This window comes from Brevibacterium sediminis (assembly GCF_024895295.1).
Classification (GTDB): domain Bacteria; phylum Actinomycetota; class Actinomycetes; order Actinomycetales; family Brevibacteriaceae; genus Brevibacterium; species Brevibacterium sediminis.
In genome coordinates this window covers 400,507-512,164 of the sequence record NZ_JAHQRN010000003.1, presented here as the reverse complement: position 1 = coordinate 512,164, position 111,658 = coordinate 400,507, and the positions used below count along the sequence as shown (strand labels likewise).

115 protein-coding genes (2 of these 115 running past the window's edge) are annotated in these 111,658 nt (G+C 64.2%); 54 read left to right on the top strand and 61 right to left on the bottom strand.

Going from position 1 to position 111,658, the window contains the following annotated elements; translation table 11 throughout:
* From KTJ89_RS09695 to KTJ89_RS09665, 7 genes are all read right to left on the bottom strand, one after another.
* Positions 1 to 1,355, bottom strand: the 5' portion of a protein-coding gene (locus tag KTJ89_RS09695; RefSeq protein WP_259357550.1) for a glycosyltransferase. Its footprint begins 313 nt before the window's first position; the window shows 1,355 of its 1,668 coding nt (coding positions 1–1,355); the start codon lies at positions 1,353 to 1,355; its stop codon lies off the left edge, out of view.
* 259 nt (positions 1,356 to 1,614) lie between these two features.
* Positions 1,615 to 4,266 carry a glycosyltransferase family protein gene (locus KTJ89_RS09690; protein ID WP_259357549.1) on the bottom strand — a complete coding sequence of 884 codons (2,652 nt, stop codon included), beginning with the start codon at positions 4,264 to 4,266 and terminating at the stop codon, positions 1,615 to 1,617.
* Positions 4,267 to 4,381: 115 nt separating this feature from the next.
* Complete coding sequence (locus KTJ89_RS09685) at positions 4,382 to 6,502, bottom strand: acyltransferase family protein (protein ID WP_259357548.1); 2,121 nt, start codon at positions 6,500 to 6,502, stop codon at positions 4,382 to 4,384.
* Positions 6,503 to 6,665: 163 nt separating this feature from the next.
* A complete protein-coding gene (locus KTJ89_RS09680) occupies positions 6,666 to 7,589 on the bottom strand; it encodes a glycosyltransferase family 2 protein (protein WP_259357547.1) in 924 nt (307 codons plus the stop codon).
* Positions 7,586 to 8,416, bottom strand: a complete 831-nt coding sequence (locus KTJ89_RS09675; protein WP_259357546.1) for a CDP-alcohol phosphatidyltransferase family protein — start codon at positions 8,414 to 8,416, stop codon at positions 7,586 to 7,588. The genes KTJ89_RS09680 and KTJ89_RS09675 overlap by 4 nt, the downstream gene beginning before the upstream one ends.
* Before the next feature lie 65 nt (positions 8,417 to 8,481).
* Positions 8,482 to 8,871 carry a glycerol-3-phosphate cytidylyltransferase gene (gene tagD, locus KTJ89_RS09670; RefSeq protein ID WP_259357545.1) on the bottom strand — a complete coding sequence of 130 codons (390 nt, stop codon included), beginning with the start codon at positions 8,869 to 8,871 and terminating at the stop codon, positions 8,482 to 8,484.
* Between the two features lie 103 nt (positions 8,872 to 8,974).
* Positions 8,975 to 10,243 (bottom strand): CDP-glycerol glycerophosphotransferase family protein, encoded by a 1,269-nt coding sequence (locus KTJ89_RS09665; protein ID WP_259357544.1) that lies wholly within the window; start codon positions 10,241 to 10,243, stop codon positions 8,975 to 8,977.
* 410 nt (positions 10,244 to 10,653) lie between these two features.
* Here KTJ89_RS09665 and KTJ89_RS09660 point away from each other — a divergent pair, with 410 nt between their 5' ends.
* Positions 10,654 to 11,508, top strand: coding sequence for a magnesium and cobalt transport protein CorA (locus KTJ89_RS09660; protein ID WP_374990266.1), 855 nt, complete (start codon positions 10,654 to 10,656; stop codon positions 11,506 to 11,508).
* On the opposite strand, the gene KTJ89_RS09655 is transcribed toward KTJ89_RS09660, so the two are convergent.
* Both KTJ89_RS09655 and KTJ89_RS09650 read right to left on the bottom strand, forming a co-directional pair.
* Complete coding sequence (locus KTJ89_RS09655; RefSeq protein ID WP_259357543.1) at positions 11,492 to 13,354, bottom strand: glycosyltransferase; 1,863 nt, start codon at positions 13,352 to 13,354, stop codon at positions 11,492 to 11,494. The two genes, KTJ89_RS09660 and KTJ89_RS09655, sit on opposite strands and share 17 nt — an antisense overlap.
* A 108-nt stretch (positions 13,355 to 13,462) precedes the next feature.
* Positions 13,463 to 13,954, bottom strand: a complete 492-nt coding sequence (locus tag KTJ89_RS09650; RefSeq protein ID WP_259357542.1) for a CPBP family glutamic-type intramembrane protease — start codon at positions 13,952 to 13,954, stop codon at positions 13,463 to 13,465.
* An 82-nt stretch (positions 13,955 to 14,036) separates the two neighbouring features.
* Between KTJ89_RS09650 and KTJ89_RS09645 the strand changes: the two genes are divergently transcribed.
* From KTJ89_RS09645 to KTJ89_RS09625, 5 genes are all read left to right on the top strand, one after another.
* A complete protein-coding gene (locus KTJ89_RS09645; RefSeq protein ID WP_259357541.1) occupies positions 14,037 to 14,912 on the top strand; it encodes a glycerophosphodiester phosphodiesterase in 876 nt (291 codons plus the stop codon).
* Positions 14,913 to 15,003: 91 nt separating this feature from the next.
* Complete coding sequence (locus tag KTJ89_RS09640; protein ID WP_259357540.1) at positions 15,004 to 15,765, top strand: pyrimidine reductase family protein; 762 nt, start codon at positions 15,004 to 15,006, stop codon at positions 15,763 to 15,765.
* On the top strand, positions 15,762 to 16,271 hold the full coding sequence (locus KTJ89_RS09635; protein ID WP_259357539.1) for a flavin reductase family protein: 510 nt from the start codon (positions 15,762 to 15,764) through the stop codon (positions 16,269 to 16,271). Before KTJ89_RS09640 ends, KTJ89_RS09635 begins: the two co-directional genes overlap by 4 nt.
* A gap of 142 nt (positions 16,272 to 16,413) precedes the next feature.
* A complete protein-coding gene (locus tag KTJ89_RS09630) occupies positions 16,414 to 17,709 on the top strand; it encodes a TrkH family potassium uptake protein (protein ID WP_259357538.1) in 1,296 nt (431 codons plus the stop codon).
* Between the two features lie 64 nt (positions 17,710 to 17,773).
* Positions 17,774 to 18,514, top strand: a complete 741-nt coding sequence (locus KTJ89_RS09625; RefSeq protein ID WP_259357537.1) for a potassium channel family protein — start codon at positions 17,774 to 17,776, stop codon at positions 18,512 to 18,514.
* A gap of 15 nt (positions 18,515 to 18,529) precedes the next feature.
* Here the strand turns inward: KTJ89_RS09625 and KTJ89_RS09620 are convergent, their stop codons facing one another.
* Positions 18,530 to 18,952 (bottom strand): organic hydroperoxide resistance protein, encoded by a 423-nt coding sequence (locus KTJ89_RS09620; RefSeq protein ID WP_101555752.1) that lies wholly within the window; start codon positions 18,950 to 18,952, stop codon positions 18,530 to 18,532.
* Positions 18,953 to 19,117: 165 nt separating this feature from the next.
* Between KTJ89_RS09620 and KTJ89_RS09615 the strand changes: the two genes are divergently transcribed.
* From KTJ89_RS09615 to KTJ89_RS09605, 3 genes are all read left to right on the top strand, one after another.
* Positions 19,118 to 20,554, top strand: coding sequence for an MFS transporter (locus tag KTJ89_RS09615; protein ID WP_259357536.1), 1,437 nt, complete (start codon positions 19,118 to 19,120; stop codon positions 20,552 to 20,554).
* Between the two features lie 98 nt (positions 20,555 to 20,652).
* Positions 20,653 to 22,239, top strand: a complete 1,587-nt coding sequence (locus KTJ89_RS09610; protein ID WP_259357535.1) for an FMN-binding glutamate synthase family protein — start codon at positions 20,653 to 20,655, stop codon at positions 22,237 to 22,239.
* A 57-nt stretch (positions 22,240 to 22,296) separates the two neighbouring features.
* Positions 22,297 to 23,394 carry a DUF418 domain-containing protein gene (locus KTJ89_RS09605; protein WP_259357534.1) on the top strand — a complete coding sequence of 366 codons (1,098 nt, stop codon included), beginning with the start codon at positions 22,297 to 22,299 and terminating at the stop codon, positions 23,392 to 23,394.
* 36 nt (positions 23,395 to 23,430) lie between these two features.
* Here KTJ89_RS09605 and KTJ89_RS09600 read toward each other — a convergent pair whose 3' ends face one another.
* From KTJ89_RS09600 to KTJ89_RS09590, 3 genes are all read right to left on the bottom strand, one after another.
* A complete protein-coding gene (locus KTJ89_RS09600; RefSeq protein WP_259357533.1) occupies positions 23,431 to 25,995 on the bottom strand; it encodes an ATP-dependent DNA ligase in 2,565 nt (854 codons plus the stop codon).
* Positions 25,996 to 26,150: 155 nt separating this feature from the next.
* A complete protein-coding gene (locus KTJ89_RS09595; protein WP_259357532.1) occupies positions 26,151 to 27,407 on the bottom strand; it encodes a phospholipase D-like domain-containing protein in 1,257 nt (418 codons plus the stop codon).
* Between the two features lie 33 nt (positions 27,408 to 27,440).
* Complete coding sequence (locus KTJ89_RS09590; RefSeq protein ID WP_162835617.1) at positions 27,441 to 27,584, bottom strand: GPGG-motif small membrane protein; 144 nt, start codon at positions 27,582 to 27,584, stop codon at positions 27,441 to 27,443.
* 234 nt (positions 27,585 to 27,818) lie between these two features.
* On the opposite strand from KTJ89_RS09590, the gene KTJ89_RS09585 reads away from it, so the two are divergent.
* Complete coding sequence (locus tag KTJ89_RS09585; protein WP_259357531.1) at positions 27,819 to 28,922, top strand: FUSC family protein; 1,104 nt, start codon at positions 27,819 to 27,821, stop codon at positions 28,920 to 28,922.
* 45 nt (positions 28,923 to 28,967) lie between these two features.
* Here the strand turns inward: KTJ89_RS09585 and KTJ89_RS09580 are convergent, their stop codons facing one another.
* Positions 28,968 to 29,318 (bottom strand): hypothetical protein, encoded by a 351-nt coding sequence (locus tag KTJ89_RS09580; protein WP_259357530.1) that lies wholly within the window; start codon positions 29,316 to 29,318, stop codon positions 28,968 to 28,970.
* A gap of 72 nt (positions 29,319 to 29,390) precedes the next feature.
* On the opposite strand from KTJ89_RS09580, the gene ku reads away from it, so the two are divergent.
* The 4 genes from ku (at position 29,391) to KTJ89_RS09560 (ending at position 32,380) form a co-directional block, all read left to right on the top strand.
* The gene (gene ku, locus KTJ89_RS09575) at positions 29,391 to 30,299 is read left to right on the top strand and encodes a non-homologous end joining protein Ku (protein WP_259357529.1); all 909 of its coding nucleotides are present in this window, start codon (positions 29,391 to 29,393) and stop codon (positions 30,297 to 30,299) included.
* A gap of 37 nt (positions 30,300 to 30,336) precedes the next feature.
* Entirely contained in the window at positions 30,337 to 30,783 is a 447-nt protein-coding gene (locus KTJ89_RS09570; protein WP_308297804.1) for a ChaB family protein, read from the top strand.
* 124 nt (positions 30,784 to 30,907) lie between these two features.
* On the top strand, positions 30,908 to 31,432 hold the full coding sequence (locus tag KTJ89_RS09565; RefSeq protein WP_259357528.1) for a Dps family protein: 525 nt from the start codon (positions 30,908 to 30,910) through the stop codon (positions 31,430 to 31,432).
* A gap of 54 nt (positions 31,433 to 31,486) precedes the next feature.
* The gene (locus KTJ89_RS09560) at positions 31,487 to 32,380 is read left to right on the top strand and encodes an SDR family oxidoreductase (RefSeq protein WP_259357527.1); all 894 of its coding nucleotides are present in this window, start codon (positions 31,487 to 31,489) and stop codon (positions 32,378 to 32,380) included.
* A gap of 65 nt (positions 32,381 to 32,445) precedes the next feature.
* On the opposite strand, the gene KTJ89_RS09555 is transcribed toward KTJ89_RS09560, so the two are convergent.
* Complete coding sequence (locus KTJ89_RS09555; protein WP_259357526.1) at positions 32,446 to 33,021, bottom strand: MarR family winged helix-turn-helix transcriptional regulator; 576 nt, start codon at positions 33,019 to 33,021, stop codon at positions 32,446 to 32,448.
* 53 nt (positions 33,022 to 33,074) lie between these two features.
* Here KTJ89_RS09555 and KTJ89_RS09550 point away from each other — a divergent pair, with 53 nt between their 5' ends.
* From KTJ89_RS09550 to KTJ89_RS09530, 5 genes are read left to right on the top strand one after another with little or no spacing between them, the layout of a single operon-like run.
* Positions 33,075 to 34,115: a polyprenyl synthetase family protein gene (locus KTJ89_RS09550; protein WP_259357525.1), complete on the top strand. Its 1,041-nt coding sequence runs from the start codon at positions 33,075 to 33,077 to the stop codon at positions 34,113 to 34,115.
* A complete protein-coding gene (locus KTJ89_RS09545; RefSeq protein ID WP_259357524.1) occupies positions 34,112 to 35,362 on the top strand; it encodes a cytochrome P450 in 1,251 nt (416 codons plus the stop codon). The genes KTJ89_RS09550 and KTJ89_RS09545 overlap by 4 nt, the downstream gene beginning before the upstream one ends.
* A complete protein-coding gene (locus KTJ89_RS09540) occupies positions 35,359 to 35,703 on the top strand; it encodes a lycopene cyclase domain-containing protein (RefSeq protein ID WP_259357523.1) in 345 nt (114 codons plus the stop codon). Before KTJ89_RS09545 ends, KTJ89_RS09540 begins: the two co-directional genes overlap by 4 nt.
* Entirely contained in the window at positions 35,700 to 36,044 is a 345-nt protein-coding gene (locus tag KTJ89_RS09535) for a lycopene cyclase domain-containing protein (RefSeq protein WP_259357522.1), read from the top strand. Before KTJ89_RS09540 ends, KTJ89_RS09535 begins: the two co-directional genes overlap by 4 nt.
* Complete coding sequence (locus KTJ89_RS09530) at positions 36,041 to 37,690, top strand: FAD-dependent oxidoreductase (RefSeq protein ID WP_259357521.1); 1,650 nt, start codon at positions 36,041 to 36,043, stop codon at positions 37,688 to 37,690. The genes KTJ89_RS09535 and KTJ89_RS09530 overlap by 4 nt, the downstream gene beginning before the upstream one ends.
* Before the next feature lie 21 nt (positions 37,691 to 37,711).
* Here KTJ89_RS09530 and crtI read toward each other — a convergent pair whose 3' ends face one another.
* The 3 genes from crtI to KTJ89_RS09515 form a co-directional block, all read right to left on the bottom strand.
* Positions 37,712 to 39,358 carry a phytoene desaturase family protein gene (gene crtI / locus KTJ89_RS09525; RefSeq protein ID WP_259357520.1) on the bottom strand — a complete coding sequence of 549 codons (1,647 nt, stop codon included), beginning with the start codon at positions 39,356 to 39,358 and terminating at the stop codon, positions 37,712 to 37,714.
* A complete protein-coding gene (locus KTJ89_RS09520) occupies positions 39,355 to 40,293 on the bottom strand; it encodes a phytoene/squalene synthase family protein (RefSeq protein ID WP_259357519.1) in 939 nt (312 codons plus the stop codon). Before KTJ89_RS09520 ends, crtI begins: the two co-directional genes overlap by 4 nt.
* 63 nt (positions 40,294 to 40,356) lie before the next feature.
* Positions 40,357 to 40,722 carry a VOC family protein gene (locus KTJ89_RS09515; RefSeq protein WP_259357518.1) on the bottom strand — a complete coding sequence of 122 codons (366 nt, stop codon included), beginning with the start codon at positions 40,720 to 40,722 and terminating at the stop codon, positions 40,357 to 40,359.
* 294 nt (positions 40,723 to 41,016) lie between these two features.
* Here KTJ89_RS09515 and KTJ89_RS09510 point away from each other — a divergent pair, with 294 nt between their 5' ends.
* The 3 genes from KTJ89_RS09510 (at position 41,017) to KTJ89_RS09500 (ending at position 43,513) form a co-directional block, all read left to right on the top strand.
* Positions 41,017 to 42,153, top strand: coding sequence for a hypothetical protein (locus tag KTJ89_RS09510; RefSeq protein ID WP_259357517.1), 1,137 nt, complete (start codon positions 41,017 to 41,019; stop codon positions 42,151 to 42,153).
* Between the two features lie 130 nt (positions 42,154 to 42,283).
* Positions 42,284 to 43,075: a GAF and ANTAR domain-containing protein gene (locus KTJ89_RS09505; protein ID WP_259357516.1), complete on the top strand. Its 792-nt coding sequence runs from the start codon at positions 42,284 to 42,286 to the stop codon at positions 43,073 to 43,075.
* 117 nt (positions 43,076 to 43,192) lie between these two features.
* Positions 43,193 to 43,513: a hypothetical protein gene (locus tag KTJ89_RS09500; protein WP_180987704.1), complete on the top strand. Its 321-nt coding sequence runs from the start codon at positions 43,193 to 43,195 to the stop codon at positions 43,511 to 43,513.
* Positions 43,514 to 43,522: 9 nt separating this feature from the next.
* Here KTJ89_RS09500 and KTJ89_RS09495 read toward each other — a convergent pair whose 3' ends face one another.
* Positions 43,523 to 43,936 (bottom strand): CBS domain-containing protein, encoded by a 414-nt coding sequence (locus KTJ89_RS09495; protein ID WP_172170527.1) that lies wholly within the window; start codon positions 43,934 to 43,936, stop codon positions 43,523 to 43,525.
* 345 nt (positions 43,937 to 44,281) lie between these two features.
* Between KTJ89_RS09495 and KTJ89_RS09490 the strand changes: the two genes are divergently transcribed.
* The 4 genes from KTJ89_RS09490 to KTJ89_RS09475 all read left to right on the top strand — a co-directional run bounded on the left by KTJ89_RS09490 (position 44,282) and on the right by KTJ89_RS09475 (position 49,078).
* Complete coding sequence (locus KTJ89_RS09490; protein WP_259357515.1) at positions 44,282 to 45,376, top strand: iron-containing redox enzyme family protein; 1,095 nt, start codon at positions 44,282 to 44,284, stop codon at positions 45,374 to 45,376.
* A complete protein-coding gene (locus tag KTJ89_RS09485; RefSeq protein WP_310650283.1) occupies positions 45,283 to 45,633 on the top strand; it encodes a CDGSH iron-sulfur domain-containing protein in 351 nt (116 codons plus the stop codon). The genes KTJ89_RS09490 and KTJ89_RS09485 overlap by 94 nt, the downstream gene beginning before the upstream one ends.
* 62 nt (positions 45,634 to 45,695) lie before the next feature.
* Positions 45,696 to 46,880, top strand: a complete 1,185-nt coding sequence (locus KTJ89_RS09480; RefSeq protein WP_259357513.1) for a zinc-dependent alcohol dehydrogenase — start codon at positions 45,696 to 45,698, stop codon at positions 46,878 to 46,880.
* Positions 46,881 to 46,924: 44 nt separating this feature from the next.
* On the top strand, positions 46,925 to 49,078 hold the full coding sequence (locus KTJ89_RS09475) for a catalase (protein WP_259357512.1): 2,154 nt from the start codon (positions 46,925 to 46,927) through the stop codon (positions 49,076 to 49,078).
* Positions 49,079 to 49,196: 118 nt separating this feature from the next.
* Here KTJ89_RS09475 and KTJ89_RS09470 read toward each other — a convergent pair whose 3' ends face one another.
* The 12 genes from KTJ89_RS09470 to KTJ89_RS09415 form a co-directional block, all read right to left on the bottom strand.
* Positions 49,197 to 50,843 carry an NAD-dependent epimerase/dehydratase family protein gene (locus KTJ89_RS09470; protein WP_259357511.1) on the bottom strand — a complete coding sequence of 549 codons (1,647 nt, stop codon included), beginning with the start codon at positions 50,841 to 50,843 and terminating at the stop codon, positions 49,197 to 49,199.
* Entirely contained in the window at positions 50,840 to 51,676 is an 837-nt protein-coding gene (locus tag KTJ89_RS09465; RefSeq protein WP_259357510.1) for a GvpL/GvpF family gas vesicle protein, read from the bottom strand. The genes KTJ89_RS09470 and KTJ89_RS09465 overlap by 4 nt, the downstream gene beginning before the upstream one ends.
* On the bottom strand, positions 51,673 to 51,996 hold the full coding sequence (locus KTJ89_RS09460) for a gas vesicle protein K (protein WP_259357509.1): 324 nt from the start codon (positions 51,994 to 51,996) through the stop codon (positions 51,673 to 51,675). The genes KTJ89_RS09465 and KTJ89_RS09460 overlap by 4 nt, the downstream gene beginning before the upstream one ends.
* Entirely contained in the window at positions 51,987 to 52,991 is a 1,005-nt protein-coding gene (locus tag KTJ89_RS09455) for a gas vesicle protein (protein ID WP_259357508.1), read from the bottom strand. Before KTJ89_RS09455 ends, KTJ89_RS09460 begins: the two co-directional genes overlap by 10 nt.
* A gap of 7 nt (positions 52,992 to 52,998) precedes the next feature.
* The gene (locus tag KTJ89_RS19250) at positions 52,999 to 53,475 is read right to left on the bottom strand and encodes a gas vesicle protein (RefSeq protein WP_310650282.1); all 477 of its coding nucleotides are present in this window, start codon (positions 53,473 to 53,475) and stop codon (positions 52,999 to 53,001) included.
* A gap of 21 nt (positions 53,476 to 53,496) precedes the next feature.
* A complete protein-coding gene (locus KTJ89_RS09445; protein WP_259357507.1) occupies positions 53,497 to 53,985 on the bottom strand; it encodes a gas vesicle protein GvpO in 489 nt (162 codons plus the stop codon).
* Complete coding sequence (locus KTJ89_RS09440; protein ID WP_259357506.1) at positions 53,985 to 54,233, bottom strand: gas vesicle protein GvpG; 249 nt, start codon at positions 54,231 to 54,233, stop codon at positions 53,985 to 53,987. Before KTJ89_RS09440 ends, KTJ89_RS09445 begins: the two co-directional genes overlap by 1 nt.
* An 8-nt stretch (positions 54,234 to 54,241) precedes the next feature.
* Positions 54,242 to 54,973 carry a GvpL/GvpF family gas vesicle protein gene (locus tag KTJ89_RS09435; RefSeq protein WP_259357505.1) on the bottom strand — a complete coding sequence of 244 codons (732 nt, stop codon included), beginning with the start codon at positions 54,971 to 54,973 and terminating at the stop codon, positions 54,242 to 54,244.
* Positions 54,974 to 54,990: 17 nt separating this feature from the next.
* The gene (gene gvpJ / locus KTJ89_RS09430) at positions 54,991 to 55,425 is read right to left on the bottom strand and encodes a gas vesicle protein GvpJ (protein ID WP_259357504.1); all 435 of its coding nucleotides are present in this window, start codon (positions 55,423 to 55,425) and stop codon (positions 54,991 to 54,993) included.
* A gap of 31 nt (positions 55,426 to 55,456) precedes the next feature.
* Positions 55,457 to 56,575, bottom strand: coding sequence for an SRPBCC family protein (locus tag KTJ89_RS09425; RefSeq protein WP_259357503.1), 1,119 nt, complete (start codon positions 56,573 to 56,575; stop codon positions 55,457 to 55,459).
* Entirely contained in the window at positions 56,568 to 57,248 is a 681-nt protein-coding gene (locus KTJ89_RS09420) for a hypothetical protein (RefSeq protein WP_259357502.1), read from the bottom strand. The genes KTJ89_RS09425 and KTJ89_RS09420 overlap by 8 nt, the downstream gene beginning before the upstream one ends.
* Before the next feature lie 259 nt (positions 57,249 to 57,507).
* A complete protein-coding gene (locus KTJ89_RS09415) occupies positions 57,508 to 58,647 on the bottom strand; it encodes a carboxylate-amine ligase (RefSeq protein ID WP_259357501.1) in 1,140 nt (379 codons plus the stop codon).
* Positions 58,648 to 58,957: 310 nt separating this feature from the next.
* Here KTJ89_RS09415 and KTJ89_RS09410 point away from each other — a divergent pair, with 310 nt between their 5' ends.
* A complete protein-coding gene (locus KTJ89_RS09410) occupies positions 58,958 to 59,266 on the top strand; it encodes a hypothetical protein (RefSeq protein WP_259357500.1) in 309 nt (102 codons plus the stop codon).
* Here KTJ89_RS09410 and KTJ89_RS09405 read toward each other — a convergent pair.
* The 9 genes from KTJ89_RS09405 to KTJ89_RS09365 all read right to left on the bottom strand — a co-directional run bounded on the left by KTJ89_RS09405 (position 59,261) and on the right by KTJ89_RS09365 (position 68,609).
* Entirely contained in the window at positions 59,261 to 61,114 is a 1,854-nt protein-coding gene (locus KTJ89_RS09405; RefSeq protein WP_259357499.1) for an MFS transporter, read from the bottom strand. The two genes, KTJ89_RS09410 and KTJ89_RS09405, sit on opposite strands and share 6 nt — an antisense overlap.
* A gap of 200 nt (positions 61,115 to 61,314) precedes the next feature.
* Complete coding sequence (locus KTJ89_RS09400) at positions 61,315 to 62,496, bottom strand: NAD(P)/FAD-dependent oxidoreductase (RefSeq protein WP_259357498.1); 1,182 nt, start codon at positions 62,494 to 62,496, stop codon at positions 61,315 to 61,317.
* 66 nt (positions 62,497 to 62,562) lie between these two features.
* Positions 62,563 to 63,363 carry an SDR family NAD(P)-dependent oxidoreductase gene (locus tag KTJ89_RS09395; protein ID WP_172170497.1) on the bottom strand — a complete coding sequence of 267 codons (801 nt, stop codon included), beginning with the start codon at positions 63,361 to 63,363 and terminating at the stop codon, positions 62,563 to 62,565.
* 42 nt (positions 63,364 to 63,405) lie between these two features.
* Positions 63,406 to 64,779, bottom strand: coding sequence for an NAD-dependent succinate-semialdehyde dehydrogenase (locus KTJ89_RS09390; protein WP_259357497.1), 1,374 nt, complete (start codon positions 64,777 to 64,779; stop codon positions 63,406 to 63,408).
* A gap of 121 nt (positions 64,780 to 64,900) precedes the next feature.
* A complete protein-coding gene (locus KTJ89_RS09385) occupies positions 64,901 to 65,296 on the bottom strand; it encodes a general stress protein (protein ID WP_172170493.1) in 396 nt (131 codons plus the stop codon).
* A gap of 228 nt (positions 65,297 to 65,524) precedes the next feature.
* The gene (locus tag KTJ89_RS09380; RefSeq protein ID WP_259357496.1) at positions 65,525 to 65,884 is read right to left on the bottom strand and encodes a hypothetical protein; all 360 of its coding nucleotides are present in this window, start codon (positions 65,882 to 65,884) and stop codon (positions 65,525 to 65,527) included.
* Positions 65,885 to 65,978: 94 nt separating this feature from the next.
* Positions 65,979 to 67,274 (bottom strand): MFS transporter, encoded by a 1,296-nt coding sequence (locus KTJ89_RS09375; RefSeq protein WP_259357495.1) that lies wholly within the window; start codon positions 67,272 to 67,274, stop codon positions 65,979 to 65,981.
* 165 nt (positions 67,275 to 67,439) lie between these two features.
* Positions 67,440 to 67,673 (bottom strand): hypothetical protein, encoded by a 234-nt coding sequence (locus tag KTJ89_RS09370; RefSeq protein ID WP_139468239.1) that lies wholly within the window; start codon positions 67,671 to 67,673, stop codon positions 67,440 to 67,442.
* A 276-nt stretch (positions 67,674 to 67,949) separates the two neighbouring features.
* Complete coding sequence (locus KTJ89_RS09365; protein ID WP_259357494.1) at positions 67,950 to 68,609, bottom strand: DUF998 domain-containing protein; 660 nt, start codon at positions 68,607 to 68,609, stop codon at positions 67,950 to 67,952.
* A gap of 139 nt (positions 68,610 to 68,748) precedes the next feature.
* On the opposite strand from KTJ89_RS09365, the gene KTJ89_RS09360 reads away from it, so the two are divergent.
* Positions 68,749 to 69,231, top strand: a complete 483-nt coding sequence (locus KTJ89_RS09360) for a MarR family winged helix-turn-helix transcriptional regulator (protein ID WP_259357493.1) — start codon at positions 68,749 to 68,751, stop codon at positions 69,229 to 69,231.
* 13 nt (positions 69,232 to 69,244) lie between these two features.
* Here KTJ89_RS09360 and KTJ89_RS09355 read toward each other — a convergent pair whose 3' ends face one another.
* The 3 genes from KTJ89_RS09355 to KTJ89_RS09345 are packed head-to-tail and all read right to left on the bottom strand — an operon-like array spanning position 69,245 to position 71,861.
* Positions 69,245 to 70,387 (bottom strand): aminotransferase class V-fold PLP-dependent enzyme, encoded by a 1,143-nt coding sequence (locus KTJ89_RS09355; RefSeq protein WP_259357492.1) that lies wholly within the window; start codon positions 70,385 to 70,387, stop codon positions 69,245 to 69,247.
* Between the two features lie 44 nt (positions 70,388 to 70,431).
* On the bottom strand, positions 70,432 to 71,313 hold the full coding sequence (gene fdhD, locus KTJ89_RS09350; protein ID WP_259357491.1) for a formate dehydrogenase accessory sulfurtransferase FdhD: 882 nt from the start codon (positions 71,311 to 71,313) through the stop codon (positions 70,432 to 70,434).
* Between the two features lie 14 nt (positions 71,314 to 71,327).
* Complete coding sequence (locus KTJ89_RS09345) at positions 71,328 to 71,861, bottom strand: MogA/MoaB family molybdenum cofactor biosynthesis protein (protein WP_181270673.1); 534 nt, start codon at positions 71,859 to 71,861, stop codon at positions 71,328 to 71,330.
* A 304-nt stretch (positions 71,862 to 72,165) separates the two neighbouring features.
* On the opposite strand from KTJ89_RS09345, the gene KTJ89_RS09340 reads away from it, so the two are divergent.
* The 4 genes from KTJ89_RS09340 (at position 72,166) to KTJ89_RS09325 (ending at position 75,045) form a co-directional block, all read left to right on the top strand.
* Positions 72,166 to 72,654, top strand: a complete 489-nt coding sequence (locus KTJ89_RS09340) for a DoxX family protein (protein ID WP_259357490.1) — start codon at positions 72,166 to 72,168, stop codon at positions 72,652 to 72,654.
* 167 nt (positions 72,655 to 72,821) lie between these two features.
* Positions 72,822 to 73,268 (top strand): MarR family winged helix-turn-helix transcriptional regulator, encoded by a 447-nt coding sequence (locus KTJ89_RS09335; protein WP_259357489.1) that lies wholly within the window; start codon positions 72,822 to 72,824, stop codon positions 73,266 to 73,268.
* Between the two features lie 62 nt (positions 73,269 to 73,330).
* Entirely contained in the window at positions 73,331 to 74,482 is a 1,152-nt protein-coding gene (locus KTJ89_RS09330) for an LLM class flavin-dependent oxidoreductase (RefSeq protein ID WP_259357488.1), read from the top strand.
* Positions 74,479 to 75,045 carry an NADPH-dependent FMN reductase gene (locus tag KTJ89_RS09325; protein WP_259357487.1) on the top strand — a complete coding sequence of 189 codons (567 nt, stop codon included), beginning with the start codon at positions 74,479 to 74,481 and terminating at the stop codon, positions 75,043 to 75,045. The genes KTJ89_RS09330 and KTJ89_RS09325 overlap by 4 nt, the downstream gene beginning before the upstream one ends.
* Before the next feature lie 69 nt (positions 75,046 to 75,114).
* Here KTJ89_RS09325 and KTJ89_RS09320 read toward each other — a convergent pair whose 3' ends face one another.
* The gene (locus KTJ89_RS09320; RefSeq protein ID WP_259357486.1) at positions 75,115 to 75,741 is read right to left on the bottom strand and encodes a TetR/AcrR family transcriptional regulator; all 627 of its coding nucleotides are present in this window, start codon (positions 75,739 to 75,741) and stop codon (positions 75,115 to 75,117) included.
* A 79-nt stretch (positions 75,742 to 75,820) separates the two neighbouring features.
* Here KTJ89_RS09320 and KTJ89_RS09315 point away from each other — a divergent pair, with 79 nt between their 5' ends.
* Together KTJ89_RS09315 and KTJ89_RS09310 are read left to right on the top strand one after the other, a co-directional pair.
* Positions 75,821 to 76,354: a hypothetical protein gene (locus tag KTJ89_RS09315; protein ID WP_259357485.1), complete on the top strand. Its 534-nt coding sequence runs from the start codon at positions 75,821 to 75,823 to the stop codon at positions 76,352 to 76,354.
* Positions 76,355 to 76,837: 483 nt separating this feature from the next.
* Complete coding sequence (locus tag KTJ89_RS09310; RefSeq protein ID WP_259357484.1) at positions 76,838 to 78,067, top strand: calcium:cation antiporter; 1,230 nt, start codon at positions 76,838 to 76,840, stop codon at positions 78,065 to 78,067.
* Positions 78,068 to 78,147: 80 nt separating this feature from the next.
* On the opposite strand, the gene KTJ89_RS09305 is transcribed toward KTJ89_RS09310, so the two are convergent.
* The gene (locus KTJ89_RS09305) at positions 78,148 to 78,615 is read right to left on the bottom strand and encodes a winged helix-turn-helix transcriptional regulator (protein ID WP_259357483.1); all 468 of its coding nucleotides are present in this window, start codon (positions 78,613 to 78,615) and stop codon (positions 78,148 to 78,150) included.
* 76 nt (positions 78,616 to 78,691) lie between these two features.
* Between KTJ89_RS09305 and KTJ89_RS09300 the strand changes: the two genes are divergently transcribed.
* Both KTJ89_RS09300 and KTJ89_RS09295 read left to right on the top strand, forming a co-directional pair.
* Positions 78,692 to 79,132: a PaaI family thioesterase gene (locus KTJ89_RS09300; protein ID WP_259357482.1), complete on the top strand. Its 441-nt coding sequence runs from the start codon at positions 78,692 to 78,694 to the stop codon at positions 79,130 to 79,132.
* A 1-nt stretch (position 79,133) separates the two neighbouring features.
* A complete protein-coding gene (locus KTJ89_RS09295) occupies positions 79,134 to 79,649 on the top strand; it encodes a PaaI family thioesterase (RefSeq protein WP_181270680.1) in 516 nt (171 codons plus the stop codon).
* A 3-nt stretch (positions 79,650 to 79,652) separates the two neighbouring features.
* On the opposite strand, the gene KTJ89_RS09290 is transcribed toward KTJ89_RS09295, so the two are convergent.
* On the bottom strand, positions 79,653 to 81,254 hold the full coding sequence (locus KTJ89_RS09290; protein ID WP_259357481.1) for an AMP-binding protein: 1,602 nt from the start codon (positions 81,252 to 81,254) through the stop codon (positions 79,653 to 79,655).
* Positions 81,255 to 81,440: 186 nt separating this feature from the next.
* On the bottom strand, positions 81,441 to 82,496 hold the full coding sequence (locus tag KTJ89_RS09285) for a GmrSD restriction endonuclease domain-containing protein (RefSeq protein ID WP_259357480.1): 1,056 nt from the start codon (positions 82,494 to 82,496) through the stop codon (positions 81,441 to 81,443).
* Between the two features lie 320 nt (positions 82,497 to 82,816).
* On the opposite strand from KTJ89_RS09285, the gene KTJ89_RS09280 reads away from it, so the two are divergent.
* Positions 82,817 to 83,020 carry a DUF5808 domain-containing protein gene (locus KTJ89_RS09280; RefSeq protein ID WP_259357479.1) on the top strand — a complete coding sequence of 68 codons (204 nt, stop codon included), beginning with the start codon at positions 82,817 to 82,819 and terminating at the stop codon, positions 83,018 to 83,020.
* A gap of 146 nt (positions 83,021 to 83,166) precedes the next feature.
* Entirely contained in the window at positions 83,167 to 83,859 is a 693-nt protein-coding gene (locus KTJ89_RS09275) for a hypothetical protein (protein ID WP_259357478.1), read from the top strand.
* A gap of 142 nt (positions 83,860 to 84,001) precedes the next feature.
* Here the strand turns inward: KTJ89_RS09275 and KTJ89_RS09270 are convergent, their stop codons facing one another.
* Positions 84,002 to 84,799, bottom strand: a complete 798-nt coding sequence (locus KTJ89_RS09270) for an NAD(P)H-dependent oxidoreductase (RefSeq protein WP_259357477.1) — start codon at positions 84,797 to 84,799, stop codon at positions 84,002 to 84,004.
* Positions 84,800 to 84,879: 80 nt separating this feature from the next.
* Between KTJ89_RS09270 and KTJ89_RS09265 the strand changes: the two genes are divergently transcribed.
* Entirely contained in the window at positions 84,880 to 85,821 is a 942-nt protein-coding gene (locus tag KTJ89_RS09265; RefSeq protein WP_139468224.1) for an AraC family transcriptional regulator, read from the top strand.
* A gap of 14 nt (positions 85,822 to 85,835) precedes the next feature.
* Here KTJ89_RS09265 and KTJ89_RS09260 read toward each other — a convergent pair whose 3' ends face one another.
* Genes KTJ89_RS09260 through KTJ89_RS09245 form a run of 4 tightly spaced genes read right to left on the bottom strand, consistent with a single transcriptional unit; the run spans position 85,836 to position 89,177 of the window.
* Positions 85,836 to 86,636 carry a sulfite exporter TauE/SafE family protein gene (locus tag KTJ89_RS09260; protein WP_259357476.1) on the bottom strand — a complete coding sequence of 267 codons (801 nt, stop codon included), beginning with the start codon at positions 86,634 to 86,636 and terminating at the stop codon, positions 85,836 to 85,838.
* A gap of 15 nt (positions 86,637 to 86,651) precedes the next feature.
* Positions 86,652 to 87,458 carry a thioesterase family protein gene (locus tag KTJ89_RS09255; protein WP_259357475.1) on the bottom strand — a complete coding sequence of 269 codons (807 nt, stop codon included), beginning with the start codon at positions 87,456 to 87,458 and terminating at the stop codon, positions 86,652 to 86,654.
* Between the two features lie 44 nt (positions 87,459 to 87,502).
* A complete protein-coding gene (locus KTJ89_RS09250) occupies positions 87,503 to 88,258 on the bottom strand; it encodes an enoyl-CoA hydratase/isomerase family protein (protein ID WP_259357474.1) in 756 nt (251 codons plus the stop codon).
* Positions 88,259 to 88,295: 37 nt separating this feature from the next.
* Complete coding sequence (locus tag KTJ89_RS09245; protein WP_172170444.1) at positions 88,296 to 89,177, bottom strand: LysR family transcriptional regulator; 882 nt, start codon at positions 89,175 to 89,177, stop codon at positions 88,296 to 88,298.
* 79 nt (positions 89,178 to 89,256) lie between these two features.
* On the opposite strand from KTJ89_RS09245, the gene KTJ89_RS09240 reads away from it, so the two are divergent.
* The 5 genes from KTJ89_RS09240 (at position 89,257) to KTJ89_RS09220 (ending at position 93,557) form a co-directional block, all read left to right on the top strand.
* Positions 89,257 to 90,204 (top strand): EamA family transporter, encoded by a 948-nt coding sequence (locus KTJ89_RS09240; RefSeq protein ID WP_259357473.1) that lies wholly within the window; start codon positions 89,257 to 89,259, stop codon positions 90,202 to 90,204.
* Entirely contained in the window at positions 90,201 to 90,857 is a 657-nt protein-coding gene (locus KTJ89_RS09235; RefSeq protein ID WP_259357472.1) for an NAD(P)-dependent oxidoreductase, read from the top strand. Before KTJ89_RS09240 ends, KTJ89_RS09235 begins: the two co-directional genes overlap by 4 nt.
* A gap of 97 nt (positions 90,858 to 90,954) precedes the next feature.
* On the top strand, positions 90,955 to 92,361 hold the full coding sequence (locus tag KTJ89_RS09230; RefSeq protein ID WP_259357471.1) for an MFS transporter: 1,407 nt from the start codon (positions 90,955 to 90,957) through the stop codon (positions 92,359 to 92,361).
* Positions 92,358 to 93,020 (top strand): GntR family transcriptional regulator, encoded by a 663-nt coding sequence (locus KTJ89_RS09225; protein WP_172170436.1) that lies wholly within the window; start codon positions 92,358 to 92,360, stop codon positions 93,018 to 93,020. The genes KTJ89_RS09230 and KTJ89_RS09225 overlap by 4 nt, the downstream gene beginning before the upstream one ends.
* Before the next feature lie 330 nt (positions 93,021 to 93,350).
* Positions 93,351 to 93,557, top strand: a complete 207-nt coding sequence (locus tag KTJ89_RS09220) for a helix-turn-helix transcriptional regulator (protein ID WP_259357470.1) — start codon at positions 93,351 to 93,353, stop codon at positions 93,555 to 93,557.
* Positions 93,558 to 93,698: 141 nt separating this feature from the next.
* Here the strand turns inward: KTJ89_RS09220 and KTJ89_RS09215 are convergent, their stop codons facing one another.
* Positions 93,699 to 94,661: a helix-turn-helix transcriptional regulator gene (locus KTJ89_RS09215; RefSeq protein WP_259357469.1), complete on the bottom strand. Its 963-nt coding sequence runs from the start codon at positions 94,659 to 94,661 to the stop codon at positions 93,699 to 93,701.
* A gap of 157 nt (positions 94,662 to 94,818) precedes the next feature.
* Here KTJ89_RS09215 and KTJ89_RS09210 point away from each other — a divergent pair, with 157 nt between their 5' ends.
* From KTJ89_RS09210 to KTJ89_RS09195, 4 genes are all read left to right on the top strand, one after another.
* Positions 94,819 to 95,184: a VOC family protein gene (locus tag KTJ89_RS09210; RefSeq protein WP_172170430.1), complete on the top strand. Its 366-nt coding sequence runs from the start codon at positions 94,819 to 94,821 to the stop codon at positions 95,182 to 95,184.
* A 767-nt stretch (positions 95,185 to 95,951) separates the two neighbouring features.
* Positions 95,952 to 96,320, top strand: coding sequence for a hypothetical protein (locus KTJ89_RS09205; RefSeq protein WP_259357468.1), 369 nt, complete (start codon positions 95,952 to 95,954; stop codon positions 96,318 to 96,320).
* A 73-nt stretch (positions 96,321 to 96,393) separates the two neighbouring features.
* The gene (locus KTJ89_RS09200; RefSeq protein ID WP_172170426.1) at positions 96,394 to 97,404 is read left to right on the top strand and encodes an aldo/keto reductase family protein; all 1,011 of its coding nucleotides are present in this window, start codon (positions 96,394 to 96,396) and stop codon (positions 97,402 to 97,404) included.
* A 370-nt stretch (positions 97,405 to 97,774) separates the two neighbouring features.
* Positions 97,775 to 99,157, top strand: coding sequence for an MDR family MFS transporter (locus KTJ89_RS09195; protein WP_259357467.1), 1,383 nt, complete (start codon positions 97,775 to 97,777; stop codon positions 99,155 to 99,157).
* A gap of 50 nt (positions 99,158 to 99,207) precedes the next feature.
* On the opposite strand, the gene KTJ89_RS09190 is transcribed toward KTJ89_RS09195, so the two are convergent.
* Positions 99,208 to 99,759: a TetR/AcrR family transcriptional regulator gene (locus tag KTJ89_RS09190; RefSeq protein ID WP_259357466.1), complete on the bottom strand. Its 552-nt coding sequence runs from the start codon at positions 99,757 to 99,759 to the stop codon at positions 99,208 to 99,210.
* A 114-nt stretch (positions 99,760 to 99,873) separates the two neighbouring features.
* Between KTJ89_RS09190 and KTJ89_RS09185 the strand changes: the two genes are divergently transcribed.
* Positions 99,874 to 100,407, top strand: a complete 534-nt coding sequence (locus tag KTJ89_RS09185) for a DoxX family protein (RefSeq protein WP_259357465.1) — start codon at positions 99,874 to 99,876, stop codon at positions 100,405 to 100,407.
* Positions 100,408 to 100,417: 10 nt separating this feature from the next.
* Here KTJ89_RS09185 and KTJ89_RS09180 read toward each other — a convergent pair whose 3' ends face one another.
* Positions 100,418 to 100,933 (bottom strand): SRPBCC domain-containing protein, encoded by a 516-nt coding sequence (locus KTJ89_RS09180; RefSeq protein WP_259357464.1) that lies wholly within the window; start codon positions 100,931 to 100,933, stop codon positions 100,418 to 100,420.
* 16 nt (positions 100,934 to 100,949) lie between these two features.
* Between KTJ89_RS09180 and KTJ89_RS09175 the strand changes: the two genes are divergently transcribed.
* Positions 100,950 to 101,291, top strand: coding sequence for an ArsR/SmtB family transcription factor (locus tag KTJ89_RS09175; RefSeq protein WP_259357463.1), 342 nt, complete (start codon positions 100,950 to 100,952; stop codon positions 101,289 to 101,291).
* Between the two features lie 77 nt (positions 101,292 to 101,368).
* Here the strand turns inward: KTJ89_RS09175 and KTJ89_RS09170 are convergent, their stop codons facing one another.
* The gene (locus KTJ89_RS09170) at positions 101,369 to 102,601 is read right to left on the bottom strand and encodes an MFS transporter (protein WP_259357462.1); all 1,233 of its coding nucleotides are present in this window, start codon (positions 102,599 to 102,601) and stop codon (positions 101,369 to 101,371) included.
* Between the two features lie 110 nt (positions 102,602 to 102,711).
* Here KTJ89_RS09170 and KTJ89_RS09165 point away from each other — a divergent pair, with 110 nt between their 5' ends.
* Positions 102,712 to 103,275: a hypothetical protein gene (locus KTJ89_RS09165; RefSeq protein ID WP_259357461.1), complete on the top strand. Its 564-nt coding sequence runs from the start codon at positions 102,712 to 102,714 to the stop codon at positions 103,273 to 103,275.
* Positions 103,276 to 103,354: 79 nt separating this feature from the next.
* Here the strand turns inward: KTJ89_RS09165 and KTJ89_RS09160 are convergent, their stop codons facing one another.
* Entirely contained in the window at positions 103,355 to 104,578 is a 1,224-nt protein-coding gene (locus KTJ89_RS09160) for a hypothetical protein (RefSeq protein ID WP_259357460.1), read from the bottom strand.
* Positions 104,579 to 104,704: 126 nt separating this feature from the next.
* Here KTJ89_RS09160 and KTJ89_RS09155 point away from each other — a divergent pair, with 126 nt between their 5' ends.
* Together KTJ89_RS09155 and KTJ89_RS09150 are read left to right on the top strand one after the other, a co-directional pair.
* On the top strand, positions 104,705 to 105,838 hold the full coding sequence (locus KTJ89_RS09155) for a helix-turn-helix transcriptional regulator (protein WP_259357459.1): 1,134 nt from the start codon (positions 104,705 to 104,707) through the stop codon (positions 105,836 to 105,838).
* A gap of 308 nt (positions 105,839 to 106,146) precedes the next feature.
* Entirely contained in the window at positions 106,147 to 106,623 is a 477-nt protein-coding gene (locus KTJ89_RS09150; protein ID WP_259357458.1) for a hypothetical protein, read from the top strand.
* Between the two features lie 62 nt (positions 106,624 to 106,685).
* Here KTJ89_RS09150 and KTJ89_RS09145 read toward each other — a convergent pair whose 3' ends face one another.
* Both KTJ89_RS09145 and KTJ89_RS09140 read right to left on the bottom strand, forming a co-directional pair.
* On the bottom strand, positions 106,686 to 107,129 hold the full coding sequence (locus KTJ89_RS09145; RefSeq protein ID WP_259357457.1) for an NUDIX hydrolase: 444 nt from the start codon (positions 107,127 to 107,129) through the stop codon (positions 106,686 to 106,688).
* Positions 107,126 to 107,746, bottom strand: a complete 621-nt coding sequence (locus KTJ89_RS09140) for a DNA-3-methyladenine glycosylase I (protein WP_259357456.1) — start codon at positions 107,744 to 107,746, stop codon at positions 107,126 to 107,128. Before KTJ89_RS09140 ends, KTJ89_RS09145 begins: the two co-directional genes overlap by 4 nt.
* A 107-nt stretch (positions 107,747 to 107,853) precedes the next feature.
* Between KTJ89_RS09140 and KTJ89_RS09135 the strand changes: the two genes are divergently transcribed.
* The gene (locus tag KTJ89_RS09135; RefSeq protein WP_259357455.1) at positions 107,854 to 108,813 is read left to right on the top strand and encodes an aspartate dehydrogenase domain-containing protein; all 960 of its coding nucleotides are present in this window, start codon (positions 107,854 to 107,856) and stop codon (positions 108,811 to 108,813) included.
* A 168-nt stretch (positions 108,814 to 108,981) separates the two neighbouring features.
* On the opposite strand, the gene betT is transcribed toward KTJ89_RS09135, so the two are convergent.
* Positions 108,982 to 111,063 carry a choline BCCT transporter BetT gene (gene betT / locus KTJ89_RS09130; protein WP_259357454.1) on the bottom strand — a complete coding sequence of 694 codons (2,082 nt, stop codon included), beginning with the start codon at positions 111,061 to 111,063 and terminating at the stop codon, positions 108,982 to 108,984.
* Positions 111,064 to 111,391: 328 nt separating this feature from the next.
* Positions 111,392 to 111,658 carry the end of a short-chain fatty acid transporter gene (locus tag KTJ89_RS09125; protein WP_259357453.1) on the bottom strand. The gene runs 1,113 nt beyond the window's last position, so the window shows 267 of its 1,380 coding nt (coding positions 1,114–1,380); the start codon falls outside the window, past its right edge; it ends in the stop codon at positions 111,392 to 111,394.

Genomic DNA, 111,658 nt, shown 5'->3' with positions numbered 1-111,658 from the left:
ATCCCGCCGATCTCGACCTCGACTCTGCATCCTCCCGTTGTCGGTGTGCAGGTCAGCTTCCTGGCCCTGACCGACGGAACCTCATATTCGCTGCCGACCGCTGGGAGATCAGCTAGCCTCATTTCGGCTAACGCTTTCCGCCAACGAAGGTATCCGGCTTCCGGGAGGTAGCGTTCGACGGAGCTCACCGCTGCCCGACGCATGGACTCGACTTCGCTGGGCTCCAGGGAGAGAAATTCCTCTATCTGGTCGGCCAGTGCGTCGATGTCGCTCCACGGCGTGATGAAGCCGTTGTCGCCCTGATCGATGAGATCTTGCGGCCCGTAGGTGATGTCATAGACGATGGGAACACAGCCGGCGCCCATCGCCTCCAGCAGGGACAGCGGCAGACCCTCGCTTGTGCTGGTGAGCGTGGAGAACGACGCCGACGTCAATCGTTCATGCACATCATTGACGTACCCAGGCAGTGCGACGCGATCGCCGAGGTCGAGTTCATCGATGAGGGTTTCAAGCTTCGGCCTCGCGGGTCCCTCTCCGAGCACGGTCAGGGAGACTGCTATACCGCGGTCGCGCAGCTTCGCGACCGCGCGAATCGGGTGCTCGATGCGTTTGAGGTCAATGAGGTTCGCGACCATTACGGCATTCCCAATGTCTCGCCGCATCGGCGGATCAGAGACGACTGATCCTTGCGGCAGCTCCCCAGTCAGCAGCCCGATGTTGTCGCCGGAGAAGCCCATCGCTCGAATTGCTTCGGCCTGTTGCTGTGTCTGTACTCCGACGATGTCGAATCGGTCGAAGTTGCGCATCGTATCCGTACGAGCCCTCAGTGGCTGCCCGTGATCGCCGTTCCACGGTCGACGGAGATGACTTCCGTGGAGGAAAAGGATGAGCGCGAAGTCACGGTCAGAGATCTCATGGATGAATTCACTGACCTTCTTGTCATCGACGATGACAGCTGCCGGCGACTTCGTCACGGTCGCTGTGATCCACGCATTGTAGAAGTCGCGCGGACGACGCCATTCGACCATCGGCTCCCCCGCCGGGGAGTGCAGGATGAACCGTCTGCCCAGTTTCGGATCCTCGATGTCAGCTAGCAGCAGACTTCCGTCGCCCCGCAGGTAGTTGCGCCGGATGACACGACCGGTCCGCGAGTTTCGGAACACGTCGTAGAAAGCGTTGATGTTCTCGAGTTCGCCGTCTTCGTCGGGGATCGGCATCCTCGGGGGCTCACCCTCAAGGCGGGTCAGTTCGGCTTCGCTTCGTCCTCGAAGATCCTGCCAGATATTGACCAGTTCAACGTCCTCTCGCATCTTCCCCTGTGCGATCAGACGATCCCTGATCTCATCTGTCTCCATGCGCGGACTGAACGTGAGAATGGTCTGCGACAGCGGGCTGCCAAAGTTCTGGAAGCTCCGAATCCGACGCAGCGCAGCCGTCGTCATGCCGCCCATGGACTCCGGAATGCCCCACAGCACGTTGTATACGTGGACTGCGTCGGTCCCAAATGCGGGACCGTCTGGTTCAACGTCCCGGCCGTTGCCGTTTGGGTTCGTTCGGGCTCGCAATCTCACAAGTGGTACCTTTCCTCAACGCTCATCGACGACAAACTGGCAATCAGCGCGTCAGCGCCATACGGCCGAAGTGGCGAGCCTGACGGCGCCAATTGACGATCTTGGGAACATCCGATGCCTCCCACTGGGCTTGGATGTTCCAGTCATCGCCGAGGTCGGCATACCGGTCTCTCACGATCATCTGCATCGCATCGATATAGCTGAGGCCATTCTGCTGCACGAGACCGAGGACTCGTTCTACGACATCTTCGCTGCGCAGTCGAGCCAGATTGAGCACGGCAATCTGCGGATCGAACGGCACGAAGTCTTCGCTCATCCCTGCGTGGCTGGCGAAAACGAAGTCGAGGGCGCCCGTGTGATCGTCACCGAACGAGCTCGCGATCCGCCGCATCAGTGTGAGACCGCTGGAGCGATTCTTCCTGACGTCATGTTTCGCAGCCAGCAGCGTGTCCTTGAAGTCGACGGTCGAGAGCTCGGTGATGTCTGCGGATACCTCGGCGGCTGCAGGCACAACGACGACACGCTCATGGTCCGCAAACAGCGCAGGCAGAACGACCGACAGAACTTCGGACCTGTTCTTCTCGTCGCCCAATTCCACCGCCGGAAGGATGTCGATACTCCCCTGGGTGAGCTCGCCTCGGATCTCGTCGACCTCGGTTGACGTCAACACACCGTTCGGCAGCCACACTCGGTATGCGGCTCCCGCGTGGGTCTCGATACTGCGGAGAGCCTGCCCGACCAAAGGCGCCTCGCCCTTCTCAACGGTCATGAAAATGTCGGTGACCTGCGCTTCGGGTACGGGCCGTTCGATCCCGTTCAGCGCCGAGACAACGGACCTGCTTTCCGCGACGGGTAGTCGGGCAGTGGCCAGGTACTCGTCAGCCAATGCCATCGCGTCTGCCGTGATCTCGACCCACTTCGCGTAGATCTCGTCTTCGGATGTGCCCGTTGCGATGAGGGGCAGCAGCACTGAGAGCTTATCGAGGATTCCATTGCGAATGGCATCGAACTCGGCAGCGTCGATGCCGATGAGTCCGCCGAACCGCGAATCGGACTTGTTCTTAGGTTCGAAGTCGACGTCGGCGCCGACCGATCGTGCCGGCAGATTCGCGTGCAGGCGGGAAGTGAGGACGTGCTTGTATTTGTAGGCATAGTCAGCAACCCAGTTGCGTGCGAGTTCCAGGTTCTCCGGGAACGATTTGTCGCGGATCGCGGTGACGGTCTGCTTCTTCTTCGGCCCCTTGTTGTCCTTCGTCCAGTCGACTCGCAGCGTTCCCGAACGACGGTCGGGTGAGGGTGCAGGGAAGAGAGTGTCGACCGTCGTCGTCAGGCATCCGGAGAAGAATGCGGGCACGCCGACTGCGCGCAGCACAGCGACGGACTGCCAGTCGCGGCAACCGACCGGTCCGTACTTCTTGAGGTAGGCGATGGCTTCGGGAGTGAGCATCTCGGGGTAGCGCACGAACACGGACAGCAGGATCGGGCGCAGATTCGGGTGGAACGGGATGTTGAACGACTTACCGAAGATGTCGTGCATGTACCAGCCGAACGCGATGTACCAGGTGTCTTCCGGAATGTCCTGATAAACATTGCCGTCCCTGTAGACCTCGACGAGGTTGAGTTCAGCTTCAGGTCCCGCGTACTTTCGTTCCTCTTTGACTGACTTGCGGAACTTACTGAAGAGTTCGGTCAGCCCCTGGTCACCTGAGAAACTTAGATTTTCGTACCGCAGAAGATGGCCGATCGACGCAATCGTTTGGATGTAGTCGCCGATGTTGCGGGAACGGATCCCCGGCTGGTCATAGCTGAGCACACCGAAGTTGCGCTTGCCGGCAGTCGTCGGAAGCGGTTCGAGGTGTTTTCCTCCCGGGAGCCAGTCGCGCATGCGGTTGAGTTCGTAGCGCACGGCCGGATCCGCCTCGTCATCCATCTGGTCGAGACGCGTTTCGACCAGAGTCCGGACATGGTCGAAAGCGTCGATGCAGAAGGCCGATTCGGCGGTGCGCAGCACTGCCTTCGCACTCCAGCGGCTAGTCTCGCCCGCTTCGTCCGCACTCTCCAGGAGCGGGATTGCGTCCTGTCCGAGCGTGTCGATCGCGGTTGGGTAAAACTCCTCGGCGGCGGCGACGATGATGTCCCGGTCATCGAGCTTCTCGAACTGCGCCCAGGCGACTTCGGAGTCCGATGACCGCTGGTAGGCCATACCGAGGAGAACCCTTCCGGCTTCCTCGGTGGAGGGATTGCTGCGGAGGTTGAGCCCGATCGACACGGTGTCAGCCAGGTGCCCGGCAGCGACGAGTGACCGGCCGACCTGCACGGCTGCGGGACCGAACGATGATCCCTGAGTCAGGGCTTCGGACAGTGCCGCGTGCGCCTTGAGGCGTGCCAGCTGCCGTGCCTTGGTGTCGACCTCTCGGGTCGACGGCGCAACGGTCCATCCGTCGATGTCCTCTGCTGTCGATCCGCGCAATCCTGTTGCCAGTTTCCGGTAGGCACGAGCGGTCTCGGTCGCGATCTTCTTCGGTTTGCCGGACGACTTGCCGGTGCCGCCGGTTGCGCGCTCGCGCACGTACTTCGTCCCGGAGGCCCGCTCGACCACGGGCAGTGCACGACGGGCGATTCCGTGGACGACTGGCTTCACCAGTTCGCGTCCCTTGCTGAAGTATCGGTCGGCGGCGTTTCGTCCAGTGGTCACTCGTTCAGTCCTTTGCAGAGGTTTCGGTGATCGGTCGTTCGTAGCAGTCGGTGGTCAAGAGCAATCAGGCACACGGTATACGACTTGACTGTCAGTTCGTTGAACCGCAGCGGTCTCAATCGAAGGTGCCGAGGCCTGTCTTGCGGAGGCTTGCGTCGAATTGCGGGGCAAGAGTCTGCGCATAGGTCGCAGTAATGTGCGCGGTGTCGAAATAGGTGATGACGCCGCCGATGACAGGTTCGCAGCGCCCCTCGGGGCAGAACCAGTCTTGGGGGTAGATGACCGACATTTTCTTCGAGTCTATGGTCTTCGCGGAGGCTGCGAGCGGGTCCATCCAGTGCCATGATTCCGGAGTTCCAGAGCACTCTTCGAGGTCGTCTTCGTGCTTGGCAACGCAATCCGGCACGGTGACACCTGCCCCGCCGGGGTATGGGGTATCCCGAATGACCACAACATCCAAATCAGCATCGACCCAGCGCTGCAGGATCTCACGATGTCCTTCAGGCGCCTTCTTCTCGGTTTCTTCCCAATCCATACCGTCCAGCGGCGTAGACTGCCGCTCCGAGGTGATCACTGCGTCGAAGCCGCCTTCGGTCGTTCGTTTCGAAACCCAATCGGCATAGTCCTGACATCCCTTGGTCTCCTCCGGTGTCGACAAGTCCTGAGGCAGGGTCGAAATGCTGCAGTTCGAGGCGAGGAAGGTGGTGATCGTCAGATCCTGTTCATCCGCCAAGCGCTCGAGCGTCGGCAGCCAATGGCCGGCGTGCGAGTTCCCGACGAGCGCGACGTGCTTCGACCCGTCTCCATAGGTGCATTCCGGTTTGCTTGCGTATGGTGCGCTGGCCCAGCAGCCATCGGCATAGGCTTTTGACTTGTCTTTCTTCGCCGCAGCGGGCTCCATCTGCAGCGAGTCCTTGTCTTCGCAGTTGGGGTTGTCCTTGGCGCTGGGAAGGAGAATCCCGGCGCCAAGGCAGGAGTCGGGATCGTCCAACTGGGCCTGCAGTTTGTCTTCGTTCTGCTCGACGATGGTGTTGGCGATGACCATCTGGCTGAGACCAAGTGCGGCAACGAGCACCATCGCCAAGGCCGCAAACGCGAAGGTCTTCTTCGAACTGCTGAAGAACGACGACTTGCGGAATCGGTTCTCGACCCAAGTCGTCGAAGCCCAGGCGGCGATGATCGAGACCAAGATGATAGCGATATTGTCCAGGACGCCGAGGCTTTCCGAGCGTCCGAGTTTGGCCGAGAGGTACGGCACGAGGACGATGAGGGGCCAATGCCAGAGGTAGACGGAATACGAGATGTCACCGAGGAAGCGCACCGGACGCAGTGACAACAGTGGGAGCACAGATGCCCGGCCCCGGGAGTCGGCGATGATGACGAGTGCAGTCGACACCACCGGGACCAGCGCGATGTAGCCGGGGAACGGCATGTCTGCGCGGATGAGGAAGGTGGCAGCCACAATTCCGGCGAGACCGATCCACCCGAGCACTGAACTGAATGGAAGCCGTTCTGGTCGAACATAGAGCACGAAGACGGCGACGAGGCCACCGGTGGCCAGTTCCCACATCCGGGTTGGGGTGATGAAGTAGGCCATTGCAGGTTCGTTAGCGGTGTACCAAACAGAGAAGACGAACGAGGCCAGGAAGATCCCGAGGACGGTGAATCCGACGAACTTCTTGGACCGTCCGAGTTTCGTCCCCACGAGGAAAGCCAAGCCGATGATCATCGGCCAGACGAAATAGAACTGTTCCTCGACCGACAGGGACCAGAAATGCTGGACCGGTGACGGAGCATTGTCGGCAGCCAGATAGTCGACGCTGGATACGGCAAAGTCCCAGTTGACGACGTAGAGCCCTGCGGAAAGAATCTGGCGCCCGGTATCGGCCCAAATCGATTGTGGAGCAACGAGGAAAGTTGCGATACCGACGAGGAACAGGACGAGCAGGGAAGCCGGCAGCAATCGACGAACCCGTCGTGCCCAGAACTTTGCCACGTCCCCCCAGCTCTGTGGCGGGGACTTGATGAGGTGGCTGGTGATCAGGAAGCCGGAGATGACGAAGAAAACGTCGACACCGACGAACCCGCCGACGAACCGATCGGGCCACAGGTGATAGAGCAGAACAATTCCCACTGCCAGGGCTCGCAGCCCCTGGATATCGGAACGGAATCCCGAGGATTTGGGCACGCTCGACCTCTGTGGGGAGTTTTCAGCGACGGGGGCTGTCGACTGCATCAATCGGCTCCACTCAGTTTCTCAGCCGGTTGGTTCGGACCCGACTGCGGTCCCTGTCATTACTCGCTTCTTTTGTACGCGGCAGACAGCATGCTCCCCGGAGACTCCTCCAGTTTGATTGCTGCTGTATCGACGCGCACCGTTCCGCCATAGCGGCGTGAGGTCACACGATGGGCGGCCGGCCGTGCCGGGACATTCGAAGTACACCTCTTCTTGACAGCTTCTGCCGGTCTTCGTCCTGACCCCACGGGTCGAGACGCCATCCGGCACGCCATCCTTCCATCCACGCTTTGAGTTGGTGTGGCTTGTTGGCCCACTTGATGAACTGCATCAATGTCCATGAACCCACATAGGCCCAGCTGAACGGCCACGGCAGATTACGCCGCGCCAGCCAAACTCGGTTTCTCGCATTCATGTAGAAGTATTCGTCGTGGCGCCTCGGGTCGATCACCGGGTGGGCGACGGCGAGGTCACCCATGTACCAGACGATGTAGCCGGCGTCCCAGACTCTCCACGCGAGCTCGATTCCCTCGTGCGCGTACCAGAACGGTGCCGGCCATCCTCCGCACTCGTCGAAGGCCCGGCGCTGCATGCAGACTGCGCCTTCCCACACCGAGAACACATTCGATGAATGGTCGGCGCTTCCCTTCTTCAGTCTGGGAATCCACCGTTTCGGTGCATCTGGCCCACCGGGCTCCTCAACCCTTGGCTGGATCAGTCCGATCTGCGGTTTAGTCCGCATCAGTTGTGCCATGCGCATCAGAGACGTGTCGTCCGGCAACCATGCGTCATCGTCAAGGAAGAACAGGAACTCGCCGTCGACGTGAGGGACTCCGGCATTGCGGCCGGCAGGGATTCCGAGGTTCTCTGGCAATCCCAGTTTCTTGACCTGGTCCGGTATGCCTTCCGGCTCCCAGCCGTTTCCTACGCAGACGATGTCGAGATCGACGCCCTTCTGCGCCAGCAGTGACTCGAATCCTCGGTTGAGGTCGTCCAGTCGCTTGCCTTGGCTGAGAACGACAACGCCGAACGTGTAGCGCCTATTGTCTTCGAGTCGCTGGGAGAGGATCCTAGATGACTCGCTCATGACAGCCTCCTTGATGCCATGATCGACATGAAGTGGCCGATGACGGAGAGCAGGCACAGCGGAGCCATGATGAGGACGAGCCACCGTTCGCCGAATAGGGGCTCAGCTCCTGCCGATACTGCTGTCGCGGTGACGATACTCGCCGCCAGTGCCATCAATGACATCTCTACCGAGTGGAAGATGCGGTGGAAAGGCACGAACCGAGCGATTCTCTTGAGAGTGGCAACGACTCCGGGGTTCAGTGCTGTGGCTTCCTTCGAATCCGCGAGCTTATCGAGTCCGTTGAATGCACGGGAGACATGAACCATGTCGTTGAGGGCTTTGTTGAGAAGCACCAATCCCGCCAGAACTGTTCCGGCGAGAAGCAGCGGGTAGGACCCTGCCGGGTCGTCGTTGAGGTTGTTCCACTCCCCCACAGCTCGGATTCCGAGCGCGACGGCCACCAGACCTTCGGTCGTATAGTGGCCGACCTTGTCGAGAAAGACGCCTTTGGCGCCGCTGGTTCCGCGCCATCGGGCGACCTCACCGTCACAGCAGTCGATGTACATCTGGACCTGCGAGAAGAAGACAGCAAGGACCGCTCCCCAGATGCCCGGAATCAGAAGGCTGAAGGCGATGCACCAACCGGCCAAGATCATCAGGCCGGTGACGCCGTTGGCGCTGATCCTCGTGCGGACGAGCAGCATCGTGAAATAGATCGAGATATGGCGGAGGTAGAGCTGCGCCGACCAGTGTTCCGCATTCTTGCGACTGCGAACCTCGACCGGCTGTGCTTTCGCCCGAAGCTCCGACAGTGTCGGATGTTTCGCCGGAGACTTTTCGGGCACGTCCGTTCCTCTCAGATCTATGGATGATGTCCAGCAACGATAGCGCGAAGTTCGCGCCGCTGCTGTCAGGACTTGCCCAGCTCGCTCTTGATCCGCGTGGTCGAGATCTCGGGAGTGCGCGGCAGATAGACGACTTCACACTTGTCTTTGAGGAAGTCGAACTTTCCGGTCCAGTCGTCCCCCATGACGAAGGTGTCGATATGGTACTTATCGATATCCGTCGATTTCTGCTCCCAGTTGTCCTCAGGCACAACGAGATCGACGTAGCGGATCGCTTCGAGCATGTGTTTGCGCTCTTCATAGGAGAAGTACGACTTCTTCCCCTTGCCAGCATTGAATTCGTCACTCGACAGCGCAACTACCAGGTAGTCGCCCTGATCCTTGCAACGTTGGAGCAGTCGAATGTGCCCATAATGGAGCAGGTCGAATGTCCCGTAAGTGATGACTCGTTTCATTGCTGATTCCGTCCAGAGGTCGAAGCTCACCCCGTGAGCCGCAGAATTAGTTCCGCGTTAGTTTATCATTCTGTTACTTCAGGTTAAGAAAATGTCATATGGCTCACTGAGCGTGCTTCAGACGACGTTCTTCCGAGCGATCTCGGATCACGCGTTCGCTTGATTCGATGAATCGAGCAGTCTGCGCACCGTCTGCTGTGTCGCCCAGATAGAACTGCGCTAATTCTGCAACCGATCCACTGCGCGAGACGGCCTCGTCAATGAGATCGACAACACTCTCGCGGCTCTTCGGGTCGACAGCTGGACAGCGATCCAGGAGCCCGCCATCGAGAACTTCTGCCTGGGGATCGTGCGGCTTGACCATGACCAGCGGCTTTCCGGAGGTAAGCCAGTCGAATGCCACGGATGTCATCTCGACGACCGCAAGATGCGCCTCATCCAACTGCCAGGACACGTCAGGCGATTCGTCGAGGAATCCTCGCGGATCGGATCGGACGATCTCGGCCACGTTTTCCACGGCCTTTTCGAACTCGCTGCGCATCACTCCCGTACGGGGATGCGGCCGGAAGATCACCCGGTAGCCGGCTTCCAGCAGCGAGGTGACGATATCTTCGCCGTTGTAGGCGATGGTTCCGTACGCCATCGCCCGGGAGTCTCCCTCCCAAGTCGGCGCATAGAAGACCACTTTGCCATCTGAGTTGCTCGTCTTGAACTCTTCCCATTCGGACGGGACCGATCGCGGACGGTCCAATTGTGGCCGTCCGACGTCGAGCATTCGATCATTACGCATTCCGTACAGCGTCTGCTCGATCCGATCTCTCGCGGCCTGGCCGGCGGTGAAAACGTAGTCGTATCCCTTGAGCTGGTTGGAGATCATCGAGATCTTCTCGCTCTCACCATGGCTCAAATGGACATGAGCGGGTTCCGGATAGCGCAGTGCCTGGAAGTTGCTTGTTCCCTGGTTGACGTAGAACACGGCTCGCAGGCTCGGTGACTGCATGAACTTGTCGAGTCCCTTGGTGAGCCGCGAGAACCGAACCGGAAAATCGGTAACTCCTTTGAGGTGTTTCGCGACCACAGCATTGCGGACGATGATGCCGAAGGGCTGCTTGCTGTGTCCCAGCTCCTTGAGACGCGCCTCAAGCTGCTTGAAAGGCCACAACCACTGTTCGAGCTGATAGACCGAGCTGAGATCACCGGCAAAATAGGCAGCCACTGCGAACTCGTCGTCGTCCTGAGGGTGAAATTCGTCAGGAAGCCGTGATTCGCGAACACGCTCACGGAGTCTCAGCGCAGCGAGTTTTGCCACCGATTGTGCAAAGTTGGCACCACGGACTGCGGTGTGCGGCAGATCTGCCGGTAGGAAGGTCATGGAGACTATTGTGCATGCCTATCTGTGTCCGACCTGAACTCGACCTCCGTTCCAAATGAAACTCAGTTCCACTGCAGTCGACTCCCACAAAGGCTATCCGCTAGTTTTGGTTGGGATTCTGCGAAAGGGAGCACATGTCACCTGAAAGCCGTCAGCGGTTCGATCGGCCGTCATTGCGGAAGCGCGCAACAGTTCCCTCTCAAGACAGCGCGCCTCGGGCTACGAAACTATTCAGCCGCAGGATCGTCAACAGCGAGCCTCAGGAGCTTCATACCGCGCATACGTTCCACGATGCATTGTCTGCACACACTGCTGATCGTTCTGAATCAGACGCGACAAGCACGATCACGCAGGTCGTCATTCCGTGGTCGACCCCTGAGCTTTTGGCCGGTATCGCTTCAGCCTGGGACTTGCATCCAGTACTCGTCGACGACCTCTTCCACGCGAACCAGCGGGCCAAAGTCGAGCGCTACGGAGAGGTGCTCTTCGTTGTCCTGAAATCAGCTGTCTACATCGACGCGAAAGAGGAAGTCGAGTTCAACGAGTTCCACCTGCTGATGAAGGACGATGTGCTCGTCATCATCTGCCAAGGTGATCGCTTCATCGACGGCACCCCGATTCCTGATGAGACCAGCGGTGTCGAGGAGTACTTCACGAACGAGAAGCGCAGCTGGACGAAAGACCGTGATCTGCTCGCACTCGGCCCTGAGGCACTCATCTATCGTCTGCTCGACACTGCAGTCGACGGGTACTTCCCTGTTCTCGACGGGCTTCAGGACGACAAAGACGGGATCGAGAGACAGGTCTTCAGCGGGGACACAGCTGCTGCCGAGCGTATTTACCTCCTCAGCCAGGAAGTCATCGACGTCCTTCACAACTCCACCCACCTCAATCGACTGACGCAGGCGTTGGGCAATGGGGCGGCCAAGTACGCGATCCCCGATGACCTGCGTGCCTACCTCGATGACGTCACGGACCATCTCACCAGAGTCCTTGCCGAAGCCGGAGAACTGCGCGAAGCTTTGTCACAGATCCTCAACGTCAATTCCACCCTTGTCGCTCAACGACAGAACGAGGACATGAAGAAGATCTCCGGATGGGCGGCGATCCTCTTTGCTCCAACTCTGATCGGTGCAATCTACGGAATGAACTTCGACGATATGCCTGAACTCCACTGGGCCTTCGGCTACCCGATGGCATTGGGGCTCATGCTTGGCCTAGGGGTCGTTCTCTACGTTGTCTTTCGAGTCAAGAAGTGGATGTGAGATCCATTCGGACGAGGCGACCACTGAAATTTCCGTGCTTGGTCGAATAGAGATGCACCTTGTCTGAAGACTTGATATGGGAGTCTTCGACGCAGGCGATGCGTAGTCGTTCAAACCCTCTCTCGAAAACGAGGTCAAGGGAGAAGTCAACGTATTCTTCCGTCATGTGTTCGATCCGAGAATGTGGAACCTCGGCCGTGATCAGGTCTCCACTCCGGCGAGCTTCGACTCGCCCATAGAAGGTGCCAGCCCGCGACTTCCAGGAGACGAACATCTGGCAGGGTGCGCTCTCCCCCAGTTCAAAGACTCTCAGAGTGATCGAGATTCCGTCGGCAGTCACTTCGGCAGATTGGACCTCGGCGCGCGCGTCCTCGGCGCGGATGATCGGAGCAAACGACCGTGCGGCCAGTGCCTCTCCCCACCGTCGAATAACGGGACGTTCGAAGAAGTCCGCTGCCCGGGATACGGCATTTCGGCGCATCGCTGAAACCTCGTCTTCGGACAGGGACAGGAATGTCGAGATCGCGTCAGCCAGTCCGTCGACGTCGCCCGGGTCGACGAGAAAGCCATTGACACCGTTCTCGATGATGTCTGCCGGGCCAAAGTCCACCGCGTAACAGATAGGAATGCAGCCCGCCGACATACTCTCCAGCACCACCAGCCCTTGCCCCTCGTATCGACTGGTCAAGAGGCTGAACGAGCTGGTGAGGAAGTTTGATTTCGCACCTTCAACGTGGCCGTGCAGTATGACTCGGTCGGCTGCGTTCTTGCTCTGGATAAGCTCGCTGAGCATCGGCCTGTCCTCGCCGTCGCCGTATATGTCGAGCGTTACTTGCCTGCCATGGGCTGCGACGTCGGCAACAGCGACGATCGCGTCTTCCACGCGTTTCTGGGGAGCCAGACGAGCGATCATGGAGCCCTTGTGGCGGGTCCGCGGTCGGTACGGATCTCCATGCAGGTCGTCCGTCAGGTTTGACACCGTTGTGAGCTTTCCCGCCGACAGGTCCAAACCCTCCATTGCGACTCTCTGCGAATCGGTGAGTGTGGTCGCCAAGTCGAAGCCGTCAAGATGACGGAGGTAGCCGAATTTGTCTTCAGCCAGTGCTCCGGTGGGCTCATCATCCGCATCAGCAAGAAAGTGATTGTGGTTGACGATGCAGAGAATCACATTGTCCCGCCGATATTCGTGGATGAAGTTGCCGACGAAGGCCGAGTCGCAGATGAGGTACGAATGCTTGTCCCCGATGACGACATCGAGCCAGGCCTGATAGAACTCACGAGCCGAGCCCCATTGGGCAATCACCTTCTGGTCACGGTCGAACAGTGTGATCCGGCGCCCGCCTCGGCGTCCGAATTTCTTCATGTCCTGACGATCGATGACAAGCAGATGCCCGCGATCGTGATATCGGTCAGCCTGGAGTAGGCGGTCGCCAGAATCTTTCCTCAGCTCAGTCCATTCCTGACCGGCCCGCTTGATGGCGTCATCGGCTGCTGTCGGATCGGGATCGACCGTGCCGACCATTCGACGCAGCTTCCTGTCGGGCCACGCGGTGAGGTCCTGCCACAGATTGTGAATCTTCACCTTGCGGTCGATGGTCCCCGACTCGCGGAGCTCACGCTCCCGATCCAGTTCTTTCATCTCCGGGCTCAGAGTCAGAATCTCAACACGGCGGTTGTCGAGCCGAGCGAAAGCGGAGCTCCGTTCAAGCGCGACTGTGGTCATGCCGCCGAAGTCGTAGCCGATTGTCCACGTCAGAGTGAAGTAGCTGCCTTCGGGCAGGAGGCCGCGATGAGGGAATCGATGGGGATAGGAGTGGTTTGGGGATGTTTCGGGGATGCTGTTCACTACAGAAATATAAGTCGAACGCGGCAACGGCCACCGTCGACACACCACAACCGAAAAGTGATGCGCATTTCACGAGGGACCTTTGCGGATTCCGACGCACACGACGGTTCATTGCGCAGCCGGACGGTCAAAGAACAGTCGACGTTCCTTGACGAGGATGATCGCCGAGAGGACGAGCATCAGGCAGGTCTGAATGATCTTCGAGTCAGGATCGGTCATGAAGATCTCCGCAGACATGTTCGCCGAGGCGTGGAAGACCACCGGAACCAGGATGCTGCGCCCGCACCGGTAGTACAGCCAGTTCATCACGAGCACGAAAGCCACCATCGAGACCGGGAAGTTCAGGGTCTGCAGCACTCCTGATTCGACGACCTCGTTCTGGTAGTAGCCGTCGATGAATGACAACGGCACATGCCACAGCGCCCAGATGAGAGTGATGTGATATCGGGATCGATCGGAGCTCTGCCGAGGGCGGGGTCGGTGACCATAGCGCAGAGAATAGAGTCCGGTCGGCGCCGAAACCAGGGATACACGTTCCTCAGTTCGATGCCCGCGAAGCAGGCGGACGGCAGTGGGGGCCGCCTCGGCGAGGTCAATCATTTCCCACCCGTTCGTCCACTCGGCCGATGACGTTCACGGCGGCTTCGCCACACGATCACTTGGGCTTCGTAGCGTCGCGGACGTGAATACACAGAAAGAGACATCCACACGCACCCGTCCGTACACGATTCTCGCCACTGCAGTTCTCGCGGCCTCGGCCACCTTCGGCGCCGGCCTCGCCCCCGCGGCAGCCGCCGAGCTCGGCTCCGCCGGTGAAGCACCGGGACTCGGCTCCCCCAGCGGCTTCACCGCCCCGGACAAGGTCGATGACATCGAATTCCCGACCACGATCTCCCACCGAGGCGGCGCCGACGTCTATCCGGAAGAATCCATGGAAGGATTCACCGCCTCGGCGAAGGACGGATTCCTCCCCGAGATGGACATCCAGTTCCTCGAAGACGGCACTCCCGTCCTCATCCACGACGACACCGCCGATCGCACTCTCAACGGCGCGACCGGACCCATCCGGGACCTCAGCCGGGAGGAATGGGACGCGGCCACGATCAAGCACCCGGCCGGCGGAGAGGAAGCCGCCACCGTCACCCTCGACGAACTCCTCGACGAAATGGGCGGCGAGGTCGTCATGGTGCCCGAGATCAAGCCCGGGGCCACCCCCGAGGAAGTCGACCGGGTCCTCGACGAATTCGACGAACGCGGGCTCAAGAACTCCCTCGTCGTCCAGTCCTTCGACTTCGAAGCGGCGAAGACGATCGCCGACCGCGGATACACCTCTCTCTATCTCATGGGGTCGACCATGCCGAAGGAGTCACCGGCAGAGATCAAGGACGCCGGCATCGAATGGGTGGGACCGAGCAAGAACCTGCCGACGAACAAGATGCGCGAACTCGACAAGGCCGGCTTCCACGTCGCCCCGTACACACTGGCGACCGCGAAAGACGGTCACCGTCTGCCCGGCTTCATCGACGGCTACTTCACGGACGACGCCTGGACAGACTGACTTTCTAGCGTCGACGAACAGTCAGCGAGGTCCGGGTGAGGATCGGAAAATCGTCGCCGCGAGTGCCGGCGAGGTTCAGTAGACTGCATGGATGGAGCCACTCGAACGCGGTGCCCCGATCCCGGACCCGCTGACACCCTATCTCGATGTCGACCGCACCCAGCCGCGGCACGAATGCTGGGTGACCGGTCACATGGTGGCTGGTCTCGACGGGACGGCTGCCATCCACGGACGCGTCGGCGCACTGTCGACAGAACCCGATCAGGACCTGTTCCGACGGATGCGGCAGATCGCCGATGTCGTCATGGTCGGCGCGCAGACGGTCCGCAGCGAAGGCTACGCCCCGATGCGGCTGAGCGAGTCCGCCCGAGCGCAGCGTCGAACGCGGGGACAGTCAGAGATGCCGCCGGTGGCGGTGGTCAGTCGCAGCCTCGACCTCGACTGGTCCTCACAGGTCTTCGCCGCAGCACCCGAGCACGCGCGCACCATCGTCATCACGTGCGCCGGGGCCGATCCGAATCGGCTGGCAGCCGCGGAAGAGGCCGCTACGGTCATCATCGCCGGTGACGACCGGGTCGAACCGGCGAAGGCCCTGCAGGCCCTCGCCGGTCTCGGCCACCAGGTCGTGCTCTGCGAAGGCGGACCACGGTGGCTCGGGGAGCTCGTCGCCGCCGACCGACTGGACGAACTGTGCCTGTCGATCTCACCGATGATGGGCGGCGATCCGCTGTCCGTGAGCGTCGCGCCGCCGGGAGCCGACATCGCACAGTTCTCTCTGAAATCGACGATGATCGCCGATGACACCCTCTTCCTCCGCTACGAATCGAAGACAGCAGACGAGGGACGATCATGAGTGCCCCTGGTCTCGACGACCTCATGGGATCAGTCGATCCCCCGCTCATCGTCGTCACCACCTCGGCGGAGGGCGAACGGGCCGGCTGTCTGGTCGGTTTCCATTCGCAGGCGAGCATCGATCCGGAGCAGTACTGCTTCTGGCTGTCGAAAGCCAACCACACCTACCGGGTGGCGCTGCGTTCAGACCATTTCGCCGTCCATTTCCCCTCCACCGCGGACAGTGAGCTGGCCCGGATATTCGGGTCACGCTCCGGGTCGGAGACGGACAAGTTCGCCGGTCTTGACTTCACCGTCACCGAGGATGGGGTGCCGCTGCTCGCGAACCTGCCGAACCGCCTCATCGTCGAACGCATCACGATGCTCGACGACGGAGGCGATCACGTCTGCCTCACGGCCCGTGTCGCTTCGGTGGAGGTCGCAGGCGTTTTCACCGCTCTGCGTCCGTCTCAGCTGGGAGATCTCACCCCCGGTCACGGCAACGAGGAACGGGCGATCCGCCCGTAAGCCGAGTACCGAACAGACCCCCTTGTGGCCCGGGGGAACATCGGTACTGTTGAACCTATGATGACAATGGCAGAGGTCATTCGGGGTCGATAGCATGCCGGCCTCGCATCATCCTCATCGCAATGCCATCGACCGTGTAGTAGTGACCTACCTTGCGGCTCTGCTCCTCGGCACAGGCCTGCTGATGCTGCCCGCAGCGACGTCCACTCCCGGCGGCATCTCGGTCCTGTCTGCGCTCTTCACCGCCACCTCCGCGATCAGCGTCACGGGCCTGGAGGTGCTCTCGACCGGAAGCGACTACACGTTCTTCGGCCAGGCCGTGATCCTCGGTCTCATCCAGATCGGCGGCCTCGGCGTCCTGCTGCTCACGACTCTTCTGGCCATGCTCGTCGCGGGAAAGGTCGGGCTCAGGCTCCGGGAGTCGGCTGCCGCCGAGGCCAAAAGCTCCGATATCGGAGGCGTCCGACCCATGGTTCTGCGGATCATCGGTCTCACCATCGCCACCGAGGCGGTCGTTGCCGTGGCGTTGTTTCTTCGCTTCTCCATCCACTACGGCGAAGAAGCCGGAGACGCGGCGTGGGACGCGGTCTTCCATGCAGTCTCGGCTTTCAACAACGCCGGCTTCGGTCTCAGATCCGACAGTCTCGCCGGCTACGCCACCGATCCCTTCGTCTGCACTCCTGTGGCAGCGGCGATCGTCCTCGGCGGACTCGGCTATCCGGCGCTCATCGAGATCGTCCGCCGCTACCGGACTCCGCTGGCGTGGAGCATGACGACTCGTGCGGTGGTCGCCGCCACTCCGGTTCTGCTCCTTGCCGGCACGGTGTTCATCGCCGCAGTCGAATGGAACAATCCCGGCACTCTGGGACGTTTCGACTGGTGGGACAAACTGCAGGTGGCCGCGTTCCAATCGACGACCACACGCACGGCGGGCTTCAGCACGGTCGATTTCGCGCAGCTGCACCCCGCCACCTGGTTCGTCATGGACATTCTCATGTTCGTCGGCGGAGGCCCAGCGGGAACCGCGGGTGGCGTGAAGATCACCACTGTTCTCGTGCTGCTGGCGATGACCTGGGCCGAGATCTCCGGAGGTACGGCCACGAACCTCTTCGGATCCCGTGTGGCACGTTCGGCGTACCGACAGGCGGCGACGGTCATCGTTCTGGCTCTCGCGCTCATCGCCACAGCCACCATCGTCCTCATGCTCGACGACCCGCGGCCCGGACTCGGCCGACTACTCTTCGAGGTCATCTCCGGCTTCGGCAACGTCGGCCTGTCGACCGGCATCACCGCCGGACTGCCCGGAACGAGTCAAGCCGTCCTCATCACAGTGATGATCCTGGGGCGACTGGGCCCGGTGACCGTCGCTTCCGGACTGGCACTGCGGGCCCGCGCCATCCGCTACGAGCTTCCGGTCGAACGGCCGCTCATCGGCTGAGCCGGGTGACCGGCACCGCTGCCTCCCAGTCAGACCCCACGCACTCTCGGAAAGGAGACCTGAGATGAAGAGCAGAAAGTGGCGCACGCGACCTGCGGCGTTCTTCTTGGGCAACCCCCTCCCCCTGGCCAGGGACGGGGCGGTCGCCGTCATCGGGCTGGGCCGCTTCGGCGGATCACTGGCCACAGAACTGGCCGCCTACGGCGTCGACGTCATCGGCATCGACATCGACGAGGCGGTCGTGGCCCAATACTCTGACAAACTGGCCTTCGTCTCCCGAACCGATGCGACGGATGAGACCGTGCTGCGCCAGGTCGGCATCGAGGAGGTCAGCCGAGTGATGATCGCCATCGGCAACGATCTCGAAGCCGGCATCCTCGTCGCTTCGAAGGTCCTCAAGATCGGGAATCAGCATATCTGGGCCAAAGCCGTCAGCCAGACCCACGCGGACATCCTCGGACAGTTGGGCATCGACAATGTGATCCGTCCCGAGAACGATATGGGGCGACGTACAGCGCATCTCATCCGCGGACACATGTCCGACTTCATGTCAGTCAGCGAAGACTTCGTGCTGGCTCGCACCGCCCCGCCGGTGCGCATCTCGGATTCGCCGCTGGCGTCGTTCGACATCAGCCGCGAGTACGGGATCAGTGTCGTCGCATTCAGACGCGACGGTGAGGACACCTGGAACATCGCTGATCAGGATGTCACTCTCTATGCCAACGACGAGATCCTCGTCGCAGGATCTCCCCGCGAAGTGGAGGACTTCAGCACCCTCGACGAAGAGGAGGACGAGGAGGGCTGAAGTCCTAAAGCGGTCTCAGACCGCGACGACCTCGACGGGGATGTTGCCGCGAGTGGCCTTCGAATAGGGGCAGAGCTCGTGGGTGCGGTCGACGAGCTTCTGCGCGGTCTCGAGGTCCACATCGGGGATGCTGACCTCGAGTCTCACCGACAGGCCGAAGCTCTCACCCTCTTTGCCGATCCCGACCTGCGAGTTGACGACGGACTTCGAGGTGTCGACGCCCTGTTCCTTGCCCGCCAGCCCGAGTGCGCCCTGGAAGCAGGCCCCGTAGCCGACGGCGAAGAGTTGTTCGGGGTTGGTGCCGCCACCCGGTCCGCCCTGTTCCTTCGGTGTGCGCAGGTCGACGTCGACCATCTTGTCATCGGTTGCACCGTGTCCGTCCCGGCCACCGGTGATCTCCGCGCGAGCAGTGTACGCGATGCTCTCAGGTGTATTCATTGTCTGCTCCTCACTATTGCTGATGTCACAGGTCTCCCGAGACTAACGCAGTTGCCGCGTTCCCGTAAGGGGGCGCAGAAGCCCTGGTCGCAGTGCTAACCTGCCGGCCAGAAGCCGTTGAGACATCACGGGGCACAGAGAATCGCAGACGGGAGGACAGACGCCATGAGCGAATCCGATGAGAAGATTCCCACACCCGACGGTATCGACATCAAGACGATGCCGCCCGGAGACAGACGCACACTCAGACGAGCCATCAGCGGCTCCGCCCTCGGAAATGCCGTCGAATGGTTCGACTACGGTGTCTACTCCTACGTCTCCGTCTACATCGCCAATGCGTTCTTCCCCGGCGAGTGGGGTGTGGCGCTCACTTTCGCCTTCCTCGCCCTCTCGTTCGTCTTCCGTCCCTTGGGCGGCTTCGTCCTCGGCCCCCTCGGCGACAAGGTGGGGCGCCAGCACATCATGGTTCTCACCATCATCATGATGACCATCCCGACGACGCTGATCGGCATCCTGCCGACCTATGCCACGCTGGGTGCGTTCGCTCCAATCCTCCTGCTGCTGTGCCGGATGGTCCAAGGCTTCTCCACGGGTGGAGAATACGGTGGTGCTGCTGTCTACATGGCAGAGTCGGCACCGGACAAGCGCCGAGGCTTCTGCGGTTCGTTCCTCGAGCTCGGCACCTTGGCCGGAACCGCCTCGGCGGCCCTGGTCTGCACCGTTCTGCTCGTCTTCGTCGGAAGCGACGGCATGGACGCCGGCTGGTGGCGGCTGCCGTTCCTGCTCACACTCCCGCTCGGCGGGATCGCACTGTGGCTGCGGATGAAGCTCGATGAGCCCGAGGCGTTCTCCGCGGCGACGAGCCGGCAGCAGACGACGAAGAAGCCCTTCCGAGATCTCTTCCGCGGTTACTCTAAGCAGATCACCATGCTCATGGCCTTCGTGGTCCTGCTCAACATCGGCCAGTACATGGTGCTCACGTACATGCCCACCTATCTCAGCAGCACCTTGGGCCATTCGGAGGTCGAGAGCAACTTCACCCTCGTCATCGTGCTGGCGGCGATGATGGTCGTCATCACTCCCCTGGGCAGGCTGACCGACACAATCGGGCGCAAACCGGTCCTCTACACCTCGGCGATCGGGTTCATGATCCTCTCCGTCCCTGCGTTCCTGCTCATACAGGCCGAGGGCACTGGCCTGCAGATCCTGGGATTGGGCATCATCGCCCTGCTCCAGGTGATGCTCCAGTCCTGCGTCTCGGCGACACTGCCGGCGATCTTCCCCACCCAGGTGCGCTTCTCCGGGTTCGCCATCGGCTACAACATCTCCACGGCGATCTTCGGCGGCACGACCGCGGCGGTCAACACCTTCGTCATCCAGAAGACCGGCTTCGAGCTCTTCCCCGCCGTCTACCTCGTCGCCGCTGGTGTTATCGGACTCATCGGCATCCACTTCTTCAACGAGACAGCCGGTCGGCCCATCGACGGTGCCACTCCCCCCGGCTCCGAAGACGAAGAGCTGGCCGAGATGGGCTACGACCTCATCGGCTTCAACGACAACGGCACCGACGATGACTCGGAGGACAAGAAGTCTTCCCACTGACGCCGCTGCCGCTTCCCAAGCACCGGTCGGAGGTCCACGATGGAGTGAAAGAGCGGGGCAGCTCGACCTCGGCTCGGATTCCAGTCTGAGGAGGACTCATGGGACGTTTTCTGCTGATCACGTCGACACTCATCGTGCTCATCGCGGTCGCCTGGGCAGCCGCCGTCGGACCGTGGGCATGGTGGGTCCTCGGTGCGGTGGTGCTCGCCATCGTCGGCGTGGCCGCGTACGACCTGATTCAGCGCAGGCACTCGATTCTGCGCAACTACCCGGTCGTCGGTCATCTGCGATTCCTGCTGGAGACTCTCCGACCCGAGCTCCAGCAGTACTTCATCGAACGCAACTGGGACGGACGGCCCTTCGACCGGGACATCCGCTCCCTCGTCTACGAACGTGCGAAGGGAATCCACGGAGAGCTCGCTTTCGGCACCGAACGGGACGTCAACTCCGTCGGCTATGAGTTCCTCATCCACTCCACCGCGCCCGTCGCGGTTCCGGACCAGACGCCTCGTGTGCAGGTGGGTGGGCCCGACTGTGCGAAGCCCTACAGCATGGCGCTGCTCAACGTCTCGGCCATGAGCTTCGGCTCTTTGTCACCCAACGCCGTCCGGGCGCTCAATCGCGGTGCCGACCTCGGCGGCTTCGCCCATGACACCGGCGAGGGCGGGATCTCCGACTACCACCTCGAGAACGGCGGCGACCTCGTCTGGGAGATCGGTTCGGGCTATTTCGGCGCTCGGACCGACAGCGGCGACTTCGACCCCACCCAGTTCGCCGACCAGAGCTCCCGCGACCAGGTCAAGTGCGTCTCACTCAAACTGAGCCAGGGCGCGAAACCCGGGATCGGAGGCGTCCTGCCCGCGGCGAAGGTCAACGCCGAGATCGCCCGAACCCGCGGCGTCCCGCAAGGCGAGAAGTGCGTGAGCCCGGCCGCCCACAGCGTCTTCAGCACCCCGGTCGAACTCATCGAGTTCATCGCCCGGATGCGCGAACTCTCGGGCGGCAAGCCCACGGGATTCAAACTCTGCGTGGGATCCCGCACGGATGTGCTCGCGATCTGCAAGGCGATGCTCGAGGTCGGGACCGCACCCGACTTCATCATCGTCGATGGTTCCGAGGGCGGCACGGGAGCCGCTCCGCTGGAGTACGAGGATCACGTGGGCACACCGCTCACAGACGGCCTGCTCACCGTCCACAACGCGCTGGTCGGAACGGGCCTGCGGGATCGGATCCGCGTCGGCGCCAGCGGGAAGGTCGCCGCGGGCAACGACATCGTCAAACGCCTCATCCAGGGGGCAGACTATACGAACTCGGCCCGCGCCATGATGATGGCTGTCGGCTGCATTCAGGCTCAGATCTGCCATACCGGACAGTGCCCGGTCGGCGTCACCACCCAGGACCCCAAACGACAGAGGGCTCTGCATGTGGGTGATAAGAGTGAGCGGGTGCGGAACTACCAGGAGGCGACCGTGCAGCAGGCCGTGGAGATCATGGCATCGATGGGCGTGAGCGATCCCACCGAGCTCTCCCCACAGCAGCTCCACCGCAACATCGGCCGCAACGAACACCTCTCGTACGCCGAGCTCTACGACTGGCTCGAGCCAGGAGAGCTGCTGGAGCAGCCGCCCGAGTCCTGGAGCAGCGACTGGGCGAGGGCCGATGCGGGAACGTTCCGTTCGGTCTGAACACAGGATTCAGCGACTCTATCCGACAAGGATCCTGGTCTGATACCGTTGCTCGACGTGATCCACGAATCCCCGCACGCGAACTCTGTCCCCGATCGAACGCAGCCGTCGAATCCGCAAGACCGCATCATCTCGATCGATGTCATCCGCGGCATCGCCATCGCCGGCATTCTGCTCATCAACTTAGGCTACTTCCTGTCCCAAGCCGGGCAGACAGAGGATCCCGTCGGCACCGACGCGGTGATCTGGCAGGTCGTCGACGACATCGCCCTCGGCAAGTTCCATTTCGTCTTCGCCATCCTCTTCGGCACCGGCGTGCACATCTTCCTGAACAGGCTGCACGCGAAGCATCGTTCGACCTGGGTCTACGTCCGGCGGATGATCATCCTCATCGCAGCCGGCATCATCAACTCGGCCCTCGGCGGCATCGATGTGCTCGCCTCCTACGGCGTCCTCGCGCTCCTGCTTCTGCCGCTGACTCGGCTGCCGCGCTGGGCCTTCGTGATTCTCGGCGTCGCGGCGGCGACGGTTCCCGACGTGCTGCAGCTGGCGTCGAGCCTCGGCGATCTCCAGCCGCCGGCGCTGCTGTTTCCCATCCTGTCGTACGTCCGGACTCTAGGGCACATGATGCTGGGGTTCTGGCTGACCGGTCTCGGCCTGTACTCCGCAGCGACTCGAATCCCGGTCACTGGACTCTTCATCCTCAGCCTCCTCGGCTCGGTGCCGATCTGGATCTGGACCACCGCTGCCGGGACCGGATCGACCGAGGCTCACGAGATCGCCTTCCGCACCGCATTGGTTCCCGGTCTCATGTACATCACCGGTCTCATCCTTCTGCTGCGCACCCGACTCGGCCGAAACAGCCTGTCCTTTCTGCGTCTGTACGGTCGGATGGCGTTCTCGAACTATCTGGGACAGACCGTGGTCTGCGTGCTGGTCATCCCGCTCCTGACCGCTCACGGGCATGTATCCGCGGCTGCCGGGCTCATCGTCTGGGCTGTCATCATCATTGCCCAGTGTGCATTCTCGACGGTGTGGCTGCGCTATTTCCGCTACGGCCCCCTGGAATGGCTGTGGCGCTGCGGCACCTATTGGGAGCTCACACCGCTCCGATACGCCGCCGACACTCGGTCGAAATCCGCCTCGCAGAGCTGATCGGTCTCAGGCGACTGCACGCCTTCCAAAGGAAGCTCAGACCCGCACATCCTCTGAGTCGATGTCGGAGCGCAGACCGCGCCAGACTGGGTGGCGCAGGCGCCCGGCCTCGGTCAGGCCCGAGAACCGAACCTCCCCGACGAGGTCGGGTCGCACCCAGTGGGCATCTCGCGACTCAGCAGCCGGCACCGTGAGCGCCGGCGTCTTCCGAGACCGGCGATCGAGACTGGAGCGCAGACTCCGCAGTGCCGCCTCGTCGAACCCGGTGCCCACGCGGCCGAGGTAGTGGAGCCCGTCGTCGTCATGGGCGGCGACCAGCAGTGAGGCGAAGCTGTCCGAGCGTTCGCCTTCGCCGGTCCGCCAGCCGACGATGATGACGTCGCGCGTCGAGGCGTGCTTGAGCTTGGCCCAGGTGCGGGTGCGTTTTCCGGGGAGATAGACGCTGTCGGTCCTCTTCGCCATCACCCCTTCGAGTCGAAGCTTCCGACTGGACTCGAAGGCGGCATCGACGCTTCCTTCGAAGGCGTCGGGAACATGGATGTGCTCGCTCTCGGCCACGAGTTCGAACAGCCGTTCGCGCCGTTCCGTGTAAGGGGCGCGCAGCAGCGAGGTCCCGTCGGCATGGAGGACGTCGAAGAGCATGAGGTACACGGGGGTGCGTCGCCGCTCCTGTTCGACGTCGCGCTCTCGGGTCAGCCCCATCCTGCGTTGGAGTCTCCCGAAATCCGGTCTGCTGCCCTGCCCGAGTGCGACGATCTCCCCGTCGAGGACGCAGTCGACATCGACACAGTCGGTCAGTTCGCGAAGCTCCGGATAGGTGCTCGTCATGTCACGGCCGTTGCGGCTGCTCAGCTCGATGCTGCCGCTGCGGTCCCCGTCACCCGGCTGCACCCTCGCCAGGGCACGGATGCCGTCCCACTTCATCTCGAAGGCCCAGTCCTCGGCTTCCCTGCGCACGGAATCGATGTCTCCGATGCTCGCGAGCATCGGAGAGAGATCTGCCGGCAGAGCCTCCTTCTTCGAATTCTTCGAGGCTCGTTTGCTCGAGGAACGACCAGTCGGCGTGCCCTTCTTCGAGGAATGGTCCGCCGCCGACTGCTTCTTCGGCTGGTCCTCCATGAGGTGGATCATCCAGTTCTTCTCCGGGTCCTTGTTCGGACCGTGGCCCCCGGTGTTGAACAGGGCGAACCGCCGCACTCCCCCGAGGCCGCCGTCCTCACGCCCGTGGAGGACCGCGATGATCTCTTTGCCCTCCTGCCACTTCTCGATGTCGCAGGTGCCTGCGTCCCAGATCTCCACGTCGCCGGCTCCGTACTCCCCTTTCGGGATCGTGCCTTCGAAGCTGCCGTATTCGAGGGGATGGTCCTCGGTCTGAACCGCCAGGTGGTTCTTCCCCGGGTCCGTCGGCGGCCCCTTCGGCAGCGCCCAGGAGACCAGCACACCGTCGTGTTCGAGTCGGAAGTCCCAGTGGAGGCTCCTCGCATGGTGCTCCTGGATGACGAAGGTCAGTTCGTCCCCGCTCGTTCTCTGTTTCGCTGGCACGGGTTCGCTCGTGCGCTTCGGATCCCGTTTGGACCGGTAGACCTCAAGTCGGTCGCGCACGATCTCCGGGGCCTCTTCCGACCTCGGGTCGGCTTTGGACTCCGAACCGGCTCCGGGCTCCGGCGCCGAGGCGGTTCCTCCGACCGCCTCGGCGAGGGGTTCGAGAAGATCCCCGAGGTCGTCCACGCGGTCGAGGACCTCCTCGAAACGCACCTGCTCGACTGCGGCCGGATCATCGAACTCGTCCCAGCTGCGGGGAGCGGCGACCATGGGGGTGAAGCGTCCGCGCAGCGAATACGGGGCGACCGTGGTCTTGGCCGCTGAGTTCTGCGACCAATCGATGAGCACCTTGTTCTCCCGCAGCGTCTTCTTCATCGCCGAGACGATGAGATCTTTGTGGTCGGCCTCCAGGCTGCGGGCGAGCTCATGGGCGACATCGGAGACCTGCTGCGAGCTCACCGACCCGTCCAGCGGTGCATAGAGATGGACGCCTTTGGAACCGCTGGTCACCGGGTATGCGTCGAGGCCCATGCCCTCGAGCAGTTCACGGACGAGCTGAGCCACTTCGATGCAGTCGGCCAATTCGCGTCCCGGGCCCGGGTCGAGGTCGAAGACCATCCGGTCGGGGTATCTGCTCTCGGAATCGATCGTGCCGGGATCCTTCGCCCCGGCCCTCACCGTCCACTGGGGCACATGGATCTCGAGCGCGGCCATCTGCGTGAGGTACGTCAGCGTCGCGAGATCGTTGACCAACGGGTAGCGTTTGGTGCCGGTGCTGTGTCGGATCGCGCGAGAGCGGATCCATGACGGGGCGGATTCGGGCAGGTTCTTCTCGAAGAACACATCCCCGGGGTCATCGGGAGTGCCGACCCCGTCGACCCAGCGTTTGCGCGTAGCGATCCGGTCCCGAGCATGACGGATGAGATGCGGCGCGATCGTGGCGCAGTAGTCGAGGATCTCACCCTTGGTCGTCTCGGTCTCCGGATAGAGGACCTTGTCCAGATTGCTCAATGTCAGCCGATGGCCCTCGACCGTGACCTTCTGCTCGTGGCGTGCCATTGGGCACCTCCTCTTGTGCACCGTTCGGGCTCATACCCAAGGTCGTCCTTTCACGGTAGTCGGAGACCGCCATGGGCAACAGGGGGTGCGAAACCGTCCCGACCTCCCGCATCTGCGAGCGCCCGATCCTCACCACAGGTGGCCGAGTATCCGCGTCACAGCCAGGGGCGCATCGGCACGAGAGCGCGTTCGGCGAGTTTGGTCAGCCGGTGGCGGTTGAGCCACTCCGAACCGAGTTCGACACAGTGCATGGAGTCACTGTCGAACACCTTCTCCATCTCGGCGGCGAATGCACGGTCGATGACTTCGACATTCGTCTCATAGTTGAAGGTCAACGACAGCCGGTCGATGTTCGCCGTACCCACCGTCGACCATTCGCCGTCGACGGTGGCGACCTTCGAATGGATCATGCTCGCGGTGTAGAGCAGGACCGTGACCTTCGAGTTGATCATCTCCTCGAAGAATCCGCGGGAGAGCCAATCGCCGAGGATGTGGTTGGACTCCTGCGGAACCATGACCCGCACGTCCACGCCGCGCTCCGCCGCCTCGATTAGAGAGCGCAGAAGCTGCTGGTCGGGAATGAAATAGGGTGTCGTCAGCCAGATCCGCTTCCGCGCACGGGCGAAGGCGTTGAGATACATGCTGCGAATGGGATAGACGAGGTGGATCGGGAGATTCGCCGAGACCCGCAGCTTCGATTCCCAAGCCTCTGGTGGAACCCAGGCGATCTGTTCGCCGGTGTCGTGAAATGCGTTCCACACCTCCGCGATGGTCTGTCGCAGGCCCCAGGTCCCGGGACCGACCGATCGCAGATGGGTATCGCGCCAGTGCCGGGCGTAGAGAGAGCCGATGTTGAAGCCGCCGACGAAGGCCACATCGTCATCGATGACGAGGATCTTCGAATGGTTGAAACCAGAGTGGCGCAACGGGCCCCGCCAGAACCTCCGCGCCACCGTCGGCAGGCGCAGCACACGGATCTGCTCGGAGAGCTGATGGTAGAACGAGCTGGGCACCGACAGGTTGGCGAAGCCGTCGTAGATGAGATGGATCTCCACACCGCGGGCCGAGGCGGCGTTGAACGCGTCGATGAATTGCTGCCCTACCTCGTCGTTCTTCCAGATGAACGTCTCCATGAGGATCGACTCGTGTGCTGAGTCGATCGCATCGAGCATGTCCTCGTAGAGGGTGGCACCATCGGTGTAGATGTCGAGTTCTGACTGTTCGACCGTCGAACTGTACGTTCCCGGTCGGGGCGCGGGGCGCGACTTCCGCCCTCGCTTCTGGATGAGGTCGACGGCCATCGAGACGGCGACGGTCGTCGGCACCGCACTGACGAGACCGGCGATCGCCCAGGGCACGATTCGCCGCAGTCGGTCGACCTGGCGGAGCGCAGGATTTCTCAGAGGAGACATCCGCTCACTCTATCCCTTCCGCCGCCGCCCTTCTCAGCCGAAGATGCTCACTCCCCCGGGGCCGACGAGGCAACCGACGACGATGAGTACGACTCCCCAGAGAATCTGCTTCCTGAAGATGGCAAAGATTCCTGAGATGACGAGGATCGCTGCGAGGATCCAGAGAATGACTGCCATGGGTACTCCTTCATTCGGTGCTTGCGAAAGCTGCTTACCGGAAACCGTTCGCTTTCGAATCGCCAATCTAACACCGCTTCGCTGACCTGGCAGGACGACGGCGGTGCCTCAGCAGGTGGAACCGGGAACGACACTCCCGGAAAGCGAATCCGATGGAAGAGCGTGCGAACCACCCCCGTACACTGTTGCCGAAGCTGAACTGTTCTGACCGGACTTCGAGGCGAGGAGCCAGCCATGCCCCACGATCGCTCACAAGAGGGATATCTCCGGCGGCCGGAATTCGTCACCGACCTGCTGCAGATCGCCAAGGGCGTGATCGCCGCCACCGGCGCCTGGTGGGTCTCCGACGCCGTGCTTGACAGTCAGATGCCGTTCCTTGCTCCGTGGACGGCGCTGCTGACGGTCCACGCCACCGTCTACCGGTCGTTCTCTCGAGGGGTGCAGACGACGATCGCGTCGACGATCGGCGTGGGCGTGTCCTTCCTCATCGGCAACTACCTCGGTGTCGGTCTCTGGACTTTCGCTCTGGCGATGTTCGTCGGTCTGGCCGGTGCCCGCCTGCCGTGGATCCGCGACGAAGGAGTGGCGATCGCGACGACGGCGATCTTCGTCCTCGGCTCGGGATTCGATTCCCAGCAGCCTCTGCTCGTCGACCGTCTCCTCGAACTCGCCCTCGGAGTGGCAGTCGGCCTCGCAGTCAACCTCCTCATGGTCCCGCCTCTGCGGGACCGACAGGCGGCCCGCTATATTGACAGCGTCAACCGACAGATGGGCGAAGTGCTCACAGACATGTCGGACCAATTCTCTCGCTCCTGGGACTCGGATGCCGCCCAGGAGTGGTTCGAGCGGACTGAGTCCATGAGCCGAGAGCTCGAATCGGCGTGGCAGACCGTGCGATTCGCCCGCGAGAGCCGACGCATCAATCCCCGCACAGCGATCCGGGCCAGGAGACTGCGACGCCGGGCAGACACAGCCGACTCCGCGGAAAAGGAAAGCTACGAGAACATCCTGTTCAGAGCCGACGAAGGCATCTCCCACCTGCGGAACCTCGCCCGCACTCTCCGTGAGGCCTCCTCATCCGAACGAGAATGGAACACCTGGTTCCGCGATGAGTGGGCGTCGATCGTCGCCGATGCCGGACGATCCATCGCCGATCCCGATGCCGAGGTCGAACCGATCTTCGACCGTCTCCAACAGCTGTCGACCGATATCTCCCAGGATCGGTCGCTTCCGGAGATCACGTGGCCGATCTACGGCTCACTCATCACGAGCCTGCGCCACATCGTCGTCATCGTCGACGATGTCGCCTCGGCGCGCAGCGCACGGGAATCCGACTGACCCCGACTCCCTGGGCACGTACGCGCGGGTCTGAGCCCGAAGAGCTCAGGCCTCTGCCTCGTCGTCGGTGTCGCGGCGTTCGCGGCGTTCGCTTTCGCGCTTGCTGTACGTTGCTCGCCGAATCTCATCGTCGCTGTCGAAGTTGGAGCCGAGTGCTCCGGCCAATGTGCCCAGACAAGCCGCCAACCACGCAAGCCTCGGGTAGTTGAAGAAGCTCACGGGATGCATGAGTTCGGAACCGAGCTGACCGTCATCGACGACGACTAGACCCAGTGCGAACAAGAAGGCGAACAGGACCAGGAACATCAGGGCCACGCTGGTGCCCACGGCCGCCGCCGCGGCGATGGAGGTGGTCAGCGCGGGCAGCATCCGCCCGGGCCGGTTGCTGCGCACCATTCCCGTCAGCAGCCGCAGCCGGTCGGCCTGAGGGGGCTAGCCAGTGCTCGAAAGCTGCGTTTCAATGGGGGCATGAGAGCTATCTGGACCGGATCCATCGCCTTCGGCCTCGTGAATGTGCCCGTGAAGCTGTACTCGGCCACGGAGAACCACGACGTGCGAATGCACCAGGTCCACAAGAAGGACGGAGGGCGGATCCGCAATCAGCATCGCTGCGAGGAATGCGGGAAGACCGTCGAGTACGACGACATCGATAAGGCTTTCGACGACGGCGAGCACCGCGTGGTCCTCACAAGTGAGGACTTCGAGGCTCTTCCGGCAGAGGACAACGACGATATCGACGTCCTGCAATTCGTGCCCAGCGACGAGATCGACCCCATCATGCTCGAGAAGGCCTATTTCCTCGAGCCGACGTCGAAGACGCCGAAGGCCTACCTCCTTTTGCGTAAGACGCTCGAGGACACCGAGCGGACCGCGATCGTCAAGCTCACTCTGCGCACCCGGACGCGTCTGGCCGTGCTGCGGGTGTGCGGAAAGGTCCTCATGATCCAGACCCTGCGCTGGGCCGATGAGATCCGCGACGTCGACTTCAAGGGCGTGAACTCGAAGGCGAAGATCTCGGACAAGGAGCTCGAGATGTCGGAGAAACTCGTCGAGTCGTACTCCGAGGACTTCACCCCCGAGGAGTTCAGCGACGACTACCAGGTCGAGTTGCGCAAACTCATCGACGCGAAGATCGAATCCGGCGAGAGCCTCGATGTCGAGAAGACCTTCGACGAGGAAGACTCCGAGGAGGACACCGGAGGCGATGTCATCGACCTCATGGAGGCGCTGCGGAAGTCCGTGGACAGTTCCCGCTCGTCGAAGAAGGGGACGTCGGGCAAGAAGTCGGATGCGAAGAAGACCTCGTCGAAGAAGTCGGGCGCGAAATCGAAGAAGTCGACGGCGAGGAAATCGGCCCCGAAGAAACGCACCGGATGAAGTACAACCTCAGTCAACCTTGCAGAAACCTCTGGCCATGAACGACACGATAGGAGAAGTTCACACCATGCCGAAGACGACGAAGACAGGAAAGCCGAAGGAGAGCGAGCTGCCCTCGACGTTGGAGAAGTCGAGCAAGAAGGCGCAGCGGACCTTCGCCAAGGCCTACGACTCGGCCATCGACCAATACGGAGACGAGAAGCGCGCTCACCAGGTCGCCTACGACGCGCTCAAACACAGCTATGAGAAGGTCGGCGACAAGTGGGAGGCGAAGGACTCCTCCGGCCCGTCGGACGCTCAGAGCTCCGGTGGCAAGAACACCGACCGCAAGACCGCCGGCGGAGTCGACGCGAACTCCTCGAAGGAGCACCTCTACGAGCAGGCGAAGAAGCTGAAGATCTCGGGACGTTCGTCGATGACGAAGAAGGAACTCGTCGACGCGCTCGAGAAGGAGAGCAAGCGCAAGACGAAGCAGAACTCCTGACACCGACCCGAAGCGGCGAAAACGAAGCGGCATGGAGAGATCTTCCGGCAGCCGAACGCCGGGACTAGCGTGAGGATCTCCGTCCCGCTGTCCCAACAGACGCACAATCAGAGATCGGAGCACCATGACAGACACAGTCACCGTTCCCGAACCGCACGGGTCCGAAGCCACCCAGAGGGAGAACGCCGAGAGGGGATTCGTCGCACCCGAGTCGCTGACGAAGAACCTGCAGAACGTCCTCGTCGACTTCATCGCTCTCAGCCTGGTCGCCAAACAGGCGCACTGGAACATCGTGGGCACGAACTTCCGAGATCTCCATCTCAACCTCGACGAGGTGACGACAGTGGCCCGCAACGGCAGCGACGCCCTCGCCGAAAGGATGAGGGCGCTGCACGGTTCGCCCGACGGACGCCCCGCGGTCATCGCCGCGCAGACCGATCTGGCGACGTTCCCAGCCGGAGAGATCACCACTCACGATGCGATCGACCACGTCGTGGACGCGATCGAGACGACGGTCCGCAGCATGCGCAGCTGCCACGACGAGGTCGACTCCGCCGATCCGACGACCGCCGATCTATTCCACGAGTACATCGCCCAGCTCGAGCAGCAGGCCTGGTTCATCAGCGCAGAGACGCGCACACCGAACTGAGCCGACCACTCACTCACAATCGAGCGACCACCTACAATCCAGGAGGAGAAGACGATGAGCGACCAACTGACCTTCCAGGACCCCGTCCGACGATTCCCCGACATCTCACCGCCGAAGCAGGATCAGCCCGAACCGGGCCTCGACGCAGAACTCATCCCCGGCACGGATCGCGGTGAGGACAGCTACACCGGCACAGGCAGGCTCCGCGGTCGCAGGGCGCTGATCACCGGCTCGGACTCCGGCATCGGATCCGCCGTCGCGATCGCCTTCGCCCGTGAGGGCGCCGATGTTGCTCTGTCCTATCTGCCCGCCGAGGAGGAGGATGCCCAGCACGTCTGCGAAGTCATCCGCCAGGCCGGTCGCAAGGCCGTGCCTCTCCCGGGAGACCTGTCCGATCCCGAGTACTGCCGCGAAGTGGTCCGCCGGGCGGCAGAGGAACTGGGCGCGCTCGATGCGGTGGTCAACAATGCCGGCCGACAGATCGCCGTCGAAGACATCGCCGACCTCACGGACGAGCAGTGGGAGGACACGTTCCGGACGAACATCCACGCGATGTTCCGGGTCTCCCAGGCCGCGCTCGAGCATCTCGAGCCTGGGTCGACGATCGTCAACAGCACCTCCGTGCAGGCGTATTCGCCGTCCGCCCACCTCATCGACTATGCGTCGACGAAAGCGGCGATCAACAACTTCACGAAGGGACTGGCCACTCAGCTGGCTCCGAAGGGCATCCGAGTGAATTCCGTGGCACCGGGGCCGATCTGGACCCCGCTGCAGGTCTCCGACGGCCAGCCGAAGGAGGCGCTGCCGCATTTCGGCAAGAACACTCCGCTGGGACGGGCAGGGCAGCCGACAGAGCTCGCACCTGCGTACGTCTTCCTCACCTCGTCGGAGTCGAGCTACGTGATCGGTGAGACCCTCAACGTCAACGGCGGCCAGCCCACCCCGTGAGCAACCGCTCCAGGGACGATCGTCGAAGCGGTGGGACCGGAGGCGAGAGGAGCGCCGTCTTGGTCCTAGGTCCTGTCCTGACCCGGTCCGGTGATCGCGTCATCAGCCAGCACGCCCTGCGGACGGTCGGCTTCGGTCATGGCAGAGAGGAACCGCAGCACGGTCTCGCGTTCCCGGCTGTTCAGGGCCGCGATCACGTCGAAGCGACGGGCATGCTGGCGGCCCACCGACTCGTGCGCTGCCTGCGCGGTCTCCTCTGTCACCTCGATGCTGGTGGTGCGCCTGTCGTGGGGGTGGGGAACCCGGATCAGGTGCCCACCGGCGACGAGGCGATCGACGAGTTTCGTCGTCGAGGCGCTGGAGATCCCGACGGCAGCAGCGATGTCCCTGGGAGTGACGATGACCCCCTGGCGCTGCGCGCGGATGAGCAGGCGGATGGTGCGCATATCACTGTCGTTGAGCTGCATATACAGCCGCGACGCCTCGGCGAGGTCGCGTTCGGCCTCGTGCCACTGCCGCAGGGCCTCCATCAGCGCGGTGCACTCCGCGATCTCGGATTCGGACAGGGCCGAGCGATCGGAGAACTCCGATTCATTCGAGAAGTAGGTCAGCCCAGCTGCCTTCGAGTCTGCGGACGGCACGCTGACAGCATACCGCTGACGTGTTAGATTGAACTCTCGCCTGGCTAAAGAAATTGGAGAGCGTCCTGACCGTCGAATCCCGCCTCGTCGAAGTCCTCGCCGCTGCTCGGCGACGCTCTCGAGTCCGAACTCAGCAGTACGAACAGCTCTGGGAAGCGCTGTCGAGGATGGCGTTGGGCGGAAAGATGATCAGGCCCCGCCTGCTCATCGATGCCCATGAGGGCCTGGGAGGCACGGCAGCCCAGGCCGCGACGGACGCCGCCGGCGCGATGCAGCTGCTGCACATCGGCCTGATCATCCACGATGATGTCATCGACAACGACACCGTCCGGCGAGGAGAGATGAACATCACCGGTCAGTTCTCCTCCGAGGCCATGCTCCTCGGCGCCACGAGCGCCGCAGCGCAGACGTGGGGGATCTCCTCGTCCCTGCTCGCCGGTGACCTCATGCTCAACGAGGCCCAGTCCCTCCTGGCGCGCCTCGACCTCGAGGCGCCGCGCAGACTCGCGATCCTCGACATCTACGATGAGACGATCGCCGAGAGCGTCGCTGGAGAACAGTCCGACGTGTGGCTGAGCCTCCACCTCGACGAGGCCGACTCCGGTGACGTGCTCACGATGATCGGACGCAAGACCGCCGCCTACTCATTCGAAGCCCCGCTGTCCATCGCCGCGGTCCTCGCCGGAAGCGACGACATCCTGGTCGAGCGGCTGCGCGCCATCGGCCGCCGCATCGGCATCGTCTACCAGCTCAGGGACGATGTCCTCGGCGTCTTCGGCGATGAGCAGGAGACCGGCAAGTCCGTTCTCAGCGACCTCCGCGAAGGCAAGGAGACTCTGCTCATCAACACGGCCCGAGCCCACCCTGCCTGGACCGAGGTCGCCCATCTCTTCGGTGCTCGTGGACTCGATGCCGAGGGTGGCCTCCGGCTGCGGCAGGTCATCGAGGAGTCCGGGGCGAGGGCGTACGTCGAATCGATGATCGCCGAGCACTGCGAGACCATCGACGGGCTCATCGCCGAGGCGGAGCTGCCGCAGGCGCTTGCGGGCAGACTCGCGGACCTCACCTCCGCCTGCAGTCTGAGGTGCGCATGAGCGGGGCCGATCGGCACCGTCCGAGCCGACGAGCGGTGCCCGGCGACGAGCCGGCCGGTCCCCCGGTCGAGCAGGTGCCCCTCGAACACGGTCCCGACCTCTGGCGCATCCGCTCCTTCGACGCCGCCCGCCAGGTGCTGCGGGCTCGACACCTCACGACTCAGGCCGGATTCACCGCGGAGCGGATCCCTCGCGGCGTCTTCCGCCGCCACCCGATCCTCATCTCCGACGGGCAGTCCCATGACTCGCAGCGCCGAGAGCTCGCCCGATTCTTCGCCCCCGCTGTGATCGCCGACAGGTACGGCGAGCGCATCGATGCTCTCGCGCAGGACATGGTCGGCCGGATTGCCGAGACCGGCCGGTGCCGCCTCGACGAGGTGGCTCTGCACTTCTCCGTGGCCGTGACCTCCGAAGTCGTGGGACTGACCGAATCCTCCATCACGGGCATGTCGCGGCGGCTCGAGGGATTCTTCACCCAGCCGCCGGTCGACCTCGCCGCCCCCGGTTGGGGGCGGACCCGGAAGCAGTGGCTGCAGGCTGCGGTCAACGGTCTTGTCCCGATCGCTCGGTTCTTCTTCGCCGACGTCCGTCCGGCGCTTCGGGCTCGGCGCCGCAGGCAGCGCGATGACGTCCTGTCCCATCTCATCGCGGCCGGACACAGCACGCCGGACATCCTCGTCGAGTGCGTCACCTACGGCACGGCCGGGATGGTCACCACCCGCGAATTCATCACCATGGCGTGCTGGCATCTGCTCTCAGACGGCGAGCTCGGGGCGGAGTACCTCGCGGCCGACCGGTCGCGGCGACTGGAGATCCTCGAGGAGATCATCCGCCTCGAGCCGGTCGTCGGCCACCTCTACCGACGCGCGCAGGCCGACATCGAGGTCACAGCGCCGGATCGCACCGTGACGATCCCTGCCGGGGACCTCATCGACGTCTGCGTCCGCGCGACGAACACCGATCAAGAGGCGATGGGGTCCCAGCCGCATTCTCTGTGCTCGGTTCGGCACCCTGCCGAAGCCGTCCCGGCGGTCGGCATGAGCTTCAGCGACGGTGCGCACAAGTGTCCGGGGCAGTCGCTGGCGCTGTTCGAGACCGATGCGCTCGTCCATCGCCTACTCGACCGCGGCCCGCGACTGGTCGCCGAGCCGGAGATCGGCTGGGACAGCGTCATCTCGGGCTACCGGCTGCGCGGGCTCCGACTGGCCTTCGACGAGGGCTCCGGCCCGGAGAGGAGACTGTCGTGAGCGCCTTCGAGTATCTGCTCCTCATGGGTGCCTGCGTACTCATCACCCTGCCCCTGGAGCTGTTCTTCCGGGCTCGGGTGTACCGCCGGTGGAGAACCGTGCTGTGGGCGCTCGTGCCCGTCATCGTCGTCTTCTGCCTCTGGGACGTCGTGGCCATCGCCCGCGACCATTGGGTGTACAACCCGCGATTCGTCACCGGCATCCACCTCGGCAACCTGCCGTTCGAGGAGCTCGTGTTCTTCCTCGTCATCCCCCTGTGCGCCCTGCTCAGCTATGAGGCGGTCGGCACGGTGCTCACGGCGGTGCGCAAGCGCCGTTCCGAAGGAGGCGGCGAACGATGAGCGTGCCCGAGTACTCGATCATGACCGTCGTCGGGATGATCCTCGTCGTCGGCCTCGAGCTGTTCGTCTTCCGATCTGGCATCTTCCGCCGGGCGAAGTACTGGGCGGCGCTGGGCATCTGCATGGTCTTCCAGTGCTTCGTCGACGGCTGGCTGACGAAGCTTTCGGATCCCATCGTCATCTACAATCCGCAGGGTCTGAGCGGCATCCGGTTCCCGTGGGACATCCCGATCGAGGACTTCGGCTTCGGCTTCGCCATGATCACCGCCGTCCTCATGCTCTGGCAGTGGCGCCTCAACCGACAGACGGCTTCAGTGTCCGCCACGGAGGAGAGCAGATGAACCGCCGCGCCTCCCAACCGCGCCCACGCGACCGCCACGCGATCCTCACCCCCTCCCACCCGGGGCGTCCGCGTCTGCTGCGGCCCAAGCGGGTGACCGTCGTCGGCGGCGGCATCGCCGGACTGGCCGCGGCCGCAGTCCTCGCCGAGCACGGCGTCAGTGTGCACCTGGTCGAGGCCGAATCCAGCCTGGGCGGACGGGTCCGGGCCTGGGGCCTCGACGGGGACCGGTCGATGAGCCGCGGATTCCATGCCTTCTTCCGCCAGTACTACAATCTCCGCAGCCTGCTCGCACGCGCCGATCCCGGCCTCGACCGTCTGGTCCCGGTCACGGACTATCCGCTCGTGGGTCGGGACGGTCTGCGCGACTCCTTCGCCCGGATTCCGCGGACTCCCCCGCTCAGTCTCGCGGGATTCGTGCTCACCAGCCCGTCCTTCCCGTTGCGTGGTCTGGCCGACGTCGACCTGACGACGGCGTTCGAACTCATCGATGTCGACTTCCCGGACTCCTATCGCCGCTACGACGGAGAGTCGGCCGAGCAGTTCCTCGACCGGCTGCGGTTCCCGGTCGGGGCGCGGCATCTCGCGCTCGAGGTCTTCGCCCGCTCGTTCTTCGCCCACCCTGCGGACTTCTCCGCCGGGGAGCTCGTCGCGATGTTCCACACGTACTTCACAGGCTCCGCCGAAGGGCTGCTTTTCGACGTCCCCGACGACGACTACGACACCGCACTGTGGTCGCCCCTGAGCGAATACCTCGCCGAGGCGGGGGTGCGGATCGAGACCGACACCGCGGTCACCGCGATCCGCCGTCCGGACAGTGCGGGCAGGTGGCGCGTCGAGACGACGAGCGGGACGCTCGAGAGCGATGCGCTCGTGCTCGCCGCCGATCCGCGGAGCACTCGGACGCTGCTGGCCGGACTTGAGGACTCGGTCGACACCGACGCGCTCGGACACGCGACGGCCGCCGGCTCACCCGCCGCGGGCACGGGAACTCGCGAGCGGTGGCTGAGCAGCGTCACCTCGCAGCGGAACGCGCCGCCGTTCGCGGTGCTCAGACTGTGGCTGGAAGACGAAGTGGATCCGAGCCGCCCGGCCTTCCTCGGCACGACCGGCTATGCGCTGCTCGACAACATCTCGGTCCTCGAACGCTTCGAGGCCGGGGCCGATAGATGGCGGCACACGCACGGCGGCTCCGTCGTCGAACTCCACGCCTATGCGCTCGGCACCGCGCATCGGGGCAGCGCGCGAGGGATGCTCGAGTCCGAAGACGTCGACCGGGAAGCCGTGACGCGCCAACTGCTGGCCGACCTCCACGAGGTCTATCCCGAGACGGCCGACATCCCCATCACCGCCCAGGAGCTGCTCATCGCCGATGACTGCGCACTGGCCGACACGCGGCCGCACGACGACCGTCCCGGGGTCGCCACCGAGTTTCCCGGGCTGGTGCTGGCCGGGGATTCGATCCGCTGCGAGGCACCAGTGGCGCTCATGGAACGGGCGGCGACGACGGGGTTCATGGCCGCGAACGAACTGCTCGCCGGTTGGCGGGTGGAGGGTACCGAGATCTGGTCACCGCCTCGGCGCGGTCTGCTCCGTCGGGGTCTCCTCGGTGCACTGCGCAGGCGTGGAGCAGGCACCGGGCGCTGACCGTCGGTCTCGACCGCCCACTCACTGTGCAGGGATCGGCAGCGGTCCCGGGCTGGAGTCTCCGCGGAGGCGTTTGAGGACGAGTTCGGCGCTGATGAGACACATCGGCACGCCGATCCCGGGCGCCGTCGTGGCACCAGCATAGAACAGCCCGTCGACTGCCTTCGAGGAGTTCTGCCGTCGGAACATCGCGCTCTGGCGCAAGGTGTGCGCGGGCCCGAGCATCCCGCCGAGCCAGGAGTTGAAGTCCTCGGCGAAGTCCGTCGGTCCCAGCGTCCTGCGCACTCTGATGCGCCGGCGCAGGTCGGGGATGTCGGCCCATCGGGCGATCTGGTCGATCGCACGATCGGCGGCCGCCTCGATCCGCGGATCTCCTGCCCCGTCGTCACCCCCGGCCCCGATTCCCGCATCGGCGGGGACGGGGATGAGAAGGAAGAGATTCTCGTGCCCGGGCGGAGCGACGGTGGGATCGGTGGCGCTGGGACGGCAGGCATAGACCGAGGCCGGTGAGGGGATCTTCTGCGTGGACCCGAAGATCGCGTCGAAGTTCGCCTCCCAGTCCTCGGTGAAGAACAGCGAATGATGCGCCAACTCCTCGAGTTCGCCCTCGATTCCGAGGAAGACGAGCACCGCCCCGGGCCCACTTGTCACCGACGACCAGGAGCGTTCAGGGAAGCTCTGATCCTCGGGGTCGAGCAGCCGCGTCTCCGTGTGGTGGAGATCGGCGGCGGAGACGATGACGTCGGCAGGGTGCATGTGCGCGCGTCCGGCACCATCGGTCCAGCTCAAACCGGTGACCCGGCGCCCGGTTCGGCCGCGGCCGGGTGCTGCCTCGGTGTCGATGTGCGTGACATCGGCTCCTGTGTGCAGGCGCACCCCGGAGCGTTCGGCCAGCCGGACGAGGGCGTCGATGATCGTATGGAAACCGCCCATGGGGTAACTGACACCTTGGTCGAGGTCGAGGGTGCTCATGAGGTGGTAGATCGCCGGTGCCCGGCGCGGATCGGTACCGAGGAAGATCGCGGGGTATTGGAGGATCTGGCGCAGCACCGGATCGTGGAACGAGGCGTCCGCGAAGTCGGTCAGGGAGGTCCCCAACTGCCGGACCAGTGTCGGCAGCGCGCCGAGGATGTCCCGATCGAGCAGGGAGCGCGGCGAGGTGAAGGGGTTGTAGAGGAAGTGGGCGAGCGCGAGCTCCTTCGTGCGCGCCGCCGAGACGAGGTAGTCGTCGAGGGCATCTCCCGTGCCGCGCTCGACGCTTTCGAAGGTCGCCCGCACCCGGGACCTGCCCTGCGGGATCGTCAGTTCTCGCGTGCGTCCCGGGGCTCCCGTGCTCTCATCGACCGGTCCCGGTGGGCTGAATACGGTGTAGCCGGGATCGAGCATGCGCAGGTCGAGTTCGGCCTCGGCGGAGGTGCCGGCGAGAGCGAAGTAGTGTTCGAAGACCTCAGGCATGAGATACCAGGAGGGGCCCGTGTCGAAGCGGAAGCCCTCACGCTCGAACACGCCGATGCGCCCGCCGAGTTCGGAGTTCTTCTCGAACAGGTCGACCGAGTGCCCTTCGCGGGCGAGGAGGATCGCCGTGGCCAGCCCGGCGACTCCCCCGCCGATGATCCCGGTCCGCAGACCACTCCCGGCGGGAGCGCCGGGACCGGGCCGCCGGCTCATGATCGCCCCTCGCGGGCTGCGGTCATGAGAGCGTGCGCGGTCAGCCGAGCCTTGACGGCATTCGGGACCCGCACTCGCTGCCGGTAGAGGCCCGCGACCGGGGTCGCGGCGATCCTGTCGGTCAGCGCGGTGAAGAGGGCGCAGGCGCAGCGAACCGCGGTGCGCGCGTCCTTCGGCAGTTCCGTGATGGCGACCTGGGCGGCGGCGAGCTGCTGTCGGATCGTGTCCACCCACTCGGCCTTTTCGGCCTCGGTGAGTCGGTGCCCCGGGGTGAGGTAGCTGCGGCCGAGGCGCTGATCGTCGTCGGCCAGGTCGCGCAGGAAGTTGACGTTCTGGAACGCTGCCCCCAGCTGCCGTGCCCCGTGCTCGAGCCGTGCGACCTCGGCGGGGGTGCGGTCGAGATCGATGAGGAAGACCTTGAGGCACATGAGCCCGACGACCTCAGCGGACCCGTAGACGTACTCATCGTGGGCCTGAGAGTCGAAGCCGCGGACCGGAGACGTACCGCCCTCGACCTCGGGCCCGGATGGGCCACCGGGATCTGCGGGATCGAGGTCGGCGTCCATGGAGGCGAAGAAGGGATCGATGAGCTCGGCGCCGATGCCTGCTGCCCGAGCGGTCCTTGCGAAAGCGTGGACGACGAGATTGTCGCTGATGCCGCTGCTCAGCGCCGCACGGGTGGCCGAAGCGAAACCGCCCAGCATCTCCCGCTGCTCGGCCGCCGCAAGCCCCGCTTCGGAGGCCAGACCGTCGACGATCTCATCGGCGATGCGGACCAGGGCATAGATGTTGCGGATATGGTGCCGGTTCCTGACGCCGAGCAGCCTGACGGCCAGCCCGAAGGAGGTCGAATAGCTCGCGATCACTGCCCTGGCCGCGTCCTCGGCGGTGCGCGTGTAGAGCTCATCGGTCGGAGTGGAGCTTCGCAGCGTCATATTCGTTAGCTTAGCTAAATATCTGCCAAGTAAGCGAATCTTCGCTCGGGCGGCGTCGCGGTGTCACTCGAGGACGAGGCAGAAGGGACGCCCGATCGGGTCGGCGTAGACACGGAAGGTCGGGTGCTCGTCCGAATCGTCGAGGAGCCTGCCGCCGGCGTCGAACACCGCGGGTTCGGCGTCCTCATATGAGGAGACGAGGATGTCGATATGGACCTGCAGCGGAACGGAGTTGTCCGGCCAGGTCGGGGCCACATAGTCCTCTGCCCTTTGGAAGGAGAGGATCTCCCGGCCCGAGGGCTCGTAGAGGTTGACCCAGTCGGCGTCCTCGTCCGGAGATACGCTGCCGCCGAGCAGCCTGCGGTAGAACCGGGCCGTATCGATCGGCACGGGGCAGTCCATAGCGGTGGTGTTGAGGCGTCCGATCATCGTGATCCTTCCTTCCTCACCGAAGTGCAGGGGAATGCTGTGGACGTGAGCGCGGTCTCCATGGGACCACGTTATGCTCCCGGCCTTGACAGCGACAAGACCCGTCGGTGCCCAATGCAAACCCCCGCTTTGCCGTTGCGAGGACCGAGGTTGAGGATTCCTGAGGTCGCTCGGGTCGCCTAGACGAAACCCGCGGATCTGTAAAGACCCTTCCACAGAAACTTCGCGCTCAATAGCGTCTCTGGCACAACGGGAGTCCCGGTGGCTCCCCGATCCGATTCGGAGGATGACATCATGACTTCACCCATCCAACTGGCCCGCACCTATGCTCGCTCCTATGAGGCGTCGTCGCGCAAGGGCAAGGGCACGATCCTCGACACGCTCACGGAGGCGACCGGGTGGACTCGCGATCACGCGCGCCACCAACTGCGCAGCCAGTTCCACCAGATCAGAGCCGGGGTCTCCCTCGACGCTGTCGTCGACCGCCGTCGCCTCAAGCCGAAGAAGTTCTCCTCTCGTGCCCAGCGGGCTCTCGAACTCGTGTGGAAGTCCTCCGGCCGCCCCTGCGGCAAGTACCTCGAGGCGGCGATGGCCGACTGCCTCGACTCCCTGGAGAGGCACGGTCACCTCCGTGAGGGACGGCACGGCTATTCGCCCTCGGTGCGAAGGGAACTCCTCGACATCTCCGCGGCGACGATCGATCGGTACCTGCGCGGCGCCAAGGCCGGCGACCACGACGATTCGTGGCTGACCGGCACCGGGGCGGGGATGCGCGCTTCGCTCCCGCGGCAGCGCATGCGCTCTCTCCTCGAGCCCGAACCCGGCTACTTCCTCGTCGAACTGCTGACGATCACGACACCGACCGGCGAGGACTGCGTCACAGTGACATTCACCGACGTCGAGATCGGGTGGGTGCACACGACGACCTTCGCCCCCGGCACGCAAGTGGTCGACATGCTCGCGCAGATGGTGCGCGCGGTGCCCTTCATCGTCACCGGGCTCCTGCTGCCGCCTGCGGTTCCCGACAGCGCGATCGAGACCTGGGCGGAGGACAACCTCATCGAATTCCACTGCATGAGCGATCTCCGACAGGGGCCACGCGTACCCGATCGGACGTTCAGCGGCCTCAACCTCCCGCTCGGCACGCCGCACGACATGGATGCCGCAATCGCGAGAGTCAACCAGCTGTGGTCGGCCCTGGCCGACCGCCTCAACTACTTCATGCCAGTGAAGAACCCAGTGGGCTGGCGTCTCACTCCTGCCGGCGAGCGTCGACGCGAATACGATCGACCGGACACACCGGTCTCCCGACTCATCGCATCCGGCATCCTCTGTCCCGAACAGACTCGGGAACTGATTGAGAGGAGTCGGGGACTCGACATCGCCGGACTCACCGCACGCGTCGAGGAGCTGAAGTCGACTCTGCGGTGAAGGGACACTTCGCCGCCAGGTCCGGCGGTAGGCGACGAAAAACGGCCGTCGGCGGCCATTGACGAAGATCCCGACATGGACGAATACTGAAGACAGCGATCCCAGGGTCGACACCTGAGACACGATTGGAGTGGCATCTCTGATGGACGAGACCTCGGCAGAACCGACCGACGACAACGTCGGAATACCCAGCGATGCGGCTGCGGACACCGCGCCGATCGATCCCGAGTCCGAACGGCATCAGCTGACAGCGCAGATCGGCGAGTGGGCACGCTCGCTCGTCCTCGAACCCGATGACCTCGTCCTCAAGGTGATGGTGGATGAAGCGCTGCGAATCATTCCCGGGGCCGATTACGCGTCGCTCTCAATCGTCAGCCGCGATGACCTTATCCGGTCCCGAGCTCCCTCGGACTTGGTCCCCGAGCGACTGGACGCCCTGCAGTCGGAGCTGCACGAAGGACCGTGCTTCGACTCCATCCGCGAGCATCGCATCGTCCGGGTCCCGGACCTCACCGATCCCACCCCCTGGCCCCGGTTCGCCTCCAGCGCGGTCGCGGAGGGAGTGAGGAGCATGCTCGCCTTCCAGCTCTTCGTCGAGGTCGACAGCCTCGGCGCCCTCAATCTCTATTCGAAGACTCCCCGCGCTTTCGACCAGGAATCGGAGGACATCGGAAGCGGAGTGGCCGCTCATGCCTCTCTGGCTCTGGCCAACGCGCAGAAGCAGGGACAGCTCTATGAGGCAGTGGCCTCGCGGGATCTCATCGGTCAGGCGAAGGGGATCCTCATGGAACGGCACAAGATCAGTGAGCACGAGGCGTTCCTGCTGCTCACGAAGGTGAGCTCGAAGACGAACACGAAGCTCCGTGATGTCGCCGAGGAGTTCGTCAGCACCGGTGCGCTGCCGGGCACGGTCACCGACTGATCCGGCACGTCCGACTTCTCACTCACTTCGTCCTGCCACTTGTTGTCCGGTGCTCCGGTGAGCTAACCTGAAAGCCGGTCAAGCAGATGGCCTCCTTCCTTTCTCAAGGGGACCACTGTGTACACATTGCTCAACAACAGCGAAGCGTCCAAGTTCGATCTCTACCTTCCTGGACATCTCGTCGCCTCGCTTCACTACACGATCACACCGGGCGAGATCATGTTCGTCTACTGCGAGGCCATTGAGCCACTCGATTCGGACCGGCATTGCCGCGAGCTTCTGCGCCTGGCTCTCGAAGACTCCCTGAATCGACGGATCCCCATCACCATCTCGTGCCCGATCGCGCGCAAGCACATCGACAGCGACCCGGTCATCGGTGCCCAGATGCAGGCTCTGCCAAAGAGCGTGGGCCGCAAGCACGAGCGCACACTCGACTAACCACCGGTCTCACTCGGACATCTTCTCCAGCAGATCACCGACACGGTTGTCCCACTCGCTGCGAGCGACATCGGCCTGAGCGAGCATTCCCACGAGTTCGTGGCCGTCGATGACGGGGAGGCGGCGGACCTGGTGATCCTTCATCGTCTGCAGAGCCTCCCCCACATTGTCGTCGGCACCGATGGTCACCGGCTTGCCCTGGGCCAGTTCTCCGGCCGTTGCCGTCCTCGGATCGCCGCCCTCGGCGACGCATTTCACAACGATGTCGCGGTCGGTGATCATGCCTTTGAGTCGGTTGTCCTCACCACAAATCGGCAGGGACCCGAAGCCGTCCTCGCGCATGTACTGTGCGGCCTTCTCGAGCGTCTCGTTCTCTCCGACGCACTTCGCGCCCGGAGTCATCAGTTCGCGTGCCGTGGTCATTGTCATCGTCTCCTCTTAGATTGGTGCCGATCAATGTGTCCCCGTGGACGCGGCGGCCCGAAGCTCGCCTCGTCGTCCACGGGACACTCATCATGCTGACTGCTCCCGATGAGTGTCCAGGGGCCTGATGCCCAGGACGGGTGCCTCAGACAACGTTGCCGTACGCGGACACAGAGACGGTCGTCACGCCGTCCCAAGCGACCGTCCTCGGGCCGCGTTCCGTGCCTGGCCCGCCTGCCGACGGCTCAGCGGCGATGAAGTATGAGTCTCGTGCGGACGCTGACATCGGCAGCGCACTTTGCCACGCTGTCTACTCAGGGACGGCCGACGATGAGGAGTCAGCGGATGACACAGACTGGTGCGATCGATGAGCAGGACGGCCGAGTTCTGAGTCCCCCGACGGGCAGCGGACTCACGCCCAGTCCGAGAGGCGAGGTCAGCTCCCTTCTGCTCACCGTGCTCACTGCCGAAGGCGACGTGTCGGCCGAGGCGCTGCTCGAACTCGACGCCGCGACCCGACGCGGCCTGACGGCGAGTGAGGATCTGCTCCGAGACGAGGATCTCCAGCTGTTACTCCACCTCCTCTACCTCCTCCACAGCGGGCCCGCCGACTTCGTGCGCGGTGAATGGGAATGGAACCCTCTGCTGATCGGAGTCCGAGGACGGATCGAAAAGAGCTTCGAGACGGCGCTGCGGGCGCTCGCACCGTCCCCGGAACCCCTTCCGAACACCGGTGCCGAACTCGCACAGACGCTGTTCTCGATGACCAGCGAGGTGGCGCAGCCGGAGCTGGCCACATGGGCGGCGAAGCACGCGTCCGTCGATCAGCTGCGGGAATTCCTCATCCACAAGTCCATCTACACCCTGCGAGAGGCCGATCCCCATTCCTGGGCGATACCTCGACTGCGCGGACGGGCGAAGGCAGCCCTAGTCGAGATCCAGGCTGACGAATACGGCGGCGGCAGACCCGATCGCCTCCACGCCGAGATCTTCGCCCAGGCGCTGCGCGGATTCGGTCTGGACGACCGACCCGATCACTACCTCGATGATGTGCCTGCGGTCACTCTCGCCTCGGTGAACGCGATGAACCTCTTCGGTCTCAACCGGCGCCTGCGAGGTGCCGCGATCGGTCATCTCGCGGCGTTCGAGATGACCTCGTCCATCCCCAACGGGCTCTACTCTCGTGCCTTCTCCAGGAACGGCTTCGGTCGGGACGTCACGTGGTACTTCGACGAACACGTCGAAGCCGACGCCGTTCACGAACAGATCGCCGCACATGACCTCGCGGGAGGGGCAGCCGACGACGAACCGGGACTCATCCCCGACATCCTCTTCGGTGCCGCAGCGTGCCTCCGCCTCGACGACATCACCGGTTCCCGGATGCTCGCGGCCTGGTCCACAGGAGCCAGCTCGCTGCGAGCGGGCGTGAGGTCGCTGTGAACACGACTCCGACCACCACCATCACTCCGTGCCCGGACGGGCCGTTGCTGATCCGAGGCGACTTCGCGGTCCTCACAGCACCGGGACGGGAGGAGACGGCAACCGAACGTCGGGTCGTCGCCCTCTGCCGGTGTGGGAAGACCGGAATCCCACCGCTGTGCGACGGCTCCCATCGGGCCGTCGGCTTCCGTGCTCCCGCACCACCGCCGACAGAAGACCAACCGACAGACCCCGAGGAGCCACCGGATAACGGCTGACCCGCGGGCGAGCAACCGCTCCGACGGGCGAACACACTGTCGATCGAGAAGGAGAGAAGACAATGCGTGCAGTCACGTGGCAAGGCAAGAGAGACGTCTCTGTGGAGACGGTCGATGATCCGATCCGTCACAAGTCGAACGACGCGATCATCGAAGTCACCTCCACCGCCATCTGCGGCTCCGACCTTCACCTCTACGAAGTGCTGGGTCCATTCATGGACCGCGGGGACATCATCGGGCACGAGACGATGGGCAAGGTGGTCGAAGCCGGACCCGAATCCGGCCTTGCGGTCGAGGACCGTGTGGTCGTGCCGTTCCCCATCTCCTGCGGCCGCTGCTGGATGTGCGGGCAAGGGCTGTTCACCCAATGCGAGACCACACAGGTGAGGCAGTACGGGTCCGGGGCGCAGCTGTTCGGCTACTCCCGACTCTACGGATCCGTCCCTGGCGGGCAGGCAGAATACCTCCGTGTCCCCTACGCCGATGTCGGCCCGATCAAGGTCGGGACCGATCTGCCCGATCACCGCTACCTCTTCCTCAGCGACATCCTCCCCACCGCCTGGCAGGCAGTGAAATACGCCGGGATCGGGGAAGGGGACTCGCTGGCAGTCTACGGATTGGGGCCGGTGGGGCAGTTCGCAGCGCGCATCGGCAACTACCTCGGTGCGAGGGTCTTCGCCCTCGACCCCGTTCCCGAACGCCGTGAGATGGCCGCTCGCCATGGGATCGAGGTCTTCGACTTCGACGAGGACGCACATTCGGCCATCCGTGAGGCCACCTCCGGCCGAGGACCGGACGCCGTCGTCGACGCCGTCGGGATGGAAGCCCACGGCTCACCGCTGGCTTCGGCAGCGCAGCAGGCGACTGGTCTGCTGCCCTCGCCCGCCGCACGGAAGCTCATGGAGACCGGAGGAATCGACAGGACAGCCGTCCTCCACGCGGCGATCGACCTGGTTCGCCGAGGTGGCACCCTCTCCCTCAGCGGTGTCTACGGTGGGGCGATCTCACCCATGCCGCTGCTCACTCTCTTCGACAAGCAGATCCAGCTGCGGATGGGACAGTGCAACGTCCGCAGCTGGACCGACGACCTCCTGCCGTTGGTCGAAAGCTCCGAGGATCCGCTGGGCGTCGATGACCTCGTCACCCACCGGCTTCCCCTCGAATCGGCTCCCGAAGCCTATGAGATGTTCCAGCAGAAGACCGACGGCTGCATCAAGGTCGTCCTCGACCCGAACGCGGATCTGTGAACCGCCCACCGCTTCTGCAGTCAACCCACCATTGAGGAGACACCATGAGTACAGAAGATCGACCGATCATTCCGGGCAAACCCGGTTCCCGCACTCCGGACTTCGAGGAGCCGACGACGCCGCGAGAGCCGTTGCCGCCGAAGCCCGATCAGAGCGGACCGAAGCCGACGTCGCCCACAGGGGCACCCAGTCGCGACAAGCAGGAGGGCCAGGCCCAACAGGGCAGCTGGCTGACCACTGCCCAGGGCGCCCGACTCTATGACACGGACCATTCGCTCAAGGCGGGTTCCCGTGGACCGACCCTGCTGCAGGACCACCACCTGCGGGAGAAGATCACCCACTTCGACCATGAGCGCATCCCCGAACGTGTCGTCCACGCGCGCGGTTCTGCCGCCCACGGCACGTTCATCTCCTACGGCAATGCCGCGACCATCACCAAGGCGGCCTTCCTCGCCCCCGACGTCGAGACGGAGGTCTTCACCCGCTTCTCCTCGGTCGTCGGCTCGCGCGGCTCGGCCGACGCCGTCCGCGACACCCGGGGCTTCGCCACGAAGTTCTACACGACCGACGGTGTGTTTGACCTCGTGGGCAACAACATCCCCGTGTTCTTCATCCAGGATGCGATCAAGTTCCCCGACATCGTCCATGCGGCCAAACCGCACCCGGACCGCGAGATCCCGCAGGCGCAGAGCGCGCATGACACCTTCTGGGACTTCGTGTCCCTGCACACCGAGGCGACTCATCACACGATGTGGCAGATGTCCGATCGGGGCATCCCCCGCTCCTTCCGGATGATGGAGGGCTTCGGGATCCACACCTTCCGAACCGAGAACTCCGCCGGAGAGACCTCCCTGGTGAAGTTCCACTGGAAACCCCAAGCCGGTGTGCATTCGCTCATCTGGGAGGAAGCCCAGATGGTCAACGGCGTCGACCCGGACTTCCATCGCCGGGACCTCGCCGACGCCATCGAGGCCGGAGCATGTCCGCAGTGGGAACTCGGCGTCCAGGTTTTCCCCGACGACCCCGATGAGACCTTCGAGGGAATCGACCTGCTCGACCCGACGAAGATCGTGCCCGAGGAGCTCGCGCCCGTGCAGCCGCTGGGAATGCTCACGCTCAACCGCAATCCCAGCAACTTCTTCGACGAGACCGAGCAGGTGGCGTTCCACCCCGGACACCTCGTGCCCGGCATCGACATCACCAACGACCCGCTGCTGCAAGGGCGGCTCTTCTCCTATCTGGACACCCAGATCACCCGCCTCGGCGGACCGAACTTCTCCCAGATCCCGATCAACCGTCAGCACTGCCCGGTCAACGACATGTTCCGCGACGGAATGCACCAGACCGCCGACCACCGCGGTGCCGCACCGTACAGACCCAATTCGCTCGACGGTGGCAATCCCTTCCCCGCGGAGAAAACCGATGAGCACACCTTCGCCGAGGTGGCCCAGGAGATTCCGGCAGCGACGAAGGAGCGGCGTTCGCCAGAGTCCTTCGACGACCACTATTTACAGCCGCGGATGTTCTGGCTGAGCCTGACCCCCGTCGAGCAGGACCACCTCGCCGACGCGTTCATCTTCGAGCTCGGCAAATGCTACGAGGAGACGATCCGGGCCCGCGAGGTCGCTGTGCTCGCCTCCGTGGACTCGGAGCTTGCCCGCATGGTCGCCGAGGGTCTCGGACTCGAGGCTCCAGGGGCCGAGACGCCGCCGCGAAGCGAGGTTCGCCCCAGCCCCGCGCTGTCCCAGGTGGGCAGGCGCTGGCCCGTCGAGGGACGCAAGGTCGGCATCGTCACCGGCAGCGGAACCGATCCCAAGGTGGTGGTCAGAGCGTATGACCTCATCGCCGAGGCGGGAATGGTCCCCATCACGATCGCCCCGGTCGGCGGACGCATCACTTCCGGTGAGAGGAGCATCGCGATCGAGCGGACTCACGCGACCGCCTCGTCGAGCGAGCTCGATGCCCTCTACTTCGCCGACGGCACCGAGCTGACGACGGAGGTCGACCTCCTCGTCACGGAGGCCTGGCGACATCTGAAATTCATCGCCGCCAGCGGTGAGTCGTGCACGATGATGGAGAAGTACGGCATTACGCCGGAAGATCCCGGCGTCTACTGCATCGATGACATCGACACCGCGCTGTCGCAGCTGCAGGCCGGTCTCAGCGAGCACCGGGCCTGGGCTCGGGTCGAGGTCTGAGGCACTGCATGCCATTGCCGAAGAAAGGTGACGTCTCCGGCCGCGGAAGCCCGGGAAGACGGCTCGCAGCTCGTCGATGCGCCCGGAAGCATCGAATACCGGAGCAGATTACCGCCTCTCAGTCGCCCCGCACAGGGCTGACTCCCGAGGACTGATCAAAGACGGCCAGATCCCGGCGGAACGCTCGGCTCCGAGCGTAGCTGTGCACTGTGTCGAGCACTTCGCGCTGAAGCTCTGCCTTCTGTGCCAGTTCGCTGAATTGGGCGCCGTCCAAACCGAGCGCCTCGGCGTTGTCCTTAAGCGTCTGCCACATCCCGAGCTTGCCGATGACCGCACTGCGCATCAGCTCCGCTTCGAGCACGAGGGTCATGGGCGAGCGTCTGAGCAGCGAGCCGTTGCTCTTGAGCCTGCCGACCCTCTCCCCCGCCCACGACAGAGCCTCGGCGAGAGGACGGCGGCGCAGCCCCAACTGCCCGATGAGGTGCTGGACGTAGAGATGTTCGCCGCGGATCTCCGCGGCCAACTCGGACAGTGCGGCGAAGACGGGCGTATCGACGAAGTCGGCAGCCATCCGTTCGATCCTCTCCGCCCCGGCGGTGGCCCCAGTGAGATGGTCACTGAGATAGAGGCCCAGGAGGTCCATGTCGACCTCGCTGTGCGCCCCGCCCGCATCCGATGCTTCGTGCCCGGTGCTCGTGCCGTCGGTCGCCCGCAGCTGCGGCTGGCCGGGATCGCGCGGGCGCAGAGGGACGGAGGCGGCACCCTCGCCGTCGGCCATGCCCTTGAGCAGTTCGCGTGCCGAGTCCATGGCGCTGTACTCCGGCTCCCAGCCGAGTTCTCGACGTGCGCGGCCGTTGTCCATCAGCGGCACGTTGAGGCCCATGTCCAGCCACCCTTCGTCAGCGGCGACGAGTGAGCTGCTGTGGCCCACTGCCAACGCGGCACGCACTGCACCGTTCAGAAGCGGGACGTGTCTGCCGTGATCGAGCAGTTCGGCCAGGTCCTTCGGATACAGCACATCGTCGGCGCAGATGTTGAAGGCTCCTGCACAGCGGTGGAGGACACTGGCCACATACGCGCGCGCGACGTCCGTGGAATGCACGGCCTGGACACCGCGCAGTCCCGTGGTCAGCGGCAGGAACGGCAGACGGCCTGCTCGCAGCAGCTGCACGGGCATCCAGTTTGCGAGGAAATAGCGCTGGATCTCCGAGGCGGCCGGGGCGCCGAAGATGAGTGCGGGACGCAGCCGGGTCACGGTGATCTCGGGATGATCGGCGCAGAAGTCGTCGAGGACGCGTTCTTGGGCGGCCTTGTCCACGCTGTAGTGGGAGGAGCGGATGCCTTCGGTCGGCCACCCCTCGTCGCGTTTGTCCAGACTGTCATCGGGAGAGTAGGCACCTTCCGAGGAGGCCACGACGAGATGCGGCACGCCGGCCGCCGCCGCTGCCGCGGCCACCCGGGCCGTGCCGTCGACATTGACGCGCCGGAGCAGATCCCGGTCGCTGTTGGGCTGGATGAGCCAAGCCAGGTGGATGACGGCATCGGCGCCGGTCAGCGCCTCGGTGAGATCGCGGTGGGCCGTGTCCGCGCTGCTCGCGGCGGCGATGTCGATCGATCTCCAATCACATCTCGCATAGGGCTCGGCCTCGGTGTCGGGCATCCGTCTGGAGATCCCCAGCACCGAGGTGACTTCAGAGTTCCGGCCCAGCACGTCGAGGATCGCCGTGCCGACGTTCCCGGTGGCTCCGATGACTGCGACTCTCATGGTCTCTCCTCTTCCGGGGCGGTGGTGCTCGATGTGGGCTGCGCGGGCTTCTTGTCCAGGGTGACGTCGGCGAAGGAATACGGGGGCCAGGGGCCGAGGAAGCGGATGGACAGCCCGGGCTGCGTTGTCTGCAATGCGGTGAGTTCCGCCCCCAGTGACGGGACCTCCGGACTCCTCACCAGGCAGGAGGCCATGAGCACCGGCGTGTGTCCGGGTTCACGGCGGGTCGAGCGGTACTCTTCGATGTCGAGGCAGTGGGAGGCGATCCTGCCTCTCACCTCCGGATAGATCTGATCGGCTGTTCGATCGACCAGGTCCCTCTCGGTCTTCTCCAGACGCTTCTCGAGCAGCCTGCGCACACCCGCGGGACGGCTCTCCATCTCCGCCTTCATGTCGGCGACCTCTGCGTGGACGTCATCGAGGCGGTCTTTGTCGAGGGTGAGTTCGACATGCACCTCGCACGTGCCGCGCAGTTCAACCAAACGCTGCGAAAGCGCAGCTGCGGAATCGTCGAGCCAGCTTTCGAGCTGCTCGGCGGCGGTCGCCTCGGTGTCGGGGTCCGAACGGACGATGACGTTGAATGAGACCGGGAGGACGGCGGCTGCGGTCTGCCAGACATCGTCGATGACCTCGCTGTGCTCGAGCACCCACCGGCGCACATCCTCGTCGGGTCCGTCGTAGGGGCCTCCGGTGTGCCGGTGCACCACGGCCTTCGGTCCCGCGTCGCGGCCGACCATGTGCAGGGCGGACCCATCGATTCCCGTGCCGGCGGGTGTGAAGTCGCCGCCGGGGACGATGACGTAGACATAGAGCATCTCTGTCCCGTCACTCATTCGATGCCCTTTCCGTTCTCCTCGGCCCATCTGGCCGGATTGATGAGTTTGTCGACGACCTCGTCGACGACGTCATCGAGGCCGCGATGCAGATCCTCGACAGATCCGGTGATACCGTGCTGGTCCTTGATCTGGTCCATGGCCTCATCGAGTTCGAGGAGGGCCTCGCCGAGGCGGTTCTGCTCGTCCTCGGTGAGGTCCCCGCCTTCCATCCGACGCACGGCTTGGGTCTCGAGCGCCTCTTGGATCACCTCGACGAGGGTGACGACGAGGGTGAGCACCCCGTGTTTGAGGCTCTCTTCGTCGACGTTCAGCGCCATGATGCGTCTCCTTCTCCGGCGTGTTCGTCGTGTCTGCGGCCAGATGGCACGGTGCCCCCGGGTGATGCGGGTCCGCTCTCCAGCGGCGCGGTCCGCCAGTCGTCGAGTGCGGCGGACCATGCGCCCGCATCGTCTGCGGCCAGGGTGATGATCGAGTCGCCGGTGTCGAGGATGAGGACCTCCCTCTCGTCAGTGGGGTTGCTGCGCTCCTCCCGGCGAGAGTCCTGCAGCTGCTCGGGCGAGAGCCTCACCCGTGCGCGCCCATCCATCGGCGAGCTCCAGGTCAGTTCCGTGTTCGACAGCGAACCCCGTCCCCCGCGCCACGTGCTCCCGGACGACAGCTCCTCGAGGAACCACATCCTCCCCTCTCGCAGGGGGCGGTCCGCGGTCGTTCTCGCCTCCGGTCCCGAGGCTGAGGAGCCCTCGGCCCCGTCGAGCTGGGCCTGGACCAGAGAGATGAGACGATCCGGCTCGAGCGCCGACAAGGTGGTCTCGCTGCCGTCGTCGAGGCGGACGTGGATGCGGGTGCGTTCCTCACCTCCGATGGAGGCTTCGCGCAGCGCGGAGACGGAGGCGATCGAGTTCAGGCGCGCCTGCCACAGAGTCTCAGCCGGATCCCGCCGGTGGATGATCAGACGCTGCGAGGTGAGATAGGCGCTGCCGGGCCGCCAGGTCCGATAGAAGTTGTCTTGATAGTGTCCGCCGGCCATCTTCGCGAGGATCTCCTCGTCGGCGGCGAGAGGCAGATGTCTGCGGACCGCTTTCTGCACCCATGCTCGGGTGTCGCTGTCCCACTGACGCATCATCCCGTATTCGAGCATGGTCTCGATACCGGCGATCGTCGCGCGCAGGTTGACACCGACGAGCGGGATGTCAGCGACCGAGATGATGAGATCGAGGTCGAGATGGACGCCTTTGTTGAGGAGGACCTCGAGGAGATCGGGCAGGGTCGCCCGCGGGTCTCGGGTGGGCTGCAGGGTCGGCTGTGATGCCATGGTCGTCTCAGCGATCGTCGCCGGAAGAGCCGGCGGCGGGAGTGCCCGAGTCGGCGGATGAGCCGGCGGCTTGCTCCGCGGAGGTGTCAGCGTCGTCCGCGGAGTTCAGCTCGGCCGGTTCTCCGGCCTCGATCCGCTTCGACCGCGCGCTCTGCCACCCGCACCACGGACAGTAGTCGTTCATCAGCTGCGCGAGTGCGGATCGCTTCCCGCACTCGGGGCAGGTGTCCTTCTGCTCGGCTGCTTCCTTCCACGCGACGGTGTCGCGGTCCGTGCCTGCCGGGAAGTCCAAACCGTAGCGCGCCGCCGTTTCGAAAGAAGCGAGGGCGGCCCTGATCCGAATTCCCAGAAGCTCGACCCCGGCCACCGAGACCATGATGTCCGCGTTGAGGACCAGGCCCTTGTCCAGCAGCGTCTCCACGACGTGGAGCAGCGTGCCCTCCTGGCTGCGCTGCGGCTGCATCGCCTCGTTCGGCTGATTCATGATGCTCATTTCGCCTCCCGATCACTCGCTCGGACGCCCGCGGACGTAGCGATCCTTTCTGTCATAGGCCATGAGTTCTCCGGCTCCGTCGAGCTCGACCTGATACTCGGCCAGCAGATCCGCGCTGTCGGGGATGCGTCGTGATTCGACGACTTCCAGACGCACAGACCAGTGGTCGTCGTGCCACCTCGTGCCGACGACGGATTCCGGAGGCCTGCCCGTCAGCGTGCTGAATTGCTCGATCGCCTTCTTCGCTGCTTTCACCGCAGATATCCTCTGACCGGTGGCGCTGTGAGACCCGCTCTTCGAACGCGATGTCGACGCCGCCTTCTCCCGGGACGTCGGTCTCTCGTGTGAGGCCGACACCGATCCGGACGACCGGCGGGACGTCCCCTCTGTCGTGCGCTCCTTCTCAGCCGGCTTCCGGGCGCGCTTCGTGGTCGCGCCTCCATCGTCTGCAGAGCTGCTCTCTGCTCTCGACTCTTCGTTCGCTTCCGACTCTTCGCTCATCAGTCCTCCTCGGTTCTGCGCCGACGGCCCTCGAGCAGTCGCCCGACGAGCTCACGCTCGAGGGCATCGGCTTCGTCATCACTGATCGATCCGCGCTCACGGGCCTCGGCGACCTCTTCCAGCTGGCGCCGGATAGCACCGGGATCGAAATAGCGCTTCTCGGCTTCTCCTCTGACCTGCTCAGCGACCCAGACAGTTCCCTTGAGCGGTGCCAAGGGGGCACCGAACACTGCTGACAGGAGTCCCATGTCCTCACCTACATCTCGGGGACGAAGTCATAGGGCGCCTGCGGTCCCACGAGGCGGAACCTCATCCGTTCCCGGTTCGCCTCGGCGAGGCCTTCGATGACGGAGTCGAACTCGTCGAGGGCGTCCCTGCGGACAAGCACGGCCACCTCGGCGACGTCCTCGGCCTGGCCGACTTCTCGCGTCGCCGTCTCGACGGTCGCGGATCGGATCTGCTCGAGGATCGGAGGAGCTTCGGTCCTTCTCCAGCTCTCCATCGTCGTGACGACGATCTCTCCGAGCCGGATGCGTTCGTTCCTCGTCTCGTCTTCGCTCGTGCCGCTGATCCTCTCCCTCAGCTCGGCCACCTCCGGGTTGCCGCTGACGATCTCCCGCAGTATCGCGTCGCGGTCGAAGGTGATCCTCAGGGTGTACTGCGTGCATCCGGACAGCTGTTCGAGCGCCTCGGCGAAGGCCTCCGCCTGCGGAGCGAGAACCTCCTCGGCGATTTCGGTCCCTCCGGGGACGACGGTTCCGAATGCAAGCGGCAGCACCGGTTGGTTCTCGGCCAGCTCGTCGAGGACGACGCTGTGGTTCTGCAGAGCTTCGGGAGTGCCCAGCATCCCACTGTCCGCGAGTTCCGTGACCACGGCCGCAACTGCCCCGGACTCGACGAGAGCGAGGGCATTGCCCTGGACTCCGTCGGGCCCGGTCGGCAACTTCGCGCCCGCGCGTACGATCCCGTACAGATACCGATCGGTCAAAGGTGCGCCTTCTTCGCTCATTCGGACCCCGAGGAGCTGCGCGCCGGGCGTTTGGTCCGGCGACGCGACTTCTCCTGATTCGAACTCTCACCGGAGTCGTCGTCGGAATCATCCGAGGTGAGGGCATCCTTGATGCCTTCCACAGCTCCCTGGGTCTTGCCCTTGGAGCCGTTCTCCATCATTCCGCCCATCATCTCCGGCAGATCGCGACCGCCCTGCTGGGTCAGATCGAGGCGGTTCGTCGCCTCGGCGAAGCGCAGATAGGTGTCCACACTGGCGATGACGATGCGCGCGTCGATCGTGAGGACCTCGATCCCCACCAGTGAGACGCGCACGTACGCATCGATGACCAGGCCCTTGTCGAGGATGATCTCGATGACGTCCGCGAGCGAACTCGATGACGGACGGTCGACGTAGCTGCCGCGTGAACGTTCAATTGTGCTGGTGCTCATTGTCCTTGCCTGCTTCCCAATCGGAGGGCGCTCAGCTGCGTCCCTCATCGTCTTCGGTGGGTTCTTCGGATTCGTCGTATTCCACGGGCTCCTCGGACTCGGTGGGCTCCGGCTCCTCTTCGAAGTCCTCGGCGGGCTCCGCGTCGTCTGCCTCGGCCGGTTTCTCGTCCTCGTAGTCCTCTGCCGGGTCCTCCTCGTACTCCTCTTCGGCTTCGCCCTCGGCGGGCTCGACATCGGTCTCCGCCGCCTCGGATTCGTCGGGTTCGTCCTCATCCACGCTGGAGTCGTCGTCCACGACCTGATCCTCGGCCGGCTCGTCCTCGCTGTCTTCGGATTGGGCCTGGTCCTGTTCGAGGCCGTCCTCGTGGGAGGTGACGAGTTCCCCGTCGCGGATCTCTCCGCGCCATCCTTCGACGCTGTCGGGGTCGAGCATGATCTGCCTCATCACGTGGTGGACGAAGAACTTCAGTTCGAGGCGGAAACGGCGGGGAACGGTGAACCACAGTGCACCGACGCCTTCCATGAAGCCCTGCTTGTGGTATTCGCCTACCGCAATGATCCGGGTCAGTCTGGGCGCGACCTCGTGGAAGGAGATGCTGCCGCTGATGTAGCCCTTCTCGCCCGTCGATTCCCAGACGATGTGGGAGTCGGGAACCTGCTCGGTGATCGTGGCTTCCCACGTCCGATGCGACCACACGGCCTGCCCTTTGATGCTGAGGGTGACGTCGTCGGTGCGTTCGACGTTCTCAACCTTCTTCATGAAGTCGGGCCAGTCCTCGAACATCGTGAATGCGTTATAGGCCACGCTCAGCGGAACTCCGACCTCGGCGGTCTCGACGATGTTCGAGAATTTGAAGTCACCCGCCCCGGAACCGCCGGATCCTCCTGAGCCGCCTCCGAAAACCCCCTTGATCTTGTCCTTGACACCGGTCGCCGCCGCCGAGACCGCGGCTTTCGCAGGCGATTTGCCCTCGGCGATCTCTTCGGCCCCGGCCTGAGTAGCCGGGCCCGCCGAATCGCCGACGCCGTCGAGCTTGTCCGCGAACTTCTCGACCTTGTCGCCCACGGTGTTCATGGCTTTGCGGCCGAAGGTCTTGGCATAGTCTCCGGCCTGCTGCTTCAGGCCGCTGAAGATCGAATCATCACTCATCTTCGGCCTCCTCGGGCTTGGCCGCGGCGCGGGTCGATGTCTTCTTCGCAGTCGTCGAGCGCTTGGAGCCCGACTTCGTGCGCGAACCGCGCGAAGTGGTCGAGGACTTCGACGAACGCGTTCCCTTCGCAGAGCGCTTCGCTGTCGAGGGCCGCTTGGCTGCCGGCTTCTTCGGAGTTTCCTCCTCTGCCTGCGGCTCTTCGTCGGCCTCCTGCTCATCGTCGGTCGGCTCCGCCTCGTCGACTTCAGACTCCTCCGAGTTCTCGGGAGCGTTCTCGTCCTCTGCCTCGGGTGCTTCCTCTTCGTCGTCCGCGCCCTCGCTGTCATCGACATTGGGGTCGATCGAGTCGGCGGCGTCGTCGAGGGTCGACTTCATCTTCTCGGTCTGATCCTGGAGCTTGACGCTGAGCTGGTCGACTCCTTTGGCTGCCACGGCTCTGACCGCGCTCTTGCCGGATTCGGCCAGACGGCCGGTGATCTTCTCCTGCAGGATCTTGAGCTCGGGAGAGGACTCGGCGAAGTCCTTCAGCCCACCCAGGAGCTGGTCGCGGTTCTTCGCCGCTGTCGTTCCGGCGACCGTCGAAGCGATCGTCAGTGCGAGGCCGAGCTTCTTGGTCCTGCCGAGCACGTAGCCCGCCAGTATCAGGCCGGTGAGTTTCATCTTGTTGTTCACGGTAACCTCCGCTCGTGTGCGTGGCGCACGGTTCGAAATTTGGGGTGCAGCGGTCCGTTGCTGATTCTGCTGGTCAGGGGATGCGGGTCCGCTGCGGAATGATGTGGTTCGAAGGATGTGGTGCGTCGACGGGAGGCGGAACTCTTCGCCGCCTGTCGTCCGACGCTGTCGCAGATTCCGGTTCGCATCTGCGGGCTTGATAGTGAAGCCGAGAGCAATCTGCCCTTTTTCCATCGTCTGTTCGACGACCCCCGATCCGTCAAGGGGGGTCAGGATCGCCCGGGAACGCGGCAACACTCTGCTTCGGGCTGCTCCGTGACCGATCAGTGAGTCGCCGCTCGGCGCAGCTCATCAGACCAGACAGTCCCCCACCGACCAGGACACGACGTTGGCATTCGGATCCCGTGCCCCGGCTGAGCAGGAGAGAAAGTCCGGAGCGCACGACCTCGGCGTCACTGGTCCGCTGCAGGACAGGCAGGGCACGGTCATAGACCGTTCTCACGGCGTGCTTTGCGGACATGTCGGACCGTGTCTCCGCGTCCATCAGACTGCCGGTCAGTCCGAGTCGAGCGGACTGCCAGTGAGCGGCGTCCAACAGCTGCGTCGGCACCGTGCATGGTCGGGGATCTTCCATCTCGACGTGGACCAGGGCACGGATGAGCAACGCGAGGGTCAGCGCTGTTCCGGCGTCGAGCTGCACGTCGCAGGTGCGGATCTCGACGGTCTCGTGTCCCGGCGACAGTCGTGCCAACCACCCCAGTGTCGCCTCGTCGAGCACCACCTCGGTGCGGAGGAGATCCGCCACCTGGTTCTCGTAGTCCTCGAGGTCGGCGAAATGGGGAGGAATGCCGTAGACGACCCATTGCCGGTAGTGGACCGAACGCCAACTTGCGAAGCCGGTGTCGGCTCCTCGCCACAGCGGAGAGTTCGCGCTCAGGGCTGTGAGCACGGGCAGCCAGCGTCGCATGCCGTTGAGCGCCTTCACCCCTGCTCGACGGTCGGGGACTCCCACATGGACATGCATGCCGTTGATGTACTGTTCGGCGGCGATTCCCGGCGCCAGGTCGGCGAAGAGCCGGTAGCGGTCACCTTCGCTGACTTCTGCCGATCCTGCGGGAATACGGGGAGCAGTCCCCAGCCCAACGGCGAAGATCCCGTGCGGCGCCGCGGCCTTCGCCAGATCATGCCGAAAGCCGAGCAGCGATTCGAAGGCCTCCGCCGATCTCGTGAACACGGGCGAGGAATGTTCGATCTGGCATGGCAGCCATTCCGTACACCCCGACGCCCTGTTCGCTCCGATCACATCGTGGATCGCCTGCACGCTGCTCGATGATCGAACAGGCAGAAGAGACTGCCGATCGATGAGGAAGAACTCCTCCTCGATGCCGAATTCGCTCATGGCCACCTCTCTTCGCCGGTCCTCGGTTCCAGGTTCGCCCACGCTATTGGAGGCTCAGGGAATGCGACAGAGGCGACGGGGCCTCACGGAAATACCTGCGTAGAGTCGACCGCGGAGACCATCGACGGCGATTCAGAAGAGGCAGGCGGAGCGCTGTCCGCCTCTAGCCCTGCTCGGGAAGCAGAACGTACACTGCTGGGAGATTCGAGGCACATGGACACACACGAGCGCGGTCCTCTGAGCATCGGATCGCTGGAACAGCCGGCAGACCCCTCCTGCTGCGAACATCACGAGGCGAATCATCAGGACCATGGACGATCAGAACCCGAGCCGCATCGACACTCAGCCCGATTCCTCGTTCTCCGACGAACGAGCGATCAAGAGACGCAGAGAACTCGCAGAGGCCGTCGAATTCTGGAACATATCGGTCACCGGGATGTGGCTGCACTATGTCAGCCTCGGCGGTGACCTCAGCGACTGCGAACTCGACGCCTACATCCATGAGGCGTACTTCATGTCCCCGTACCAGCACGACATTCTGGCCAAAGCCGTCAACGAACTCATCGATATGCTTCCCCCGCCGCCGCGGGCGCCGCTCACCGGCGAACCCGGACTATGAATCGTCGCCGCGGAATTCCAGTCTGCCGCGGCGATTGCGATGGACGGCGCCCCGCCTGATCGCTTCGCGCACGGCCGCGCGGAACCGCCCCGGGCCCCACCGACGAGCCCCGATCGCCCGGTAGAGTTCCACTTCCCCGACAGGTTCCATGTCGCGGACGAACTCGATGATCCCATTGACCTCGTTGGCCGAGACCTCGGGAGGAACCTCGCGGGAGGACACCGAGGGCCAAGGCGCGTAGACGCCGGCCGAGCCCGGACCGGGACGCAGACGGCTGGACCGGGAATCCGCATCGGGCCTCGCCGCAGTCTCGCGTGGTCCAGCGGGCCCGGTCTGCTCAGTGCGCTCGCTCTGCGCAGTGCCCTCGCTCTGCTCGCGGCTGTCCCGCGCGGCGGCGGATTCGGCGTCCTCGGCTGTCAGCGGGCGAGCGATGTCTTCGAGATCGGCACCTTCCGCTTTGACTCCGAAGAGCAGCTCGGCCACCCCGCCGAGCGCCATGACCGCCGCCCCGATGCAGAACGCCCAGGCCACCTGGGAACGATCCCCGGATTCGATCATGCCGCCGAAGAGCAGCGGCCCGGCGATGCCTCCGGCGGCCGTGCCGACGGCATAGAAGAACGCGATGGCCAGTGCCCGCGTCTCCATCGGGAAGATCTCGCTGACGGTGAGATAGGCCGCACTGGCCCCGGACGAGGCGAGGAAGAAGCAGACGACGAGGATCAGGAGGAAGAGCCATTCGCCGCCGACTTCACCATTGAAGACGAAGGCGAGGACGACCGCGACGACCGCCGATCCGAGGTAGCTGAACGAGATCATCGGCTTCCGACCGATCGTGTCGAAGAACCTGCCGAGGACGACGGGGCCGGCGAAGTTGCTCAGCGACCACAGAATGATGAAGATCGGCACCGAGGCTGCGGCGACTCCATAGAAACCACTGAAGATCGTGCCGAGGTTGAAGGTGATGCCGTTGTAGAGGAACGCCTGACCGACGAAGAGGACGAGGCAGAGGATCGCGCGTTTGGGATAGATCGTGAAAGCGACCTTCATGATCTCGACGAACGAGATCGTCTTCCGCTGCCGGACGGTGATGGTCTTCTTCGGCGGCGGCAGAGTCTGTGAGGTCTCCGCCTCGATGCCGTCTTCGATCTCGCCGACGATACGTTCGGCCTCATCGTTCCGACCGTGGATGAACAGCCACCTCGGACTCTCCGGAACGTTCTTGCGCACGACGAACACGAAGATCGCCAGCAGCATGCCGACGGCGAAGGCCAGGCGCCAGCCGATCATCTTCGGCAGGATATCGGTGTTGAGGAAGAGCAGCGTCGTCGCCGCCCCACCGGCGGCGCCGAGCCAGTAGGAGCCGTTGATGATGAGATCGATGCGGCCCCGGACGCGGGCGGGGATGAGTTCGTCGATGGCCGAGTTCACGGCCGCGTATTCCCCGCCGATGCCGGCACCGGTGAGAAAGCGGACGAGGAAGAAGTACCAGGCGGAGAACGAGAACGCCGTGGCGACGGTGGCGACGAGATAGAGCACGAGAGTGATGAGGAAGAGCTTGCGTCGGCCGAATCGGTCCGTGAGCTGGCCGAAGACGATCGCACCGACGCAGGCGCCGAGGACGTAGATGGCACCGGCGGTGCCGATCTGCCCCGCAGTCATGTCGATGCCGCTGCCCTCTTCGGTCATCCGAGCCGCGACGTTGCCGACCATCGTGACCTCGAGACCATCGAGGATCCACACACTGCCGAGCCCGACGACGACCATCCAGTGGAATCGCGCCCAAGGCAGCCGGTCCAACCGGGCCGGCACATCCGTCTTGATCGTTCCGAGCTCGACGTTCTCACTCATCAGACACCTCCTGGACGACGCCACTCGATTGCCAGGCAGTCTAAGCACACTCCGCCGGGCCGACAAGGCATGGTGCGAAGGCCTGAAGGAGAGTACTCTGCGCCCGCAGCGCACGGTGGCGCTGAGTCGAAAGATCGCGGGCAGGCGCGAACACGGCTCAGCGTCGCGGGGCGTTGAGAGGTTCTTCCCGGAGACTCAGTTCACGAGATCCTGGTCACGAGGTCACCCGGTGTGTGGTCCCAGTCTTCGGCGAGGATCTCCCGCGCAGCGTCGAGACGATCCTCCATATTCACCATGAGGACTCCCCGGACGCGTCCGTCCGCGCCGAGGTAGTACACCACTCCATCCGTATGGGGCTTCTTCCAGTCTTCGACGGTGCGCAGCGTCGGATCGAGCTCTCCGACAGCCTGGTACCCGAAGTCGAAGACGTTCGTGTAGAAATACGGCGTATGGGTGTAGGACTCGTCCGCGCCGGCCATGATCCGACCGACGGCCCTGCCCATCTGGGTGGCGTTGTCAACGTGTTCGACACGCTGTCGTCCGAGGATCCTGTCGGGATAGCGAGCAACGTCTCCGGCTGCGAAGACGTCCGGCTTTGAGGTCCGCAGCGATTCGTCGACGATGATCCCGTCGTCCGTGTCCAATCCCGCCTCCTCTGCGAGCTGGGTCGCAGGTTCGATGCCGAGGCCGACGACCACTGCATCGAACTCATGGGACTCGCCGTCGCAGTCGAGCACCACTCGATCGCCGTCGACGTGCCCACCCGAGGCCTTCGTGCCCGGCACGAGAGTCACTCCGTGGCTGCGATAGAGTTCGTGGAACTGCTTGGCGAGGTCCGGCGGGAAGATGGAGCCGCCGAGGGTGTCGTCGTCGAAGATCAGAGTCGTTCGGGTCTTATTCTGCACCAGGGCGGCGGCGAGTTCGGTGCCGATGAAACCGCCGCCGATGACTGCGATGCTCAGGTTCTGGCCCGACAGATCCCGCAGACGGCGGTAATCGTTGAACTCGCGAAAGCAGATGACCCGCTCACCTTCGTCCAGATCGATGCCCTTCGGTCTCCCGCCGGTGACGAAGAGCAGCTTGTCATAGGTGAAGTCCCCGAGGGTCGTCCTCACGGATTTCGCTTCGACGTCGACTGCGGTCGCCTCCGTGCGGAGGCTGATCCGGGCTCCGGTCGCCTCGGCGGTGTCGAAGTAGTTGTCGCTCTCGTCGAAACTCTCGTCGGTCCACAGTCGCTTGCTCAGCGCGGGACGCGTATAGGGCTCGTCGACGTCATCGCTGATGATGGCGATCGAACCCTCCTCGTCGATCTCCCGTATCCCCTGGGCCGCGGAGTCAGCGGCCATGCCGCCGCCGATGATCACATATCGGAACTCAGCCATGTCGGATGCTCCTCTTCCTGTCGTCTCTGCTGTGCCTGTATTCGGTGTTCGGGACGCTCTGGCGCACTAGATCGTGGCCACCGATCCAGCGTCCACGCGATAGTTCGAACCGTTGACGAAGCTCGCGGCGTCCGAGCAGAGGAATGCGATGACCTTGGCCACCTCCTCCGGTCGGCCGCGACGACCGAGTTCCATGAACGGACGCTCCTCGCGCAGGAACGAGGCGATGGCCTCATCGAAGCTCGTTCCCTTCTGCTGGGCTCGCTCATTCATCATCTCGTCGGTCATCGGGGTCGCGATGAACGCCGGAGAGACGGTGTTGACCAGCAGTCCTTCGGAGGCGTAGGTGCGCGAGAGTCCCTTGGCCAAGGAGAGCATGCCGGCCTTGGCCGCACAGTACGGCAGCTCGTCGTCATAGGGCTGCACCGCGTCTTCAGAGGACACGAACACGATACGGCCCCAGCCGCCTCGGCGCAGCCCCGGAAGGAACGCCCGAGTGACACGGACCGGTCCCATGAGGTCGACGTCGATGGTTCGGTCCCAGCCCTCCTGGCTGATCTCGTGGAACAGCCCGCCGGCCCCGTGGATGCCGGCGACATTGACGAGGATGTCGAGGTCGCCGACGTCGGCGGCGACGGACGCGGCGAGTTCGTCGACTGAATCGTCATCGGCGATATCGGCGTCGTGGGCGTAGATGCGCTCCTTGAACTCGGCGAGTTCGTCGACTGCGGCTTTGAGTTCGTCGGGCTCGGGCCCGGTCATCACGACGACGGCTCCTTCGGCGAGGAGCTGACGGGCCGTCTCCAGCCCGATGCCCGAACTCGCCCCCGTCACCAGTGCCTTGCGGTCGCGGATGTTGAGATCCATCTGTCTCCTTCCGGTATCTCGGACGACAGTCGGTCTGCTGTGTCAGGGCGTACGGATGAGCTTCTTGTTGACGAACTCGCGAACGCCCTCTGCACCGAGCTCCCGCCCGACGCCGGAGCGCTTCGTGCCTCCGAAGGGCAGGTCGGGTTCGGTCCAGGTGGCCTGGTTGATCCACACCATTCCGGTGTCGATGCGGTCAGCGACGCGTTGGGCCTTCTCGATGTCGTCGCTGACAACCGTGCCGCCGAGTCCGAAGGACGAGTCATTGGCGAGTGCGACGGCTTCATCCTCGTCTGCGACCGAGTAGACGACCGCGACGGGTCCGAACAGCTCCTCCGAGTAGGCGCGCATCTGTTCGGTCACCCCGGTCAGCACCGTGGGTTCGACGAAGGCACCCGGTCGATCGACTCGGTGCCCGCCGGTGTGCACATGGGCCCCGTGGTCGATGGCGTCCTGGACCTGCTCCATGAGGTCTCGGGCGGCCTGTTCGGAGGACAGAGGCGCCATCGTGGTGACGGAGTCTGCTGGGTCGCCGGCGACGAACTGCGACATCTTCGCCGTCAACAGATCCACGAACTCGTCGTAGAGATCGTCGACCACGATGAGGCGCTTGGAGGCGATGCAGCTCTGGCCGGAGTTCGTCATCCGCCCTTTCACGGCGGCGGTGACGGTCGCGTCCAGATCCGCGGAGTCGAGGACGATGAACGGATCACTGCCGCCGAGTTCGAGGATGGACTTCTTCAGATTGTTCCCCGCACCGCTCGCCACGGCTGCACCAGCGCCTTCGGAACCGGTCAGCGAGGCACCGCGAACTCTCTCGTCCGCGATGATCGTCTGGATCTGATCATTGTCGGCGAAGACGTTGCGATAGCAGTCGGACGGCAGCTGCGCATCGTTCATGACCTGTTCGAAGGCCAGAGCCGACTGCGGACAGTTCGAAGCGTGCTTGAGGATGATGGTGTTGCCCGCCACGAGGTTGGGTGCAGTCAGGCGGACCACCTGGTAGTAGGGGAAGTTCCACGGCATGACACCGAGGATCGGACCGATGGGTTCGAACTTCATCACCGCGCTGCCTCCACTGGACGGTGCGAGCACCTCGTCAGAGAGCAGCAGGGGTCCCTCTTCGGCGTAGTAGCGCAGAATCCGCGCTGCCAGTTCGACCTCTGCTTCGGCCTCAGCGCGCAGTTTGCCCATTTCGAGTGTGAGGAGCTCAGCGAGGTCCCACTTGCGCTCGCCCATGAGATCCGCCGCTCGGGCGAGCGGTGCAGAACGTTCCCGGACATCGGTCGTCCGCCATGTCTGGAAGGCCGCGTCGGAGGCGTCGATGACGGCGGAGATCTCGTCGTCGCTGGCTGTGGGAAATTCCTTGAGGACCTCTCCGGTCGCCGGGTTCGTGGTATTGAATTTCGCGGTCACGGCTTCTCCTTTCCTCGAGGTTCGTCGAGGTGCTCTGCGGAGCAGCAATCGTCTCCGCTCCGCGACCTCTGCCGAACCGAGACTCCACCGTCCCAAACGTCGACGTCCGCGACCAGCCCCCTTACGGTGCCCGGCGATTGCCTTTATAATCCGCACGGAGATCGGGGTCGTCGATCACAAGCAGAATCGCTCCGTTGTCGAGATCATCTTCGAACTTCTCGATCTCATCGGAGTCGAAGCCGTACCGCTGAAAGCGGTTCCTGAGTTCGTCGCCTCGTTCGTTGTACCGCTCGGCCACGAGCTCTCCGAGGCCTTCCAGGGTTCCGCCGGTGCCGACCACTTCGTCGGTGCTCTCCGCATCGTGGGCGAAGACGTGCAGGGCCGTCTTCGGCACGCCTTCCGACGCGAGTTTCTGCAACTGATTGAGCACACCGATGTCGTCGTGAAAGGTCTTCACGATCGGCTTGTGACTCGTCACGTCCGGCTTCTGTGGGTTGAGATCGTCGTTGCTTCCCATGCCGCTCAACATAGCATTGCAGAGTCGCCGGCACGGCGGACGATGTCAGGCCGGAAAGCGACTCAGGCAGGCACGCCGCCCAGCATGGTGGCGATCAGCCCCAGTATCGCCAAGGCCGCGATGACGATCACGATCACACGTTTGCGCATGGTCCGGATTCTACTGCGACCCACCCGCCGGATGTCCAAGGCGCCCGACTGCGGGCCACCGTCATCACAGAGTCGCCCGTCACCACGGGTTGGCCTCCTGCCAGCGGGTGAACCAATAGCGGTCACCCTGGTAGTGCGACTTCTCCGGCTTGCACCCTTTGAGATCCGAATGCTCGCCCAGCCACGTCCGCACCAGCGGCATGACCTCGTCCAGACGATCGACCCAGTCATCGAGCGGCAGCAGCAGAACCGATCCGTCGTCGGATTCCAGCCGGCATGAATAGTTCGGCAGCCCCTCGGTGATCTGCGAATGCGTATACCTGATCTGATCGCAGCCGGTGGTGAGGTAGAAGCGGATGAACTCACCGCAGACATAGGAGCACAGCGTTTTGTAGTTCCGGTAGCGGATCATCCACGCCGGAGGATCATATTCAGACATGTGTTCTATTCTAGGTCCTGAGTCTGACAACTGCCGAGGCGGTCGAGGATTCGGGCGAGGGACAGCCGCCGCGGTCAGTGGACGGGGGCCTGCGTCAGCGGCGTGAGCTCACACGAATCAGGATGAGCGCGAGGATCACGCACAGCACATAGGTGATGCCGACGGCGATCCAGCCGAGCACGAACCCGCCGGGTGAGCCGACGATGACGCCCATGAGCAGCGGTCCCAGGGCGAAGCCGAAGAACATTCCGGCAGTGACCATGCCGCTGGCCGAGACCATCGAGGATGCCGGGATCGCACGCATGAGTGCGGCCATGAGCACGACCGAGACGCCGAGAGCCGAGATTCCGTGGAAGGCCACGGCGACCCAGACAAGCAGAGCCCACCCGGCAACGTCGGCGATGAGGAACAGCACCGCCCCGGCCAGCGCGATGAGGGCGAGGACCAAAAGCAGGCGCGGCCCCGAGGCGCCTTTGGCCATGCGTCTGGCCCAGGTGACGCGGGCGATGACGCCGATGACGCCGGCCAGTGCAGCCGTGGCGCCGCCGAGGACGAGGTTGAACCCCATCTCCCGCACGGCGAAGAGCGGTATGTACACGTTCGTCGCCTGCACGCCGATGCCGTTGATGAGCCCGAACAGCGCCAGGGCCCACACCATGCCGGGGTGCTTGGCCGGACGGGTAGGGGCAGGTTCGGGTTCGGTGTGGGCCGCCTCGGCGGGGGTGCCGGTTGTGCCGGTCTGGGCGTTGTCGTGGTCGGCCGCCTCGTTGGCGGTGTCGGTTGAGGTTTTCGGAGCGGTCAACAGCGGGGTGGTGCGCAGGGAATACCAGGTCATCGCGAGCAGGACGAGCGGGATGATCGCGACGGTGAGTGCCGCGCCGCGCCAGCCGATGCCGAGCGCGAGGACGGGGAAGGCGAGGCTGGCGACGAGCTGACTGACCTGGACTCCGGACTGCTTGATGCCGACCCAGCCGATGCGTTTGGTGTCGGGGACGCGTTCGAGGAGGATCCGGTTGGTCACTCCGTTGGGAAAGGATTGGGCGATGCCGGACAGGGCGGCGGCAAGCAGCAGCATCCAGAATCCGTCGGGCACGGCCACGAGCACGAGTGCGACGGCTGCGAGGACGAAGATGAACGCCATGAGCGAAAGGTCGGTATGCCGGTCGGCGAGACGGCCGAGGGTGGCGTTGCCGATCGCGGCGGCGCCGAAGCAGGTGGTGGCGAGCAGGCCGAAGTGGGCTTCGGAGATGCCGAGCTCGGCGATGATGGAATCGCTCGTGGCGCTGAGGCCGTAGAGCATGATGGGCCCGGCGGCGACCGCGCCGAGGAGGACGGTGAGAAGACCGATGCCAGGTGTCTTCTGATCCGGTTGCTGGCCCTGGTCGGCCATTGTCCACCTCCTGTCGCCGGCATGCTTCAAGTCAGCATGCTAGCCGGAGGCTGACGACGGGTGTTGCGGTGTCTCAGGAGCGGTTATGCAACCGCGGTGGCACAGCGCTACGGGGGGCAGAACGGTTGCAGGTTTGGGCAGGTCTGTCGCGGATTCCTCCGCGGTTCAGCTTTTCGAGCGCCGCACCGAAGATCGGTAAGCCAGGGCGATGTCAATGGCGAGGATGCCCGCACCGCCGACGAAGACGGCGAGCGCGACCGCCACCGGGTGCGGTTCATTCCATGCCAGCAGCCCGCACAGTACGGAGGCGAAGATGACGATGAGGGCACCGTTGCGGAATCGCCGGACCAGGCCGGCCTTCTCATCCGAGTTCTCAACGGCCTGCAGCGTGTAGGTCATCGTCACTCCATCTCGTTGTCGGCATCTCCGCCAGGTGCGGTCGGAATGCGCCGGGGTCTGTCAGCCGCGCCCGTTCCAGTCACACCGGACAGGCACCGACAGCAAGATTAGGCTGCGAGTTCGGGCTCGAATTGCCACATGAAGAAATTGTTGAATGTTTCAGAATTTTCACAAAGCCGTATTACCGCGACCGGCTGGGCCGGACGCCTGCTCGCCCCTGGCAAACGTCCGATCGATCGTTATGACTGTGTTACCGAATTGCTGAGGGTTCGGGGATCAGCGCCGGGACAGGTCGGGGTGCGGGACGATCCGGTAGACCCAGAGGCAGCTGACGAGCAGCCAGGCGAATCCGGCGACGACGGCCAGCCACAGCAGACCCACGCCGAACGGGGAGGCAGACAGCGCGGCCCCGGCGAGGAACGCGACGACCACGACGACGCCGAGGATGCGTGACAGTGCGGCGCGGCCGCGCTCGCCGCGACGGGCGAAGGTGCAGGCCAGGATGAGTGCCGCAACGGTCAGGCCGATGAACTGGGCGGCGCCCATGACCAGGTGCAGGATCCCACCGGTGGTGGCGGTCGCCTCGGCGCCGGGAGGGAAATCGGCAACGGGATCGGGGCGGAATACCCCGGCGAGCACGAGCGCGGCGCCGGCGATGATGACGGCGATGCCGGTGCCGCGTGACCGGTCGGTGGGCGCGCGCAGCAGTCCCCACCCGGCGACGATGACCATGATGCCGGTGGGGGCGAAGTTGAGGATCTGGAGCCAGCCGCCCTCACCGAGGCTGAGCAGACTGAGCGAGTGACGGGTCAGGTCGAATCCGCCCCTGGTCAGGGCAAGGATGAGGCCGAACACAATGTAGAAGGGACCCGCGACGACGCCCCACCCGAGCATCGATCGGGTGACTGCGGCACGGACGTCGAGACCATCTGACATACTATTACGATAAACGAAATATCTTGAAACCGAAAGAGTTTGCTGCGTGCGGGTCTGGACTGGTTGCGGGTCTGGACTGAATGTAGGTCTGGCGATGGCGGCGCACTTCTTCCCCGCCGAAGACTGAAAGGATGTGGACATGAGCGATCCTGTTCCCCAAGTCCCCGAGATCAACTCGGGCGACTCCCCGATGTGGCGCGTCCTCGACCGCTATCGGGAGCTCGAACTCCAGCTGGCGATCTTCGGCCAGCACCTCAGTGCGCGACTGGGGATGCGTCCGATCGATCTGCAGTGCTTCAACCTCGTCCACCGTCACGAGGCTGTGACGACCGGTGAGCTCGCGCGGATGCTCGCGCTGCCTCCGGCGACGACGACGGGCATCATCGATCGGCTCGTGCAGCAGGGCTGGGTGATCCGCGAGCGCTCGGAGACCGACCGGCGCACCGTCGTCGTCCGCGTTGATCCGACTCGTCCGCCCGAGCTGTTCTCGCAGTTGGCACCTTTGGGTGAGGAGCTCAGCAGCGGCTTGTCCGGGCTCGATGACGCAACCCTGGAGACGATAGCCGGCTTCCTCGATCACGCCGCCGAGGCGACCCGCCGCGCGACCGGGAGCCAGGTGTAGCCACCCGCTCCTGTCAGACGGTCGCCGTGTCCATCACAGCGTTGAGCGCTGTATCGACATCGGCCTCGTCGTTGAAGAGGTGGAATCCGAAGCGCATATTCCCTCCGGCCTGCGAGTACCTGACTCCGGCCGCGTCGAGTCGATCGACGGCCCCAGGCCAGGACCGGTCAACGATGTCGAGGTCGATCGACACGATCGCCGAATTCGACTCTGCAAGGCCGAGCCCGGTTCTGAAACGATTGGCCAGAGCGAGGTCGTGGGTGTGGATCTGGTCGACGCCGACGTCGAGCAGCAGTTCGAGTGCTGGAGCCGTACCGACCCACGAGTGCCAGGCCGGTGAGATGTCGAAGGCGCGGGCACCGTCGGCCAGATGCATCGGCATCCCGTAGCTGGCTGCTCCCCCGGCTGCGAACCAGCCTGCCTCCAGAGGCTTGAGTCGGTCGAAGTACTGCGCACGTTCTGGGTGGGATTCGCCGGCGACTGTCACCGTCGACGGCATCGTGAGGAACGCTGTCCCGCGCGGGGCGCACAGCCACTTGTAGGCGGCGACGGCGAGGAAGTCGACGTCGGTGGCGTTGAGCGGCAGCCATCCGGCTGCCTGAGTGCCGTCGAGGACGGTGAGCGCTCCGACTTCGTGTGCGGCGCGGGTGACCGCCGGGATGTCGGCGACCTCGCCGGTCGCAGACTGTGCGGCGGAGAAGGACACGAGCGTCGTGGACTCGTCGACCGCCTCGGCGAGGGTGTTCAGCGGCGCGGTGCGCACCCGCACCCCGCGGTCGGCGTGGACGGCGAACGGGTAGACCCCGGAGGTGAACTCGATGTCGGGGATGAGGACCTCCGCACCGTCGGGCAGTGCGGCGGCGATCGGGGCGAGCAGTTGGGATACGGCGGCCCCAGTGGTCACCTGAGCTGCAGCAACGCCGACGAGGCGGCCGAAGAGTTCACGGCTGGTGTCGACCGATTCCGCCCACCGCGGCCAGGGCATGCTGCCGACCCGCCACTCGTCGAGGGACCGTTGCAGCGCATCCCATCCGCGCCGAGGCGGCGGACCGTAGGAGCAGGAATCAAGGAAGGCCGTCTGCACGTCCCATTCGGTGTGTGCCTGCGCGATGGTCAGGCGGGAGGTGAAGCCGGTGGGATCGTCATTGATGTCCATGCCAGCGAATCTAGCACCGGAAAGGCGGGGCCGCCTCGGGGAATTCAGGCCACGCGTTCTGGATACGAGTACGCGTTGAACTTGCCCTTGCGGTTGAAGCCGATAACGCTCACGCCGACGTCCTTGCCGTAGTCGACAGCCATCGCCGAGGGGGCGCTGACGGCCGACATCATCGGGATGCCTGCCATCGCGCATTTCTGGACGAGTTCGAACGATGCCCGCGCGGACACCTGCAGGACGGTCGATCGCAGCGGCAGGCCACGGTTGGCCATGGCCCAGCCGATGACCTTGTCGACGGCATTGTGCCGGCCGACGTCCTCGCGACCGACGAGCAGTTCGGGTTCTGTGTTCGGGTCGTCACCGACGGCGAAGAGCGCCGCAGCATGGACTCCGCCGGTCTTGTCGAAGATCTCCTGCGTCTGCCGCAGCCGATCGGGCAGCTCACCGATCCGGGCGGCGGAGAGCAGCTGCGGGAACTCGTACTCCCCCTGGTCCTCGACATGAAAAGCGGCGGGGATGAGCGGGAACGCGGAGGTCTTCGTCACCGCATCGGCGGCCGCGGTTCCGCAGATCCCGCACGAGGATGAGGTGTAGACGTTGCGGGCCGGAGCCGTCTCTGGATTCCAGATCCCAGGAGCCAGACGCACTTGGGCGACGTTGTAGTTCCGGCTGCCATCGGGGGCGAGCCCGGCGGAGAAATTGACCTCTTCGATATCGTCCATCGAGGTCACGACCGCCTCGGAGAGCAGATAACCGGCGATGAGTTCGACGTCGTGTCCGGGGGTGCGCATGGTCACGGTGTACTGCTCACCGTTGAGCTGGATCTCCAGCGGCTCCTCGCCTGCCAGGGAATCCGGACCGGCCGAGATCTCACCGGTGGCGTCGAACTTATAGACCCGGGCTCGCACGGCCTTGCGCATCTGCATTCTCCGTTCCTCTCTCAGACCCGGGGGCCGTGGTCGGTGGTGTCCTCGACGGAGGTCTGAATGTGCTCAAGGAGGTCGTCGATGACGGTGATTCCGTCCTTGACCCCGCCCTTCGAACCGGGGAAGTTGATGACGAAGCTGCGTCCGCGCACTCCCGCGACTCCGCGGCTCATCACCGCCGAGGATGTCGACTCGAGACCCTTGCGCCACATCGCATAGATGAGGCCCGGGGACTGGCGTTCGAGAAGTTCGGCAGTGAACTCCGGAGTGCGATCGTCGGGAGCGAGCCCGGTGCCGCCGCTCGTGACGATGACGCGAGGACGGTCGGCTTCCGGAGTGTCGACGAGGAGTTGCTTGAGTGCGTCGCCGACGGGTTCGCCGTCGCGGACGACGATAGCCTCGGGAGTCTCATAACCGCGGCCGCGCAGCCAATCGACGAGGATGGGGCCCGTCGTGTCCGCGGCCTCTCCCCTGGCCGCCGAGGTGGAGGCAATGATGACCGCAGCCTTGCGTCCCGCCCCGAGGAGCTCGCTGTTCTCTTCGCTCACCTATCTGCCCTCTTCCCAATCAGTTTCAATCGCACCCGTAAGCGGCACATCTGGTACGTGCGCCTGCTCGCGATCCCTGCGCTCACCCACGAGGCACGGCTACTGCCACCATTGTCCCACTCCGGTCGGGGATGACCAGAGACGGCACGACCCCGGGTCGCGGGGAAGAGACGGCAGCGCAAGGGACGAATCGTTGAGGGCTGCTCTCGCTGCAATGCCTCGTTGGCGATAAGGGATTGCCAGCGTATTGCCATGTTCGGCACATACCGTGTGATTGCAATTTCAACCAATCATGGAGATCACCGTGTACGCAACGACCGGACTGCCGACCTTTGCCCGCGACATCATCACTCTCATTGCCCGGATCGGCCTCGGCGCGATCTTCATCGCCCACGGGTGGCAGAAGTTCAACGAGTGGACCATCGCCGGAACGAGCGATTCGTTTGCTCAGATGGGAGTGCCGATGGCCGATATCGCGGCCCCGGTCGCGACCTTCGTCGAACTCATCGGCGGAGCACTGCTCATCCTCGGTGCGCTCACTCCCATCGTCGGATTCCTGCTGGCAGCCAACGTCATCGGCGCCCTGATCATCGTCCACCTCACCCCGACCCCGTTCGTCGATCAGGGAGGCTGGGAGCTCGTCGCCTCACTGGCCGCAGGCGCTCTGCTGATTGCCGCTGCAGGTCCTGGCCGTCTGAGCGTCGACCGCCTCCTCTTCGCCGGCAAGGCAGGAAAGGCAGGCAAGGGACGTAAGCGCTCGAGCGCATCTCGCGCCGTGGCCGCTGACGCCTGAGCTACAGCAAACGCCAGGCACTTGGCTTGCCCAACGCCGTCACCACCCTCGCCGCGGACCATTTCCGACCCCTCGCACGCCGCAGGTAATGTGAGGGCAGGTCGGGATGGCCGCTCGCGGCGATCACGACGTCAGCGGCAGCTACGCGATCAGCAGAAGGAGAAGCGGTGGATGATCTGAGCCTGAGCACGCTGATCTGGCTGCGCATGGCCCGCTTCGTCCAGAACAGCAACCAGCTCTCCAATGAGCACCTGCGGCAGTTCGGGCTCACCGTCGCCCAGTTCGAAGCCCTTGCCCATATCCGCAATTTCGAGCCGATCACACAGTCCGCTCTCGCCGAAGGACTGACCGTCAGCAGCGGCGGGATCTCCCGCATGCTCGCCCGACTCGAGTCCGAGGGCCTGATCTCTCGCGAACAGGACTGGAAGACCAAACACATCTCGCTGACACCCAAGGGCCGCGAACTCCTCGAACGGGCGTTTCCCTCGCAGCAGGAACAGCAGGCGTCTTTGTTCGACGGTTCCTTGAGCGAGGACGAGAAGGTGCAGCTGCACGCACTGATGAAGAAGCTCTACGACACCAGCCGGAAGCGCGGCGAGAACCCGCGGGAATAATCCCGCGGCCGTATCAGTTGACATGGCAAATGACATTTTCGTCACCGTCACGAGGAGACACCTTGAGCGAGTCCGCGCAGCTGCACACCACCCCTCAGCAGCATTCCGAAACGACTGAATCCCTACCGTCACAGCAGCCGAACTATATGCACGAATTCGGTTTCGACCAAGGCCAGGGACTGCAGTTCGGCATCTACAGCCTCGGCGACCATCTGCCTGACCCGCACGACGGGTCACGCGTCGACGCGGGGCAGCGCATCCACGATTTCATCGGCTACGCCCAAGCCGCCGAAGCAGCCGGACTCGACTTCTTCAGCCTCGGCGAGAGCCATCAGGAGTTCTTCGCCTCGCAGGCCCATGCCGTCATCCTCGGTGCCATCGCCCAAGCCACGGATACGATCCGCATCGGCAGCTCCTCGACGATCCTGTCGACCTCGGACCCGGTCCGGGTATTCGAGAACTTCGCGACGATCGATCTCATCTCCGGCGGTCGTGCCGAGCTCGTCGCCGGTCGCGCCTCGCGGGTCGGTCTGTTCGAGCTCCTCGGCTACGATCTGCGCGACTACGAAGAGCTCTACGAGGAGAAGCTCGATCTGCTGCTCAAGATCAACCGCGAACAGCAGGTGACCTGGTCCGGGCAGTTCCGGGCTCCGCTCAACGACGCCGAGGTCCTCCCCCGCCCCACCGGGCAGGCGCTGCGCATCTGGCGCGCCGTCGGCGGGGCACCGGCGAGCGCGGTGAAGGCGGGACTAGCCGGGGTCCCCATGGTCATGGCCCACCTCGGCGGGACCACCTCGGTGTTCAAGGGCACCGTCGATGCCTACCGTCGCGCGGCCGCGCATGCTGGATTCGATCCGGCCATATTGCCGATCGCCACGGCGGGATTCTTCCATGCCGCGGAGACCTCGCAAGAGGCGCTGCAGGCGATGTATCCGCACATCAACGAGGGGATGAAGCGCACGAACGGGCAGGGCATGCCCAAGCAGCATTTCGCGCAGAGCGTCCACCCGGCGTCCATCGCGAACATCGGCAGCCCTCAGCAGATCATCGAGAAGATCCTCCACCAGCATGAGGTCTTCGGTCATCAGCGCTATCTCGCACAGGTCGACTTCGGCGGGATGGCCTATGCCGACGTGATGAAGCAGATCGAGATCATCGGCACCGAGATCCTGCCCGCCGTCAAGAAGTACACCGCAGAGGAGGCCATCCGATGAAGATGATTCTGCTGTCCGGCTCGAACGTCGGGACGAAGACCCGGACCGTGATCGATCACCTCGCCGAGGCGGTCACCACCTATGACTCCACTATCGAAGTGAGCGTCATCGATCTCGCCGCGGCGGACATGGTCTTCGCCGACGGTCGGAACTTCACCGAGTACACCGGTGATACCGGTCGAGTGGCCCGGGAGCTCATGGACGCCGATGCGATCATCATCGGCACCCCGATCTTCCAGGCCTCGATTCCGGCGGCGCTGAAGAACGTCTTCGATCTGCTGCCGACGAGCGCCTTCCTTGATAAGGTCGTCGGCGTCATCGCCACGGCCGGTTCGTCGAAGCACTATCTCATTCCGGCCCAGCACCTGCTGCCGATCCTGACATACATGAAGGCGCAGGTCGTCCAGCCGTATGTGTTCGTCGGCGAGAGCGACCTGCACCGCGGCGAGATCGTCAGCCACGACGTCCTCCAGCGCCTCGACCGTCTCGTCGAGGACACGATCGTGCTCACCCGCACTTTTGCCTCGATTCGGGAGGAGCGGGACGCCGCCTACGGGTTCTGATCGTTCAAGAGCGAAGTTCGCCCACCGTCTGAATATGCGAACTCTGCGTGCAGCGTCCCATGACCAAGGTCAGGCGTGCAGACGCTCGAGATGCGCAGCCAGAAGCTCGCGAGCACGCTCGGGGTCCAGGACCTCGGGGTGAAGCGCCGAACGCAGGGTCAACCCATCGATGAGGGCAGCGAGCGTCTCGGCTTCGGCTTGAGCGTCGAGGCCCGTGTGCAGGACCCCGCGGGCACTCATACTCTCAACGACTCGGGCCATGAGATCACGGGTGCCGCGCACGGACGTTTCGAAGACGTCGGCAAGCTCCGGCGTCGTGCGCGCCTCCTCTTCGAAGGCCAGCCACACCACTGACTCCCGCCGCCGTGTCTCGTCGAGCGGCAGCAGTTCGGAGAGGAAGTCGACCGTCAGCTCTTTGGCCTGATCGTGATCGATGTTCCCGGAATCGAGTTTGGGGAGCATGTCGGCCAGTCGCGCTTCCAGCCGAGCCCCGACACGCTCGACGAGGGTTTCGAGCGCGAAACGCACGATCCCGTCGGCGCCGGAGAAGTAGTGCCTGATGGAGCCGATGGCCAAGCCGGTTTCATCGGAGATCGTCCGCAGCGAAACCATGGAGAGTCCCTGCCTGAGGACGATGGCGAAGAGCGCATCGGCGATGAGCTCTCGGCGTTGAACAGGGTCGACGAATTTCGGCATAGATCTTTTATAGCACACCTCTGCCACAACGTGCTATCGTTTTAGCACGAGCCTGCTAACACATCAAAGGAGATCGCCCATGTCACCCCTCCTCATCGCCCTCGGAGTCATAGCCGTCATCGTCGTCGTCATCGTTCGACGCTTCCGCGGAGAGCCCGTCGACGCCAAAGATCTCGCAATTCCACCGTTGATCCTGCTGGGACTGGCCATCAAGGAACTGTGGGGATTCAGCCATTGGACACCGGCGAACGTCACCTTCCTGACCTCCTCGGTGGTGGTCGGTGTCAGCTTCGGAATGCTGCGCGGAGCATCCACGGTCCTCTTCGAACGAGACGGGGCTCTCCACCAGAAATACACGGTGAAGACGATGATCATCTGGGCATGCAGCCTGCTCGCAGGGCTGGGCCTGCATTTCGGAGCTCAGCTCATCGGCGCCGAAGAAGCCGTTCGTCCTATGACGCTGAGCATCGGATTGAGCCTGCTCGGCGAAGCGATCACCTGCGGCGGGCGGGGTCTGCAGTCGGGCATTCCTTTCAGCAACCGCGACGCGATGCGGAACAGCTCCGACACATCAGCACTGAGCGGGATCGTCGACCGCGTGCGACACCGGTGAGCGGGCTCGTCGACCACGTGCGACAGCCGTGAGCGGCAACGTCGAGCGCTTTCGGCACGGTTGACGACGAGCAGCACTGTTTCAAACGTGGGCCACTCAACTCAAACCGTGCCGTAGCGGTTGCCCGATCCAGCGAATCGGTACACCCTGCTCTGAATTTCACAGCGAGGAAAGTGGTCATTTCAGAAGAGTCTGTGCCGAAACAGCCATCGGTGTGAGGCTCCCTCTGCGGGCTCGGGCTCCTTCTGGGCTCCCTGCGTCCCATTCCCGGCCGGCGAACGGCACACGCCCTCCAACACGCTCCCCATGTGGCCGACGGCGCGCACTCCCCGCAATAGCGCCCCAGGTCATCCGGTGCCCCAGGTCACCGGATTTGCCGGGCTAGATGGGCCTGGATAACCTGAAAGCGGAAGGAACCAGTCGGGACGGCCCGGCTGAGTGAGACTCACGATGAGGACGGCCTCAGAGACAGGAAGACCTTTCATGACCGCCGCCCTCCGCTCCATCGTCACGCCGACCGCAATCCTGCGACTCGTCCTCGGCTGGGGCGTCTTCATCGCCCTGCAGTTCATGGGCTCTCTGCTAGCCTCACCGGTCCCCCTGCCGCTGCTCGTGACCGCACTCGTGGTCATCATCGCGGTCATCCTCATCTGCGCCTTCGGCGTCGTCACCGAGGCCGAGCACTTAGCGAACCGCCTCGGCGACCCCTACGGCTCACTCGTGCTGACGATCTCGATCTGCCTCATCGAGGTCATCCTCATCGCCGCGGTGCTGCTGGGCCCCGGCGACCACGCAACGATCGCCCGCGATTCGGTGATGGCGGTGTCGATGATCATCCTCAACGCCGTCATCGGCCTGTGCCTGCTCGTCGGCGGACTGCGCCACGGCGCGCTCACCCACAACCGCACCGGCGTCTCGAACTACCTGGTCATGATCGTCGTCTTCGCCGCCCTCGCCTTCGCCGTGCCCGCCCTCATCGGCACCCCCGATGGCGCATACGAGATCTGGCAGGAGATCCCGATCATCGTGGTCACCGTCGGCTCCTACGCCTTCTTCCTCTACCGCCAGATGGGACCGCAGGCCCACGAATTCACCGAGGTGGCCCCCGTCGAGGCCGTGCAGGCGATCACCTCATCGACTGCCGAAACGAGGCAGTCCTCCCCCGCCGAGGCGGCCGACCTGTCCGAATCACGCCGGCCCGAGGCGGCCGACCCGGCTGACGACGAACCCCAGAGTATCGTCGAGATCCTCTCGACCCACCGCGTGGAGATCGTCCTCCGACTGGTCCTCCTCGTCGCCACGGTGCTGCCGATCGTGCTGCTCTCCCACGACATGGCCACGTTGCTCGATGACGGCCTGGGCCGCCTCGGCGCTCCGGTGGCACTATCCGGGGTGGTCATTGCGATGATCGTGTTCCTACCCGAGACCCTCACCTCTCTGCGGGCGGCCTGGAATGGCGAGATCCAGCGAGTGAGCAACCTCTGCCACGGTGCACAGGTCTCCACGGTGGGACTGACGATACCGACGGTATTGGTCATCGGTATGCTCACCGATCAGCAGATCGTACTCGCCGAGTCACCGATCAACCTCGCGCTGCTGGCGATCACGCTCCTGGTCTCCATCATCGGGTTCGCCGCCAAGAAGGTCACCGCCGTCCAGGGGGCCGCTCATCTCATCATCTTCGTCGTGTTCGGTCTCGCGCTCTTCGCGTGACCTGCCCAAACAGCGCGTGAGCTGCTGAACCGACGCGTGAGCAGCCTACGGCTTCGCCAGAGCGCCGGGGCCGGGAGGACTTACGCTCTCACTTCTGCACCGGGGCCGGGCGCTGTCTGGCCCTCGCTCGGCGAGGTGAGCTCGTGGCCGGCCGCGCACATGACTTTCGCCTCGACCGGTTCGCAGCAGTCGCGGTGCGTCACGTCTACCGGAGGGCCGTCCGGCCCTGAGCAATGCCTGTCGCCCCACTGGAGAAGCGCGATGAGCACGGGATAGAGATCGCGGCCCTTGTCAGTGAGTCGATATTCCTTTCGCGCTCGCCGACCCGGTTCACTGTAGGTCGCGGGCTCGAGGAGACCGGCCGCGACGAGTGTGCGGAGACGTTCGGCGAGCACCGGATCGGAGACCCCGAGGTGGTCGCGCAGCTGATCGAATCGCCGCACACCGTTGAACGCATCCCGCAGGATGAGCAACGTCCACTTCTGTCCGATGACATCAAGACTGCGTCGGATCGAGCAGGCAGCGGAGTCGTATTCGAGCCATTCCATGTCCCCCTCCTTCGGTTGACCGTCGTCGACGCCCTAGGCTAACTTCATAATAACAAGTCAGATCGAAGGAGAACACATGACTGATGACGCGCAGGCCGCCCAGACCCCCGATGTCTCGCTGGAGAAGGCAAGTCGATTCGTCGCGGCTTCCGGTTTCGTCGTCGAGGAGGTGACGGCCACCTCGGTGCGGGGATATGCCGAACTCGACGAGAATCACCACACTCCATGGGGCGTCATCCACGGCGGCGTGTACACGACCATCGTCGAAAGCGCAGGCAGCATCGGCGCTTCATACGCCGTGGCTGAGCGCGGCGAGTTCGCCGTCGGCGTCCACAACGCCACCGACTTCCTGCGCCCGAGCACGGGAGCCCGCGTCAATGTCGAGGGCAACGCTCTTCACCAGGGACGCACTCAGCAGCTCTGGGAGATCATCATCACGGATGCGGTCAGCGGAAAGCAGCTCTCACGCGGCCAGCTGCGCCTCCAGAACGTCCCCATGCCCGAAGGGAGCAACTGAGATGAGCACCGAGGCTGAGCCGAAACTTCGCGAAACGACCGTGACCTGGGGCGATCCGGCCATCGGTCTCAAGCAGCTTCCCCACCTCGACGGATTCGACTTCCTCCAGAAGATCGCCGACGGCGAGATTCCCGGCGCTCCCATCGGAGCACACATCGGAATGGAATTCACCGAGGTGGAGCGGGGAAAGGTCACTTTCACCTGCCATCCCGACGAGTCCCACTACAACCCGATCGGAGTGGTCCACGGCGGTCTGGTCTGCACCCTGCTCGACTCGGTCCTCGGATGTGCCGCGCATTCGCTGCTGCCCGCAGGTATGGGCTACACGTCGATCGACATCAACGTCAGCTACCTGCGGCCCGTGACCGCCGACAGCGGCCCTCTGGTCGCCACCGGCAGAGTCACCAAACCGGGACGCCGGGTCACCTTCGCCGAGGGTGAGGTCGTTGACGCAGCAGGCAAGACCGTCGCGACGGCAACGAGCAGCTTGTTGGTCTTCCCTCTCGAATCGGCCTGAACCTCAGCTCCCAGCCATCTCCCGCAGTGCGTTCTTGCGGATCTTGCCGGTCGACGTCGTCGGCAGCTCGTCGACGAATTCGACTCCGGCCGGAGCCTTATAGGAGGCGATTCGGGTCTTGACGAATGCGATGAGATCGGCTTCGGTCGCCTCGTTGCCGGGCGCAAGGACGACGTAGGCCAACGGTCGCTGTCCCCACTTCTCGTCGGGCATTCCGACCACGGCCGCCTCGGCGACGGATTCGTGGGCGACGAGAGCCTGCTCGACCTCGATCGTGGAGATGTTCTCTCCGCCGGAGATGACGATGTCCTTGGCACGGTCGAGGATCTGGACATACCCGTCGGGGTGCATCACGGCAAGATCACCCGTGTGGAACCAGCCGCCGCGGAACGCCTCGGCGGTGGCTTCGGGCGCGTTGAGGTAGCCCTTCATGACGTTGTTGCCGCGCATGACGATCTCGCCCATCGTCACCCCATCGCGAGGCACGTCGGTGAGCACATCGTCGTCGCGCAGCTCGACCACGCGCATACGTTCGGCGCTGATCATGCCGACCCCCTGGCGGGACTTCAGCTTCGCGCGCTCCTCCACCGGCAGGCCGGTCCATCCGGGCTGCGGTTCGCACGAGGAGTACGGGCCGTAGGATTCGGTAAGTCCGTAGACGTGGATGACCTCGATGCCGAGGCCCTCCAACAGGGCGATCGTCGTCGGCGACGGCGGGGCGCCGGCCGTGGTGATGGACAGCGATCCATCCAGGTCGTGGGCCTCCTTGGCCCCGGCGATGGTGTTGAGCACGACGGGAGCACCGGCCATCCGCGTGACCTTCTCCTCGTCGATGAGCCGCCAGGCTTCTGGTCCACGCACGGCTCGGATGCACACGTGCGTGCCCGACACCGCGGTCAGCGCCCAGGTCGTGCACCAGCCGTTGCAGTGGAACATCGGCAGCGTCCACAGGTACTTGGTCAGAGCCGGGAAGTCCTGCGTGATGACCTCGCCGAGCGAGTTCAGGTACGCCCCGCGGTGGGTGTACATGACGCCCTTCGGCCGGCCCGTCGTGCCCGAGGTGTAATTGACGGTGATCGTCGCCGTTTCGTCCTCGACCTCGTAGGCGCGGGGTGATTCCGGCGCCGAGGCGGTCCAGTCGGCATACGCTTCCACGCTGAGATCCGCGGCGGCCACCTCACCTGGGGTGCCGTCCTCGTCCGGGTGGACGACGATCGTGTCGACGGCGTTCGCAGCTCCGGCATCGATGACCGGCTGGAGGAGTCCGGCATCGCCGAAGAAGAACTTCACTTCGCTGTGGCCGAGGATGTACTCCACCTCGGGCGGCGCCAGTCGGGTGTTGAGCATGACGAGCACGCCGCCGGCCAACGGGACCGCGTAGTGGGCGATGAGCGCCTCGGCACTGTTAGGGGCGAGCACCGCAACCGTATCCCCTGGCTTCAATCCACGGCGGACGAGTCCTTCGGCGAGGTTCTGGACGGTCTCAGCCATCTGCCGGTAGGTGAAGCGGCGGGGCCCGTCGACGATCGCCTCCCGGTCCGGGTGTGCCTCGAGCGAGCGCTCGAGGAAGCGCAGCGGAGTCAGGGCGGTATCGAGTCCGGACATGGGAATCTCCTCATCGTCGATGATCGTGGCGGCCGTCGGCAGGCGCAGCTGCGACGGTATTCGACTTCAGATTACCGAGCGACTGTGACCTCGTGCACACCACCCCTCGCCGAGGCGGACGGCCGGCAGCGCGACCGTTTCCTGTCCGCGCTTCGGTTCCATGCGAATGTGAGCGTGACGCCTCCGCTATTCGCAGCCGATTCCGTCGCCGTCGCGGTCGAGGTGGGACCCGTATCCGGGGTCGCCTCGGCGAACGGGTGCGGCACCGGCTTCGCGGGCGGCCGTGCAGTTCTCGAAGTAGGACGACGAGTTCGATGAGCCACCTGATGATCCGCTCGACGACGATCCCGGGCTCGAGGATTTCTGCTTCGCCGGGCGGGTCTCTTCCTTCGTGGTGACATTGTCGCCGTCACCGGGGCCGGGCCAGTCGACATCCTCGGCGAAGGCGGGCTGGTCGTCGCACTTCGCAAGCACGCGTTCCATGGCGGCCTTCTCGGCCGGGACCACCCACAACTCGTATTTGTGCTTCACGGCGATCTGTCGGGCGACGTATTCGCAGCGAAAGCTCTTGTTCGGCGGCAGCCAGGTCGCGGCGTCGCCGTCGCCTTTCTGTCGGTTGAGGCTTGAGCTGACGGCGAGCAGGTTGAGCGGGTCGTTGCCGAATTCCTTGAGCGTCTCGGCGTCGAATTTGAAAGCCCCGGTCTGCCAGGCGTCCGATCGGGCGACGACATGGTCGATGTCGACGGCGTTCACGCCCCGGTCGAAGTCGTAGGTGTCGCCGGCATAGGGGTCGTCGAGCGTTCCGGCCAGCACGATGCATCCTTGAGTTCCGGCCTTGAGGGTGATGGTCGTGAGGTCGCGGCGGAGTACGTCGTTGCGGGTGTCGCAGCCGTTGTGGTCGGTGTCCGCACGCCATTTGAACAGGTCACCGTCGTAGCCGGTCTTCGGTGCCCGGCCCTTGACCGTGAGTTCGTCCAACATCACCGAGGCGGTCCCCGTCACCGCGCTGCCCGCGCGGCCTTCGTCCTCTTCGCCGGCTTCGTCGGTGTCATCGCTTGTCGCCGATGTCGAAGGGTCGGCGCTCGGCTTCGGGGCCTCACGTGTGGGTGTGGGGTCGGCGGTGCTGGATGAGGCGGTGTCCACGGCCGGTTGGGCATCCTCGGCGCATCCGGCCAGGAGGCCGAAGGACAGAACTGCTGCGAGTGCCGCGAGTGTGCGGCGTGAGGAAGAGAGCAAGGGCATGGTCTTTCGGGCGTGCAGGCTCGCTGGTGACGCGAGATGGTTCAGACGTGGTCGTGGACCGAGCCGACACGAAAGCCGCTGCTCGATCCACTTCGATCAGTGTAGGTCCGGCGGAGCGACGATGGCACTGGATCAGCCGGAACGTATCCCATTCGTTAGATTACGCGGACGACATTGGTCTGGTGCCAGAACGACCGGGTCGGACGATCACCAGATCGCGAGCGGGGACACTGGCCGGACAGCAACCGCCGAGCGTGCGGCACACGGGCATAGACTGTCAACTGAACTTGTCTTCGAAACCCGGAAAGCCGTGATGTTCAATGAGCGAGGATCCCGACGTTGAGGCCCTCCGCCAGGACGATTCCAACTGGAAGCTGGGCCTTTTCTACGCATCGATGCGAGACCGCGCTCCGCTGATCCCGAAGCGCTACGGCTGGGGATGGACCGTGAACTTCGGCAGCCCCTGGATCTGGTTGGCCGGAGTCATTCTCGTCATCGTGGTCGTCTGGGCCGTGTTCTTCTGACCCATCTTTCGAGGGCGAGGCTCTGCTCGCCCAAGGTGTGGCCCGATTTCGGCGCGCTCTGACTGTCTTCTTCCCATCTGACTCCACCGGCGGGTGGGTGCATGATGGAAGGGAACGGTGAGCAGCCTCGGCGAGGAGGATTTTCGATGCGACACGATGAGGAGCGTCCGCGCACCAGCGGGTTCCTGGCCGATGGGACGGCGCCGGGGTACTGGACGCAGGTGCTCGGGTCGATGCGTGCGAATCCGTTCACGCATCTTTCACTGGATGAGGTGCGCGCCGAGGCGGCCCACCTCCTCATCGTCGCGCCCTCCCCCGAGGTGGCCCGTGCGTGCTTCGGGGAAATGCTCGATGCGTTCGGGGACTCGATTGAGATCGCCGCCGTCGACGAGCTTGTTCCCAACCACGTCCCCGCGGGAACGTGGGTGTTTCTGCCGCATCGGCAGGACGGGTGGACGGAACTCGAGGACGCCTCGGCGAAGGTGCGGGCAGCATTGGTCAAGGAGAATTCGTCTCGCGAGGCCTCCCACAAGCTGGTTCTCATGGAGTACGGGATCAACCTGTGGATGTGGGCCGAGCCGCCGTCGAGCGGAGGCGACCCCGTCTGCCATGCCGGCGAACTCATCAGCTGGGAAAGCGCCTGGGCGCTGGGCACGAGCGGAAGCGATGAGAGTGATTCCGGTAGCGGCACGGAAGGTGCGACTGTCGCGGGAAACGCTTTCACGACAGAACTGTCACCACTGGCTGTTTCTTCGGAAACTGCGCGTCCGGCCTCAGCCCGCCCGCCGATCTACTTCGGCCTGCCACCTATTCTGCGCAGGCGCCGCTGGGACAACTGAGCACATTCTCTGACCCACCCTCGTCGACCGCTCGAGTTAGCCTCGAGCGCACACGCATTGCGGATTGAGGCGAGCGCTCGGCGCTCATGCGAGCGGTCGGTGGCCAGGAACATGGCTGAGGCGAGGCATCGAACAGCCTCGGTCAACCGGCCCGGTGGATCGTCAGGTCCGTGCGTCCGGGATGGACGCTGTCGACCAGCGCCCGAGTGGACCGGTCATAGTCTCCGCCCAGCATTCGACGGTAGGGACGCGCACGTTCCTCGCGCAGTCCCGCGATCCGAGCGGTCAGTCGCGTGGCCTCCCGTTCTCTGCCGTCGGCACCGAGCCCATCCGCGTCATAGACTACGTGGAGGTCGAGGGTTTCGATCCCGACGTACCACAGTGCACCGTGTGTCAGCGGAAAGAGCAGTGATTCGAGGTCGCCGCTGATTCCGCGTGGGCCCAGTGTTCGACTGTCGTCTCCTGCTGTGACGATGATCAGTGCTTTCCTGCCCATGAGCCGACCGTCGCCGTAGCGTCTCGGCAGCCCGGTGGAGTCATCGACGTCGCCTTGCGCGAAACCGGTCTGCAGCACGCGGTCGATCCATCCTTTGAGCATCGCGGGAGGCCCGTACCACCACAGCGGAAACTGGAGAACCAGGAGTTCGGACGCCGCCAGCCGCTCCTGTTCGCGTCTCACCTCAGGCTCGACCTCACCCCGGGCATAGGCTTCGCCAGTCAGTTCCGCCAGGTTCCCACCGGCGCCGGACAGACTTCCGAGATCATGCTCACCGAGCGTCGGGTTGAAGCGATCGGCGTAGAGATCCGACACTGTGAGCTCGTATTTTTCGGCCAGCGCGGATCGACCGACTTTGAGCAGGTGCCTGTTGAGCGACTCTGCTTGCGGATGTGTGTAGACCCAGTGGGCGTGACCGGAGATCGGTTCATGAAATGAGTTCATGACTCAATTACATACGAGGCGCACGAGACGGAGAATAGGTGGCACGATCAGATAGATGCTCCATCGTCTAAAATGGCAACGTGGATGCTCTGACAAATGTGCTCACACATATCCGGTCGTCCGGCGCGCTGCTGGGTAGGACTTTGGCGAATCCGCCATGGTCTGCAGTGTTCGCGGAGAAGTCCTCTCTTACGCTCGTCGCCATGATCCGGGGTGATGCGTGGATCGTCGATGGTGGACAGTCTCACCGACTCAAGCCCCATGACATCGCCGTTGTCGTCGGACAGGCCCCTTTCGAGGTCACCAGTGACCCCGGAATGTCTCCTGATCCCATGTACGTCCAGACGGAGTCGGGAGTCTGCCTTGCCGCAGACGGAGGTGTGGCCGACAGCATTGCGCTGGGGACCCGGACCTGCGGCACACAGTTGGATGCCGATGACACTATGCTGACCGGATCATTCACTGTGAACGGTCGCGTAGCCGACCGCCTGCTGACGACACTCCCTCGGGTATTCGTCGTACCGCACGAGTCACAGCGCACGAAGACGCTGGGTCTTCTTGAGACGGAGATCATGCGCGAAGAGCCCGGACAACAGGTCATCCTCGATCGACTGCTCGACGTCGTGCTGGCTGCGGCGCTGCGGGACTGGTTCGCAATGCCCGAAGTTCAGGCCCCAGGCTGGTACCGCGCGAGCTCCGACCCGACCGTGGGCGCCGCGCTCAACGCCATCCATGATTCCCCGCAGCACCCATGGACCATCGCGACTCTGGCCGAACAGTCCAACGTCTCGCGAGCGACGCTGGCGAGACGTTTCACCGAACTGTTGGGAGAGCCCCCTCTGACATACCTGACGAGCTGGCGTCTGTGCTTGGCCGCCGACCTCCTTGAACAGAGCGACTCGACAGTCGAATCCGTGGCGCTCGAAGTCGGCTACTCCAGCGGATACTCACTCAGCACTGCCTTCTATCGCGAGTACGGGATCCGCCCCAGCCGGTATCGCAGGGCGTCAGCAGACGCCTGACTGCACCTGCTTCCTCACGCCGCAGCGACGACCACCCCGGCCGCCACAAGCAACACGAAATACCCCCAGGCGTGGAGGATCTCGGGGATCTTCGGCACCCGACGGCGCAGGAACACGATGATCGGCAGTCCGCCGATGAGCAGCGCCGCGGCCGCCACCAGGTCGAGTGATCCCACGATGCCCGGGGCATCGATCGCCGCCGGGGTCAGGATCGTTACGAGCACGGCCGGGCTCATGATCACCAAGGTAAGGGGGTTGGCCAGGGTCGTGGCCACGGTCATCGTGGCCCCGGACCGGCGCATCATCGGTACCGTCATCACCGACCCGCCGACGCCGAGGAACGACGCAAGCCCACCGATCGGCGCACCCCAGACCGCTGCGATTCCTCGGCCTCCCTCGCTGACTTCGCCAACGTCATCGACGACCGCGGCCTTGCGTCGGAAGAATCCGGGCCGGGCGAGCAGATCGATGGCAGTGGCCGCGATGTACGCGACGAACCCCCACTGCAGCAGCGCGTCCGGTGCGAATCGTCCTGCGAACGCACCCAATCCCCCGCCCAGCGCGAGCAGCCCGAGCAGCCACCATCGCCCTTTCAGGTGGGCGAGCGTGGATCGCTTCGTCGACACCGTCGCGACGATCGCGTTGACGAGCATCACCAGCGCCGAGGTGGCCGCCGCCACCCGTGCCGTGTCATGTCCGAGATCCGCATCGACGAGGGTGATGATCGGGACCGTGACGAAGCCGCCGCCGAACCCGAAGAGCACGGTGGTCAGGCCGACGAGGCAGCCGATGAGGACGAGTCCGAGGAATTCCATGACTGGCGGGAAACCTCAGAGCCGGGCGATGAGCAACGGCTGGGTCACCGATCCGACATATCCGTGCTCGTCGGCCAGATCACCGTCCGTGACACCGCGCCCATCAGGGCCGACGTGGGTGCGGGCATTCATGTTCAGCCACTCCGACCGCGGTTCGCGAGCGAAGGTCAGCGACAGTGACGGCGGAATGAACGTCCACTCGCCGAACGGAACCGCCGCCGAGACGCCGTTCGCCGAGTCCGCAGCGATGACGAAGCGTTGGATCGGGCTCGTCTCCTCACCAGCGACGAACGGGATGCGCGGTCGCACCCACACATCGGCCGCGCCAAGTTCTTGGAGGCCGCCGGAGACGAAGCGCCACTCGATGGCACGCCCATAGCCCCAGTCGGGGCTGATACCGGGGAAGTACTTCTGTTCCTGCGGGCCTGGCACAGCGGACGTGTCGAAGGTCGAGGCCACCTCGGCGCAGGATTCCGGGGTGGACCGCATCCTCCACGCTGTCGCGGTCACGGCGAGGCGGTCCTCGGCCCAGAGTTTGGCCTCGACGAGTTCGATGCGCTTGCCCGGACGCATGATCGTCGCCTCGGTGCGGATACGGCCCTGCGGGATGGGGCCGAGCATGTCGATCGTCAGCCGCCCGATGCTCATCGCCTCGTCCTCACGGACTCGTTCGACGGCCCTGGCCAGCAGCGCGGCGGGCGGGCCGCCGTGCTGCATCGCCTCATCCCACGGGCTCGTCGTCGCACGTGTGGAGTCGAATTCGTCCTCGCCGCGCGGAAGGTAGAAGGCCTCGGGAAGCGGGCTGACCTCGTTGTCTGTCATGCAATTTCCTCAGTCGTTGAGCGTTTCCACCATTCTGCCCGACCTCAGACTTTGCCCTCGGGGTCTGAGTCGCCCGAGCCGGGGTCGGCAGTCTCGTTCTTCGCGGCGAAGGCGAGCGCGAACTCCTTCTGGCTGTCTGCGATCGCATGCGCCTCGAAGGTGTTCTTCCACGTCCGCAGCAGTCGCTTCTGCTGCGCGATGACGGCCCGATCAGCGCGTGTGGTGTCGCGCAGCAGCTCGAGTGCGCGCTCCTCGACCGACCCGTCGACGGAGTCGTTGAGGAAGCCGCAGGCGAGCATGTCAGCGGCGGAGAAACAGTTGCCGGTGAGCACGAACTCTGTCGCCTTCGTCCAGCCCATCAGGCGGTGGAGGTTGACCGATTCGAGCACCGAGGGGATGCCGATGCGCACCTCGGGCATCGAATACCAGGAGTCCTGGCTGCCGATGCGGAAGTCCGCGGCTGCGGCGATCTCGGCGGCCCCGCCGATGCAGTAGCCGTCGATGGCGGCGGCGACAGGAAGGGCGCAGTCCTTGATCGCTTCGCACACCTCGCCGAGGCGGCTGATCGTCGCGTACGCCCGCGACGCACTCGTGTGCGCGAATTGTGCGGTGTCCATTCCGGCTGAGAATCCGCGTCCGCCGGCCGAGGTAAGCAGGACCGCGCGCAGGCTCTCGTGAGCACCCGCCTCGGTGAAGGCGTCGATGAGCTGTCCGAGCATGTCCTCGGTGAGCGCATTCGCCTGCCCCGGATTGTCGATGGTGACGGTAAGAGTGTCGTCGGTGCGGTCTTGCCTGATCATGCGGGCTCCTGCCTGTGAGTGTGTCGCTTCCTCAACCTTATTCCGCCCCAAGGCTCGCCAACGCCGACTCAACAAAGGCCGACGCCGCCGGGCTCGGATTGAATTCGCTCCAGGCGAGGTATTCCGCGCGCTTAGGTCCGTCGGTCACGGGCACAGTGGCCAGCTCTCGCCCGTCCGGCACAACCGCCGGGGCGAGCAGCGCAATACAAAGCCCCTGCCCGACGAGGTCGAGCATCATGTCCACGAGCATCGATTCGAACGCAACCGTTCGGGTCAGTCCCGCCTCGGCGAAGGCCCGATCGGACTGTGAACGACCGGGACTGTCGGAGGGGAAGTCGACGAATGCCTCATCGGCGAGATCGGCCAGCCGCAGCCGTCGGCGTTCGGCGAACCGATGGCCCGGGCCGAGCACGGCCACGAGCCTCTCCTGTGCGATGACGGTGCTCGCCACGCCCTTCGGCTCGACGTCCTCCGGCAGTCCGAGGACCGCCGCATCGAGGCTTCCCGTCCGGATCCGTTCGATGAAGTCGAGACTGCCTCCCACGCTCATGCCGATACTCACCTGCGGATACGTGCGATGAAACCGGCCGAGGACCGCAGTGAGGTCGAGTCGGGTCACCGTCGGGATCGCTCCGACGCTCAGACTTCCGCGCATCTGTCCGGTCGCCGCGACCGCCTCAGTGACGGTCCGATCCGCGGCGTCGAGGGTGGCTCGGGCACCGGCGACGAAGGCGTGCCCGGCTGTGGTGAGTTCGACTCTGCGGCTGGTCCGGGCGAAGAGTCGGACGCCGAGCTCGCGTTCGAGGGCCTTGATCTGATGGCTCAACGCCGACTGGACGACATGAGTCTTCGTCGCCGCTCGGGTGAAATTCCGCTCCTCGGCGACGGCGAGGACATAGCGCAGCTGCTGCAACTCCATCCATCAATGATCTCAGTTCATTGATCGGATGAAAACAATGTGTTGGACTCATGGCAGTGCGCGGGCTGACGCTGGTGTCATGACAACGACGACCACGCCCACCCCATCCGCCCCGTCACCGACGCACTCACGAGTCGGAGCCACCGTCCTCACCGCCCTGGCCCCAGCCGTCTGGGGCTCGACCTACCTCGTGACCACGGAATTCCTGCCCGCGGGCCATCCGCTCTTCGCCGCCCTCATGCGCGCCCTTCCGGCCGGCCTCATCGGCCTCCTCATCGCCCGCCGCCTGCCCGCCGGGTCCTGGTGGTGGAAAGCAGTGGTGCTCGGCACGCTCAACATCGGGATCTTCTTTCCGCTCCTGTTCGTCGCAGCCGCTCGCCTGCCCGGCGGGGTCGCTGCGACCCTGGGAGCCGCGCAGCCGATCCTCGTCACCGTCCTCGCAGTCATCGTCCTCGGTGAGCGTCTGTCGGTGTGGCGATTGGGCTGGGGGTTCGTCGGCGTTGCCGGAGTCGGTCTCGTCGTGCTCGGCCCCGGCGCCGGTTTCGATCCAGTCGGCATCGCAGCGGGCATCCTCGGTGCCGCCTCGATGGGAACCGGCGTCATCCTCGCCAAGAAATGGGGACTGCCGCCGGGCATCGGACCGGTCGGGTTCGCGAGCTGGCAGCTGAGTGCCGGCGGACTCGTCCTCCTCCTGCCCACCCTGCTCATCGAAGGCGTCCCCGCACAGGTCGACGCCCCGGGCATCGCCGGTTATCTGTGGCTGGGCGGCGTCGGCGGACTGCTCGCCTACACCCTGTGGTTCCGCGGCCTCGGACGCCTGCCGGTCACCGCGACCGCCCTGCTCGGACTGCTCTCCCCGCTCGTGGCTGCCGGACTCGGCATCGTCTTCGCCGGTGAGAGCCTCAACCTCGCGCAGATCGCCGGATTCGTCCTCGCTCTGGCAGCACTAGCCTGCGGACAGCTCTCCCCGACCGCACTCAACCGTGCACGCACATCAAACCGCACAGAGAAGGAACCCGCAGTATGAAGATCACCGTCATCGGAGCCACCGGAATGGTCGGCTCCCGCATCGTCGCCGAGGCGGCCGACCGCGGCCATGGCATCATCGCCGCCTCCCGCCGTCCGAATAACACATCCGCCGTTCCCACTGTCGCAATCCATCCCAGGGTTCAGGCTCTCCCCGTCGACGCTCACATCGCCTCCGACCTCGACACGGCGCTGGCCGGTGCCGATGCGGCAGTGCTCACCGTCCGGGCCGCACCAGGACAGACGTCACAGTTCCTTTCCCTCACCGAGGCGGTGCTGACAGCCACAGCCCACGCGCGGGTGCCGCTGCTCGTCGTCGGCGGGGCTGGTCCGCTGAGGTCCCCGGTTGATCCCGACTCCATCGTCCTCAACGATCCTGAGTTCGTCGCCGAGGAGTGGAGAGACCTCGCTGCGGCCAGTCTCGCCCAACTCGAGGTCTGCCGGAATCACCCAGCGGGCCGGTGGACCTACCTCAGCCCTCCGGCTGTCCTCGAACCCGGCGACCGCCTCGGCGACTATCGGCGCGGCACGACGATCCTGCTCACTGACCTCGACGGACGCTCCTGGATCAGCGCCGAAGATCTGGCGGTGGCCGTCGTCGACGAAATCGAGGTCCCGAGCGGCGAACGCCACTTCACCGTCGCTGCTCGCTGACGCGGTGAGCGATGCGCGGCCAGACTCACTCTTGTATCCAAGATGGATGCAAGTTAATGTGAGTGAATCCTGACCACCACGACGACGTGAGACCACCATGACCAGCCACATCCGCGAACAGGCCAAACTCATCACTGCCCAGCTCCTCTCGGGAGCCGGCATCGCCTCCGGGTATGCCGTCGGCGGACTGCTCGCCGAAGAGATCACCGGGCAGACCTCAATGGCCGGATTCGCGCAGATGAGCGTCATCTTCGGCGCCGGCCTCATCGCCTATCCCCTCGCCGTGCTCGCCGGTCGCTCCGGCCGTCGCAAGGCGCTGACCTTGGGCTTCGGCATCGGCACGCTCGGCGCCGTGGTTGTCCTCATCGGCGTCGCTCTGCAGTTCCTGCCCTTGTTCATGCTCGGGATGATGATGTGCGGATCCTCGACCGCCTCGGGCCTGCAGGCCCGCTACGCCGCCGTCGACCTCGCCGACCCGGCCGCCGCTGGTCGCGCGATGTCCCTGGTCGTGTGGGCCACGACCGTCGGCTCCGTCCTCGGCCCCAGCTTCACCGCCCCGGGCGCCCACCTCGGCGAAACGCTGGGCATGAACGGGTTGGCCGGGCCCTACCTCATCTCCATGGTCGCGTTCGCGTTGGCCACACTGTCGGCCTCGACGCTGACGAAGTCGGTGGCTGCCGGAACCGACCACCCCGGCGAACCCGGGGTCGACGATCCCGGCCACGACGGTGAAGGCACGACCGAGAACAACGACGGGGCCGCCTCGGCGAAGGATTCCGCACAGACCGACGAGTCCACCACCACCGAGGCGACCGCCCCTCCCCCGATGAAACTCGGCGAAGCGCTGCGCTTCGCCCTGGCCCGCCCGGTGCCGCTGTTTGCGATGATCACGATCATCGCGGGGCAGATGATGATGACCAACGTCATGGTCATGACCCCGGTGCACATGGATCACCAGGAGTTCAGCCTCGGCGCCATCGGAATCGTCGTGAGCATCCACATCGCCGGCATGTACGCCCTGTCCCCCGTGTTCGGCTGGATGGCCGACCGGTGGGGTTCGGGCGTCGTCATCGCAGGTGGGGCCGGTATCTTCGTTCTCACGATCGTCCTCGGCGTCATCGATGCGGTGGCCCCGGAGTCGTCGATGGTGCTGCTGTCGACCGCGCTGTCGCTGCTCGGAATCGGATGGTCCATGTTCCTCATCGGCGGCTCGTCCCTGCTCACCGCCTCGGTGCCGGCACATGCGAAGGTGCCGCTGCAGGGCGCCTCGGATTCGGCGATGAACCTCGGCGGGGCGCTCATGGCGGCGATGGCCGGGTCCGTGCTCGGCGCCGGCGGATTCCTGTGGATCAACCTCATGGCCACGTTCGTCCTGCTCGTCGCCGTCGGATTCTCGATCCGCGCGATTCCGCTGATGAGCTGGCCCGGACGCCGCGCACCCGCCCCCGCCGAGGCGGCCGACCGGCCCGCTGCCGCCGCGAGACAGGACGGGGTGGGGAAATGAGTAAGAAGACAGGATCCTCGAGAACGGCGACCGAATCAATGAGCGCGGCCGAGCGCGCCTATTCGGTCATCCGCGGGCAGATCATCAACGGCTCTCACACGCCCGGCACGATGCTCGGCGAGGCGGCGCTGGCCACCGAGATCGGCGTCAGCCGCACCCCGGTGCGCGTGGCCCTGGCCCGGTTGCAGGACGAGGGGTGGATCCACATCTATCCCAAGCGCGGGGCGATCGTCCAAGGCATCGACGAACGCACGGTCTCCGAGCTCGCCGATGCCCGTTATGTGCTCGAGACGACCGCTGTCGAGCGGGCATCCGAACCCATGCGGAAACGGTTGGCGGAGAAACTCGGCGCTCTCATCACGCAGCATCGGGCCGCTTTCGCTGAGGGGGATGTCGCCCGATTCATCGAACTCACCCTGGAGTTCCACCGCGGCTTCGTCGAGGCAGGGGACAACCGGGTGATGCTCGAGATGTATTCGCTGCTTTCCGACCGGCACCGATTCACGCTTTTCATGAACAGCCGACACCTGCTCGACCGTTCGGACGAACTCATCGCCGAACACGAGGCCCTTGTCGCACATCTGCGCTCCGGCGATTCCGCAGCTTTCGCGGCGACCCTGCGGGAACATATTGCGGAGAACGCCGGCCCGGCGCACTGAGCTCAACCGCTGACCCTGCTGCCAACACGCGTTTCGGTACATCCTTCTCTGAGGTGATCACTTTCTTCAGTGGGCAGTCCAGAGGAAGGTGTACCGAATTGGCAAGGTGCCGCGGTGCATCCGCTCCGCAACGACATTGCCATCGCGAATATGCGGCGGCGGGCGCCTTTGGCGTGATTCCGGACGTCCCGGCATCTTCCTCGGAAATCGCGATCTTCACACTAATGAGTTCAGAACCTAGAGATTCTATATTGGAAGATGTGGAAGGTGGACATTCATCTGCTCTCAGGACGCTCAACACATGCTGCGACTGAAAGGAAAGTGAGAAGTATGGCTGACACGCTGAGCGAGTTCCTCGCCCATCACCCGGTCGACCGCGAGAACGTCGAACGACACAAGCAGAAGATGCTTGCTGAGGTGCGCGCCTACCAATTGAAAGAACTGCGATCCAACGCAGGCCTCACACAGCAGGAAGTTGCAGACAGAATTGGTGTTTCACGGCGTCAAGTCTCCAAGATTGAGCACGGAGACATTTAGAACACCAGGATCGGCACTGCTCGGCGCTACCTGGAAGCAGTTGGCGGAAACCTGACACTCGACTTCGTCTTCGGAGAAACTCGAATCCAGATCGCCTGATTCGTCCTGGCTGTGGTCGCCGCACGTCGCACCAGCGATACCTCAATGTCGTGCCGCCATGTCGGCGGCCAGCTTCCTGACCAGCTCCCGCGCCGCCGGTGGATCGATGACTTCGATGTGGTCGGTGAATTGCATGAGCTGCCTGACTCCGTCGAGTTGGTCGTAAGCGACGATGATCCGTACTTTCGCATCATCAGTCGGCACTTGTTCGACGGAACGCAGTCGACTGCCGAGGATCCTGCGCGCAATATCCTCTCCTCCGACCTCGAGAAGAGCCGTCACAAATACGTGCTCTCGGCTCTCCAGACGCTCGACCAAAAATTGCGCAACACCCTGCAGCGTCGTCTCCGGCCGGAGCGTCCGTACAGATTCAAGAACAGTCCACTTCCGCATTCGGGTCATGGCGAACATGCGCGGATTCCCATCGACATCGGCAATGAGGTACCACCGCCCGCCTCGCAGATAGAGACCATACGGGTCGACCTGATAGATTCGCGTTTCAGCTTTCCCGCTTGACCGATATTCGATCTGCAATCGCCGGGCCGACCGGAGGCAAACGACGAGGTCAGCGAAGTCGAATGCCGCTTCGTCGGCGAACCATGCCGAGCTATCGATCTCGACCACTTCACGGAGAGGAATAAGTTGCTGATCTGTCCGCTCGAACGGCTTTGGCCGCCGCGCGTCTAAGCGTTGGAAGGCCCGCAGCATTCCCTCTTCGAGGCCGAGATGGCGCGCACTTCTGAAATCCAAACCGACCAGCGCCAGCGCCTCCGCTTCGGTTGCGGATAGCCGGTTCACGTCGATCTGCGTTCTCGTCTGCAGGGAGATCCCGCCGTAGCGGCCGGGCGCTGCAACGACCGGCACATCCGCTTCGATCAATGCGTCGATGTCACGCAGGATCGTTCGCACCGAAACACCGAACTGTTCGGACAGACGAGCAGCCGTCGTCTGACCAGCGGACTGGAGCGCCACGATGATCGACAGCAATCGCTGCGGACGTTTCACTTCGTTCCTCCTCCCCCCTGCAGAGAGTTTTTCCGAGCTCGTTTCCAAACATGACATGGGCTGTCATCTATTGCTGTCAGTGTAGAACCACGGCGACCGAACTGAAGGTCACCGAACGTCGAAATCATCGAAAACCAGCAAACAGAAGGAGCACCTCATGCCTGCACCGAACCTGTTCCTCATCTACGTCACCGACACCGCCGCCTCGACGGCCTTCTACAGCAACCTCTTCGAGATGGAACCCGAGATGGTCACACCCCACTACGTCTCATTCGAAATCGCACCGGGAGTTCTGTTCTCCCTCTGGAGCGGCGCAAGTGAGTCAGTCACAAAAACATCAGTGCGCACGTCAGAAGTCGGACTCATGGTGCCCGGAACCGCAGAAGCAGTCGATGCTGTTTTCGCCGACTGGACCGCAAAGGAAGTTGTTGTCGTTTCCGAGCCCTACGACGCAGTCTTCGGGCGCACCTTCGTCGTCGCCGATCCCGACGGGAATCTCATCCGCGTCTCGCCCGTGGACTGATCTCCGCCTCGGCGAAGGGGTCAGCACGGAAGCGCTGGCTAACAGTCGGACAGATTGGCGATACGATTCAGGACGACTATGCCGACCGGCAATTCGAACTGTGCGAGGATGTGAATGCTCAGGTATCTGGCTGCTCTGCCATTCGCATTGCCGGTATTCGCCCTCGGGGCGATTATCGCCGGAATCGTCTCGAGACGCCTTGGGAGACAGATCCACGAACATCCCGCAGTCGTCTTCCTGTGGTTAGCAAGTCTGTCGTTGATCCTTGCCGCGACTCTCACTCCTTCAAGCCAAGCGTTCGAGGCTCACGAGGGGCTGCGAACCACACGGGTGTGGATCTGGTCTCTGCCCTCTCCGGGTACGCTGACCCATGTGAATTGGCAGTCGATGAACCTGCTGCTCTTTGCACCGGCAGGCTTCGCGAGCGGCTTGTACTCCAGGCGACGGAATGTCATGCTTTTCGGTTCGCTGGCCCTATTGAGTTCACTCGCGGTCGAGGTCGTCCAGTATCTGCTGATTCCACTCGGCCGAGCGCAATTCAATTCGGCGACGGTGATCATCGGTTGGACCGGGATCACAGTTGGAGTGCTAGTGGGTGTTCTCGTCTCAGCTCTGTACAGACGCGGTCGAAGCCGGGCGACTGCGCCCGCATAAGGACTGACAGCCGGAACTAGGCGATCGCCCAAAACTCGTGTCGGTCAAGAGAGCCGAGCGAGGAGCTGGGTACGATGGTCTGGTTCCGGACTTCCCCTACAGAACGGACGACCATGAAGAAGCTTGCGCTGACTGTCAGCGGACTGGCGATGGCCGCCGGCACCTTGGTCTCTGCCCAACCCGCGATGGCCATACCCGATCCGGATGCTGGACAGATTTCCAACTCCCCTGCCGAAGAAAGAGACCGCATCGATTCGCTGCTCGAACACGGTGCGGAAGCCGACCCGCTCGACCTCGTCCCTGGGGCGACGACCGATCCAGCTAAGATCAAAGAGATCGACGAATCAGCTGTTCCTGCCACGGTCGTTGTCAATCCCGACAGCGGGGAGATCGTGGCTGCCAAGGTCGAGTCCAGCGCCATTGGACATGTCATCGTGGACCTAGCCCAGCCTGATTCCATTTTCCCGACCCTGACCAAGTGACAGGGCCCGCGGGATTCTGACCCAGCCTCGGCGAGGGGTTCCCCACTTCCGCGCCTGGTCGTAGGCTGAGGTCATGGAGCACAGATATCTGGGAAACAGCGGACTCAAGATCTCCGAGATCACCTACGGCAACTGGCTCACGCACGGTTCGCAGGTGGAGAATGACACCGCCACGAAGTGCGTGCACGCAGCCCTCGACGCGGGCATCTCCACCTTCGACACCGCCGACGTCTATGCGAACACCGTCGCCGAACAGGTCCTCGGCGACGCACTCAAGGGCCAAAGGCGCGAATCGCTCGAAATCTTCACGAAGGTCTACTTCCCCACCGGACCCAAGGGACACAACGACATCGGCCTGTCGCGCAAGCACATGATGGAGTCGATCAACGGCTCGCTGCGCCGACTCGGCACCGACTACGTCGACCTCTACCAAGCCCACCGCTACGACTACGAAACCCCGCTGGAAGAGACGATGCAGGCCTTCGCCGACATCGTCCGCTCCGGCAAAGCACTCTACATCGGTGTGAGCGAATGGAACGCCGACCAGCTGCGCGCCGCCCACCACCTGGCCCGCGACCTCGGCATCCAGCTCGTGTCGAACCAACCGCAGTACAACATGCTCTGGCGCGTCATCGAAGAACGGGTCGTCCCGACGTCGAAGGAACTCGGCATCTCGCAGATCGTCTGGTCCCCGATTGCCCAGGGCGCACTGACCGGCAAATACAAGCCCGGCCAGCCGGTCCCCGCCGGATCCCGGGCAACCGACGAGGACGGCGGCGGCGCTGAATCGATCAGGAGCCGCTATCTTCACGACGACAAGCTGACGGCCGTGGCGAAGCTCGAACCGATCGCCGACGAGCTCGGAATCACGATGGCGCAGCTCGCGATCGCCTGGGTGCTGTCCAACGACAACGTCGCCACCGCCCTCGTCGGCGCCTCCCGCCCCGAGCAGATCGCCTCGAACGCCGAGGCCGCCGGGGTCGCCCTCGACGCGGACGTCCTCACTCGCATCGACGACATCCTCGGCGATCTGCCGGAGACCGACCCCAACAAGACCCAGTCGCCGTCCACCCGCCTGACCTGATCCCTCACCGAGGCGGCCGACCGTCCGTAGGAATTCCGACCGCGGTCCCTTGGTGGGGCCGCGGTCGGAATCTTCCTCACCGGCGACAAAAGCTCCGCGGTAACGGGTGTCCGTCACCCAACCGGGAGATGAACTCGACGAATCTCACACCGACCCGGGGCCGCCTCGGCGAGGGTGGTGGGTTAAACTGCATGAAGCGGTTATATAACCAAGGAATTTATTTCCGGGCGCAAAGAGGGGCCGATTCAGCACACCGCCGCGGGCGAGCTGACGCTGGAAGACGAAAAGAGACACAGACGACGAACAGGTGAGGGGATGAGACGACATTCAGAAGGAACCGTCAGAAGGCACCCCGGTCAACCGGAACCTCGTGCTTGCGGTCCTCGTTTCCGGCGCGTTCGTCATCATCCTCAACCAGACGCTGCTCAACACCGCCCTGCCTGCGTTCATGCACTATTTCGACATCACCTCCGGCGCCGCACAGTGGGTGACGACGAGCTTCATGCTCGTCAACGGCATCATGATTCCGGTGACCGCGTTCCTCATCGAGAAGTTCACGACGAGGGGCCTGTTCTTCACCGCCATGGGCCTGTTCATCATCGGCACCCTCGTCTGCGCGATCGCCCCGGTCTATCCGGTGATGCTCATCGGACGCGTCATCCAAGCCTCAGCCGGCGGCATCATCATGCCGCTCATGCAGACGATTCTCTTCGCGATCTTCCCCGTCGAGAAACGCGGATCGGCTATGGGCACCTTCGGCCTCGTCATCGCCTTCGCCCCGGCCATCGGCCCCAGCCTCTCAGGTTGGATCGTCGACCACCTTCCGTGGCAGACGCTGTTCTACATGATGCTGCCGATCGCGATCATCGATCTCATCGTCGCCTATTTCCTGCTCAAGAACGTCACCGAACGCACCTTCCCCCGACTCGACGTCCTCTCGATCATCCTCTCCACCCTCGGCTTCGGCGGACTGCTGTTCGGCTTCGGCACCGCCGGTGACGCCGGCTGGCTCAGCGCCGAGGTGCTCATCCCGCTGGTCATCGGCGCGATCACTCTGACGTTCTTCATCACCCGCCAGTTCAAGCTCGAACAGCCGATCCTCGAGTTCCGCATCCTCCGCTACCGCATGTTCACGCTCAACACCCTGCTGGGCATGTGTGTGTTCATCGTCATGGTCGGCGGCATGATGGTCCTGCCGCTGTACATGCAGAACATGAATGACTTCTCGGCCATGGAGTCGGGCCTGGTCCTGCTTCCCGGTGCCGCGGTGATGGGACTGATGTCGCCGGTGACCGGTCGCGTGTTCGACGCCGTGGGCGCCAAATGGCTCGCGATCGCCGGCTTCGTCCTGCTCACCGGAACCACGTTCCTCTTCGCTCGGCTGGAACCGGACACCTCGTTCGTCTACCTCGCAGTCGTCAACACGATCCGCATGTTCGGTGTCGCCATGGTGATGATGCCGGTGACCACGGCCGCGCTCAACCAGCTGCCCTCGCACCTCATCCCCCACGGCACTGCCCTGAACAACACGCTGCGCCAGATCGCGGCGTCGGTCGGCACCGCGGCGCTCGTGACGATCATGGTCTCGGCCGCGCGGAACCCGGAGACCTACGGCATGGCGGGCCTTGTGCACGGCGCGAACGTCGCGTTCTTCGTCGCCGCCTGCGTCGGCATCCTCGGCGTCATCGGCGCGTTCTTCATCAAGAACTCCCACGGACTCGAACCGGGGCAGAAGAAGGTCACTGGCAAGTAGTTCCGGGGCACCGCAGACGCCCGACCCCTCAGCGGGTCCACCCCGCCCCTTCAACCGCTCCTGTCGGCACCCTCGACGAGGTGGTCCGCCACAATGCGCGCCTGTCTCAGTGCATCTTCGGGCTCCACTGCTCCGCTGAGCACCAGAGTGGCGTATCCGTGGACAAGCGACCACGCCGCCACCCCGAAGTCGGAATCCGGCCCCGATCTGGTCGTCGCCACGCCGACCGAGAGCGCCGCCCACGCCCGCTGACGGGCCGCAGTCAGTTCGCCGTCGTCATCGTGGAGCAGCCGGGGTTGGAACATCACCGTGAAGTGGGATGGGCAGGCGAGCGCGAATTCGACATACGCGACTCCGCGGTCGATGAGTCCACCGCGCTCGTCGACTCCGGACATCGCCTCCGCCAGGCGGTCGTATCCTTCGGTCGCCAGCGCCGTGAGCAGACCCGATTTGTCACCGAAATGATACGTCGGAGCGGCGTTGGAGACGCCGGCCCGCTTCGCCAGCGCACGCATGCTCAGTTTGGCCACGCCGCCTTCGGCAATCGCCGAGGCGGTCTCCGCCAACAGGGTTCGACGCAGATCCCCATGATGATAAGTCACGGTCCGATCGTACCGGAGCAAACTTTTCATTGACAAGATGCTTGTCGGCGATCTATCTTTTCACTGTAAAGATTCGTCGCGGCTGCAAGGCCTCGCTCATCGAAGGAGCCTCTCATGGCACCCTTGCTCTTTCTCCTCATCACCACTCTCGCCGTCTACGCCGTCGGACGCTTCAACTCGGCGGCGGCCGAACACGGCCTTGGTACATGGCCGGTGGCAATCCGGTTCGGGCTGGCCGTGATGTTCATCGTCACCGGCATCTCACATTTCGTCGGCATGCGCGAGGCTCTCATCGACATGGTGCCGCCATGGCTTCCAGCAGCAGCTGCGCTCGTCACCGTGACCGGGGTGCTCGAACTGCTCGGAGCCTTCGGCCTGCTGCTGCGCCCGACTCGCCCGTGGGCGGCCGGCGGGCTGGGACTGATGCTCATCGTCATGTTCCCGGCGAATGTGCATCTGGCGCTGACCGGCGAGAATCTGCCGTGGGACGATCAGCTGGTGCCGCGCACAGTAATGCAGGCCGTCTTCCTTGCCGCGGTCCTCGCAGTACTCATTCCGGAGATCCGGGCACAACGGGGAGCACGAAGGCAGCGCACGTCGGGCACTGTGACGACATCGGACTCTGCGGCGGGACCGTCCGGGCGCTGACGTCCCGGGCTTATTTGTAGTAGCCCTCGCGGAGGTTGATTCCGTGCTCGATCCAAACCTTGAGAGCCGAGAGCATTCCGGTCCAGCCCATGCAGTTGCCGAAGGCGCCCTGAGCTCCGCCCTCGGTGAGCTTCCAGGACTTCTCCGTGATCGTCACGAGCGTCCGCGCACCGTCATCGACGGGAGTGAACTCGAAGGTCGTTGTCGTGTCACTCTCCACGGAATCGTCGGAACCCTCCCAGCGGATGACGATCTTCTCGTCCTGGAAGTCCTCGACGACTTCGACTGGGAATCGACCCGGGAAGTCAGCGAAGTCCCATGTCACGTCGGCCCCGGCCTCCAAACGGCCGCGGGCGCCGCCGGTCGTGAAGTAATGCGAGAGCTGCTCGGGATCAGCGACCGCCTCATAGGTCTCATGAGGAGTCTTCGAGATGTAGCCGGTGACCGTGAAGGACAGCTCCTCCAATGGACGGGACTGATCGTTCTGCTCGACGGGTGTGTTCTGGGTGCTCTGCTCATCTGTCATGTGATATTTTTACCACATGTCACGGGAGTTGGGAACAGGCTCGGATGAATCCGACGATGCGGTCTTCAAGGCCCTGGCCAACCCCACCCGCCGACGCGTCCTCGACCTGCTGCGGACTCGACCGCGGACGACCGGTGAGGTCTGCGAAGCGTTTCCCGACCTCGATCGCACGACTGTGCTGCAGCATATTCGAGTGCTCGAGGGCGCTGAGCTGGTCACCGGCCGCAAGGAGGGACGCACCCGACTGCTGGCTCTGGCACCGCTCCCGATCAAACGGATCCATGATCGCTGGATCGGTGAGTACACGCGTGCGGCCGTCGGACTGCTCGCGCAGCTCGATGAGGAGTCCCAGCGCTGACGATTCAGCCCTACCTTTCAACCACAGGCTCAGTCGCACCCCGCAGTCTCCGGGTCAGCAGCGCCCACACTGACAGCTCAGCCGTGCCCGTTGTTCCGCCTCTGCAGAGTCCGCGCGATCCACGACAGGGCACCGGTGAACAGCAGAAGCAGAGCACACACCAAGAAGGTCGACGACGACCCGAGATAGGTGAAACCGAGCCCGCCGACCACACCGGCGACGGCCAGCCCGATGTCGAAGTTCATATTCCATGCGACGCTGGCCCGGCTCGGCGAACTGACCGCGGCGAAGGCCATGACGAGACTTGCCGACTGCATGGCGCCCAATCCCAGTCCGATGACGAGCATCGAGGCGAACAGCGTCCCACCGTAGGAGACGACAGCGCAGACCAGCCCGATCGCCGTCAGGACGAGGCCCAAGATGTTGAGGGCGAACGGTGGGAAGCTGTCCGAAACGGCCCCGACGACGAAGCGTCCGATGACCGCCGAGATCTGCATCCCGGCGATGAACAGTGCCGCTACGGCGACGTCCTCGCCCGGACCGAAGCCGACGATGATCCCGAAGACGATCATGCCGACGAGGAACGGAGAGAGCATGAGGACGAGCCCGAGCGCTTCCCCCGCCCAGCGTCCTGCTTTTCGGAGGCTCCGCTTCTCGTTGCGTCCGGACCGAACCCCGACCGTCTCGTTGCCGCTCGGCGATGCTCCCGAATCGTCATTCCCACGCCGAGGCGGCCGACCGGGTACGTATTTGAGCACAGTGGGGATGGCCAGGAGGAGACAGGCGCAGACGATGATGCGGAAGGTCCAGATCGGGATCGCCTCAACCAACCACAGCCCCAGCGGAGCTCCGACGGCCGCGGCCAGGGAAGTGATCCCACCGAAGAAGCCAAGCGCCTTGCCGGTCCGTCCCGGCGCGGTCGTTCCTGGGACCGCGGCATTGGCGAGGACGACGAAGAGCCCGAACCCGACGCCTCCGCAGAGTCCGGCGAGGACGAGTGCCAACAGGGGCGGGGTGACGAAGAGTCCGAGGAGCTGGCCGAGGAACTGCAGGACTAGAGCCAGCATGAGCGAGGCTTTGAAACCGAAGACGCGACCGGCCCACGGGGCGAAGGGCTGGGCGACGATGACACCGATCATCATCGTCGTCAGCACGGACCCGCCGGTGACGGTCGACAGTCCGTCCGTCGCCGCAATCGTCACCATCGTCGAATAGCTGAAGAAGAAGGCGGAGAACCCGAACATCGCCGTCCACACCAGACCCAACAGGGCCGGGGTGTACGTCGCCTGAGACGGATGTTCGGGGTCCATAGTCCGAGGTTACGACATCGGCACTGCCTCTGCCGTACCCGCCCCATCTGCCGTCCGTCCGGTGCAGAAGTGTTCACCTCCACGTCAGAATGATCGCCTACCATCGGTCCATGAACTCATCGGAACTCAGCTCGGACCTCAAACGCGACGCTCCCAGTGGCGCCATCGATACCGCATTCGTCCTCAAATTCGAACCGCTCTATACCCTCACGGACCTCGAGTCGGAGATCTTCAGTGATATCGGCCCGAAGACGAAGGTCCGCGAATCGTTCAAACGCAAGCATTTCCTCAAGGTCGCCGAGTGGAAGGCCATCGGGGTTCTGCCGAGCCTCGAGGAGATCTCGTCCGATGACATCGACTTCGTCACCGGCGTCGCGCTCGACGATGACACACCCAATCGCTTCCGTCTGCCTTTGCTGCAGATGCTGCCCGGAGTGGGAGTTCCGATGGCCAGCACCCTGCTCACCGTGGTCAATCCCAAGAAGTTCTCCATCATGGATTCCCGGGCGCTGACCGTTCTGCACGATTTCCATCTCGTGCCCACGGACAATCCGGCGCAGATGGACTATCAGACCTACCGCAAACTCATGAAGTCCCTGGCCAAGGGAGCCAACTGCGCGCCGATCGACCTGTATCGGGCGCTCATCGCGTATTCGCGGCAGGAACGGGACTAAGTCTCCACCCCCCAAGGGGCGGATCTGCCGACGGCCAGCGAACACGATGCTCTGCCGGCGGCGTGGGAACGGAACTCTCTCACGCGGCCAGCTCCTGCAGACGTCTCTGCCAGAACACGATCTCCTCGGTCAGTCGGGCCGGATCGAGACCATCCGCATACTGGGTGAGCTCGTCCTCCTGCGTCGGTGACATGACTCCCGCTGCGCGCAGACGTTCGAACGGTGTGCGCGGTTCGTCGTAGATTCGCCGCTGCTCGCCGTGACCGTCATCGGCCCAGCCAGCCGGTTTGCGCGTGGGAGTGAAGTAGTTGAGCCGGTCATCGACCGCGCGCCAGAGTCCGTTGAGTGCAGACCGGGCCTCGTCGGTGTCATAGCGGCGGATATTGCCGTACTCATGGACGAGATGCTGATGCCGCGACGCTTCCGGAAGCCGATCGCGGCGGAGATCTTTGAGCACCGGACTGAAATGGATGTCCAGTCCCCGCGCCCACCGGTCGGTCGCCTCGTGGACGGTGCCATCGGCATTGCTCAGCTCGATGGCATTGACCCAGAGGGGATTCCCCTGCACCTCATCGAGCGACCACTGCAGCACGTCCACCATGGTGCCCGGAGCGTTGTCGGCAAGGCTGTGGGTGAAGACCCAACCGGTGTGCAGGCAGGAGGCGCTGATCGTGAACACACAGTTCGAGGCCCGGGTCGGTCCTGCGTGGGCAATGGTGTCGACGAGGAAGAATCCGGGTTCGTACTCGTTCGGTCCCGAAGCGAAGTCGAGGAAGTCTTCGCTGGGACTGGTGAATCGTTTCGTCGACACCCGACGGTCTCGGAAGTCCTCGGCTCGCGCGGTGCGCAGATACCGGTCGATCGACGCCGGACTGACGGCGAGCAGCTCGGACCGGACCTCGAGGCTGTAACCGTCGCGGTCGGGCACCAGGGCACCGTGTCGCTCGGCCGCATCGAGCAGCCGCGGCATCACAGCGGCCAGGTACTTTCCACTCTGGAACCCAGACCACTCCCAGATCCGGACGAGGAGTGCACGCGATTCAGGTGAGTATTTGCAGCACCTCGACGCCTGCTGGTCGGCGGGCGGATCGTCGTAGTCATCGTCTTCCCCGATGCGGAAGGCCGCCAGGCGGCGCCGCGCATGGTCACGTGACCACCCGGTGAGGATCATGACCTCGTCGAGGATCCACCCTTTGTCCTTCTTCCGCGCCGACGAATACAACTCGAGATAGTCATCGACGTCGAATTCTGCTTCAGTTGTCTCTGGGGAAGGAATGCTCTGAATATTCTGCTGATCGTGCATCAATTTTGTTAATTCCTCCGAATTCGGGGAAGCCACTTCTTTGTTTTCGCTCTACCCCGGAACGATTTGCATAATGCTATTCTGAGTTCAGGCAGGAGGTCTTCCTAAACGACAGAAGACGCAGAGATGTCACAGACTGCAGCACGGCTGCTCGGGTTATTGTCACTGTTGATGGTGCCCCGAACCTGGTCGGGTACCGAATTGGCAGATCGTCTGGAAGTGAGTCCGCGGACCGTCCGGAACGATATCGGCACGCTCCGCGATATCGGCTACTCGATCGACGGCGCACGCGGAACCGAGGGCGGATATCGTCTCTCCTCCAACGGTGTGGGCATCCCGCCGCTCATGTTCGACGCCGATGAAGCGGTGGCGGTCGCCGTCGGCCTCCACTCGGGGCTGAGCTGCATCATCGGCGGAATGGAAGAGACTTCGGCACTGGCACTGGCGAAGCTCGAGACCATTCTCCCCACCGCGGTCCGGGCACGGGTGCAGAGCCTTGCGCACTTCACTGTTCCGGTCGTCGGCAATCAGCCGATGCCGATTGTCGACCCCAACCTCATCGTCACTCTCATCGACCACTGTCGCCGACACGAACGCCTGCGCTTCACGTATCTCGGTGAGCCGTCCGACCGCTCACCCGGCGGCACAGGCGACTCATGCGCCACCAGCCCAGTTACAGCCGACCCGGACACCGGCGACTCTCTCCTACCGAACGACCCGAGCAGCACCTCGGCACACGAGGTCCATCTGGAAGTCGAAGCCTACCGACTCGTCAATCGTCAGCACCGCTGGCACCTGCTGGCCTTCGAACCCCAGGCTGAGGACTGGCGAGTCTTCAGCGCAGAACGCATCGTGCCGAAGACCCCGAGCGGCCGCAGCTTCACTCCACGTCCGCTGCCGACCGACGACATCGGGGAATTCGTCGAACGACACGCCACGGAACCCAGGTGGCGGCATTCGGCCCAAGTCATCGTCGATGCACCGGCGCCCACAGTGATGAAGAAGCTCGCGTCCGCCGAAGGCACTGTCGAAGCACTCGAGGACGACCGCTGTCTCGTCACCGTCGGCGGCCAGAGCCTCACCACGATGGCCCTGGCCCTGGCGCGCTTGGACACCGACTTCACCGTCATCGACAGTCCCGACCTCCGCGAATGCCTCCACCGACTCTCGGTCCAGCTCGGTCGGGCTGCCGAGGGCCATGCGGCACCCGACCTCGCACCTTCCCGAGCGAAGAATGCGGCTCCCCGAGCAGCGAAATAGGGATAAGGTCACAACCCGACATAAAAGCCTTTGTGCGAATATGTGAAATTTCGCGGGCATAACCCGTGAGTCATGTCCATTCCTTGTCGCCCGAGAACACCGAGCGGTAACTTTCCTGGATACGTTTCAGGTATCGGTTCGCTTGATGGCGACTAATCCATTCGGGCCGCCGCCGACCACAATCCCTAATCCTCTGATCGGAGAAATGAGATGCTTCTGCCGTGCTTCGGCACAGCAACGAGTCCTCGTACCGCCATCCTCGATTCCGACGGCAGGCCGCAGTGACAGCAACAGATGACGGACGGTCGATGACGACCGGAAATCTCCGCAGCGCTGACGTCCTCGCCGAGCGCATCCACCGCACGAACATCACCTATGCCCGCCTCTATGGGCCGCTGGTGGTGCTGGTGATCGCCGCTTCGTTCTTCCCCTACTACTCCCCCGAACCGGACAGTTCGGTCACATACGGGAACCTGTGGCAGGAAGTCCTCAGCATCGGACGGGGAGTCGACGTCTTCGCGCTCTTCGCTCTGCTGTTCACCACCGGGCTGCTGTGCCTGGCAGCGGTGGGTCGCACGACAACCGCCGTTCTGATCGCGATTCTCACCGGCGCGATCGTCATCGGCTGCACCCTTCTGCAGGCACCCGGCTATGTCAGCCCACCGGCGCTGACGATCTTCGGCATCATCGACATCTCGCTGAGCTTCCTCATCGCCGCGATCACCGTGGTGCATTCCCTGCACCTGTTCACCCTCGACCTCGGGTTCCAGCGTCGCACCGCATGAGACCAGCGCTGCCCAGCGTGAAAGCAGCATCGCACCGCGCAAGACGACGGCGCTTCACTCGGTCAACCAACCGATCTCCCCGCGGCCTGCAGCGCCGGGATGACCTCGTTGCGGGTCAGTGGCGCGAATTGGCGGATACCGGTGTCCGCGGGCAGCGGGTCGATGGGAAACCATCCGGCTTCGGCAATCTCGGCCAGATGCGCGATGTTCTCCACATCGAGTGCTGCCGGCAGACCGTCATAGCAGAACACGTCGCCGATGACACGGTGATCGGCTTCGTTCGCCGCCGCGGCAGCAAACGTGCCCAAAGCGTGCAGTCGGTGACGGTCCAGATCGAGTCCGAGCTCCTCGGCGATCTCACGGACGATGGTGTCCTCAGCGGTCTCCCCCTCTTCGGGTTTGCCGCCGGGCAGCATGAAGGAACTGGTCCCGACCTTGCGCACCATGAGCAGTTCCCGGCGTTGCGGGTGGAGGAGGACGAGCGCGGAGACGCGGATGTCATTCATTCCGACCACACTCCGGACGCTCCTCGGCGGTGGGAATCGAGCAGGTGCGTATCGACCATGCCGATGGCCTCCATCAGCGCATACATCGTCGTCGGTCCCACGAAGCGGAACCCCTTCTTCTTCAGCGCCTTCGACAGCGCCACGGATTCCGGTCCGGTCGTCGGGATCTCGGCAATGGTACGCGGTCGCGGGGTCTGCGCAGGTTGGAACGACCACAGGAACGCATCGAGTCCGCCGTCTTCACGCAGTTCGATCACGCGAGCGGCATTGTTGATGCAGGCTTCGATCTTGCCGCGGTGGCGGATGATCCCGGAATCGGTCAGCAGCTGCTCGATCTCGCTGTCGCCGAAGCGGGCCACGGCGTCGGGATCGAATCCGGCGAAGACCTCACGGAACCGACTCCGCTTCTTCAGAATCGTCAGCCACGACAGACCGGCCTGGAATCCCTCGAGGCTCATCCGCTCGAACAGCCCCGCCTCGTCGTGGATGGGCAGACCCCACTCACTGTCGTAGTAGTCCAGCAGCATCGGGTCGCCGTACGCCCACGGGGTGCGGGCAAGTCCGTCGTTGCCGGTGACGGCTCCCCCGGATGCACTCGGCTGTGATTCGTCGTCCATCCTGCAACCGTATCGCGTCGCACTGACATTGCCCGCGCACCCCCACGCTCCGGTCTCCTGCGGCAACGGCCCAGCCCCGTGTCAGATGTCTCCGATAGGGTGCGGCCATGACTTCAGTGCTCCTCCTCGGCTTCGGTGCCATCGGCCGTCACGTCGCCCGGCTGCTCTCTCCCGAGCTCGAGTCCGGGGCGTTCAACCTGACCGCCCTGGTCTCGGATCGAGCCAACCACAGAGGTCGCCCGAATCACGGCGCCGAGGTGGTCGACCTCCCCACGCTCACCACCCCAGTTCACGAACCGGCCCCATCGTTGCCTGCTGCGTCATCGACGCAATCACCGTCGCCGAGGATGTTCGACCGCTTCGATGTCATCGTCGAATGCGCCGGGGTTCCCGCCGCCGCCCGATTCGGCCCCGCCGTCATCGCGGCCGGTCGCCCATTCGTGCTCACCAGTGTCGGAGCCATGGCCGATCCCGGCACCCGTGCGGGTCTGCTCGCCGGACCCGGCCGCCTGCATGTGACCAATGGGGCGATCGGCGGACTCGATGTGCTCGAGGCGGCGGCTCAGTCCGATGGCCTAGACAGCGTCGAAATCACCACCTCGAAGGAGGCGAGCGGACTCATCCGACCGTGGATGTCCGAGACCGAAGCCGAGCGTCTGCGTGTCCTCCGTCCTGAGGACGGCCCTCTGACGGTGTTCGAGGGCAATCACGCCGAGGCGATCGAGAAGTTCCCCGCCAATGTCAACATCGCCGTCGCCCTCGCTTGGGCCACCCGCGGACTGAGTTCTGCTGCACCGGCCTCAGACTCAGGAGCCAGAGCGGCGTCGACCGATTCCGCACCTGAACGCACCGATGCCGACTTACTCGGTGCCTCGTTGGAGCGGGTGCGGGTCGTGCTCCAGGCGGTCGCCGGTCAGACCCAGTCCGCCCACCGAATCCGGGCGTCCGGGTCCGCAGGGGAATTCGCCTTCGAAATCCGGTCGACACCGAGCCCGGAGAACCCTGCCACCAGCGGGCTGACGGCTCTGTCCGTCGCCCGGGCCCTGCGCACCGTGACGGCAGGGTGATCACCTGGCCGCCCCCCGAGCCCACCACGCAGCGTCCGTCGGCCTCGGCGCTTGAGATCGACGCATTCTCGGTGCGAGAAATGACGGCGCCCGGAACCGCCGGCCGTCAGGCCAGGGATCCCGGGCGCCGCACTCACCCGCCGGAATCAGTCATCCGGATATCGCGATTCAGTCATCGCGGTGGGTGATGTTCTCCTGGAGTTGGAGGAATTCGACGTGACGTTCGTACTGGTCGAGCACGTCATCGATGATCTGCTCCTTCGAGAAGCCCATGATGTCGTAGCCCTGACCGGTGCCGCCGTCGAGGTAGACCTCCATCCGGTAGTAGTCCTCGCCGGTTCCGCGGGGGACCATTCCGCCGAATGACGGCACGCTGACCTTGTGCGGCCACACCTGATAGCGGAACGGGTACTCCCCGTCTCCGTCGACCTCGAACTGGAAGAGTTCGCCGTCGTCGACGAACACGCCTTCGGAATCAACTCGACCGCAGCGCGACGAAATCCCTCGGCCTTCCATCTCTTCGGCCACCTCGTGGAGGGTGGGGATGAGCACCTTCTGCTCGAACTCCTCGGCACGTGCCTTGTTCGGGAAGGACAGCACCCGTCCGAGCTGACGTTGCCAAGTCTCGTGACCGGGGCCGCGGGAACGACGCGCCAACGAGCCGGGCAGGGTCGTGTCGACGCTGTCGACGCGATTCGCTTCGACTCGCAACGCCTTGTACAGACCGATCATCACGAGGATGACGACGAAGGCGAAGGGCAGGCCCATGATCACCGTCGCGTTCTGCAAGGCGCCGATGCCCCCGACGAGCAGCATCGCCACCGTCAGGGCACCGGTCGACAGAGCCCAGAAGATACGCAGTCCGGCGCGGCCGTCCTCGGCGGGGTTGCGCAGGTTCGACGACAGGTTTGCCATCACCAGAGCCGCGGAGTCCGCGGTGGTGACGTAGAACAGCAGGGCGGTGATCGTGGCCAGACCGGCGATGACGGCGAAGGCCGGATAGCGGGAGAGCAGATCGTAGAAACCGCCCTCGGGGCTGAGCATGACGGCTTCGCCGAACTTCACATCACCGCTGCGGATGATATCCAGGGCCGAGTTTCCATAGATCGAGATCCACATGAAGATGTAGATGAACGGAATCGTCAGGGTGCCCAGCACGAACTGGCGGATGGTACGTCCGCGGGAGATGCGCGCGAGGAAGAGGCCGACGAACGAGGCGAAGGCGATCCACCAGGCCCAGAAGAACAGGGTCCAGTCGGTCATCCACGTTCCGGTGTCCTCGAAGGCGAAGGTCTGGCCAGCCATGTTCGGGAACAGACGGACGAAGTCGGTGATATTGAGGACGAGGGCGTTGAGCAGGAACTTCGTATTTCCGGCCACGAGCACCCAGAGGCTCAGCGCGATGGCGAGGACGACGTTGAGGATGGACAGGAACTTGATTCCCTTGTCCACGCCCGAGACCGCCGAAAGCGTGGCAACACCGACGCCGACGACGACGATGCCGACCTGAGTTGCGGTGCCGATCGGAATTCCGAAGACCGTGTTGAGGCCGACGTTGACCATGACGACACCGATACCCAACGAGGTGGCCACGCCGAAGATCGTGCCCAGCAGGGCGGCGAAGTCGACCGTCTCGCCCAGGGCACCATGGACACGTTTGCCGAAGATCGGGGCCAGCGCCGAACGGATCGCCAACGGCATGTTCATCCGGTAGGCGAAGTAGGCCAGAGCCATACCCATGAGAGCGTAGAGTCCCCAACCGCTCAGACCGTAGTGGAAGAGCGCCCAGACCGTGGATTCGCGAGCAGCATCGACCGTTTCGGGTTCGGTGCTCGGCGGAGTGAGGTACATCGTGACCGGTTCGGCCACGGCGAAGAACATGAGGTCGGTGCTGATGCCGGCGGCGAAGAGCATCGACGCCCAGGCGACGAGGCCGAATTCGGGCTTCGAGTGTTCGGGGCCGAGCTTCGTGTTTCCGTAGCGGGAGGCCGCCAGGTAGATGACGAAGACTAGGACGGCGAGGACGAGGAGGACGTAGAACCAGCCGAACCAATCGGAGGTCCAGCCGACGACAGCGCCGAGGACCGTCTCGGCGTTGGTCGGTGAGATGAGGGCCCACACGGTGATGGCGAGCGCCACCACGGCCGCCGCCAGGAACACCTTCTTATTCACCGGAGGAAGCGAGGGCTTCACCTTGCCCTTCGCCTCTCCCTTCGGTTCACCCGGCGGGGTGTCGACTGATGCTGACATGGTTGTGCTCCTTATCCGGACGCGTTGGCGTCATGGCATCGGACTCGGTCGAGCAGAGTGCTCAATCGAGCATGATCAACGGCTGTTGCTTCAAGATTTTCCGTCATCGCCGAATCCCCGGTTCCACGGGGACGGCCAACAACGGAGGTTACCACATAGACACTTACGGTCACTTATCCTGTTATGCCATGCGAATCTGCAGATCAGCGATTCACCCTCGCCGAGGTGGGGCTTCACCGACCGTGGCAGCGTCGGTTCCGCTCCGCCCGCCTCGGCGGGACGTTCATCGAGGCTTCGGAGTGAATCGAGGCCCAGAGGGAGACGAGTCTCAGAGTGAGACGAAGAGCAGCGCGGCAGCCATCACCACCCCGGAGCCGAGGAATGTGATGACGGTGTAGCCGAGGATGTCGCGCATCTTCAGTCCGGCGATCGCGAGCACTGGCAGCGCCCAGAAGGGCTGGAGCATGTTCGTCCACTGGTCGCCGTAGGACACGGCCATGATCGCGATCGACGGGTCGACGCCGAGCTGGTTGGCCGCATCGAGCATGATCGGGCCCTGCACGGCGAACTGGCCGCCGCCGGAGGGGACGAAGAA

Bases quoted from the DNA above. Each gene is read 5' to 3' on its own strand.
- KTJ89_RS09410 (WP_259357500.1), top strand. From the start codon at position 58,958: ATGGACGATCAGAACCCGAGCCGCATCGACACTCAGCCCGATTCCTCG.
- KTJ89_RS09250 (WP_259357474.1), bottom strand. From the start codon at position 88,258: ATGATCAGGCAAGACCGCACCGACGACACTCTTACCGTCACCATCGAC.
- KTJ89_RS09155 (WP_259357459.1), top strand. From the start codon at position 104,705: ATGTCACAGACTGCAGCACGGCTGCTCGGGTTATTGTCACTGTTGATG.
- KTJ89_RS09305 (WP_259357483.1), bottom strand. From the start codon at position 78,615: ATGGAATGGCTCGAATACGACTCCGCTGCCTGCTCGATCCGACGCAGT.
- KTJ89_RS09520 (WP_259357519.1), bottom strand. From the start codon at position 40,293: ATGACGCTGCGAAGCTCCACTCCGACCGATGAGCTCTACACGCGCACC.
- KTJ89_RS19250 (WP_310650282.1), bottom strand. From the start codon at position 53,475: ATGAATCAGCCGAACGAGGCGATGCAGCCGCAGCGCAGCCAGGAGGGC.
- KTJ89_RS09360 (WP_259357493.1), top strand. From the start codon at position 68,749: ATGAGCGATCCTGTTCCCCAAGTCCCCGAGATCAACTCGGGCGACTCC.
- KTJ89_RS09590 (WP_162835617.1), bottom strand. From the start codon at position 27,584: ATGGCAGTCATTCTCTGGATCCTCGCAGCGATCCTCGTCATCTCAGGA.
- KTJ89_RS09640 (WP_259357540.1), top strand. From the start codon at position 15,004: ATGGAGCCACTCGAACGCGGTGCCCCGATCCCGGACCCGCTGACACCC.
- KTJ89_RS09275 (WP_259357478.1), top strand. From the start codon at position 83,167: ATGCGACACGATGAGGAGCGTCCGCGCACCAGCGGGTTCCTGGCCGAT.
- KTJ89_RS09235 (WP_259357472.1), top strand. From the start codon at position 90,201: ATGAAGATCACCGTCATCGGAGCCACCGGAATGGTCGGCTCCCGCATC.
- KTJ89_RS09175 (WP_259357463.1), top strand. From the start codon at position 100,950: ATGTCACGGGAGTTGGGAACAGGCTCGGATGAATCCGACGATGCGGTC.
- KTJ89_RS09165 (WP_259357461.1), top strand. From the start codon at position 102,712: ATGAACTCATCGGAACTCAGCTCGGACCTCAAACGCGACGCTCCCAGT.
- betT (WP_259357454.1), bottom strand. From the start codon at position 111,063: ATGTCAGCATCAGTCGACACCCCGCCGGGTGAACCGAAGGGAGAGGCG.
- KTJ89_RS09370 (WP_139468239.1), bottom strand. From the start codon at position 67,673: ATGACCTACACGCTGCAGGCCGTTGAGAACTCGGATGAGAAGGCCGGC.
- KTJ89_RS09570 (WP_308297804.1), top strand. From the start codon at position 30,337: ATGAACGACACGATAGGAGAAGTTCACACCATGCCGAAGACGACGAAG.
- KTJ89_RS09240 (WP_259357473.1), top strand. From the start codon at position 89,257: ATGACAACGACGACCACGCCCACCCCATCCGCCCCGTCACCGACGCAC.
- tagD (WP_259357545.1), bottom strand. From the start codon at position 8,871: ATGAAACGAGTCATCACTTACGGGACATTCGACCTGCTCCATTATGGG.
- KTJ89_RS09610 (WP_259357535.1), top strand. From the start codon at position 20,653: ATGGGACGTTTTCTGCTGATCACGTCGACACTCATCGTGCTCATCGCG.
- KTJ89_RS09320 (WP_259357486.1), bottom strand. From the start codon at position 75,741: ATGCCGAAATTCGTCGACCCTGTTCAACGCCGAGAGCTCATCGCCGAT.
- KTJ89_RS09635 (WP_259357539.1), top strand. From the start codon at position 15,762: ATGAGTGCCCCTGGTCTCGACGACCTCATGGGATCAGTCGATCCCCCG.
- KTJ89_RS09685 (WP_259357548.1), bottom strand. From the start codon at position 6,502: ATGCAGTCGACAGCCCCCGTCGCTGAAAACTCCCCACAGAGGTCGAGC.
- KTJ89_RS09210 (WP_172170430.1), top strand. From the start codon at position 94,819: ATGCCTGCACCGAACCTGTTCCTCATCTACGTCACCGACACCGCCGCC.
- KTJ89_RS09560 (WP_259357527.1), top strand. From the start codon at position 31,487: ATGAGCGACCAACTGACCTTCCAGGACCCCGTCCGACGATTCCCCGAC.
- KTJ89_RS09395 (WP_172170497.1), bottom strand. From the start codon at position 63,363: ATGGATCTCAACATCCGCGACCGCAAGGCACTGGTGACGGGGGCGAGT.
- KTJ89_RS09230 (WP_259357471.1), top strand. From the start codon at position 90,955: ATGACCAGCCACATCCGCGAACAGGCCAAACTCATCACTGCCCAGCTC.
- KTJ89_RS09365 (WP_259357494.1), bottom strand. From the start codon at position 68,609: ATGTCAGATGGTCTCGACGTCCGTGCCGCAGTCACCCGATCGATGCTC.
- KTJ89_RS09280 (WP_259357479.1), top strand. From the start codon at position 82,817: ATGAGCGAGGATCCCGACGTTGAGGCCCTCCGCCAGGACGATTCCAAC.
- fdhD (WP_259357491.1), bottom strand. From the start codon at position 71,313: ATGCAGATGCGCAAGGCCGTGCGAGCCCGGGTCTATAAGTTCGACGCC.
- KTJ89_RS09375 (WP_259357495.1), bottom strand. From the start codon at position 67,274: ATGGCCGACCAGGGCCAGCAACCGGATCAGAAGACACCTGGCATCGGT.
- KTJ89_RS09545 (WP_259357524.1), top strand. From the start codon at position 34,112: ATGAGCGGGGCCGATCGGCACCGTCCGAGCCGACGAGCGGTGCCCGGC.
- KTJ89_RS09585 (WP_259357531.1), top strand. From the start codon at position 27,819: ATGCCCCACGATCGCTCACAAGAGGGATATCTCCGGCGGCCGGAATTC.
- KTJ89_RS09205 (WP_259357468.1), top strand. From the start codon at position 95,952: ATGAAGAAGCTTGCGCTGACTGTCAGCGGACTGGCGATGGCCGCCGGC.
- KTJ89_RS09135 (WP_259357455.1), top strand. From the start codon at position 107,854: ATGACTTCAGTGCTCCTCCTCGGCTTCGGTGCCATCGGCCGTCACGTC.
- KTJ89_RS09260 (WP_259357476.1), bottom strand. From the start codon at position 86,636: ATGGAATTCCTCGGACTCGTCCTCATCGGCTGCCTCGTCGGCCTGACC.
- KTJ89_RS09620 (WP_101555752.1), bottom strand. From the start codon at position 18,952: ATGAATACACCTGAGAGCATCGCGTACACTGCTCGCGCGGAGATCACC.
- KTJ89_RS09580 (WP_259357530.1), bottom strand. From the start codon at position 29,318: ATGGTGCGCAGCAACCGGCCCGGGCGGATGCTGCCCGCGCTGACCACC.
- KTJ89_RS09490 (WP_259357515.1), top strand. From the start codon at position 44,282: ATGACACAGACTGGTGCGATCGATGAGCAGGACGGCCGAGTTCTGAGT.
- KTJ89_RS09295 (WP_181270680.1), top strand. From the start codon at position 79,134: ATGAGCACCGAGGCTGAGCCGAAACTTCGCGAAACGACCGTGACCTGG.
- KTJ89_RS09380 (WP_259357496.1), bottom strand. From the start codon at position 65,884: ATGTCTGAATATGATCCTCCGGCGTGGATGATCCGCTACCGGAACTAC.
- KTJ89_RS09300 (WP_259357482.1), top strand. From the start codon at position 78,692: ATGACTGATGACGCGCAGGCCGCCCAGACCCCCGATGTCTCGCTGGAG.
- KTJ89_RS09315 (WP_259357485.1), top strand. From the start codon at position 75,821: ATGTCACCCCTCCTCATCGCCCTCGGAGTCATAGCCGTCATCGTCGTC.
- KTJ89_RS09625 (WP_259357537.1), top strand. From the start codon at position 17,774: ATGAAGAGCAGAAAGTGGCGCACGCGACCTGCGGCGTTCTTCTTGGGC.
- KTJ89_RS09445 (WP_259357507.1), bottom strand. From the start codon at position 53,985: ATGAGCGAAGAGTCGGAAGCGAACGAAGAGTCGAGAGCAGAGAGCAGC.
- KTJ89_RS09145 (WP_259357457.1), bottom strand. From the start codon at position 107,129: ATGAATGACATCCGCGTCTCCGCGCTCGTCCTCCTCCACCCGCAACGC.
- KTJ89_RS09425 (WP_259357503.1), bottom strand. From the start codon at position 56,575: ATGAGTGATGATTCGATCTTCAGCGGCCTGAAGCAGCAGGCCGGAGAC.
- KTJ89_RS09475 (WP_259357512.1), top strand. From the start codon at position 46,925: ATGAGTACAGAAGATCGACCGATCATTCCGGGCAAACCCGGTTCCCGC.
- KTJ89_RS09465 (WP_259357510.1), bottom strand. From the start codon at position 51,676: ATGAGTGACGGGACAGAGATGCTCTATGTCTACGTCATCGTCCCCGGC.
- KTJ89_RS09535 (WP_259357522.1), top strand. From the start codon at position 35,700: ATGAGCGTGCCCGAGTACTCGATCATGACCGTCGTCGGGATGATCCTC.
- KTJ89_RS09290 (WP_259357481.1), bottom strand. From the start codon at position 81,254: ATGTCCGGACTCGATACCGCCCTGACTCCGCTGCGCTTCCTCGAGCGC.
- KTJ89_RS09680 (WP_259357547.1), bottom strand. From the start codon at position 7,589: ATGAGCGAGTCATCTAGGATCCTCTCCCAGCGACTCGAAGACAATAGG.
- KTJ89_RS09325 (WP_259357487.1), top strand. From the start codon at position 74,479: ATGAAGATGATTCTGCTGTCCGGCTCGAACGTCGGGACGAAGACCCGG.
- KTJ89_RS09270 (WP_259357477.1), bottom strand. From the start codon at position 84,799: ATGAACTCATTTCATGAACCGATCTCCGGTCACGCCCACTGGGTCTAC.
- KTJ89_RS09225 (WP_172170436.1), top strand. From the start codon at position 92,358: ATGAGTAAGAAGACAGGATCCTCGAGAACGGCGACCGAATCAATGAGC.
- KTJ89_RS09200 (WP_172170426.1), top strand. From the start codon at position 96,394: ATGGAGCACAGATATCTGGGAAACAGCGGACTCAAGATCTCCGAGATC.
- KTJ89_RS09510 (WP_259357517.1), top strand. From the start codon at position 41,017: ATGACTTCACCCATCCAACTGGCCCGCACCTATGCTCGCTCCTATGAG.
- KTJ89_RS09665 (WP_259357544.1), bottom strand. From the start codon at position 10,243: ATGACCTTCCTACCGGCAGATCTGCCGCACACCGCAGTCCGTGGTGCC.
- KTJ89_RS09385 (WP_172170493.1), bottom strand. From the start codon at position 65,296: ATGGGAAGCAACGACGATCTCAACCCACAGAAGCCGGACGTGACGAGT.
- KTJ89_RS09495 (WP_172170527.1), bottom strand. From the start codon at position 43,936: ATGACCACGGCACGCGAACTGATGACTCCGGGCGCGAAGTGCGTCGGA.
- KTJ89_RS09615 (WP_259357536.1), top strand. From the start codon at position 19,118: ATGAGCGAATCCGATGAGAAGATTCCCACACCCGACGGTATCGACATC.
- KTJ89_RS09455 (WP_259357508.1), bottom strand. From the start codon at position 52,991: ATGGCATCACAGCCGACCCTGCAGCCCACCCGAGACCCGCGGGCGACC.
- KTJ89_RS09400 (WP_259357498.1), bottom strand. From the start codon at position 62,496: ATGGCTGAGTTCCGATATGTGATCATCGGCGGCGGCATGGCCGCTGAC.
- crtI (WP_259357520.1), bottom strand. From the start codon at position 39,358: ATGAGCCGGCGGCCCGGTCCCGGCGCTCCCGCCGGGAGTGGTCTGCGG.
- KTJ89_RS09460 (WP_259357509.1), bottom strand. From the start codon at position 51,996: ATGGCGCTGAACGTCGACGAAGAGAGCCTCAAACACGGGGTGCTCACC.
- KTJ89_RS09470 (WP_259357511.1), bottom strand. From the start codon at position 50,843: ATGAGAGTCGCAGTCATCGGAGCCACCGGGAACGTCGGCACGGCGATC.
- KTJ89_RS09440 (WP_259357506.1), bottom strand. From the start codon at position 54,233: ATGGGACTCCTGTCAGCAGTGTTCGGTGCCCCCTTGGCACCGCTCAAG.
- KTJ89_RS09415 (WP_259357501.1), bottom strand. From the start codon at position 58,647: ATGAGCGAATTCGGCATCGAGGAGGAGTTCTTCCTCATCGATCGGCAG.
- KTJ89_RS09480 (WP_259357513.1), top strand. From the start codon at position 45,696: ATGCGTGCAGTCACGTGGCAAGGCAAGAGAGACGTCTCTGTGGAGACG.
- KTJ89_RS09150 (WP_259357458.1), top strand. From the start codon at position 106,147: ATGACGACCGGAAATCTCCGCAGCGCTGACGTCCTCGCCGAGCGCATC.
- ku (WP_259357529.1), top strand. From the start codon at position 29,391: ATGAGAGCTATCTGGACCGGATCCATCGCCTTCGGCCTCGTGAATGTG.
- KTJ89_RS09600 (WP_259357533.1), bottom strand. From the start codon at position 25,995: ATGGCACGCCACGAGCAGAAGGTCACGGTCGAGGGCCATCGGCTGACA.
- KTJ89_RS09650 (WP_259357542.1), bottom strand. From the start codon at position 13,954: ATGATTGACCTCGCCGAGGCGGCCCCCACTGCCGTCCGCCTGCTTCGC.
- KTJ89_RS09245 (WP_172170444.1), bottom strand. From the start codon at position 89,177: ATGGAGTTGCAGCAGCTGCGCTATGTCCTCGCCGTCGCCGAGGAGCGG.
- KTJ89_RS09220 (WP_259357470.1), top strand. From the start codon at position 93,351: ATGGCTGACACGCTGAGCGAGTTCCTCGCCCATCACCCGGTCGACCGC.
- KTJ89_RS09405 (WP_259357499.1), bottom strand. From the start codon at position 61,114: ATGAGTGAGAACGTCGAGCTCGGAACGATCAAGACGGATGTGCCGGCC.
- KTJ89_RS09530 (WP_259357521.1), top strand. From the start codon at position 36,041: ATGAACCGCCGCGCCTCCCAACCGCGCCCACGCGACCGCCACGCGATC.
- gvpJ (WP_259357504.1), bottom strand. From the start codon at position 55,425: ATGAGCACCAGCACAATTGAACGTTCACGCGGCAGCTACGTCGACCGT.
- KTJ89_RS09170 (WP_259357462.1), bottom strand. From the start codon at position 102,601: ATGGACCCCGAACATCCGTCTCAGGCGACGTACACCCCGGCCCTGTTG.
- KTJ89_RS09140 (WP_259357456.1), bottom strand. From the start codon at position 107,746: ATGGACGACGAATCACAGCCGAGTGCATCCGGGGGAGCCGTCACCGGC.
- KTJ89_RS09180 (WP_259357464.1), bottom strand. From the start codon at position 100,933: ATGACAGATGAGCAGAGCACCCAGAACACACCCGTCGAGCAGAACGAT.
- KTJ89_RS09565 (WP_259357528.1), top strand. From the start codon at position 30,908: ATGACAGACACAGTCACCGTTCCCGAACCGCACGGGTCCGAAGCCACC.
- KTJ89_RS09355 (WP_259357492.1), bottom strand. From the start codon at position 70,387: ATGGACATCAATGACGATCCCACCGGCTTCACCTCCCGCCTGACCATC.
- KTJ89_RS09310 (WP_259357484.1), top strand. From the start codon at position 76,838: ATGACCGCCGCCCTCCGCTCCATCGTCACGCCGACCGCAATCCTGCGA.
- KTJ89_RS09515 (WP_259357518.1), bottom strand. From the start codon at position 40,722: ATGATCGGACGCCTCAACACCACCGCTATGGACTGCCCCGTGCCGATC.
- KTJ89_RS09185 (WP_259357465.1), top strand. From the start codon at position 99,874: ATGGCACCCTTGCTCTTTCTCCTCATCACCACTCTCGCCGTCTACGCC.
- KTJ89_RS09595 (WP_259357532.1), bottom strand. From the start codon at position 27,407: ATGTCTCCTCTGAGAAATCCTGCGCTCCGCCAGGTCGACCGACTGCGG.
- KTJ89_RS09160 (WP_259357460.1), bottom strand. From the start codon at position 104,578: ATGCACGATCAGCAGAATATTCAGAGCATTCCTTCCCCAGAGACAACT.
- KTJ89_RS09255 (WP_259357475.1), bottom strand. From the start codon at position 87,458: ATGACAGACAACGAGGTCAGCCCGCTTCCCGAGGCCTTCTACCTTCCG.
- KTJ89_RS09285 (WP_259357480.1), bottom strand. From the start codon at position 82,496: ATGCCCTTGCTCTCTTCCTCACGCCGCACACTCGCGGCACTCGCAGCA.